This is a genomic window from Porphyrobacter sp. MBR-155, from assembly GCF_040547625.1.
Taxonomy (GTDB): Bacteria; Pseudomonadota; Alphaproteobacteria; order Sphingomonadales; family Sphingomonadaceae; genus Erythrobacter.
Window position 1 is genome coordinate 1 of record NZ_JBEPQB010000003.1, and the last position, 113,148, is coordinate 113,148.

The 113,148-nt window shown below is 62.2% G+C and carries 110 protein-coding genes, 1 tRNA gene and 1 pseudogene (1 of these 112 only partly in view); 54 read left to right on the forward strand and 58 right to left on the reverse strand.

Annotated elements, in window-relative coordinates:
* Positions 1-210: 210 nt before the first annotated feature.
* A complete protein-coding gene (locus ABIE62_RS03465; protein WP_354323604.1) occupies positions 211-1,281 on the reverse strand; it encodes an isoaspartyl peptidase/L-asparaginase family protein in 1,071 nt (356 codons plus the stop codon).
* Between the two features lie 75 nt (positions 1,282-1,356).
* On the opposite strand from ABIE62_RS03465, the gene ABIE62_RS03470 reads away from it, so the two are divergent.
* The 8 genes from ABIE62_RS03470 to ABIE62_RS03505 all read left to right on the forward strand — a co-directional run bounded on the left by ABIE62_RS03470 (position 1,357) and on the right by ABIE62_RS03505 (position 7,543).
* The gene (locus ABIE62_RS03470; protein ID WP_354323605.1) at positions 1,357-1,869 is read left to right on the forward strand and encodes a GNAT family N-acetyltransferase; all 513 of its coding nucleotides are present in this window, start codon (positions 1,357-1,359) and stop codon (positions 1,867-1,869) included.
* A 16-nt stretch (positions 1,870-1,885) separates the two neighbouring features.
* On the forward strand, positions 1,886-2,836 hold the full coding sequence (locus ABIE62_RS03475; RefSeq protein ID WP_354323606.1) for an SDR family NAD(P)-dependent oxidoreductase: 951 nt from the start codon (positions 1,886-1,888) through the stop codon (positions 2,834-2,836).
* Positions 2,837-2,877: 41 nt separating this feature from the next.
* Positions 2,878-4,035 carry a flavodoxin-dependent (E)-4-hydroxy-3-methylbut-2-enyl-diphosphate synthase gene (ispG, locus tag ABIE62_RS03480; RefSeq protein WP_354323608.1) on the forward strand — a complete coding sequence of 386 codons (1,158 nt, stop codon included), beginning with the start codon at positions 2,878-2,880 and terminating at the stop codon, positions 4,033-4,035.
* Positions 4,032-4,547 (forward strand): thioredoxin family protein, encoded by a 516-nt coding sequence (locus ABIE62_RS03485; protein ID WP_354323610.1) that lies wholly within the window; start codon positions 4,032-4,034, stop codon positions 4,545-4,547. Before ispG ends, ABIE62_RS03485 begins: the two co-directional genes overlap by 4 nt.
* Before the next feature lie 51 nt (positions 4,548-4,598).
* Positions 4,599-4,955 carry a hypothetical protein gene (locus ABIE62_RS03490; protein WP_354323612.1) on the forward strand — a complete coding sequence of 119 codons (357 nt, stop codon included), beginning with the start codon at positions 4,599-4,601 and terminating at the stop codon, positions 4,953-4,955.
* A 219-nt stretch (positions 4,956-5,174) separates the two neighbouring features.
* Positions 5,175-5,720 (forward strand): manganese efflux pump MntP, encoded by a 546-nt coding sequence (locus ABIE62_RS03495; RefSeq protein ID WP_354323614.1) that lies wholly within the window; start codon positions 5,175-5,177, stop codon positions 5,718-5,720.
* 156 nt (positions 5,721-5,876) lie between these two features.
* The gene (locus ABIE62_RS03500; RefSeq protein ID WP_354323616.1) at positions 5,877-6,806 is read left to right on the forward strand and encodes a histone deacetylase family protein; all 930 of its coding nucleotides are present in this window, start codon (positions 5,877-5,879) and stop codon (positions 6,804-6,806) included.
* 62 nt (positions 6,807-6,868) lie between these two features.
* Positions 6,869-7,543 carry a murein L,D-transpeptidase catalytic domain-containing protein gene (locus ABIE62_RS03505; RefSeq protein ID WP_354324085.1) on the forward strand — a complete coding sequence of 225 codons (675 nt, stop codon included), beginning with the start codon at positions 6,869-6,871 and terminating at the stop codon, positions 7,541-7,543.
* Between the two features lie 9 nt (positions 7,544-7,552).
* Here the strand turns inward: ABIE62_RS03505 and ABIE62_RS03510 are convergent, their stop codons facing one another.
* The gene (locus ABIE62_RS03510; protein ID WP_354323617.1) at positions 7,553-8,956 is read right to left on the reverse strand and encodes a L,D-transpeptidase family protein; all 1,404 of its coding nucleotides are present in this window, start codon (positions 8,954-8,956) and stop codon (positions 7,553-7,555) included.
* Between the two features lie 116 nt (positions 8,957-9,072).
* Between ABIE62_RS03510 and ABIE62_RS03515 the strand changes: the two genes are divergently transcribed.
* The 6 genes from ABIE62_RS03515 (at position 9,073) to ABIE62_RS03540 (ending at position 14,943) form a co-directional block, all read left to right on the forward strand.
* Complete coding sequence (locus ABIE62_RS03515) at positions 9,073-10,035, forward strand: DMT family transporter (protein ID WP_354323618.1); 963 nt, start codon at positions 9,073-9,075, stop codon at positions 10,033-10,035.
* 129 nt (positions 10,036-10,164) lie between these two features.
* Positions 10,165-12,837, forward strand: coding sequence for an aconitate hydratase AcnA (acnA, locus tag ABIE62_RS03520; RefSeq protein ID WP_354323619.1), 2,673 nt, complete (start codon positions 10,165-10,167; stop codon positions 12,835-12,837).
* A gap of 7 nt (positions 12,838-12,844) precedes the next feature.
* The gene (locus ABIE62_RS03525) at positions 12,845-13,324 is read left to right on the forward strand and encodes a rhodanese-like domain-containing protein (protein ID WP_354323620.1); all 480 of its coding nucleotides are present in this window, start codon (positions 12,845-12,847) and stop codon (positions 13,322-13,324) included.
* Between the two features lie 296 nt (positions 13,325-13,620).
* A complete protein-coding gene (locus ABIE62_RS03530; protein WP_354323621.1) occupies positions 13,621-14,169 on the forward strand; it encodes a hypothetical protein in 549 nt (182 codons plus the stop codon).
* Positions 14,170-14,193: 24 nt separating this feature from the next.
* Positions 14,194-14,418: a hypothetical protein gene (locus ABIE62_RS03535; protein ID WP_354323623.1), complete on the forward strand. Its 225-nt coding sequence runs from the start codon at positions 14,194-14,196 to the stop codon at positions 14,416-14,418.
* Between the two features lie 285 nt (positions 14,419-14,703).
* Positions 14,704-14,943 (forward strand): hypothetical protein, encoded by a 240-nt coding sequence (locus tag ABIE62_RS03540; protein WP_354323625.1) that lies wholly within the window; start codon positions 14,704-14,706, stop codon positions 14,941-14,943.
* 106 nt (positions 14,944-15,049) lie between these two features.
* Here ABIE62_RS03540 and ruvB read toward each other — a convergent pair whose 3' ends face one another.
* The gene (gene ruvB / locus ABIE62_RS03545) at positions 15,050-16,093 is read right to left on the reverse strand and encodes a Holliday junction branch migration DNA helicase RuvB (RefSeq protein ID WP_354323627.1); all 1,044 of its coding nucleotides are present in this window, start codon (positions 16,091-16,093) and stop codon (positions 15,050-15,052) included.
* Positions 16,090-16,278, reverse strand: a complete 189-nt coding sequence (locus ABIE62_RS03550; protein ID WP_354323629.1) for a hypothetical protein — start codon at positions 16,276-16,278, stop codon at positions 16,090-16,092. Before ABIE62_RS03550 ends, ruvB begins: the two co-directional genes overlap by 4 nt.
* A 119-nt stretch (positions 16,279-16,397) precedes the next feature.
* Here ABIE62_RS03550 and ABIE62_RS03555 point away from each other — a divergent pair, with 119 nt between their 5' ends.
* Entirely contained in the window at positions 16,398-16,715 is a 318-nt protein-coding gene (locus ABIE62_RS03555) for a GIY-YIG nuclease family protein (RefSeq protein ID WP_354323631.1), read from the forward strand.
* Between the two features lie 59 nt (positions 16,716-16,774).
* On the opposite strand, the gene ABIE62_RS03560 is transcribed toward ABIE62_RS03555, so the two are convergent.
* Positions 16,775-17,329 (reverse strand): DsrE family protein, encoded by a 555-nt coding sequence (locus ABIE62_RS03560; protein ID WP_354323633.1) that lies wholly within the window; start codon positions 17,327-17,329, stop codon positions 16,775-16,777.
* A gap of 11 nt (positions 17,330-17,340) precedes the next feature.
* Positions 17,341-17,949: a Holliday junction branch migration protein RuvA gene (gene ruvA / locus ABIE62_RS03565; RefSeq protein WP_354323635.1), complete on the reverse strand. Its 609-nt coding sequence runs from the start codon at positions 17,947-17,949 to the stop codon at positions 17,341-17,343.
* 213 nt (positions 17,950-18,162) lie between these two features.
* Here ruvA and aroC point away from each other — a divergent pair, with 213 nt between their 5' ends.
* Together aroC and katG are read left to right on the forward strand one after the other, a co-directional pair.
* Positions 18,163-19,233, forward strand: a complete 1,071-nt coding sequence (gene aroC / locus ABIE62_RS03570; protein ID WP_354323636.1) for a chorismate synthase — start codon at positions 18,163-18,165, stop codon at positions 19,231-19,233.
* A 217-nt stretch (positions 19,234-19,450) separates the two neighbouring features.
* A complete protein-coding gene (gene katG / locus ABIE62_RS03575) occupies positions 19,451-21,649 on the forward strand; it encodes a catalase/peroxidase HPI (RefSeq protein ID WP_354323637.1) in 2,199 nt (732 codons plus the stop codon).
* 92 nt (positions 21,650-21,741) lie between these two features.
* Here the strand turns inward: katG and ABIE62_RS03580 are convergent, their stop codons facing one another.
* The gene (locus ABIE62_RS03580; protein WP_354323638.1) at positions 21,742-22,719 is read right to left on the reverse strand and encodes an NAD-dependent epimerase/dehydratase family protein; all 978 of its coding nucleotides are present in this window, start codon (positions 22,717-22,719) and stop codon (positions 21,742-21,744) included.
* Positions 22,720-23,064: 345 nt separating this feature from the next.
* Here ABIE62_RS03580 and ABIE62_RS03585 point away from each other — a divergent pair, with 345 nt between their 5' ends.
* Positions 23,065-23,838: an SPFH domain-containing protein gene (locus tag ABIE62_RS03585; RefSeq protein ID WP_454184753.1), complete on the forward strand. Its 774-nt coding sequence runs from the start codon at positions 23,065-23,067 to the stop codon at positions 23,836-23,838.
* A 7-nt stretch (positions 23,839-23,845) separates the two neighbouring features.
* Positions 23,846-24,058 (forward strand): type II toxin-antitoxin system antitoxin, encoded by a 213-nt coding sequence (locus ABIE62_RS03590; RefSeq protein WP_354323642.1) that lies wholly within the window; start codon positions 23,846-23,848, stop codon positions 24,056-24,058.
* 77 nt (positions 24,059-24,135) lie between these two features.
* On the opposite strand, the gene ABIE62_RS03595 is transcribed toward ABIE62_RS03590, so the two are convergent.
* The 4 genes from ABIE62_RS03595 to ABIE62_RS03610 all read right to left on the reverse strand — a co-directional run bounded on the left by ABIE62_RS03595 (position 24,136) and on the right by ABIE62_RS03610 (position 28,864).
* A complete protein-coding gene (locus tag ABIE62_RS03595; protein ID WP_354323643.1) occupies positions 24,136-24,723 on the reverse strand; it encodes a VOC family protein in 588 nt (195 codons plus the stop codon).
* 120 nt (positions 24,724-24,843) lie between these two features.
* Positions 24,844-25,986 (reverse strand): 4-hydroxyphenylpyruvate dioxygenase, encoded by a 1,143-nt coding sequence (gene hppD / locus ABIE62_RS03600; RefSeq protein ID WP_354323644.1) that lies wholly within the window; start codon positions 25,984-25,986, stop codon positions 24,844-24,846.
* A gap of 84 nt (positions 25,987-26,070) precedes the next feature.
* Complete coding sequence (locus tag ABIE62_RS03605) at positions 26,071-27,612, reverse strand: acetyl-CoA acetyltransferase (RefSeq protein WP_354323645.1); 1,542 nt, start codon at positions 27,610-27,612, stop codon at positions 26,071-26,073.
* The gene (locus ABIE62_RS03610; protein ID WP_354323647.1) at positions 27,596-28,864 is read right to left on the reverse strand and encodes an acetyl-CoA C-acetyltransferase; all 1,269 of its coding nucleotides are present in this window, start codon (positions 28,862-28,864) and stop codon (positions 27,596-27,598) included. The genes ABIE62_RS03605 and ABIE62_RS03610 overlap by 17 nt, the downstream gene beginning before the upstream one ends.
* A gap of 114 nt (positions 28,865-28,978) precedes the next feature.
* Here ABIE62_RS03610 and ABIE62_RS03615 point away from each other — a divergent pair, with 114 nt between their 5' ends.
* Together ABIE62_RS03615 and ABIE62_RS03620 are read left to right on the forward strand one after the other, a co-directional pair.
* Positions 28,979-29,752: a crotonase/enoyl-CoA hydratase family protein gene (locus ABIE62_RS03615; protein ID WP_354323649.1), complete on the forward strand. Its 774-nt coding sequence runs from the start codon at positions 28,979-28,981 to the stop codon at positions 29,750-29,752.
* Between the two features lie 160 nt (positions 29,753-29,912).
* Positions 29,913-31,076 (forward strand): acyl-CoA dehydrogenase family protein, encoded by a 1,164-nt coding sequence (locus ABIE62_RS03620; protein ID WP_354323650.1) that lies wholly within the window; start codon positions 29,913-29,915, stop codon positions 31,074-31,076.
* A gap of 151 nt (positions 31,077-31,227) precedes the next feature.
* Here the strand turns inward: ABIE62_RS03620 and ABIE62_RS03625 are convergent, their stop codons facing one another.
* Both ABIE62_RS03625 and ABIE62_RS03630 read right to left on the reverse strand, forming a co-directional pair.
* Entirely contained in the window at positions 31,228-33,780 is a 2,553-nt protein-coding gene (locus ABIE62_RS03625) for a TonB-dependent receptor (RefSeq protein ID WP_354323652.1), read from the reverse strand.
* Between the two features lie 206 nt (positions 33,781-33,986).
* Positions 33,987-36,014 carry a TonB-dependent receptor gene (locus ABIE62_RS03630; protein ID WP_354323653.1) on the reverse strand — a complete coding sequence of 676 codons (2,028 nt, stop codon included), beginning with the start codon at positions 36,012-36,014 and terminating at the stop codon, positions 33,987-33,989.
* Positions 36,015-36,140: 126 nt separating this feature from the next.
* Here ABIE62_RS03630 and ABIE62_RS03635 point away from each other — a divergent pair, with 126 nt between their 5' ends.
* The gene (locus tag ABIE62_RS03635; protein ID WP_354323654.1) at positions 36,141-37,649 is read left to right on the forward strand and encodes a flavin-containing monooxygenase; all 1,509 of its coding nucleotides are present in this window, start codon (positions 36,141-36,143) and stop codon (positions 37,647-37,649) included.
* Positions 37,650-37,709: 60 nt separating this feature from the next.
* Positions 37,710-38,471, forward strand: coding sequence for a competence/damage-inducible protein A (locus ABIE62_RS03640; RefSeq protein WP_354323655.1), 762 nt, complete (start codon positions 37,710-37,712; stop codon positions 38,469-38,471).
* Between the two features lie 198 nt (positions 38,472-38,669).
* Here ABIE62_RS03640 and rplA read toward each other — a convergent pair whose 3' ends face one another.
* The 10 genes from rplA to ABIE62_RS03690 all read right to left on the reverse strand — a co-directional run bounded on the left by rplA (position 38,670) and on the right by ABIE62_RS03690 (position 46,456).
* Positions 38,670-39,362, reverse strand: a complete 693-nt coding sequence (gene rplA, locus ABIE62_RS03645; RefSeq protein WP_354323657.1) for a 50S ribosomal protein L1 — start codon at positions 39,360-39,362, stop codon at positions 38,670-38,672.
* 4 nt (positions 39,363-39,366) lie between these two features.
* Positions 39,367-39,798, reverse strand: coding sequence for a 50S ribosomal protein L11 (rplK, locus tag ABIE62_RS03650; protein ID WP_354323659.1), 432 nt, complete (start codon positions 39,796-39,798; stop codon positions 39,367-39,369).
* 243 nt (positions 39,799-40,041) lie between these two features.
* Positions 40,042-40,521, reverse strand: a complete 480-nt coding sequence (locus tag ABIE62_RS03655; RefSeq protein ID WP_354323660.1) for a hypothetical protein — start codon at positions 40,519-40,521, stop codon at positions 40,042-40,044.
* A gap of 208 nt (positions 40,522-40,729) precedes the next feature.
* Complete coding sequence (nusG, locus tag ABIE62_RS03660) at positions 40,730-41,266, reverse strand: transcription termination/antitermination protein NusG (protein ID WP_354323662.1); 537 nt, start codon at positions 41,264-41,266, stop codon at positions 40,730-40,732.
* A gap of 50 nt (positions 41,267-41,316) precedes the next feature.
* Positions 41,317-41,559 carry a preprotein translocase subunit SecE gene (gene secE / locus ABIE62_RS03665; protein WP_354323663.1) on the reverse strand — a complete coding sequence of 81 codons (243 nt, stop codon included), beginning with the start codon at positions 41,557-41,559 and terminating at the stop codon, positions 41,317-41,319.
* A gap of 174 nt (positions 41,560-41,733) precedes the next feature.
* A complete protein-coding gene (locus ABIE62_RS03670) occupies positions 41,734-41,883 on the reverse strand; it encodes a hypothetical protein (protein ID WP_354323665.1) in 150 nt (49 codons plus the stop codon).
* Positions 41,884-42,050: 167 nt separating this feature from the next.
* Positions 42,051-42,785, reverse strand: a complete 735-nt coding sequence (locus tag ABIE62_RS03675) for an anaerobic ribonucleoside-triphosphate reductase activating protein (RefSeq protein WP_354323666.1) — start codon at positions 42,783-42,785, stop codon at positions 42,051-42,053.
* Positions 42,769-44,754 carry a ribonucleoside triphosphate reductase gene (locus ABIE62_RS03680; RefSeq protein ID WP_354323668.1) on the reverse strand — a complete coding sequence of 662 codons (1,986 nt, stop codon included), beginning with the start codon at positions 44,752-44,754 and terminating at the stop codon, positions 42,769-42,771. The genes ABIE62_RS03675 and ABIE62_RS03680 overlap by 17 nt, the downstream gene beginning before the upstream one ends.
* 238 nt (positions 44,755-44,992) lie before the next feature.
* Positions 44,993-46,087, reverse strand: a complete 1,095-nt coding sequence (locus ABIE62_RS03685; RefSeq protein WP_354323670.1) for a ferritin-like domain-containing protein — start codon at positions 46,085-46,087, stop codon at positions 44,993-44,995.
* Positions 46,088-46,135: 48 nt separating this feature from the next.
* Positions 46,136-46,456: a 2Fe-2S iron-sulfur cluster-binding protein gene (locus tag ABIE62_RS03690; protein ID WP_354323672.1), complete on the reverse strand. Its 321-nt coding sequence runs from the start codon at positions 46,454-46,456 to the stop codon at positions 46,136-46,138.
* Between the two features lie 164 nt (positions 46,457-46,620).
* Between ABIE62_RS03690 and ABIE62_RS03695 the strand changes: the two genes are divergently transcribed.
* Together ABIE62_RS03695 and ABIE62_RS03700 are read left to right on the forward strand one after the other, a co-directional pair.
* The gene (locus ABIE62_RS03695) at positions 46,621-47,337 is read left to right on the forward strand and encodes a helix-turn-helix domain-containing protein (protein ID WP_354323673.1); all 717 of its coding nucleotides are present in this window, start codon (positions 46,621-46,623) and stop codon (positions 47,335-47,337) included.
* 124 nt (positions 47,338-47,461) lie between these two features.
* Complete coding sequence (locus ABIE62_RS03700) at positions 47,462-48,733, forward strand: alginate export family protein (protein WP_354323675.1); 1,272 nt, start codon at positions 47,462-47,464, stop codon at positions 48,731-48,733.
* 41 nt (positions 48,734-48,774) lie between these two features.
* Here ABIE62_RS03700 and ABIE62_RS03705 read toward each other — a convergent pair whose 3' ends face one another.
* Together ABIE62_RS03705 and ABIE62_RS03710 are read right to left on the reverse strand one after the other, a co-directional pair.
* Entirely contained in the window at positions 48,775-49,398 is a 624-nt protein-coding gene (locus ABIE62_RS03705; protein WP_354323676.1) for a GNAT family N-acetyltransferase, read from the reverse strand.
* An 11-nt stretch (positions 49,399-49,409) separates the two neighbouring features.
* Positions 49,410-50,114, reverse strand: coding sequence for a helix-turn-helix domain-containing protein (locus tag ABIE62_RS03710; RefSeq protein ID WP_354323677.1), 705 nt, complete (start codon positions 50,112-50,114; stop codon positions 49,410-49,412).
* 207 nt (positions 50,115-50,321) lie between these two features.
* Here ABIE62_RS03710 and ABIE62_RS03715 point away from each other — a divergent pair, with 207 nt between their 5' ends.
* From ABIE62_RS03715 to ABIE62_RS03750, 8 genes are read left to right on the forward strand one after another with little or no spacing between them, the layout of a single operon-like run.
* Positions 50,322-53,069 carry a nitrate/nitrite transporter gene (locus ABIE62_RS03715; RefSeq protein WP_354323678.1) on the forward strand — a complete coding sequence of 916 codons (2,748 nt, stop codon included), beginning with the start codon at positions 50,322-50,324 and terminating at the stop codon, positions 53,067-53,069.
* On the forward strand, positions 53,066-56,803 hold the full coding sequence (locus ABIE62_RS03720) for a nitrate reductase subunit alpha (RefSeq protein ID WP_354323679.1): 3,738 nt from the start codon (positions 53,066-53,068) through the stop codon (positions 56,801-56,803). Before ABIE62_RS03715 ends, ABIE62_RS03720 begins: the two co-directional genes overlap by 4 nt.
* Entirely contained in the window at positions 56,800-58,329 is a 1,530-nt protein-coding gene (gene narH, locus ABIE62_RS03725; RefSeq protein WP_354323681.1) for a nitrate reductase subunit beta, read from the forward strand. The genes ABIE62_RS03720 and narH overlap by 4 nt, the downstream gene beginning before the upstream one ends.
* The gene (gene narJ / locus ABIE62_RS03730; protein ID WP_354323682.1) at positions 58,326-59,030 is read left to right on the forward strand and encodes a nitrate reductase molybdenum cofactor assembly chaperone; all 705 of its coding nucleotides are present in this window, start codon (positions 58,326-58,328) and stop codon (positions 59,028-59,030) included. Before narH ends, narJ begins: the two co-directional genes overlap by 4 nt.
* Positions 59,031-59,033: 3 nt before the next feature.
* A complete protein-coding gene (narI, locus tag ABIE62_RS03735) occupies positions 59,034-59,735 on the forward strand; it encodes a respiratory nitrate reductase subunit gamma (RefSeq protein WP_354323684.1) in 702 nt (233 codons plus the stop codon).
* Positions 59,728-60,540, forward strand: coding sequence for a peptidylprolyl isomerase (locus ABIE62_RS03740; protein WP_354323685.1), 813 nt, complete (start codon positions 59,728-59,730; stop codon positions 60,538-60,540). The genes narI and ABIE62_RS03740 overlap by 8 nt, the downstream gene beginning before the upstream one ends.
* Entirely contained in the window at positions 60,537-61,553 is a 1,017-nt protein-coding gene (gene moaA, locus ABIE62_RS03745) for a GTP 3',8-cyclase MoaA (RefSeq protein WP_354323686.1), read from the forward strand. The genes ABIE62_RS03740 and moaA overlap by 4 nt, the downstream gene beginning before the upstream one ends.
* Positions 61,554-61,559: 6 nt before the next feature.
* Positions 61,560-62,096, forward strand: coding sequence for a molybdenum cofactor synthesis domain-containing protein (locus ABIE62_RS03750; RefSeq protein ID WP_354323688.1), 537 nt, complete (start codon positions 61,560-61,562; stop codon positions 62,094-62,096).
* A 166-nt stretch (positions 62,097-62,262) separates the two neighbouring features.
* Here ABIE62_RS03750 and mobA read toward each other — a convergent pair whose 3' ends face one another.
* The gene (gene mobA, locus ABIE62_RS03755) at positions 62,263-62,994 is read right to left on the reverse strand and encodes a molybdenum cofactor guanylyltransferase (RefSeq protein WP_354323690.1); all 732 of its coding nucleotides are present in this window, start codon (positions 62,992-62,994) and stop codon (positions 62,263-62,265) included.
* A 48-nt stretch (positions 62,995-63,042) separates the two neighbouring features.
* Here mobA and ABIE62_RS03760 point away from each other — a divergent pair, with 48 nt between their 5' ends.
* Complete coding sequence (locus tag ABIE62_RS03760; RefSeq protein WP_354323691.1) at positions 63,043-64,254, forward strand: NnrS family protein; 1,212 nt, start codon at positions 63,043-63,045, stop codon at positions 64,252-64,254.
* Between the two features lie 186 nt (positions 64,255-64,440).
* On the opposite strand, the gene ABIE62_RS03765 is transcribed toward ABIE62_RS03760, so the two are convergent.
* From ABIE62_RS03765 to ABIE62_RS03795, 7 genes are all read right to left on the reverse strand, one after another.
* Complete coding sequence (locus ABIE62_RS03765; RefSeq protein WP_354323692.1) at positions 64,441-64,782, reverse strand: cupin domain-containing protein; 342 nt, start codon at positions 64,780-64,782, stop codon at positions 64,441-64,443.
* Between the two features lie 47 nt (positions 64,783-64,829).
* Positions 64,830-65,288, reverse strand: a complete 459-nt coding sequence (locus ABIE62_RS03770) for an RrF2 family transcriptional regulator (protein WP_354323694.1) — start codon at positions 65,286-65,288, stop codon at positions 64,830-64,832.
* 300 nt (positions 65,289-65,588) lie between these two features.
* Complete coding sequence (locus tag ABIE62_RS03775; protein ID WP_354323696.1) at positions 65,589-66,311, reverse strand: superoxide dismutase; 723 nt, start codon at positions 66,309-66,311, stop codon at positions 65,589-65,591.
* A gap of 10 nt (positions 66,312-66,321) precedes the next feature.
* Entirely contained in the window at positions 66,322-67,668 is a 1,347-nt protein-coding gene (chrA, locus tag ABIE62_RS03780) for a chromate efflux transporter (RefSeq protein WP_354323698.1), read from the reverse strand.
* Positions 67,669-67,842: 174 nt separating this feature from the next.
* Positions 67,843-68,193 (reverse strand): DUF3147 family protein, encoded by a 351-nt coding sequence (locus tag ABIE62_RS03785; RefSeq protein ID WP_354323700.1) that lies wholly within the window; start codon positions 68,191-68,193, stop codon positions 67,843-67,845.
* Between the two features lie 12 nt (positions 68,194-68,205).
* Entirely contained in the window at positions 68,206-68,754 is a 549-nt protein-coding gene (locus ABIE62_RS03790; RefSeq protein ID WP_354323702.1) for an efflux RND transporter permease subunit, read from the reverse strand.
* A gap of 98 nt (positions 68,755-68,852) precedes the next feature.
* Positions 68,853-68,928: transfer RNA gene (locus tag ABIE62_RS03795), tRNA-Trp, on the reverse strand.
* An 80-nt stretch (positions 68,929-69,008) separates the two neighbouring features.
* Here ABIE62_RS03795 and aat point away from each other — a divergent pair.
* Entirely contained in the window at positions 69,009-69,818 is an 810-nt protein-coding gene (gene aat / locus ABIE62_RS03800; protein WP_354323703.1) for a leucyl/phenylalanyl-tRNA--protein transferase, read from the forward strand.
* A 35-nt stretch (positions 69,819-69,853) separates the two neighbouring features.
* Here aat and ABIE62_RS03805 read toward each other — a convergent pair.
* The 4 genes and pseudogenes from ABIE62_RS03805 to ABIE62_RS03820 all read right to left on the reverse strand — a co-directional run.
* Positions 69,854-70,090, reverse strand: a pseudogene (locus ABIE62_RS03805) (DUF2155 domain-containing protein); the annotation flags it as partial.
* A 182-nt stretch (positions 70,091-70,272) separates the two neighbouring features.
* Positions 70,273-70,704, reverse strand: coding sequence for an NADH:ubiquinone oxidoreductase subunit NDUFA12 (locus ABIE62_RS03810; protein ID WP_354323705.1), 432 nt, complete (start codon positions 70,702-70,704; stop codon positions 70,273-70,275).
* Positions 70,705-70,891: 187 nt separating this feature from the next.
* Complete coding sequence (locus tag ABIE62_RS03815; RefSeq protein ID WP_354323707.1) at positions 70,892-71,428, reverse strand: DUF192 domain-containing protein; 537 nt, start codon at positions 71,426-71,428, stop codon at positions 70,892-70,894.
* A complete protein-coding gene (locus tag ABIE62_RS03820; RefSeq protein WP_354323708.1) occupies positions 71,422-72,087 on the reverse strand; it encodes a regulatory protein RecX in 666 nt (221 codons plus the stop codon). The genes ABIE62_RS03815 and ABIE62_RS03820 overlap by 7 nt, the downstream gene beginning before the upstream one ends.
* Positions 72,088-72,231: 144 nt before the next feature.
* On the opposite strand from ABIE62_RS03820, the gene ABIE62_RS03825 reads away from it, so the two are divergent.
* A complete protein-coding gene (locus tag ABIE62_RS03825) occupies positions 72,232-73,965 on the forward strand; it encodes a fatty acyl-AMP ligase (RefSeq protein WP_354323710.1) in 1,734 nt (577 codons plus the stop codon).
* 4 nt (positions 73,966-73,969) lie between these two features.
* Here ABIE62_RS03825 and ABIE62_RS03830 read toward each other — a convergent pair whose 3' ends face one another.
* Positions 73,970-75,544 (reverse strand): TIGR00341 family protein, encoded by a 1,575-nt coding sequence (locus ABIE62_RS03830; protein WP_354323711.1) that lies wholly within the window; start codon positions 75,542-75,544, stop codon positions 73,970-73,972.
* A 214-nt stretch (positions 75,545-75,758) separates the two neighbouring features.
* Between ABIE62_RS03830 and ABIE62_RS03835 the strand changes: the two genes are divergently transcribed.
* The 3 genes from ABIE62_RS03835 to ABIE62_RS03845 are packed head-to-tail and all read left to right on the forward strand — an operon-like array spanning position 75,759 to position 78,094.
* The gene (locus tag ABIE62_RS03835) at positions 75,759-76,976 is read left to right on the forward strand and encodes a toxic anion resistance protein (RefSeq protein ID WP_354323713.1); all 1,218 of its coding nucleotides are present in this window, start codon (positions 75,759-75,761) and stop codon (positions 76,974-76,976) included.
* A complete protein-coding gene (locus tag ABIE62_RS03840; protein ID WP_354323715.1) occupies positions 76,973-77,791 on the forward strand; it encodes a hypothetical protein in 819 nt (272 codons plus the stop codon). The genes ABIE62_RS03835 and ABIE62_RS03840 overlap by 4 nt, the downstream gene beginning before the upstream one ends.
* Positions 77,792-77,794: 3 nt before the next feature.
* The gene (locus ABIE62_RS03845; protein WP_354323717.1) at positions 77,795-78,094 is read left to right on the forward strand and encodes a polyhydroxyalkanoic acid system family protein; all 300 of its coding nucleotides are present in this window, start codon (positions 77,795-77,797) and stop codon (positions 78,092-78,094) included.
* A gap of 13 nt (positions 78,095-78,107) precedes the next feature.
* On the opposite strand, the gene ABIE62_RS03850 is transcribed toward ABIE62_RS03845, so the two are convergent.
* The 3 genes from ABIE62_RS03850 to ABIE62_RS03860 all read right to left on the reverse strand — a co-directional run bounded on the left by ABIE62_RS03850 (position 78,108) and on the right by ABIE62_RS03860 (position 80,785).
* The gene (locus ABIE62_RS03850) at positions 78,108-78,881 is read right to left on the reverse strand and encodes a class I mannose-6-phosphate isomerase (protein WP_354324086.1); all 774 of its coding nucleotides are present in this window, start codon (positions 78,879-78,881) and stop codon (positions 78,108-78,110) included.
* A gap of 26 nt (positions 78,882-78,907) precedes the next feature.
* Positions 78,908-79,951 carry a mannose-1-phosphate guanylyltransferase gene (locus tag ABIE62_RS03855; RefSeq protein WP_354323719.1) on the reverse strand — a complete coding sequence of 348 codons (1,044 nt, stop codon included), beginning with the start codon at positions 79,949-79,951 and terminating at the stop codon, positions 78,908-78,910.
* A gap of 102 nt (positions 79,952-80,053) precedes the next feature.
* A complete protein-coding gene (locus tag ABIE62_RS03860) occupies positions 80,054-80,785 on the reverse strand; it encodes an energy transducer TonB (RefSeq protein ID WP_354323721.1) in 732 nt (243 codons plus the stop codon).
* A gap of 320 nt (positions 80,786-81,105) precedes the next feature.
* Between ABIE62_RS03860 and ABIE62_RS03865 the strand changes: the two genes are divergently transcribed.
* On the forward strand, positions 81,106-83,949 hold the full coding sequence (locus ABIE62_RS03865) for an ATP-binding protein (RefSeq protein ID WP_354323722.1): 2,844 nt from the start codon (positions 81,106-81,108) through the stop codon (positions 83,947-83,949).
* Between the two features lie 162 nt (positions 83,950-84,111).
* Here ABIE62_RS03865 and ABIE62_RS03870 read toward each other — a convergent pair whose 3' ends face one another.
* The 3 genes from ABIE62_RS03870 to ABIE62_RS03880 form a co-directional block, all read right to left on the reverse strand.
* Positions 84,112-87,549 carry a TonB-dependent receptor gene (locus tag ABIE62_RS03870; RefSeq protein WP_354323724.1) on the reverse strand — a complete coding sequence of 1,146 codons (3,438 nt, stop codon included), beginning with the start codon at positions 87,547-87,549 and terminating at the stop codon, positions 84,112-84,114.
* Positions 87,550-87,800: 251 nt separating this feature from the next.
* Entirely contained in the window at positions 87,801-88,730 is a 930-nt protein-coding gene (locus ABIE62_RS03875) for an isopenicillin N synthase family dioxygenase (protein ID WP_354323725.1), read from the reverse strand.
* Positions 88,731-88,786: 56 nt separating this feature from the next.
* Complete coding sequence (locus ABIE62_RS03880) at positions 88,787-90,268, reverse strand: NupC/NupG family nucleoside CNT transporter (protein ID WP_354323727.1); 1,482 nt, start codon at positions 90,266-90,268, stop codon at positions 88,787-88,789.
* Positions 90,269-90,485: 217 nt separating this feature from the next.
* Between ABIE62_RS03880 and ABIE62_RS03885 the strand changes: the two genes are divergently transcribed.
* A complete protein-coding gene (locus ABIE62_RS03885) occupies positions 90,486-91,208 on the forward strand; it encodes a queuosine precursor transporter (RefSeq protein ID WP_354323728.1) in 723 nt (240 codons plus the stop codon).
* A 52-nt stretch (positions 91,209-91,260) separates the two neighbouring features.
* Positions 91,261-91,581 (forward strand): MliC family protein, encoded by a 321-nt coding sequence (locus ABIE62_RS03890; RefSeq protein ID WP_354323730.1) that lies wholly within the window; start codon positions 91,261-91,263, stop codon positions 91,579-91,581.
* A 179-nt stretch (positions 91,582-91,760) separates the two neighbouring features.
* Here the strand turns inward: ABIE62_RS03890 and trmB are convergent, their stop codons facing one another.
* Positions 91,761-92,462, reverse strand: coding sequence for a tRNA (guanosine(46)-N7)-methyltransferase TrmB (gene trmB / locus ABIE62_RS03895; RefSeq protein WP_354323732.1), 702 nt, complete (start codon positions 92,460-92,462; stop codon positions 91,761-91,763).
* Between the two features lie 116 nt (positions 92,463-92,578).
* On the opposite strand from trmB, the gene ABIE62_RS03900 reads away from it, so the two are divergent.
* A complete protein-coding gene (locus tag ABIE62_RS03900) occupies positions 92,579-93,415 on the forward strand; it encodes a helix-turn-helix domain-containing protein (RefSeq protein WP_354323734.1) in 837 nt (278 codons plus the stop codon).
* 105 nt (positions 93,416-93,520) lie between these two features.
* Here ABIE62_RS03900 and ctrA read toward each other — a convergent pair whose 3' ends face one another.
* Entirely contained in the window at positions 93,521-94,216 is a 696-nt protein-coding gene (gene ctrA, locus ABIE62_RS03905) for a response regulator transcription factor CtrA (RefSeq protein ID WP_354323736.1), read from the reverse strand.
* A gap of 923 nt (positions 94,217-95,139) precedes the next feature.
* Between ctrA and ABIE62_RS03910 the strand changes: the two genes are divergently transcribed.
* The 5 genes from ABIE62_RS03910 to ABIE62_RS03930 all read left to right on the forward strand — a co-directional run bounded on the left by ABIE62_RS03910 (position 95,140) and on the right by ABIE62_RS03930 (position 99,919).
* Positions 95,140-97,191, forward strand: coding sequence for a ribonucleoside-diphosphate reductase subunit alpha (locus tag ABIE62_RS03910; RefSeq protein ID WP_354324087.1), 2,052 nt, complete (start codon positions 95,140-95,142; stop codon positions 97,189-97,191).
* A 70-nt stretch (positions 97,192-97,261) separates the two neighbouring features.
* On the forward strand, positions 97,262-98,308 hold the full coding sequence (locus ABIE62_RS03915; protein WP_354323737.1) for a ribonucleotide-diphosphate reductase subunit beta: 1,047 nt from the start codon (positions 97,262-97,264) through the stop codon (positions 98,306-98,308).
* Positions 98,309-98,317: 9 nt separating this feature from the next.
* Entirely contained in the window at positions 98,318-98,818 is a 501-nt protein-coding gene (locus tag ABIE62_RS03920) for a hypothetical protein (RefSeq protein WP_354323738.1), read from the forward strand.
* Between the two features lie 2 nt (positions 98,819-98,820).
* Positions 98,821-99,219: a hypothetical protein gene (locus ABIE62_RS03925; protein ID WP_354323739.1), complete on the forward strand. Its 399-nt coding sequence runs from the start codon at positions 98,821-98,823 to the stop codon at positions 99,217-99,219.
* A gap of 475 nt (positions 99,220-99,694) precedes the next feature.
* Complete coding sequence (locus ABIE62_RS03930) at positions 99,695-99,919, forward strand: DUF1294 domain-containing protein (protein ID WP_354323741.1); 225 nt, start codon at positions 99,695-99,697, stop codon at positions 99,917-99,919.
* 63 nt (positions 99,920-99,982) lie between these two features.
* Here ABIE62_RS03930 and kynU read toward each other — a convergent pair whose 3' ends face one another.
* The 7 genes from kynU to dksA form a co-directional block, all read right to left on the reverse strand.
* Positions 99,983-101,200, reverse strand: a complete 1,218-nt coding sequence (gene kynU / locus ABIE62_RS03935) for a kynureninase (RefSeq protein ID WP_354324089.1) — start codon at positions 101,198-101,200, stop codon at positions 99,983-99,985.
* A 2-nt stretch (positions 101,201-101,202) separates the two neighbouring features.
* Positions 101,203-101,829, reverse strand: a complete 627-nt coding sequence (gene kynB / locus ABIE62_RS03940; protein ID WP_354323743.1) for an arylformamidase — start codon at positions 101,827-101,829, stop codon at positions 101,203-101,205.
* Complete coding sequence (locus ABIE62_RS03945; RefSeq protein ID WP_354323745.1) at positions 101,826-102,617, reverse strand: tryptophan 2,3-dioxygenase; 792 nt, start codon at positions 102,615-102,617, stop codon at positions 101,826-101,828. Before ABIE62_RS03945 ends, kynB begins: the two co-directional genes overlap by 4 nt.
* Before the next feature lie 37 nt (positions 102,618-102,654).
* Positions 102,655-103,086 carry a DUF4112 domain-containing protein gene (locus ABIE62_RS03950; RefSeq protein ID WP_354323746.1) on the reverse strand — a complete coding sequence of 144 codons (432 nt, stop codon included), beginning with the start codon at positions 103,084-103,086 and terminating at the stop codon, positions 102,655-102,657.
* Positions 103,087-103,091: 5 nt separating this feature from the next.
* Positions 103,092-104,558, reverse strand: a complete 1,467-nt coding sequence (locus ABIE62_RS03955; RefSeq protein WP_354323748.1) for an ABC transporter substrate-binding protein — start codon at positions 104,556-104,558, stop codon at positions 103,092-103,094.
* 66 nt (positions 104,559-104,624) lie between these two features.
* On the reverse strand, positions 104,625-105,002 hold the full coding sequence (locus ABIE62_RS03960) for a PilZ domain-containing protein (protein WP_354323750.1): 378 nt from the start codon (positions 105,000-105,002) through the stop codon (positions 104,625-104,627).
* Positions 105,003-105,188: 186 nt separating this feature from the next.
* Complete coding sequence (gene dksA, locus ABIE62_RS03965; RefSeq protein WP_354323752.1) at positions 105,189-105,647, reverse strand: RNA polymerase-binding protein DksA; 459 nt, start codon at positions 105,645-105,647, stop codon at positions 105,189-105,191.
* Positions 105,648-105,918: 271 nt separating this feature from the next.
* Here dksA and ABIE62_RS03970 point away from each other — a divergent pair, with 271 nt between their 5' ends.
* Positions 105,919-106,263, forward strand: a complete 345-nt coding sequence (locus ABIE62_RS03970; protein WP_354323754.1) for an SEL1-like repeat protein — start codon at positions 105,919-105,921, stop codon at positions 106,261-106,263.
* 6 nt (positions 106,264-106,269) lie between these two features.
* Here the strand turns inward: ABIE62_RS03970 and ABIE62_RS03975 are convergent, their stop codons facing one another.
* From ABIE62_RS03975 to ABIE62_RS03995, 5 genes are read right to left on the reverse strand one after another with little or no spacing between them, the layout of a single operon-like run.
* Positions 106,270-107,409 (reverse strand): GNAT family N-acetyltransferase, encoded by a 1,140-nt coding sequence (locus tag ABIE62_RS03975; RefSeq protein ID WP_354323756.1) that lies wholly within the window; start codon positions 107,407-107,409, stop codon positions 106,270-106,272.
* The gene (locus ABIE62_RS03980) at positions 107,406-108,134 is read right to left on the reverse strand and encodes a glycerophosphodiester phosphodiesterase family protein (RefSeq protein ID WP_354323758.1); all 729 of its coding nucleotides are present in this window, start codon (positions 108,132-108,134) and stop codon (positions 107,406-107,408) included. The genes ABIE62_RS03975 and ABIE62_RS03980 overlap by 4 nt, the downstream gene beginning before the upstream one ends.
* Positions 108,131-108,586: a RidA family protein gene (locus ABIE62_RS03985; RefSeq protein ID WP_354323759.1), complete on the reverse strand. Its 456-nt coding sequence runs from the start codon at positions 108,584-108,586 to the stop codon at positions 108,131-108,133. The genes ABIE62_RS03980 and ABIE62_RS03985 overlap by 4 nt, the downstream gene beginning before the upstream one ends.
* A gap of 2 nt (positions 108,587-108,588) precedes the next feature.
* Positions 108,589-109,209, reverse strand: coding sequence for an HAD family hydrolase (locus ABIE62_RS03990; protein WP_354323760.1), 621 nt, complete (start codon positions 109,207-109,209; stop codon positions 108,589-108,591).
* Positions 109,206-109,496, reverse strand: coding sequence for a DUF3572 domain-containing protein (locus ABIE62_RS03995; RefSeq protein WP_354324091.1), 291 nt, complete (start codon positions 109,494-109,496; stop codon positions 109,206-109,208). The genes ABIE62_RS03990 and ABIE62_RS03995 overlap by 4 nt, the downstream gene beginning before the upstream one ends.
* A 39-nt stretch (positions 109,497-109,535) precedes the next feature.
* Here ABIE62_RS03995 and ABIE62_RS04000 point away from each other — a divergent pair, with 39 nt between their 5' ends.
* The 5 genes from ABIE62_RS04000 to ABIE62_RS04020 form a co-directional block, all read left to right on the forward strand.
* A complete protein-coding gene (locus ABIE62_RS04000; RefSeq protein ID WP_354323762.1) occupies positions 109,536-109,904 on the forward strand; it encodes a response regulator in 369 nt (122 codons plus the stop codon).
* Between the two features lie 146 nt (positions 109,905-110,050).
* The gene (locus ABIE62_RS04005) at positions 110,051-110,293 is read left to right on the forward strand and encodes an acyl carrier protein (RefSeq protein ID WP_354323764.1); all 243 of its coding nucleotides are present in this window, start codon (positions 110,051-110,053) and stop codon (positions 110,291-110,293) included.
* 14 nt (positions 110,294-110,307) lie between these two features.
* The gene (gene spt, locus ABIE62_RS04010) at positions 110,308-111,534 is read left to right on the forward strand and encodes a serine palmitoyltransferase (RefSeq protein ID WP_354323765.1); all 1,227 of its coding nucleotides are present in this window, start codon (positions 110,308-110,310) and stop codon (positions 111,532-111,534) included.
* Between the two features lie 137 nt (positions 111,535-111,671).
* A complete protein-coding gene (locus ABIE62_RS04015) occupies positions 111,672-112,136 on the forward strand; it encodes a hypothetical protein (protein ID WP_354323767.1) in 465 nt (154 codons plus the stop codon).
* Positions 112,136-113,148, forward strand: partial view of a DNA-packaging protein gene (locus ABIE62_RS04020; RefSeq protein WP_354323768.1) — the 5' portion only. Its footprint extends 316 nt past the window's final position; the window shows 1,013 of its 1,329 coding nt (coding positions 1-1,013); its start codon is at positions 112,136-112,138; its stop codon lies off the right edge, out of view. Before ABIE62_RS04015 ends, ABIE62_RS04020 begins: the two co-directional genes overlap by 1 nt.

A 113,148-nucleotide genomic window follows, 5' to 3' on the forward strand; every position in this document is an offset into this window, starting at 1 on the left:
GGGGGGGGGGGGTGGCTTTTTTTTATATTTTTCGCCCCCCCCGCTTCGGGGGGGTGGGGGGGGGTTGTTTTTTTTTTTTGCGCCCCCCCCCCCCGGGGGGGGGGGGGGGGGGGGGGGGGGGGGGGGGCACCACGTCAGTGGACACAAGCGAAGCCTGCGGCCTCGCTCCCCTCCCCCAACCCCTCCCACAAGGGGAGGGGAGTAAAGGGGTCAATGATCCGGCGTGGCCGAAGCCTGCTCCTCGCCCCCGAAAATCGCCACTTCGTTCTCCCCATCGCTGGTCGCGCGACCGCGATACATCCCGCTGGTGTTGAAGCTGAAGATCGCATGGCCCTCGGGCGTGACGAGGATCACCCCGCCGTCGCCACCCAAGTCTTTAACGTCGGCCATAACTTCATCGGCAACGGTCTGTGCATAATTCTTGATCGTGATGGGATCCCACGGGTGAAGCCGAAATTCTAGCGCGGGAATGGTGTATCGAAGCCGCGCGCAAATCTCGTGCGCCACGCCCACCCGCAGGAAATACTCCCCCCAGCCCGTCGCCGACACCGCACAGCTGCGATTATCCGCATAGGTCCCCGCGCCGATCACCGGCGCATCGCCCACCCGGCCCCAGCGCTTGCCGGTCATCCCGCCGGTCGAGGTGCCCGCCGCAAGGTTGCCATGCTGGTCAAGCGCCACCGCGCCGACCGTGCCGAACTTGTGATCGACATCCAGCGCCGAAAGCTGCTGCGCCTTCATCCGCTCCAGCGCCTCGGCCCTCGCAGGCGTAGCGAAATATTCGGGCGGGGTTACGGCAAAGCCCTGTTCCGCCGCAAAAGCTTCCGCGCCTGCACCCATCAACATCACGTGCGGGCTGGCGGTGCGCACGCTGTCAGCCAGCAGGATCGGGTTCTTGACCGTCTTGACCCCCGCCACCGCCCCGGCGCTGCGGTCACGCCCGTCCATGATCGAGGAATCGAGTTCGTTCGTCCCTTCCCAAGTGAACACCGCGCCCTTGCCCGCATTGAACAGCGGCGAATCTTCCATCGGGATGATCGCGGCCTTCACCGCGTCCATCGCGCTGCCGCCTTCGGCCAGCACCTTGGCTCCGGCATCGAGCGCGACCTGTAACGCGGCCTCGTATTCGGCGCGCCTTTCCGGCGTCATCGCATCGCGGTTCAGCGTGCCTGCCCCGCCGTGGATGGCAATCGACCATTTGGGTTCGGGCGGCGGCGTATCCTGAGCCAGAGCGGCGGCGGGCAGCAGGGCGAGTGCGATGAGCGCGATGAGGTTCTTCATAGCCGCGATGTCTAACGCGGCCCGCTGCGTTTCGCCAGCTTAACAACGCACGCCCGCAGCGCTAGGGCGCTTCCCATGATCCTGCGCCCCGCCACCATCGCCGATGCCCCCGCGCTTGCCGCGCTGGGGGCCGAAACCTTCACCGCCGCCTTCGCGCATCTCTACACCGCAGCAGACCTCGCCGCGTTCCTTGCCGAGGTGCACGATCCCGCTGCCGTGGCGCAGGAAATCGCGGGCGAGGAATGCGCCCACTGCCTTGCCGAAGTGAACGGCAAGCTGGTCGCCTATTGCAAGCTGCGCTACCCCAGCCACTATGCCGCCCATTCCGCCGCGACAAACCCGATTGAGCTCAGCCAGCTTTATGCGCTGCCGCAGCACACCGGCACCGGGGTCGGGGCACAGCTGATGGAATGGGCGCTGGATCAGGCCCGCGCGGGCGGTCATGATGCGGTGCTGCTATCGGTCTATTCCGAAAATTACGGCGCGCAGCGGTTCTATCAACGCTATGGCTTTGCCAAGATCGCCGATATCACCTTCCGCGTCGGCACGCAGCTGGACGCGGAATTCCTCTACCAATTGAAACTATAAGCGCAGGAGAGAGCAGATGAGCACATTCGGCAAAGACAGCACCACGGATGAGGTGTTGGCGGGCAAGGACATGGCCGGGCTGACGGTGTTCATCACCGGTGCCAATTCGGGGCTGGGTCAGGAAACCGCGCGGGCGATGGCGGCGTGCGGCGCGCGCATCATCATGGCCGGGCGGGATCAGGCCAAGCTGGATGAAGCCGCAGCAGCGATCCGGGCGCAGCACCCTGATGCCAGCATTGACACCATCATCTGCGATCTCGGCAACCTCGCCAGCATCCGCGCCTGCGGGGACGAGGCCCGCAAACGCTTCACCGCGATCGACTTGCTGATCAACAATGCAGGCGTAATGGCCTGCCCGCTGATGCACACCGCCGATGGGTTCGAAATGCAGTTCGGCACCAACCATCTGGGCCATTTCGCGCTGACCGCAGAACTGCTGCCTTTGATCGAGGCAGGCAATGCCAAACGCATCGTCAACCTCTCCAGCCGCGGCCATCACTTTGCCCCGGTTGATCTTGACGACCCCAATTTCACCGAACGGCCCTATGATCCGTGGCAAAGCTATGGTCATTCGAAGACCGCGAACATCCTGTTTACCGTCGGGCTGGAGGCGCGCTTTGCCGCCAAGGGCATCCACGCCTATGCAGTGCATCCCGGCGGCATCCGAACCAATCTGGGCCGCCACATGACCGAGGAAATGACCGCCGCGCTGATCGAGCGCGTGACCAAAAGCGATAGCGGCTTTGCGTGGAAGACCATTCCGCAAGGCGCCGCAACCAGCTGCTGGGCCGCGACCGCGCTTGAACTGGAAGGCACCGGCGGGGTCTATTGCGAAGATTGCCATGTGGCCCCCGTGGACAACCAATCATCCGAAGGCGGCGTGCGTTCCTATGCGCTTGATCCGGCAGCGGCTGAACGGTTGTGGACGCTCAGCGAACAGCTGACCGGGGCGCAGTATCCCGCCTAGGGTCATTGCTCCGTCATGCAGGCACCGCTATAGGCGGGCGCATGTCTTCCATTCGGCCCTGGCGCACAATCGAACGGCGCAAATCGCGTCAGATCATGGTGGGGAATGTCCCCGTGGGCGGCGATGCGCCGATCACGGTGCAGACCATGACCAACACCCCGACCGAGGATGTGAAGGCGACAATCGACCAGATTCGTCGGTGTGAGGACGTGGGCGCGGACATTATCCGCGTATCCTGCCCGACCGAAGAATCGACCCGCGATTTCAAGCAGATCACCCGCGCCGCGCGCATTCCGATCGTGGCCGATATCCATTTTCACTACAAGCGCGCCTTGGAAGCCGCCGATGCGGGCGCGGCGTGCCTGCGGATCAATCCCGGCAATATCGGATCAGCCCAGCGCGTCGCCGAAGTCGTGCGCGCGGCCAAGGCCAATGGCTGCGCGATCCGCATCGGGGTGAACGCAGGCAGCCTGGAAAAAGACCTGCTCGAAAAATATGGTGAGCCCTGCCCCGAAGCGCTGATCGAAAGCGCACTCGATCACATCAAACTGTTGCAGGATCACGATTTTCACGAATTCAAGGTCGCGGTGAAGGCCAGCGACATCTTCCTTGCGGTGGCGGCCTATCACGGGCTGGCCGAAACCGTCGATTGCCCGCTGCACCTTGGTATTACCGAAGCGGGCGGGCTGATCGGCGGCACGGTCAAATCCTCGATCGGTATGGGCAGCCTGCTGTGGGCCGGGATCGGCGATACCATCCGCGTCAGCCTGTCGGCGGAACCGGAGCAGGAAATCAAGGTCGGGTTCGAAATGCTCAAATCGCTCGGCCTGCGCACCCGCGGCGTGCGCGTCGTCTCGTGCCCCTCATGCTCGCGGCAGGGGTTCGACGTGATCCGCACCGTGGAAGCGCTCGAAGCGCGGCTAGACCACATCAAGACCCCGATGAGCCTGTCGATCCTTGGCTGCGTGGTCAATGGCCCCGGCGAAGCGCGCGAAACCGATATCGGCCTGACCGGCGGCGGCGCGGGCAAGCACATGGTGTATCTGCGCGGCGTGACCGATCACACGGTCGAAAGCGAGGATATGCTCGATCACATCGTCCGCTTGGTCGAGGCCAAGGCGGCCGAGATCGAGGCAGGCGAAGCAACCGCGTTCGATCCCCACGCAGCGCCTGCGCAAACGGCGGAAGCGGCGGAGTGATCAAACCGATTGTGTCAGGCCTGATCGCGGGATTGCTGGTAATCGGTGGTTCAGCGATTGCAGGCAGCATCGTGTCGGCCGCCGGCGACCATCCCGAAGCGAGCGCCTATGCCGTGTCCCCCGATGCGATGGGCGATGTCGACGCCGCGCTCACCCGCGCCGCTGCGGCAGACAGGCGGGTGCTGTTGGTGATGGGCGCGAACTGGTGCCACGATAGCCGCGCGCTGGCCGGATGGCTCGGCACCCCGCGCTTTGCCGCGCTGGTGGCGGCGCATTACGAGTTGGTGTTCGTCAATGTCGGGATGCCGCAATCGGGTGATGGGCATAATCTGGATATTGCGCAGCGGTTCGGCCTTGCCGATTTCCCCGGCACGCCCGCGCTGCTGGTGCTGACCGCCGATGGCAATCTGGTCAATGTCGACACCGCGACCAGCTGGCGCAACGCCGCCAGCCGCAGCGAGGACGCGATTTACGCGGAACTCGCTTCTCTGGCTAAGGCCACACCAGATTGACAGATGCCTGCTTCTCCGTAGTTTGAACCAAGGGGTGTCAAGGAGAAAGGTATGGTAAATCTATCGAAGATGGCATTGGGTGCCGGGTTGCTGATCGCGCTGTCAGCTTGCGGTTCCGGCGTCGACAAGGCGAAGGCGGAAATGACAGCGAGCTGCGTGAGCTCGGGCAACGGGAATTTGACCGAAGAAGAGTGCGCTTGCATCACCGATGAGGCCTTCGCTTCGCTTGATGCCGACGAGCAGGAACTGATGGGTGCCATCTCCTCTACCGAGCAAGGTCTGAGCGATGCCGAAGTCGCAGCCAGCGTAGGATTGGAAGTCAGTGAGTTGCGCACGCGGCTTGGCACGGTGATGAGAAAAATTTCGCAAAACAGCTTTTCCAGCGCAAGGAATTGCATATATCGATGAAGCGCATTTGATGCAAAGCGCATCGCGGTAATTGCTCCGGCGTGAAATTAAGAATGTAGGATCGGCCGCCGATCTCGCGATAGTTGCGCCTGCACGTTTTCGGTGCCGTGCCGATCAACTCAAACTTTCCAGCCAGCCGCAGCGAGGATGCGATTTCCGCAGAACTCGCTGCTCTGGCTAAGGCCCGCGCCCCGCAGGTGCCATAATCAGGACACAGCCGTGATCGAAGCCCTGTTTCTTGCACTCGCGCTGGCGATGGATGCCTTTGCCGTCGCGCTGACGCAGGGGGCGCGGTTTCGGCCCGACGCGCGCGGCGGCCTCGCCATCGCGCTCACCTTTGGCCTGTTCCAGGGCGTCATGCCGCTGATCGGTTGGGGGATCGGCGCGTTTGCCATGGCTCATGTCGCGGCGGTCGATCACTGGATCGCCTTTGGGTTGCTGACCTTCCTCGGGGTGCGGATGCTGGGCGGGCACGTGGGTGAGGAGGAAGCATCGCACAGGCTGACAGGCCGGGCGCTGCTGGTCGCAGGGGTCGCCACCAGCATTGATGCGCTCGCCGCCGGGATTACCCTACCAACGCTGGATGTCGCGCCGCTGACGGCCGCCGCGCTAATCGGTATCGTCACCTTTGCGCTGAGCGCGGCGGGGGTCATACTGGGCCGGATCGCAGGGAATCGCTGGGGCACATGGGCCGAACGGGCGGGCGGGGTAATCCTGATCGCGCTGGGGGCGACGATTCTGGCCGAACATACGGGCTGGCTATGAGACTGTCCTACAGCCAATGATGGTGGCATGATTGCCTGCATGAACGCCCGTTTTCGCCCCTTCGCCCCTGCCATTGCCGTTGATCTGGCAGGCCCGGGTTTTCTGCTTCTGGACAGTGTCACATGTGTCTCCAACAGGCGGGCGGGACGGGTCTGAATGCTCCACGTCGTCCACCACGCCGATTACATGGCTCCGCGCCCCGAACGCGGGTCTTTCCGCTTCGACAAATACTACCTCGTGATGGAGGAATTGCGCGCCAGCGGAGCCCCGATCACCGAACACGCGCCAGAGCCTTGCCCGCGCGCATGGCTCGAAGCGGTGCATTGCCCCGCCTATGTCGATCAGGTGTTTCGCGCTGATGTTCCGCGCGACAAAGAACGCCGGATCGGCTTTCCGGTAACACCCGCTATCGCCAGCCGCGTGCGCCATACCAATGGCGGCACATGGCTAGCCGCGCAGCTCGCCATGAGTCACGGTTATGCCGCCAATTCAGCGGCAGGCAGCCATCATGCCTTGCATGATACCGGCGCGGGTTATTGCGTGTTCAACGATCTGGCAGTGGCCGCCAACCGCCTGATTGCCGAGGGCGATGCGGCGCGCGTTCTGATCGTCGATCTGGACGTGCATCAGGGCGATGGCACCGCCAGCCTGACCGCCGGGCGCGAGGATATCTTCACCCTCTCGCTCCACGCGGAAAAGAATTTTCCTGTGCGAAAGGCACGCTCCAGCCGCGATGTGTCCTTGCCCGATGGGGTGGATGATGATGGCTATATGGCGGCGCTGGCCCGTCACCTGCCCGAGGTGATGGCCGGTTTCGCGCCCGATTTCGTGTTCTATCAGGCGGGGGTTGATCCCCACGCGGAAGACAAGCTGGGCAGGCTCGCGCTGACTGACGCGGGGCTGGCGGCGCGTGATCGTTTCGTGATCGCAGAGGCGCGCCGCCGGGGCCTCGCCATCGCATCGGCGCTGGGAGGCGGATATGGCGATGATCCGCGCATAGTCGCCGCGCGCCACGCCGCCTCGATGCTGGTGATGGCGCAGGAAAACGCTGGATACGCAGCGCTTCCCCTACGAAGCGAGGCATAGCTGCGATGAACCGTGTTTTGCCTTATTGGGAACGCAAGCCCGGCGGGTTACTTTATAGGGTAATGAACCGGCGCGATCTTCTCAAAGGCTCTCTGATTGCGGGGGCGACACTGGCGCTGCCGATGCGCGCCTTTGCGGCGGTATCACCCGGCACCCCGCGTGATCGCATTCTGTTCGACATTGCCAAGCGCGAACTGGCGCGCGCGGGCGATGCGATCTGGAAACGCGATATTGTCGGCATTGCCGATTACGGGCTGCATTCGGCCAAGCCGCGGTTCCACTTCGTCAACTTCAACCGGGGTGAGGTGCAATCCTACCACGTCAGCCACGGTCAGGGTTCCGACCGGCAGCATGACGGCTGGCTCAAGCAATTCTCCAATACCGAAGGTTCCAACGCCACCAGCCGGGGGGCTTACGTGACGTGGGAATGGTACAAGGGCCGCTATGGCACATCAGTGCGGCTGGGCGGGCTGGATGAAAGCAACGACGCCGCGCTGCGCCGCTATATCGTGATGCACCGCGCCGATTATGCCGAAGCCTCGCATCTTGAGAAATATGGCCGCCTCGGGCGCTCCAACGGGTGTTTCGCGATGGGTGAGGAACAGTTCCGCATCGCTTTGATGCACCTGTCGGGCGGGCGGCTGCTGTTTGCCGACAGCCTTGGGCTGGAAGAAGACGGCAGCATCCAGCCGCTGCCCGAACTGGCGATGATCGAGCGCGCGCCGCTCAACCTGTAGCGCGACAGCCTAACTATCGCGCAGGTTATCCTCGATGACGATCACCTCGTCGACCGGCACGTAAGTGCGTTCGCGCACGCGCGGCTTGTCAAGGCTGGCGAGCACCGGGGCGTCGCGGCCGTAGATGTCCTTGAAGGTCGCCATCTCGCCGTTGATGTCCGATGCCATGGTGAAATAGGTGATGTACGCGGGCCACTGCTTTTCCATCATCACCTTGGTGTATTTGCCCGAGGATGAGATCGCCACCGCTTCGTCCTTGGTCGCGCCCTTGCCCAGAATTGCCATCGTCATCGCCAGTTCCAGCGCACGTTCGGTACGGATGCAGCCGTGGCTCAATGCGCGGTTATCATTGGCGAACAGGTGGCGCGACGGAGTGTCGTGGAAGAAAATCGCCTGCGCATTGGGCATTTCCAGCTTCATCAGCCCCAACGAATTGCCCGGCCCCGGCTGCTGCACCACGCTGATATAGCCATTGGCCCCGCGCGTGCCGACATAACCGTTGCGCTTCGCCCATTCGGGGTTGGCGAGAACTTTGGCGCCCAGCCCTTCGCCCTTGACGATCGATTGCGGCACCGTCCAGGTCGGGTTGAACACGATGCCTTCGATCGTTTCAGCCAATTGTGGGGTGGCGGTGCGCCCCGGCTTGCCAACGATGGTGCGATAGGTGCTGATGATCTTGTCCTTGACCGTCAGCCGCAATTGAAACTCGGGCACATTGGTGATCAGATATTGCGGCCCGAGATCGCGCGCCAGCCAGCGCCAGCGGTCCATATTGGCGCGGATCAGCTTGCGTTTGGCAATGTCGGTTTCGGGCGTCTTAGCCAGTTCGTCGCGCAGCCGCGCATAATCGGGGTGCGTCGGGGCGAGTTTTGCCAGCGTGCCTGCAATATCGCCGGTCGCAAGCGCTTGGGCGAGGATATCGCCGGTGCGCAATGTCTCACGGTCGGGATCGATCACGAACCACTGTTCGCGCGCCTCCATCGGGGTGCGCCCATCGCGCAAATCCTCAACCAGCCAGACAAAGCTTTGCGAGGCGATCTGGTTCAATTCATCCGACGGGCCGGAGGCAAGCGCAACCTTGAGCGGTTGGAGATCGTAATCCGCCGGATCGAGGCCTTCTGCACCGATACCTTCGATCACCGCCACCAATCGCGCGACCTGCGCGATGCTCCACGCCTGCACCAGCGGCGCAGGTGCCTCCATTCCGGGCTGCACCATCGGCTGCGAGACTGTCGGGAAAGCCTGATCAAAGGCGTCACGCGGTTTGGGCAGTTGCGCGGGCTGGGGGCCGCCCTGCACTTCGGGCTTGGGCAGCATTTGGGCACGCACCGCGCCGCTATCCTGCCCCAGCGCCGCTGTTGCCACCAGCGCCGCGATTGCGACACCGCCTGCAAATCTTTTCGCGAACCTCATCACTATCCTGCCTTTTCGCCCCATGCCGCCATTATTCACCGCGACCATGTGTCCGCTGCAATCATACGCCGCGCGGACACCCCCTATCAACCACCTTGGCTTTCGCAGCGATTAATGTGCACAGCCACTGGCGCCAGCGCCGCGCGCGCGTGACGTTGCTGGACGAACGGCTTATCGCATCCGCCATGCCCATCACTGCCCGCCCCCTGCTGCCCTTTGCCGCCGCGCTGGCGGGCGTGGGGTTCCTGTCTTTGATGGATGCCTTCATGAAAGAGGCAGCGCTGATGATCGGGGCCTATACCGCCACCGTGCTGCGCGCCGGGATTGGCGCGGCGATCATCGCGCCGATCTGGCTGGCGCGCGGGCCTGCCTGGCCAAACCGGGCGGTGTTGAAGCTGCACCTGACGCGCGGCGTTATATCGGCCTTCATGGCGCTGACCTTCTTCTTCGCGCTCACCCGCCTGCCGCTGGCCGAGGCGATTGCGCTGAGTTTTATGGCGCCGTTGCTGGCCCTCTATCTCGCCCACGTATTGCTGGGCGAAGCAATCAGCCGCGCAGCCATCGGTGCCAGTCTGCTGGGCTTTGCCGGGACGCTGGTAATCATCGGCGGGCGGATCGGGCAGGGGAAATTCGATGAAGGCGCCGCATTGGGCATTGCTTCGCTGTTCGTCTCGGCACTGCTTTACGCCTACAATTTCATTGTCATCCGGCGGCAGGCGCAGGTTGCCGGGCCGATTGAGATTACTACGTTTCACAGTGGGATCGGCGGATTGGTGCTGCTCACCCTCGCCCCGCTGCTGTGGACACCGCCTGCGCGGGAGGCGTTGGTGCCGCTGCTGGCGGCAGGCGCGTTGACCGTGGCGGGATCGCTGGCGATTGCCTGGGCCTACGCCCGCGCCGAAGCAAGCGCGCTGGTACCGACCGAATATTCGGGCTTTGTCTGGGCAACCTTGTTCGGCTGGCTGTTTTTCCGCGAAGCGGTAACTGTGCCGACACTGGCGGGAACCGCGCTGATCATCGCGGGCTGCTGGCTGGCGACACGCAGACCCGCTGCAATTACCTCAAAAACACCCGCTTAAGACCATTCTCCAAGGCCAATCCGACCTTGGCCCCCTTGACCTCGCGCGCGCGAAAGCGCAGGTGCGCCTCGTAAAACCGCGCCCTTGCTGGATCGGGGGCGGGCCAATCGAAAAGGATGGAATCCCCCCATGACCGCAATCGGCCAGGACACGTTCAAAACCCGTCAGACCCTTAATGTCGGCGGCAAGGAATACGCCTATTACTCGCTCGCGAAAGCCGCCGAGCAGTTGGGCGACGTATCGCGCCTGCCGATTTCGATGAAGGTATTGCTGGAAAACCTGCTGCGCTTTGAAGACGGCGGGTTCACCGTGGGGCGCGAACATATTCAGGCGATTGTCGATTGGCAGGACAACCCCACCACGGGTGAGGAAATCCAGTATCGCCCGGCGCGCGTGCTGTTGCAGGATTTCACCGGGGTGCCCTGCGTGGTCGATCTGGCCGCGATGCGCGATGCGATCAAGAAACTGGGCGGCGATACTGCCAAGATCAACCCGCTGGTGCCGGTCAATCTGGTGATCGACCACTCGGTAATGGTCGATGAATTCGGCCATCCCAAGGCGATGGAAGCGAACATGGCGCTCGAATATGAGCGTAATGCCGAACGCTATGACTTCCTCAAGTGGGGTTCCAAAAGCTTTGAAAACTTCTCCGCCGTGCCGCCGGGAACGGGCATCTGCCATCAGGTGAACCTGGAAAACATCGCGCAGGCGGTGTGGTCATCGCAAGGCCCCGACGGGGTAATGGTCGCCTATCCCGACACCTGCGTCGGAACGGACAGCCACACCACCATGATCAACGGATTGGGCGTGCTCGGCTGGGGCGTCGGCGGGATCGAGGCTGAGGCCGCGATGCTCGGTCAGCCGATTTCGATGCTGATCCCCGAAGTGGTCGGCTTTTACCTTGAAGGCCGCATGGCCGAAGGCGTGACCGCCACCGATCTGGTGCTGACCTGCGTGCAGATGCTGCGCGAAGTCGGCGTGGTGGGGCGTTTCGTTGAGTTCTACGGCCCCGGTGTGGCCAATCTGACGCTGGCCGACCGCGCCACCATCGCCAATATGGCACCCGAATATGGCGCGACCTGCGGGTTCTTCGGCATTGATGACAAGACCATCGACTACCTGCGCCTGACCGGTCGCAGCGAAGAAAACATCGCTCTGGTCGAAGCCTATGCACGCGCGCAGGGGATGTGGTTTGATCCCGCCAATGTGCCGGTGTTCTCCAAGACGCTGAGCCTCGACATGGCGGCGGTCGTCCCCAGCCTTGCCGGCCCCAAGCGCCCGCAGGACAAGGTGATCCTGCAAGAGGTGGATGAACTGTTCAACGGCGATCTCAGCAAGGTTTACGGCAAAAGCGGCCCCGCGCGCGTGGCGGTAGAAGGCAAGGATCACGACATCGGCGATGGCGACGTGGTGATCGCCGCGATTACCAGTTGCACCAACACCTCCAACCCCGACGTGCTGATCGCCGCCGGGTTGGTCGCCAAGAAGGCGAATGAGCGCGGGTTGAAGCCCAAGCCGTGGGTCAAGACCTCGCTGGCACCGGGATCGCAGGTGGTGACCGATTACCTGGTGAAATCGGGCCTTCAGGAACACCTTGATGCGATCGGGTTCGATCTGGTCGGCTATGGCTGCACCACCTGCATCGGCAATTCCGGCCCGCTGGCAGCCCCGATCAGCGCCGCGATCAACGGCAATGACATTGTTGCCGCAAGCGTATTGTCGGGCAACCGCAACTTCGAAGGTCGGGTCAGCCCGGATGTGCGCGCCAACTTCCTCGCCTCGCCGCCGCTGGTGGTGGCCTACGCGCTCAAGGGCACCGTGACCGAGGACATCACCACCACCCCGATCGGGCAGGACCAGAACGGCAACGACGTGATGCTGGCCGATCTGTGGCCGACCAACGCCGAAATTGCCGAGCACCGCGCCGCCAATATCGACCGGTCAATGTTCGTCAGCCGCTACGCCAACGTCTATGACGGTGATGAACACTGGCAGGCGATCACGGTTGAACCGTCGGATACCTACCAATGGCGCGCTGGCAGCACCTACGTCGCCAACCCACCCTATTTTGACGGGATGACGATGACCCCGCCGCCGCTGACCGACATCGTCGATGCCAAGCCGCTGGCGGTGCTGGGCGATTCGGTCACCACCGATCACATTTCGCCCGCCGGTTCGATCAAGGAAGATAGCCCGGCTGGCTCCTACCTCAAAGCGAACCAGGTCGCGAAAAAGGACTTCAACTCCTATGGTTCGCGGCGCGGCAACCACGAAGTGATGATGCGCGGCACCTTTGCCAATATCCGCATCAAGAACGAAATGGTGCCAGGCGTTGAAGGCGGGTTTTCGACCTACAATGGCGAAACCATGCCGATTTACGACGCGGCGATGCGCCACAAGGAAGACGGCACCCCGCTGGTGGTGATCGGCGGCAAGGAATACGGGACAGGCTCCAGCCGCGACTGGGCGGCGAAGGGCACGATCCTGCTGGGCGTGCGGATGGTGATTGTTGAAAGCTTTGAACGCATCCACCGTTCCAACCTGGTCGGCATGGGCGTGCTGCCCTTGCAGTTCAAGGATGGTGACACCCGCGAAACGCTCTGCCTGACGGCGGACGACACCTTCTCGATTCGCGGCCTGGCTGATCTGACACCGGGGCAGGACGTCACGGTTGACGTCACCCGCGCCGATGGCAGCACCTTCAGCTTCGCGGCGCTGTGCCGGATCGATACCGCCAACGAAATGGAATATTACCGCCACGGCGGGATTCTCCATTACGTCTTGCGCAAACTTGCGGCATGATGCGGGGATGATGACTGCCTTTCGCGCCTTGCGTCTGATCCCCGTTGTGCCGATTGCCTTGGGTTTGGCGGCCTGCGGGGCGAGCGATCGCGATGATTCGTCCTCGGCCCCGCTTGGCGTGGAACTGGCGATGGCGGCGGATGCAGAGGCGGGCGCTATCGCCGCCCCTGCGGCATTGATCGACCTCTCACCCGCAGAGCTTGCCGCGCGGATGGCGGCGGGCAATGTCCGGTTGATCGATGTGCGCACCGATGCCGAAGTGGCCGAAGGCGCGATCCCCGGCGCGGAACACATCGCGCTTGATCGGTTTGACCCGGCCAAGCTTGATCTGTCGGATGGGCGTGAGGTTGTGCTCTATTGCCGTTCAGGCCGCCGATCAGCGATTGCGGGTGAGCGGCTGGCTGATGCAACCGGCAAGCCGGTGGAACACCTCGCCGGAGGAATCATCGCCTGGGACGAAGCGCAGCAGCCGATCGCGCCGCGTTAATTCCCCCACCATCGGATAAGAAAAGGGCGGCTCCCCCCGGTGCCGCCCTTCTCGCTCGCCGTGCAAGCGTGAACGCGTTTTCGACTTTATACCAGCGCGCTGAGATGCTGACGCATCACGCATTGGAAATGCTCAAGCGCCGCACGGGCTTAACCAAAGCCCGATGAGTCAGCCCCATCGCGCTTTGGTATCAGGCGGTCGGCGTGCCCGTTAACTTGCGGCGGCCTAGGATCGCGGCGGCGGCAAGGCCGAACAGGATCATCATCGGCGGCGCGGGAACTTCGTGACCGCCCGAGGTGCTGCCGCTGCTCGACGATGATGACGAGGAAGAACTGCTGCTCGACGACGAGCTCGAACCCGACGACCCACTGCTGCCTGACGATCCGCTGGTGCTGCTCGACGAGGAGGACGACGAGGATGTGCTGCTGCTGGTGCTGCTAGTCAGATCGCCCGAGGTGCTACCGCCGCTGGTGGCGCCCCCCGATGAGCTCGACGAGGACGACGAAGAGGAACTCGACGACGAAGATGACGACGACGAACTCGAAACTGCGCCAGTCGAAGAACTGACATTGCCCGAAGAGCTGGAAACATTGCCCGAACTGCTAGATACATTGCCAGACGAGCTTGAGACGTTGCCTGAGGAACTGGAGACCGCCCCGGTCGAACTCGACACGCCGCCAGTGGAGCTGGAAACCGCGCCGGTGGAACTCGACACAGCCCCGGTCGACGAAGAGACGTTGCCCGAACTCGACACCGCGCCGGTCGACGAAGACACATCGCCCGACGACGAAACCGCCCCGGTGCTGCTCGACACCGTCCCGGTTGAGGTCGAGGTCGAAACCTGACCCGTCGATGAGCTGATCTGTCCGGTGGACGAGGTGGTGGAACTGCTGATCTGGCCCGAGGACGAAGTGGTCGAAGTCGAATTGTCGACGTCGACATTGACCACAACCCCGCTGCTGCCTTCACCGCCGCCGCTGGTGCTGGTGGTGGTTGAAACCGACACATCGCCCGATGACGACCCGCCGCCGCCGAAGAGCCCGCCAAAGAAGCCGCCACCGAAGCCGCCGCCAAAGCCCAACCCGCCGCCGTAACCGCCAAAACCGCCAACCGGGCCGCCGCCACCCGAAATCGGCGGAAGCGGGGGCAGCGGGGCCGGCATATAGGCGACCTGCGCAATCGGCGGGCATTCATTGGGATCGAAATAGGCCTCAACCGCGCCAGCAGGCACGCTCGGCGCGCCAACCGCGCCGGGGGAGACCGGCTGGCATTCAACCGTGCGTTCGACAATCCGGCGGCGGCGCTGTTCGGGCGGCGGCAAATCGCGGGTCCGCGTCTTGATGTAACGCGCGCCGGTTTGCGGATCGACCGCGATCAGCTTGCCATCAATTTCCGAGCTGAACTCCGGCGCGTCGGTGTTCATCGGCTCGGCCACGCGCACCGCGCCGCCCTGCAACAATGCAACACCCGCAGCAGCAGCAGAAAGCTTTGCGATGGCCAGTTTGAGCGACATAGTCGTTAACCCTGTTTGCCTGTGGCGGGGAATGCGGACCATCCGCACCTCCCCCGAAACCAACCTGCTTTTGAGGTCAGAAACCGCCACCGGGCAACCGGCTTAACCATGCCAAGGCCCACCAACGCCCCGGATTTGGCCCGGTTCTGCGGGATTTCGGGCGCGCTGTCCCGAACTGGCACCGAAAACAGGCGGCTGGTTAGCGGCCTGCGTTAACCATCTTCGTCGAACAGCCCGCTTTGCTGCGGTGCGGACGAATCAACGGGCCGCGCCAGTTCCAGATGCGCCCAGCCATCATCATTCAGCATCCGCCCGCGCGCGGTGCGGGCGATCAGGCCGAGCTGGATGAGGTAGGGTTCGACCACCTCCTCGACCGTGTCGCGCGGTTCGGCGAGGCCCGCCGCGAGCGTTTCGATCCCCACCGGGCCACCTTTGTACGTGGTCGCGATCATGGTGAGGTAGCGCCGGTCCATCGCATCAAGGCCGAGCCGGTCGATCTCCAGCCGGGTCAGCGCCTCGTCGGCGACATGGCGGGTGACAGAGGCCGCGCCCGCAACATCGGCAAAATCACGCACCCGGCGCAGCAGGCGTCCGGCCACACGCGGGGTGCCGCGTGAACGCCGCGCAATTTCGTGCGCGCCATCGGGCTGGATCGCGAGGCCAAGCAACCCGGCGGCGCGGGTGACGACGCGCTCCAATTCTTCATGGCTGTAGAAATTAAGCCTTACCGGGATGCCGAAACGATCGCGCAGCGGCGTGGTCAGCAAGCCCTGCCGTGTCGTGGCTCCGATCAGGGTGAAGGGCGGCAGGTCGATCCGAACAGAGCGCGCCGATGGCCCCTCGCCAATGATCAGATCAAGCGCGCGGTCCTCCATCGCCGGGTAGAGCACTTCCTCAACCACGGGGGAGAGGCGGTGAATCTCGTCGATGAACAGCACGTCATGCGGTTCAAGATTGGTGAGCAGCGCGGCGAGATCGCCCGCCTTGGCGATTACCGGGCCGCTGGTGGCGCGGAAACCCACGCCCAACTCGCCCGCGATGATCTGCGCCAGCGTGGTCTTGCCCAGACCCGGCGGGCCAAAGAACAAGGTATGATCCATCGCCTCCCCCCGCGCGCGCGCGGCAGCGATGAACACCGCAAGGTTGCCCTTGGCGGCCTCCTGCCCGACGAATTCGGCGAGCCGCTTGGGCCGCAACGCAGCGTCAGGGTCGCCCGGCTGGCGGGCGGGGGTGTGGAGGGGGGTGGGGTCAGTCATTCATACCTGCACGTATTGCGCTCGTAATCCCATGCGCCGCCCCGGTCGAGGCAATCATCAATATCAAGCCAGCCCTCTGCCCAGCAACCGCTCGCAAATCCGGACAGAAACGCGATACTGACCAGTGCGATGACGAGACTGCGGCGCATCACAACAAGCTCGCCATCGCGCGATTGCGCTGCCACCGCGATGATGGCGGGATGGACCCTGAAACGAGTTCAGGGTGACGAGGGATGGGGCAAACTTTTGAGAAATCGTCGTGCTGAACTTGTTTCAGCATCCATCGTGCCGCAGTCTCAATCCCATGCGAACCGAGCGCCAGCCTTGCGTCTACATCCTCGCGAGCCAGCCGCACGGGACGCTTTACATCGGTGTCACCAGCAATCTCACCGCGCGGCTCTGGCAGCATCGCAACGAAGTGGCCGAGGGGTTCACCAGCCGCTACCACGTCCACCGCCTCGTCCGTTACGAGCTGCTGGGCGACATGGAGCGCGCCATCGCCCGCGAAAAGCAATTGAAGCGCTGGCACCGGCAGTGGAAGATCAACCTGATCGAGAGCGAGAATCCCGATTGGCATGATCTGGCGGTTGGGTTGGGGCTGCCTCCCATCGACCTGCGCTGATGGCGGGATAGACCCTGAAACGAGTTCAGGGTGACGAGGGGTGGGGTTCATCGCACCCATCAAAACGGGTTCACCGTAAAGCCGTTCTGTTGCAACAGCGCGTGGGCGGTCATCGCAGACAGCGCCATTTCCACGCCGGGGATCAGGTCTTCGGGCTTGATGCCGTAAGCCGCCGCGCTTTGCCCGCACAGGATAAAGCGCACGTCCGCCTCCAGCAGCGCCTCCACCAGTTTGGCCGAGGGGTTATCGCCCCCGCCCCCGGCTGCGTTCGCGGCGTGGGCGGCGTTGGTCAGCACTTCGAGCGAGGCCTTGCCGTGCACCACCACCGCCAGCCGGATATTCTCCTGAGGCACGCCGTTCGCCACGTGCATATTGAGGAACCGCGCCGCGCTTTCAAACCCGCGATTGGCGCTGCCCTCCGCCGCCGGGGTCGCCACATCAAAAGCAACCGCAAATTCGGTGTCGGCGGGCAGTTGCGTTATACCCGGCACCGGGGCGTGCGGGCCGAAGTCGGTGATTACCGGGCCGGGTTTGAACGCGCTGCGATCCTGCGCGGCGAGCGGGGCGGCGGCGATAACGGCCAATGCGAGCGCAAGAGTGGTGATGATACGCATGAGACTTCCTCCTAGGATGCTGCCTTTTTCAATGCCACGCGGATGAGGTCGCCTTCGCTGGCGCCATCCCCCAGTTCCTCCAGCGCGCGCGCCACCGCTTGCGCCGCAACCGCCGGTTTGAACCCGAGGTTTTCGAGTGCGCTGGCCGCGTCCGCGCCTTTGCTTCCCGCAGGCGCGGCAGTCACGCCGACCGCAACCCCGCTCACGCCTCCGGGCATCGCGCCCGCCTTATCCTTCAATTCGTTGACGATCCGGCTTGCCAGTTTCGGCCCCACGCCCTGCGCCCTTGCCACCATCGCCGCATCGCCGCGTCCGCAGGCGTCGCGCAATTCTCCGGTCGAGAGCGCCGAGAGTATCGCCAGCGCCACCTTGCTCCCCACGCCCTGCACACCGGTCAGCAGCCGGAACCAGTCACGCTCGGCGCTGTCGGCAAAGCCCAGCAGGCGCATGTCGTTCTCGCTCACCTGCAATTCGGTGTGTACGGTGCAGGCCTCTCCCACTTCGCCCAGCGCGGCCAATGTGCGGCGCGAACAGTGGACGAGATAGCCGACCCCGCCGACATCGACGATGGCCCAGTCCTCGCCCAACGCATCGAGCCTGCCTGAGAGTTTGGCGATCATGATTCCCTGTCTGCGTTACCGCTTCACTGCTTGCGCGCAGGGTTGTGACGGACAGAACGAGAACAGTCCAGAGCCTGAGTGGGGTTATCGTCATTGCGAGCGTAGCGCGGCAATCCAGAGCGGCACACGAACGCGCTGGATTGCCGCGCGGCTGCGCCGCTCGCAATGACGGCTTGGTGGACAAATCAGCGGGTTTGCGCATAAGCGCAAGGCATGAGCTGGAACACCTTCGGGCGCGTGCTGCGCTTTACCACTTGGGGCGAAAGTCACGGGCCTGCGCTGGGCGCGGTGGTGGATGGCTGCCCGCCGGGGCTGGCGATCAGCGAAGACTATATCCAGCCGTTCATGGATACGCGCAAGCCGGGCACCAGCCGCTTCACCACCCAGCGGCGCGAGGATGATCTGGTGCGCATCCTGTCGGGCGTGTTCGAAGGGCGGACGACCGGCACGCCGATCAGCCTGATGATCGAAAACACCGATCAACGGTCAAAAGATTACTCGGACATCGCGCAATCCTATCGCCCCGGCCATGCCGATTACGCCTATGACGCCAAATACGGCATCCGCGATTATCGCGGCGGAGGGCGTTCCAGCGCGCGCGAAACGGCGGCGCGGGTGGCGGCGGGCGCGGTGGCGCGGCTGGTGATCCCGGAAGTCAGCATCGTGGCCTATGTGTGCGAGCTTGGCGGCGACCGGATCGACCCAGCGCGGATCGACCACACTGAAATCGCAAACAACCCGTTCTTCTGCCCCGATCCCGAAGCCGCCAAGCGGTGGGAGGCCAAGGTTGATGCAGCCCGCAAAGCCGGATCGTCATTGGGCGCGGTGGTCGAATGTGTCGCCACCGGCGTTCCCGCAGGCTGGGGCGCGCCGATCTATGCCAAGCTCGACAGCGATCTGGCCGCCGCGATGATGAGCATCAACGCGGTCAAGGGCGTCGAAATCGGCGACGGATTCGAGGCCGCGCGCCTGACCGGCGAACAAAACGCCGACCGGATGCGGCCCGGCAATGAGGGTAAGCCAATCTACGCCAGCAACCACGCGGGCGGCACAGCGGGCGGGATTTCAACCGGGCAGCCAGTGGTTTGCCGGGTGGCGTTCAAGCCGACATCTTCCATCCTCACCCCGGTCGAATCGATCAACAGCGCGGGCGAAGCAGTCGAAGTCGTCACCAAGGGCCGCCACGACCCCTGCGTCGGCATCCGCGGCACCCCGGTGGTCGAAGCGATGATGGCGCTGGTGCTGGCCGATCACAAGCTGCTGCACCGCGCTCAAGTAGCATAAGCGATAGCGCGGGCAGGAACGCGCGCAGATGGGTTAGCGGTCGCGCGCGCAGGACACCTCGGTTTCGTGATGCCCCACGCTCCCATCAATCGCTTCCATCAATCAATACACGCGCATTAATCGATTGGACGCGCCATCGTGAAAGCGTCATTGTCTATCCATAGACTGCGCCCGACTGGCGAGTCTCACGCAATCAACCTGTAAGGAGAGAACACTCATGGACGCAAAAACTGGCGAGATGAGCGGCTGCCCATTCAATGGCGATGCCGGAACACGCAGCCTGCTGGGCCGCACCAACCGCGATTGGTGGCCGCAAGCAATGCAGCTCGACATCCTGACCGAAGGCGGGCGCAGCGCAAACCCCTACGGCGAGGATTTCGACTACGCCGAAGCCTTCAACGCACTCGATTACAATGCGCTCAAGGCCGATCTCACCGCGCTGATGACCGATAACCAGCCGTGGTGGCCCGCCGATTACGGGCATTACGGCCCGCTGTTCATCCGCATGGCGTGGCACGCCGCAGGCACTTACCGCACCGGTGACGGGCGCGGCGGCGCGGGCAGCGGACAGCAGCGGTTCGCCCCGCTCAATTCCTGGCCCGATAACGGCAACCTCGACAAGGCGCGCCGCCTGTTGTGGCCGATCAAGCAGAAATATGGCCGCAACATCAGCTGGGCCGATCTGTTCATCCTCGCGGGCAATGTCGCGATTGAAAGCATGGGCGGCCCGGTGTTCGGCTTTGGCGGCGGGCGTGCAGACGTCTATGAACCCGAAAGCACCTATTGGGGCACCGAAGAACAGTGGGTCAACGAAGGCGTTGCCACCCGCATCCGGCCTGACGATGGCGCCGATTTGGAAAACCCGCTCGCCGCGATCCAGATGGGGCTGATCTACGTCAATCCCGAAGGGCCGGGCGGCAATCCCGATCCATTGGAAAGCGCGCGCGATATCCGCGAAACCTTCGCCCGCATGGCAATGAATGACGAAGAAACCGTCGCGCTCACCGCTGGCGGCCACGCGTTTGGCAAGGCGCATGGCGCTGCCCCTTCGGACACGTTCAGCGGCGCGCCTGAAAGCGAAGACCTGCATCTGCAAGGCTTTGGCTGGCTGACGGACGAGGCCGAAATCGCGGCAGGCAACATCACCACGTCCGGGCTGGAAGGAGCGTGGTCGAATAACCCGACGTCGTGGAGCCACGATTATTTCCGCATCCTGTTCAAATATGATTTTGAGCTGGTGAAGAGCCCGGCAGGCGCGCAGCAGTGGACGCCGATCAACCCTGATCCCGAAGACATGGCCCCCGACGCGCGTGACCCGAACAAGCGGGTGCCGACGATGATGACTACCGCCGACATGGCGCTGAAGATGGACCCGGAATATCGCAAAATCTCCGAACGTTTCCTCGCCAACCCCGAACAGCTGGATGATGCCTTTGCGCGCGCGTGGTTCAAACTGTGCCACCGCGATATGGGGCCGAAGGTGCGTTACATGGGGCCGGAAGTCCCGGCTGAAACGCTGATCTGGCAGGATCCGGTTCCCGCTGGCACCGCGCCTGCTGGTGCCGAAGTGGCGCGCTTCAAGGCGGCTATTCTCGGCTCTGGCCTGACCGTCAGCGCGTTGGTCAAGGCCGCGTGGGCTTCGGCCTCGACCTACCGCAATTCCGACCATCGCGGCGGCGCCAACGGCGCGCGGGTGCGGCTGGCCCCGCAAAGCGGCTGGGCGGCGAACGATCCCGACGAACTCGCCAAGGTGCTCGGCGTGATCGACGCGCATCGTGGAAGCCTCAGCATGGCCGACGCAATCGTGCTGGCCGGGTCGGCTGCGGTCGAAAAGGCGGCCAAGGATGCCGGGCATGACGTGGCCGTGCCGTTCACAGGCGGGCGCGGCGATGCGGGCGAGGAACACACCGACGCGGCGAGTTTCGAACCGCTGGAACCGTTTGCCGATGGTTTCCGCAACTACCTCAAGACCAAGGCATCGGTGCGCACCGAGGAGATGCTGATCGACAAGGCGCATCTGCTCGGCCTGTCGATCCCCGAACTGACCGTGCTGGTCGGCGGCCTGCGCGTGCTCGGTGCCAACAGCGGCAACCGCAAGCACGGCGTGTTCACCGACAAGGTCGGCGTGCTGACCACTGACTTCTTCCGCAACCTGCTCGACATGGGAACCAAGTGGGCGCCCGTGGATGGCAGCGGCGATGAGGAATATGTCGGCACCTGCCGCACCACAGGGGCGGAGAAATACCGCGCCACCCGCGCCGATCTGGTGTTCGGATCAAACTCGATGCTGCGCGCTCAGGCCGAGGTCTATGCCGAGGCCGGGGCCGAGGGCAAATTCGTGGCCGACTTCATCTCGGCCTGGAACAAGGTGATGAATGCTGACCGCTTCGATGTGAGCTACGCCCAATATCACTGAGCGTATCACTGAGCGTATGGCGAGTGACACAGAAAGGCCTCCGGTAGCGATACCGGGGGCCTTTTTGGCGAACAGACGGACGCAGAGCGCGGTTACACCGCAGGCACGACAGTCGACATTCCTTCGTTCACACTGATGATCGGGTGATAGCCAAGTTCGCGGCGCGCCTTTTCGGTATTCAGCGTCACCTCTACCCCGACCGTGCCGTATTCCTGCGCGCCAATCGGCGCTGCAATCGCCCCGCTGGTCAGGCGTTCAATCGTGCTGCCAACCGCCACCACTGCGCGCACCACCATGCGTGGCACGGTTTTGTCGGTTGCCTCAACCCCGGCCGCCTCCAGCAGGCGCGAAACGAAGCTGCGGAATGTGCTGCGTTCGTCATCCGCGATGAAATAGGCCTCGCCCGCCTTGCCATGCATCAGCGCCAGCACGATCCCTTCAACCGCGTTATCGATATGGGTCGTCGATGTGAGATAGGTGCCGCCCGCAATCCACGCGAGTTTTCCGCTGCGCGCTGCGGCGATCAGCTGCGGTAGCGCGGTGGTATCATCACGCCCCCAAACGAAGCGCGGGCGCACCGCGATGATCGGCATGGCGGGCGATGACAGGCTCAACGCCATCTGCTCCGCCGCCGCCTTGCTGGCCGAATAGCTCCCGGCAAAGCGCGCCGGATAGGGCTGTGCTTCGGTCGCATCCATCAATGGCTTGCCCGACAGCAAGACCGCTTCGGTGCTGATGTGTACCGCGCGGCCAATGCCCGCCTCACGCGCGGCGGTGAAGACATTGCGGGTGCCGTTAAGGTTGGTGGCGTGTTGATCGGGTTCGTGGATCGCATGGCCGGTGTCAGCCGCCGCGTGAACCAGCCCGGCGCAGCCCGCCATCCCGGTGACGAGGCTTTGGCGATCGAGAATATCGCCGCGCGCCGCCTTTGCCCCCAGCATTTCCACCGCCTGCGCCGAAGCATCACTGCGGGCCAGCGCCACCACGTCATGCCCATCGGCGACCAGCCGCCGGATCAGGTTTCGGCCAAGATAGCCGCTGCCGCCCGTCACAAATATCCGCATTGCCATTCCCCTCTCACCCGGATGCCCGCCCGCAGCCGCTTGATATAGGCCGGGTGGGGCCCGCGCGCTTGAGCATGGCCGAGAACCTGCATTGCCGCAACGGCCCGCTGGGCAAGAACTGGCCAGTGCCTTGCTGATCAACAGCCCGGCCGAATCCGCTTGACCGTCGCGCATCCTGATATAAATATGATATCATAATTATATCGAATCGGAGAATTCGTCATGGCAATTGCTGATACCCCCGCCCTCAATCGCAGTCGGGAAACCCCAGCGGCAACGCAGAGCGGTTATATGATGCTGCTGGTTTCGCTGGTGTTGGTGGTCGCGGCAGTGTGGCTGTTTATCAGCGCGATGACCCCGGACGATCCCGATGGGCTGCGTCTGGTTGGTGCGATCATCACCGGTGTGATCGGTGTTCTGGTGCTCACCGGGTTTTACATGATCAACCCCAACGAAGCCGCCGCGATCCAGCTGTTCGGCGCGTATAAGGGCACTGACCGCAGCGAAGGCCTGCGCTGGGTGCTGCCGTGGCTGACGCGCAAGAAAATCGCGGTGCGCGCCAACAATGTCATCTCGGAAAAGATCAAGGTCAACGATGCGCGCGGCAACCCGATTGAAATGGCCGCGCAGGTCGTCTGGCGCGTTACCGATACGGCACAGGCGCTGTTCGACGTCGATGATTACCGCGAATTCGTCGATGCCCAGATCGAAGCCGCGGTGCGATCAATCGGTTCTCGCTACCCCTATGATGATATCGAACATCTCGAAGTGACCTTGCGCGGCAATCACGAGGAAGTGGGCGTTGAATTGCGCGCTGCCTTGATCGAGCGGCTGACGGTGGCCGGGATCACGGTGGACGAATGCGGTCTCACCCACCTTGCCTATGCTCCCGAAATCGCAGGCGCAATGCTGCGCCGCCAGCAGGCCGAAGCGGTGATCGCCGCACGGCGCAAACTGGTCGAAGGCGCGGTGTCGATGGTGGAAATGGCGCTCACCCAGTTGTCCGAGAAAAACGTGGTCGAACTTGACGACGAACGCCGCGCGGCGATGGTATCGAACCTGATGGTGGTGCTGTGCGGCGAGCGCGAAACCCAGCCGGTGGTCAACGCAGGGTCGCTCTACTGATTGCATCATGGCCGCAAAAAAAGCCTTTGCCCTGCGCCTTGACCCGGCGCTTCACGATGCGCTTCAACGCGCGGCGGATGCTGACCTGCGTAGCGTCAACGCCGAGATCGAAGTGCTGTTGCGTGAGGCGCTGGCGCGGCGCGGGGTCAAGGTGGCGGTCAGCAAGGGAGCGCGGCGCGGACGGCCCGCCGGGCCGCGTGACAGTTCAGCGGAGGCCTGAACGGGCCATCCCCCGGAATCGCGTAAGTATTGGCAGAGCGGCGAATGCGGTGTTCGCCGGATCGAATGGTGCCGGGATCAGCCTTTCGCCGCGTGCTCGGCGCGGGCGATTTCGTGCAGCCAATCGGCGTGGCGCGGGGCTTTCTTCGTCTTCGACCATTCTTCCAGCATCAACGGCGCGACGCGGGCGAGCTCGGCATATTGATCCGCCGTGCCAATGTCGGCGGCAAGTTCAAGCCGGTGCCCGTTGGGATCGAAGAAATAGATCGACTGGAAAATGCCGTGATGCGTCGGGCCGAGCACCTCCACCCCCTGCGCTTCGATATGCGCCTTGGCCGCCAGCAGTGCCGCCATATCGGGCACCCGCAGCGCGATGTGCTGCACCCAGGCGGGCGTGTTGGGGTCTTTGCCCATGTCCGGCTGGTTCGGCAGTTCGAAAAAGGCGATGATGTTGCCGTTCCCCGCATCGAGGAAGATGTGCATATAGGGATCATATTCGCCGGTTGACGGCACGTGATCCTCGGCAAAGGCGGTGGTGTAGGTCATGCCCAGCACGCGGGCATACCATTCCACCGTCTCCTTTGCATCGCGGCAACGATAGGCGGCATGGTGGATGCCGGCCAGATTCACCGGGTGTGCGACGGGGTGTGCTGCGTTTTTGGTCATAACCAACTCCGTTCGGGCTGAGCTTGTCGAAGCCCTGCTTTTTCTTCTGTCCTGCCTTCCCAAAGAAGAACAGCCCTTCGACAAGCTCAGGGCGAACGGGGATGGGAGAACGGTTTGCGCCTACTCCGCCGGTTCCTCAACGTTCAACACGCCGCGGATGATCTGGTCGCGTTCCATGCTTTCGAACAGGGCTTTGAAATTGCCCTCACCAAAGCCGTCATCGCCCTTGCGCTGGATGAATTCGAAGAACACCGGGCCAACCTGCGCCTGCGCGAAGATTTGCAGCAGCAACCGGGGTTGGCCGCCTTCTGTCGAGCCATCGAGTAGGATGCCGCGCATCTTGAGCGCGTCCACATCCTCACCGTGGCCGGGCAGGCGTCCGTCGAGCATGTCGTAATAGGTCGCCGGCGGCGCGGTCATGAACGGGACGCCCAGCGCCTTGAGCCGATCCCAGCACGCCAGCAGATCATCACAGATCAACGCGATGTGCTGGATGCCCTCCCCATTGAAGGCCTTGAGGAACTCGTCGATCTGGCCCTTCCCGCCTTCACCTTCTTCATTAAGCGGAATGCGGATCTTGCCGTCGGGCGCGGTCAGCGCCTTGGACGTGAGGCCGGTATATTCGCCCTTGATGTCAAAAAAGCGGATCTCGCGGAAGTTGAACAGGGTCTCGTAATAGTCCGCCCAATACTTCATCCGCCCGGTGTAAACATTGTGAGTCAGGTGATCGATGGTGTGGAAGCCCGCGCCGACGGGATGCGGATCAACGCCGGGCAGGTATTCAAAATCGATGTCATAGATGGTGAGGCCCCCACCCTTACCATTACCAACGCCCGTATCGGCATAGCGGTCAACCAGATACAAAATCGCGCCGCCGATGCCGCGGATCGCGGGGATGCGTAGTTCCATCGGGCCGGGTTCGTTGGCGACGGGTTCTGCCCCTTGGGCGATCAGATGGGCATAGGCCTTGGCCGCGTCGCGCACCCGGAATGCCATCCCGCAGGCTGCCGCGCCGTGTTCCCGCGCGAAATACCACGCGGCGCTGCGCGGTTCGTAATTGGCGATCAGATTGATGCCGCCCTGTCGCCACAGGTCCACGTCTTTGGAACGGTGCTGCGCCACGCGGGTGAAGCCCATCGCCTGAAACACAGGTTCCAGCACGCCCTTTTCCGGCGCGCAGAATTCGACGAATTCGAACCCGTCGAGCCCGGCGGGGTTTTCAAACAGGTCGGTGGCCGAAGCTTTGTTGGTCGGTGCGTTCATCGCGGCAATCCCCTGCGGCAAGCAATTAGTTTCAATTGAAACCAAATACCCGAAGGCAGCGATTCGCGCAAGGGTGGGTATGCGCTAAGCGATCCGCCCGATGCTGCGCCCGTGCTCATCGCGAACCACCGCCAGTCGCGCTCCGAACGGCGCGCCGCCTTCGAATGCCGCAGCGGTTGCGGGGTCGGTCAGATCAGCATTGCCGCACACCCGTTCGCCTGCCGGATTGCGCCCGATGAATATCGCCGCATCGCCCTTGGGGGAGCGGTTGATGGTGTAGGTTTCCACCGTCGCGCTATCGAACGGCGCGGCGGAGGCGGGGACGGCATTGGCCGCCTTGGGCAGTTTGGCAAAGCGGTCACCCACAGACCAATCGGCGGGCGTGGTCGAGTAGATGCCAGTGGCATATTTGCTCATCCACCCGCCATTCGCTCCCACCAGCGCGAAAGCCCCCCGGTCGGCGCGCACCCGCTGCACGGCTTCGACGATGGCGTGGGCGGAATAATTGTTCCCCGCCCCGCCAAAGAACGGCAGGCCCCCGGTCAGCGTCAATCCGCGCGGATCGTCGGCGGACAGGCCGAAATGGTCGCATTGGTTGAACACGGGGATGGCGAAGCACGAATAGAAATCGATATAGGCGATGTCATCCATGCCCTTCCCCGCCCGCGCCAATGCCGCTTCGACGCTGGAGATGGAGGCGGGGTTGGCGGACAAATCGGGCCGCTCGGACAGCTTCAACTCGGTCGCAGCAGTGACCGCGTGGATATGCACCCACTTGGCTTCGGGCACGCCCAGCGCGCGGGCCAGCCCGGCGCTTGCGACAATGATCGCAGCGGCCTGATTCACCTGATCGCGCGCCACGGTCATACGCGGGTAAGGCTCAGCGACAATGCGGTTGCGCGCCGTCACCGTTGCCAATTCTTCCGCGCTGCGCTCCACCGGGGCGGCGGAGTGCGGGTTGGCGGCGGCCACGCGGGTAAAGGGCGCGAACAGCTTGCCGATTTCCAGCCGGTATTCCTCCAGCCCCATGCCCAGCTTCGCCCGCCGCGCATTTTCCGCCAGCGCATAGAGCGGGATTGCCCCGCTCGCGCCATGGGCGAACAGCGCGGGCTCCAGCAGCTCCTCGACCCCGAAGCCCTGATCCTCGAACGCGCCACCGATGGCTTCCGACCAGTCGGGTGCCTCACCCTTGGCGGTCAGCGCCAGCACGGTCGAGATCGCCTCCGATCCCACGATCACCGCGCATTGGCTGTCCCCCGCCGCGATCGCTGCGGCAAATTCGCCCACCAATTGCTGATTGGTCTGCCCGCCGGTGGGGGTGAGGATCGCGCGCGCCGGGTTGGCACCCACGCGCTTCGCCAGCGCGCGCGGCACATTATCCGCCGCACCGAACGGCGGTTTGCGATCCGGGCGCGACATTTCAAACGCGCGGATCGCGGCCAGCGTGTCGATGGCATCGGCCACAGACCCTGTCGCGCCGCTGTCCGCAATCGCCGCAGCCAGCGCCCGTCCGCCAAGGTCCATGTAGGAGAGGGCGGCGTAACCGGGTTCGCCAACCCTCTCCGAATATTGACCGACCCCGATGATGACCGGGGTGTTGTCAGCGATGTTAGTCGACAAAACCATCGACCCGTTCAACGATGATCGCCGGGGCCATGCCGCCCGCCGCGCACATCGTCACCAGGCCATAACGCCCGCCGCGCGCTTCCAATTCATCGACGATGGTGCCGATCAGGATCGACCCCGTCGCGCCAATCGGATGGCCCAGCGCGATTGATCCGCCGTTGACGTTGACCTTGTCCCAATCCAGCCCCAGATCGCGCACGAACTTGGCGGCGACCACCGCGAAAGCTTCGTTGATTTCGAACAGGTCGATATCGTCCACCGTGAGGCCCGCCTTCGCCAGCACCTTTTTGGCGGCAGGCACCGGCGCATTCAGCATCAGCGTGGGATCATCGCCCATATTGGCGGTGGCAACGATGCGCGCGCGCGGTTTCAGCCCGTGCTTTTGCGCGTAGTCCTTGCTGGTAATCAGCACCGCCGCCGCGCCGTCAACCACGCCGGACGAATTGCCCGCGTGGTGGAAATGCTGAATGTCGAGGTCAGGATATTTCTGGTTGATCAGCTTGCGAAATGTCGTGCCCTTCTCGTCCAGCGGCACATCGGCAATCTTGGGAAAGGCCGGTTCCAGCTTGGCCAGATCGTCCATCGTCGTCTGCGGACGCGGGTATTCATCGTGGTCGAGCAGCACGGTGCCATCATCCGCCACCACCGGCACCAGCGATTTGGCGAATCGGCCCGCCGCCATCGCTTCGGCGGCGCGTTGCTGCGAACGGTAGCCGACCGCGTCCAGATCGGCGCGGGTGAAGCCTTCCATGCTGGCAATCGCATCGCCGCAAATGCCCTGATGCGATTGCGGATGCACCGCCTGCAGGCGTTCGTTATAGCTGCCCATCATCGGCGGTTTCAGCCCGGCGCGCATTTTCTCCTGAGACATGGCCGAGGTAAGGCTCATCATCTCGGTTCCGCCAGCGACGATGCAATCTTCCATCCCGCTCATCACCTGCGCCGATGCCAGCGCGACGCTGGTAATCCCGCCGCCGCAGAACCGGTCTAGCGTGGTGCCCGATGAGGTAATGTCATAGCCCGCGTCAAGCGATGCCATGCGGCCCAGATCGCCCGCCTGCATCCCGTCCTGCGTCGAAACCGACCAGATCACGTCATCAACCGTACTGGTGTCGAGGTGGTTGCGCTCCGCAATCGCCTTCATCACCGTGGCGGCGAGATGCTGCGGATGCTGCGCCGCCAGCGCGCCCTTCCCCTGCTTGCCGATCCCGCGCGGGGTGCGCACTGCGTCGATGATATATGCTTCAGCCATGGTGATCCTCTCCGATATAACGAAATTGCGGTTGACGTGTTGGTAAACCGCCTCCACCACTTGCACAAGAATTGAGTTTCAATTCGCAATGCTAAAATCAATAGGGAGACAGCCGTGAGCGAGAATACCCCACCCGAAGTGCTGACCGAGGTTGAAGACGGCATCCTGATCGTCACCATCAACCGTCCCGAAGCCAAGAATGCGATGACCAAGGCGGCGGCCGAAGGAATCGCGGCGGCGATGGATCGGCTGGACGCCGAGGATGATCTGCGCGTCGGCATCATCACCGGCGCGGGCGGGACATTCTGTTCGGGCATGGATCTCAAAGGCTTCCTGCGCGGCGAAACCCCCAGCGTCGAAGGGCGCGGGTTTGGCGGCGTGGTGCAGGCCCCGCCCGCCAAGCCGCTGATCGCGGCGGTCGAAGGCTATGCATTGGCAGGTGGGCTGGAACTGATGATCGCGTGCGATCTGGTGGTCGCCAATGCCAACGCCAAATTCGGTATTCCCGAAGTGAAGCGCGGACTGGTGGCCGCTGCTGGCGGCGTGATGATGCTGCCCGATCAGATCCCCGAACGCATCGCGATGGAACTGGCGCTGACCGGCGATTTCATCGGGGCAGAGCGCGCCTATCAAATCGGCCTGATCAACGAAGTCACCGAAGGTTCGGCGCTGGACGGCGCAAAGGCGCTGGCCGCGAAAATCGCGGCCAATGGCCCGCTGGCGGTGAAGGTATCCAAACAGGTGATGAAGCAATCGCGCGGCTGGGCTATGGAAGATCGCTACGCCAAGCAGGGGCAATTGATCGGGCCGGTTTTCGTCAGCCATGATGCGCGCGAAGGCGCGGCGGCCTTCGCCGAAAAGCGCAAACCCAACTGGACGGGGAAATAAGCAACGGTTTCGCCCCACGGCGGGTAATCCTGCTTGGCCCGGTCGCCCCAGACCCTGCCTAGACCCGCCTTAGACCGCGCTAGCCCAATGTTTCACGCGAAACATTTTTGGCGGCTTGGGTAAGCGAACCGACAGTATTTGGGATCATAAGGAGAAAGAAATGCCCGTCATCAACGTGCCGCAACCGGCCTTCATGGAAGAAGAAGAAATCGCCATTTTCGCTGATGCCGTCGGCAAATTCTATCAGCAGCACGCCCCGCAAAAGCGCGTCCAGCAATGGCGTGACGATGGTATGGTGGAACGCGAATTCTGGCGCGAAGCCGGGGCAGCAGGCCTGCTCGGCGTGAGTGTCCCGACCGAATATGGCGGCCACGGCGGCGATTTCCGGCATGATCTGGTGGTGATCGATCAGCAGGCCAAACACGACGTTGATGGGTTCGCCGCCAGCCTGCACAATACGATCATCCTGCCCTATCTGGTGCGCCACGGCACCGAAGAACAGAAGCTGAAATACCTGCCCAAGCTGGTCAGCGGCGAATTGGTCAGCGCGATTGCGATGACCGAGCCGGGGGTGGGCAGCGACCTTCAGGCGATCACCACCACCGCCCTGCGCGATGGCAATGGCTACCGCATCAACGGGGCCAAGACCTATATCTCCAATGGGCAAACCGCCGATTTCATCGTGGTCGTCGCCAAGACCAACCCGAACGAACGGGCCAAGGGCATCTCGCTGATGCTGCTGGAAACCGAAGGCGCCGAAGGGTTCCAGCGAGGCAAGAAACTCGACAAGATCGGGCTTGATGCAGCCGATACGTCGGAACTGTTCTTCGACAATGTCTTCGTGCCGGCCGAAAACGTGCTCGGCGGGGTCGAGGGCAAGGGCTTTTACCAGCTGATGGGCGAATTGCCGCAGGAACGTCTGGTGATCGCCATCGGCGCGGCCACGGGGATCGAAAAGGCGCTCGATACCACGGTCGAATATGTCAAATCGCGCAAGGCCTTCGGGCAGACGATCTGGGATTTCCAGAACACCCAGTTCGTGCTCGCCGATCTCAAGGCGCGCGGCACGGCGGCACGGGTGTTCGTCAATGATTGCATCGCCAAACTGCTCCGGGGCGAGCTCGATGTCGCCACCGCGTCGATGGCGAAATACTGGGTGACCGAACTGCAAGGCGAAGTCGTCGACAAGTGCCTGCAACTGCATGGCGGCGCGGGCTATATCAACGAATATCCGATCGCCAAGATGTACCGCGATGCCCGCATCACGCGCATTTTCGGCGGATCGAACGAAGTGATGAAGATGCTGATCGCGCGGAGTATGTAGTTTGTTTTGCGCTCCCGCGCAGGCGGGAGCCTCAGGCACGATCATGCTTCACCGGACTGAGAACCCCGTCTTCGCGGGGACTCACAGAACAACAAAAAAGGGCGGCTCGAACCATCGAGCCGCCCTTTTTTGTGGCCGAAGCCTGCGCGTCCTAGAACTTGGCGCGCAGCGTAACACCATACTGGCGCGGCGGCAGGACAAAGGCTGAACGTGAATTGGCCGCGCCGGTTCCGCGCAAGGTGGTGTTGAATGTCACCCCGCGCACCACTTCGTTGGTGAGGTTCGTGACCCAGCCCTCGATCGTGTACTGACCACCAGCAAAGCGCAGTCCGCCGCGCAGGTTCACGAAGGCTTTGCCATCCTGAATATCGGCGATGATCGGGTCGGCAGCATCGATCGCCTGCTGCAAACCGCCATTGGCCGCGATGGCGGCGGCATCGGGCAGGATGATCGCCTGGGTCGAGGTGCGCTGATCATCCTCCATCCGCACCTGGCCTGACAGGAACACTTCGGTCGAAGCATTGATTGGCTTTTCCCACAATGCGCCAATCAACGCGACGATTTGCGGCGCGTTGGTCAGATCATTGCCGCACAGCGCCACCACCTGAACCGATGTCTGCGTACCAGCGCAATCGTCGGGGTAGCTCGCCTCAAGGAAGGTCGCGCCAAAGTTGAAGGTCAGTTCGTCATTGGGCCGGAACAGCCCTTCGATTTCGACGCCCTTCGTTTCGGCCTTGGGCACGTTGAACGTTTCAAATGCGGTTCCGGTGAATTCGAGCACCTGGAAGTCCGTGAATTCTTCATAAAATGCCGCGACATTGACCGTCAGATCGCCATTGGCAGTCTGGCCTTTTAGCCCGATTTCGTAGGCATCAACCTCTTCCGAAAGGAAGGTTGGATCGGCCCCGTCCACCGCTGCGGTGGTATCAAGGTTGATCCCACCCGCCTTATAACCATGCGTGAAGCTGGCATAGGTATTGATCGACGGGCTGAATTCATAGCCCAGTTTGACGGTGTAAATCAGTTCTTCGTCGTTGAAGTTTTCCTGGAAGGTACGCGGCAGCGGCAAGACGGCCGCCTGCGGCAGATCAGCCGGAGCGGTGAAGCCGAAACAGCCAAGACCGATAAAGGCAGGTTGCAAAGCGCCCGGAACCCCGCCCAGCGCACCCAGAACCGCCGGGCAGATCTGGTTGTTGACCGCTGTCTGGGTAAAGCCGCCCTCCTTGTCTTCCCACGAATAACGCGCACCGACAGTCAGCTCGAGCCCGTCAGTGATCTCGAACGAATTATGCGTGAAGATGGCGTAGCTCTTGGCATCCTGTTGGAACCGGTTGGTGTTGGTGGTGCCTGCCGGATCAACCCCGGTGAACACCGACAGCGGGTTGGGGCCAAGCGCACCGCCGGTCGGCACGAACAGCAGCGCACCGACATTCTCGCCAAAGTCCTGTCCCAGCGAAAAGCTGACCGACTGGTCAAGCTGTTCGTCCGAATAGAAGCCGCCGACCATGTAGTTGAGCTTGCCGCCAAAGGCTTCGCCTTGAAGCCGCAGTTCAGCAGTCCAGGTTTCGATATCGAGATTGAGCGCATCGACGTTGAAGATATCAAGCCCGCTGAAATCCGAATCGTAGTTTTCGAAGCTTTCGAATTTGCGGTAGGAGCCGATGAAGATCAGATCGGCATTGTCCGACACCGGAAATTCCAGTTCGCCGGTCACGCCGTAATTGTCGATATCTGCAATCGGGGCAAAATTGGCCGAGACGACGCGGTTGTTGAGCGCCTGCTCAAACGCCCCCTGATCGCGCGGCGTGGTCGATACCGAAGGCTGGCCATTGCCGCCATTCGCGCCAAGCCCGACCGCGGCAAACGCCCCGCCGGTCACCAATGGTGACTGAAACAGTTCAATCGCGCCGCAGCAGCTTGATGTGCTATTGGAAAAATCGGCGATGATGCGTCCACGCAACCCGCTATCGGTATCCCATCCGATCTGGCCGCGCACCAACCACTGATCGACATCATTGGTATCGCCAATGTCGTTCCCGTTGCGATCAGCGACCGTCAGAAACCCGTCACGCTCACGAAAGGCGCCGGTCAGGCGAACGGCCACCGTGTCTCTGACGATCGGAACGTTGATGGCACCTTGCACGCTGATCTCGTCAAAATTGCCGTAGCCAGCATTCACGAAGCCGCCGAATTCGGTAACGTCCGGACGGACATTGGTGACGTTGAGCGCGCCGGCCGAAGTGTTGCGGCCGAACAGGGTGCCTTGCGGCCCACGGAGGACTTCGACCCGCTCGACATCGACAAATTCGTTGAGCGCGACGCCCGGGCGGGACTGATACGCACCATCGACAAAGATGCCGACAGCGCTTTCGAAGCCGATATTGTTCGATGTGGTCCCGATCCCGCGCACCCGCAGCACGACCGAGCCTGACGCCAACTGCGCTTGTGAACTGGTGAAGCTTGGTGCGAGCGCCGAGATCTGCCGGATATCGCTCACGCCCTGATTTTCCAGCTGCTGCGGCGAAATCGCGGTCACCGCCAGTGGAATGTCCTGCACGTCCTGCGCGCGGCGGGTGGCGGTCACGATGATGACGTTGCCTTCCCGCACGGCCGGAGCGTCTTCGGCCGCATCCTGAGCAAAGGCGGGGGTGGTAAGTGAACTGCAGGCCATCAGGCCGCCAGCAAAGGCTGCAAACTTGCGCATCAGTGTCTCCCTCTCTCCACCCCAGCCGGTCTTTGCGCCGATATTGGGGTTGTGAGATGAAACCTATCAGGCCTCCGCGCGCTCACAAGCGGCGCAGACAAACTTCTGATTAATAGTAGCAAAAATGCAACATAATGTGTTGCGGCGCACCATAATTGCAATATAGAATTCGCAAACGCAACAATGATGCGTTGCCGCAAGCAAGGTCAGAAGCCGTAGCGTAAACCCAGCCACACGGTGCGCGGCGCGCCCAGATCGATCGATCCGCCCTGATTGCGGGTGATGATTGTCTCGTCCGTTAAATTTTCAGCCCGCACCACCATTGAAAGCTTTCCGGCGAGCGGCGCAGTGAGAAATGCGTCCAGCGTGGTGGCCGGTGCCAGCCGATCGGCCTCGCGATCATCCTCGAATTGAGCAGCAACGTGACGCAGGGTTCCCGCCACCCGCCAACCGGGCGCAGGCTGCCAGCCAAACGTGACCGACGCGGCGAATTCGGGGGTTTGCGCCGGACGGTTCCCGTCAAGATCAAGCGAAGCGCCTTCGCCCCGCACCTCGGCGTCGGTCCAGGCCAGCGAACCATCGATAGTGACCGCGCCGAATTTGGCAGCAAGGCTCGCCTCAACCCCGCGCGCGGTGATCGCGGGCAGGTTTTCGCGGCGGCGCAGGTTGGGGGCGATGGTCACATTGGCGATGGCGTTTTCAACCTCGTTATCGAACGCGGTGAGTGACAGAACGATTTGATTGATCGGCTGCCAGTCCAGCCCCACCTCGAACCCTTCAAGCCGTTCATTCTCCAGCGCGGCATTGGCCTCAGTCACCACCGGAAACACCACAAACGGGCGGTAGAGTTCATTCAAGGTCGGCAGGCGCAGTCCGGTATAGGCGGCGGCACGGATATCCAGCCGCCGGGTGGCATAGAACAACGCGCCCGCGCGCCAGCTTACCGCCCAGTCCGACCGGTCAGGTGCGCTGATTATATTGACCGGCACCCCGGCATGATCGACCGCGCGGAAAAATCCGCCGGTAATGCTGGTGCGATCCGCGCGCAGCCCGCCGTTGACCAGCAGCGGGCCGATCTGCCAGTCATCCTCGACAAACAGCCCGAGATTGGCAGTCGCCCCGCCCGCGCGGCGGCGTTCGGTGAAAAGCCCGGTAAAGGCGCTGATCGCGTCTTCCTGCAATTCCCCATCGGCGCGGCGGTAATCGGCACCGATGCGGATATCGTGCGCTTCGGCCAGCGGCGGGCGCAGTTCGAACTTGCCGCCCACCCCGGTTGATGGCGTGGCGCGCTGATCGAGTGCCGGGGTAAAGCGGGTCGAACTGATCACCACATTGGTAAAATCGCGCGCCTGAACATAGGCGAGTGCATCGAATTGCCACGCCCCGCGCCCAACGATACGCAGGCTGGCCTCCTGCCCTTCGCTGGTCGAATCTGCGCCGTCAAAACGCAAGGTGCGGTTATCGCGGAATGCCGCGACGCGGGCTTGCAGTTCGACATCTGAGGTCAGCGGGGCGACCGCCCGCAGGGCCGCGTTCCAGCTATCAAACCCGGCGCGCGCAGTGGCGGGGACGCGCTGATCATCGGGCGTGGTAAAGAACCCCTGCCCGCGATCCCAGCGCCCGCTGGCAACCGCGAACCCGCGCCCCAATCGCTGGGTCAGCACGCCGCTGAGTTCGCTTTCGGCGCGGCTGTTGATCGCTGCGCTGGCGAGCAATGGCGCGCTCTCTCCGGGTGCGGCGCTTTCCAGCTCGATCGTGCCCGCCAGTGCGCCAGCACCAAACGGCCCCGACCCGCCGCCGCGCGTCACCCGCACGGTGCCCAAGGTTTCAGGGGCGATGGCGGACAACGGGATAAAGCCGAAGAACGGATCGGCAATCGGCACCCCGTCCAGCAGCACCAGCGCGCGGCTGGTGGCATTGCCGCCCAACGCGCGCAGCGTCACGCCTTGGGCGCTCGGGTTGGATGAACGGCTGTCCGAACGGCGAAACTGCTGGAATCCCGCCACGCCGCGCAGCACATCCTCGATCCGGCCCGACGGACTGGCGATAATCACATCGCGTTCCAGCGTGGTGGTGGCGTAGATGCTGGTCGACAGTGCCGGATCAAGCCCGCGCCCGGTAACGATGATTTCGGGCCGAGGTTCCACGTTCAGAACCTCATCATCCTGCGCGGCAAGCGGCACGGCCAAGGCAAGAACGGTCAGGGGGCCCGACAGACGTAGCAACATTCTCATGCCTGCGCGCCTAGCGGTTCGGCCTGCCCGCGTCACCCAAAAGTCAGTTGCAGAATGCCATTCAAGACTCGCTTTTGCGCAAAGCCTGTGGTTACATCAGTGTCAACAAGGGAGAGAGGGCCTGTCATGCTTGCAACACCACCAGATTTCGACGTGCTGATCGTTGGTGCCGGGATTTCCGGGATCGGCATGGCCGCGCATATGGAATCAAAGGCCCCGCATCACACCTACGCCATCGTCGACCGGCGCGATAATCTGGGCGGCACGTGGGATCTGTTCCGCTATCCCGGCATCCGTTCGGATAGCGATATGCACACGCTGGGCTTCGATTTCGAACCGTGGCGGCATGAAAAATCGATCGCCGATGCGCCAGCGATCCTCGATTACCTCGACCATATCGTCGATGAGCGCGGCATCCGCCAGCATATGCGTCTCGGCCACAAGGTGATCAGTGCCGATTTCCGCCACGACGAAGCGCGCTGGCATGTCGAGATTGAACTGACCGACGGATCGCGCACCCGCATGACCGCTAATTTCCTGTATCTCGGATCAGGCTATTACGATTATGACGAGCCTTACGATCCGGGCTTCGATTTCGGCGAATTTGAAGGTCAGGTGATCCACCCGCAATTCTGGCCCGAAGACCTCGATTACGCGGGCAAACGCGTGGTGGTGATCGGATCGGGCGCAACTGCGGTGACAATCGTGCCATCAATGGCGAAAGATGCCGCGCACGTCACCATGCTGCAACGCACGCCGACGTGGATGTTCTCCCGCCCGGCAAAGGATGCGATCGCCAATTTCCTACGCAAGATTCTACCCGAAAACCTCGCCTACCGAATCACCCGTTTCAAGAACATCCGGATGCAGGATTATGCGTTCAAGATGGCGCGCGACAAGCCGCAGAAGGTGAAAGACGCGCTCTACACAAAGATCGAAGAAGCGCTCGGCCCGGATTACGACAAGGCCAGCTTCACCCCGCCGTATAATCCGTGGGAACAGCGGCTTTGTCTGGTGCCCGATCAGGATCTTTTCGATGCGATGAATGCGGGCAAGGCCAGCGTCGTCACCGGCCATATCGCCAGTTTCGAAAAGGGCGGTGTGCGGCTGACCGATGGGCAGTTCCTGCCCGCCGATATCGTGGTGACGGCAACCGGGCTGAAACTGGCGGTGGCGGGCAAGATCGCGATTTCTGTCGATGGCGAAGCGGTCGAATTCAACCAGCGGTTCTATTACAAGGGCTGCATGTTCTCGAACCTGCCCAACCTTGCGGTGGTGTTCGGATATTTGAACGCCAGCTGGACTTTGCGCGCAGATATCAATTCCGATTTTGTCTGCCGGGTGCTGGAACATATGCGCAAGACCGGCGCGACTATCGCCGTCCCGGCGCTCACCCCCGAAGGCGAAGTCGCGATTGTCGAAGATGACGTGTTCGATTTTTCAAGCGGATATATCCAGCGCGGCAAACACATCATGCCGCGCAATTCGGTGTCCTATCCGTGGCGGCTCAATCAGGAATATCTGCTGGATCGCAAGCGGATGAAGCGCGATCCGCTGACCGATGGCATCCTGACCTTCACGCGAGCGGGAGCGAATGCTCAATCGGCTGGCGAGCAGCTTGAGGCAGCGGAATAAGTCAGGGGAGATGGCGACGAATCTCTTTTGATTGTTGTCATTCTCCCCTAATCTTTGGCCATGACCTCTCCTGAAAAAATCTGGACCGCCGGACTTGTCGTTATCGGTGATGAAATCCTTTCCGGCCGCACGCATGACAAGAACATCGCGCAGGTGGCCAGCTGGCTCCAGGTGCAGGGCATCCGCTTGGCCGAAGTGCGGGTGGTGCCGGATGTCGAAAGCCGGATCGTGGCCGCAGTGAACGATCTTCGCGCCGCCTATGATTACCTGTTCACCACCGGCGGCATTGGCCCGACGCATGATGACATCACCGTCGATGCGGTCGCCGCCGCATTGGGCGTGCCGGTGGTGGTTCACCCCGAAGCGCGCGCGCTGCTCGAACGTTATTATGAAACCCGCGGCGGGCTTAATGAAGGTCGGCTGCGCATGGCGCGCGTGCCTGAGGGTTCCGACTTGATCCCCAACCGCATGTCCGGCGCGCCCGGCATCCGGCGCGGCAACCTGTTCCTGATGGCGGGCGTGCCGCATATCACGGCGGGAATGCTCGACGCGCTGACGGGCGAGCTGGAAGGCGGCGCGCCGCTGCTCACCGAAACCATCGGCTGCTGGATTGCCGAAAGCGAAGTCGCCGACCTGTTGCGCCGCACCGAAGCCGCGCACGAGGCCTGCCAGATCGGATCCTACCCGTTTTTCCGTGAAGGCCGGGTGGGTGCCAATTTCGTGGTGCGATCAACCAGCGCAGACGCTCTCAAGACCTGCTGCGACAGCCTGATCGAAGGGCTGACGGCGGGCGGTTACGCTTGCACCCCCGGCGGAATCTGACGCGCAGGCCTGATCCAAAGGGTTGATACGGGAAACAAAGGGGCCGGAAGCACACAGCCCCCGACCCCATTATTGTTAGGCGATTGCCGCCCAACGAGCCCACAGGGCTCGCAAGGCCGACCGGCTGCCCGCAGCGATGCGACCGTCAGGTCGCGTGAGCGAGGAAACGAAGCCGCTGGTGCGGCTTCGCCCCACAAATTACGCCCCTTCGACTTCCGAAAGGTCAACCTTGAGGCCCGGGCCCATGCTCGAGGTCACGGTGACCTTGCGCACATATTTGCCCTTGGCACCCGAAGGCTTGGACTTCACCACCGCTTCGGTCAGCGCCTTGAAGTTGGCCTTCAGCGCGTCGTCGGAGAAGCTCAGCTTGCCGATGCCCGAATGGATGATGCCCTGCTTTTCGACGCGGTATTCGACCTGGCCGCCCTTGGCGTCCTTGACCGCCTGCGCGACGTTGGGGGTGACGGTGCCCAGCTTGGGGTTCGGCATCAGCCCCTTGGGGCCGAGCGTCTTGCCCAGACGGCCAACCACCGCCATCATGTCGGGCGAAGCGATCACGCGGTCGTAATCGAGGTTGCCCGCCAGCATATCTTCCATCAGGTCTTCAGCGCCGACCTTGTCAGCACCAGCCGCCAGCGCCTTTTCGGCGTTGTCGCCGCGCGCGAACACGGCCACCTTCACGTCCTTGCCGGTGCCCGAAGGCAGCGACACCATGCCGCGCACCATCTGATCGGCGTGACGCGGATCAACTCCGAGGTTCATGGCGACTTCAACGGTTTCGTCGAACTTGGTCTTGTACTGGCGCAGCACGCTCAGTGCTTCGTCAACGCTGTAAAGCTTTTCGCGGTCGAGCGAGGCCAGCACTTTGGCTTTTTTGGAAATCTTGGTCATCGGTTCAGCCCTCCACCACTTCAAGGCCCATCGAACGGGCGCTGCCGGCGATGATCTTCATCGCCTGATCAATGTCATTCGCGTTGAGGTCAGCCATCTTGGCTTCCGCGATTTCCTTGATCTGCGAGTTGGTGATGGTTCCGGCCGAAATCTTGCCCGGCTCCTTCGAACCCGACTTGAGCTTAGCCGCCTTCTTGAGGAAGAACGATGCGGGCGGGGTCTTGGTGATGAAGGTGAATGAACGATCCGCATAGACCGTGATCACGGTCGGGATCGGCATTCCCTTTTCCATTTCCTGCGTCGAGGCATTGAACGCCTTGCAGAATTCCATGATGTTCACGCCGCGCTGACCCAGCGCCGGGCCGATCGGCGGCGACGGGGTGGCAGAGCCCGCGGGCACCTGCAGCTTGATATAGCCTTCAATTTTCTTGGCCATGGGGCCGTTCCTTTCACACTGTCGAACCACCGCACAATCGGCGCGGCAAATCGTGTTCTCATGTTAAGTGGTCAAACAGCGGGAATTCCCGCCTTCCACACGAATCCCTTGCGGGAAGGGGCGCCATTAATGGTGCACCGCGCAAAAGGCAACAGGCTTGAGCGGGAACTAGAGCCATTCGGCGCGACGGCGCTCTCGTTTAGCGGACAGGCCGTGCCCGAAGATGGAGTGCCGCAGCCGCTGTTACAAATTTGCCATTATGGCGGCGCCCCAGATCATGAAGATCACCAAGCCCAACACCGTACCGACTACAAGGCAGCCGCAATTGATCATGCCCAGCGTATAGCCCGTGCGTCGCTCCTGATCCTTTCCGGTGATGATTGCGGCAAGGCCCAGCCCTGCGGAAATCAGAAAAAAAAGGAACCCAATCCCCATCCACGAGGTGAGGTAGCCAACCGCCAATGAAACAAGCGCGAAGATGCCCAGCAGCAGCGCGGTATCCTGCCCGCCTTGCTGCGCGCCGGGGAGGTGCGCGGGGCCTTGGGCAATCGGGTAAATATCGCTTGCCACGCCGTCGACAATCTCAAAATCGACGACCATCCCGGCTGCGGGGGCACGATCGCCTCTCCAGCTTTCGAGGTGGAAATCAATCCGCGCACCCTCGGAATGGGAAATCGCGCCCTTGTTCTCCGCTTGATTATATCCGAGTATCGTCCCTTTCACGCCCGCCATCCTCCGTTATTTTGTCGCCCCCCCCCACAGGTTTCGACGATTGGCCGAACGAGAGCATGACGCCTTGCCAAAGGCCTGTAAACATAAAATTTCACCCGAAATCGCCGCGCGAACCGCAGCCGCATAAGTGGCGCAGTCTGCATACAATACATGGTCGGCCACAGGCCAATGATTGAAACAGGCCCCAAAAGGCCGAGGGCTACTTCGCCAGTTCGACGTGCTCGAAATCGAGTTCCACCGGGGTCGCGCGGCCGAAGATCGACACGGAAACCTTGACCTTGGCCTTGTCGAAATCGAGTTCTTCGACGATCCCGTTGAAGCTGGCAAACGGGCCGTCGAGCACTTTGACCGAATCGCCGATTTCGTAATCGACGCTGATTTCGTGCTTGGGGGTTGCCTTGGCTTCGGCCACGCCGCCGAAATAGCGCGCGGCTTCGCGTTCGGAAATCGGCTGCGGCTTGGTGCCCGAACCCAGAAAGCCGGTGACCTTGGGGGTGTTCTTGACCAGGTGATAGACATCATCGGTCATGTTCAGCTTGGCCAGCACATAGCCGGGCATGAACTTGCGTTCGACCTGCACCTTTTTGCCGCGCTTCACCTCGGTCACGGTTTCGGTGGGAACCTGAATATCCTCAACGCCTTCGGAAAGGCCAAGCCGTCCGGCTTCGGAAATGATTGCGTCACGCACCTTGTTTTCGAAACCGGAATGGGCGTGAATGATATACCAGCGAGCCATGAAATGTCCTTGAGAGTGGGTCTGACGGGCAGAATGAACTGGCCGGGGCCTTATTGCAGCAGGCCGATCGCGCCGCGCACAATCGCGCCGAACGCGCTGTCGATAGCGAGGAAGAACAGCGCGAGGATCAGCATGAAGATGAACACGAAGATCGAAGTGCGCACCGTCTCTTCACGAGTCGGCCACACGATCTTGCTGCCTTCGGCGCGCACCTGATTGACGAATTCGCCAGGTGAGGTCTTGCGCTTTTTTTCTTCGGCCTTGGGTTCGGCACTATTTTTCTGCTCGGCCATAAAGCCTCGTATCCCTTCGCGTGAATTCCGGCGTCATTCCCAACGGCTTTCAGGTAGGGGGCCGCGCCGCCCGGGACAAGGTCACCGGAGGGGCTGGATATGCTACCAATGTCAGAAAAGACGCGCCGTCTATACGGGCGGCGCGTGGCAATTGCAAGATTGCTTGGGCGCGCGTCAGTTCAGCGCGAACAGCCGTGCAAGCAGACCGGGCTGCTGCATCGGCCGCAGCGGGCCGTGGATCGCCGACAGACGCGCCGGATCGCGGGTAGGACGCGGGCTGACCCAGTGGTCAGGGCGCGAGGAACGGAAAGTATAGGCGCTCATCCTGTGTCTCCTGTGCGTTGATGAACTCGGTTCGTCGACAGGAATACACGGTTTGGCTTGCGGTGGGATGAACAGGCACCAAGTTGGCCAGCGTCCGCCGAAAGCCTATGCCGTTTCGGAGAAGCCGCTATGAATGGCCTCGGCCTCATCTGCTGACCTGAAATGGCTCAGCGGAAATCCAGCCTTATCGGAGAGCGACTTGCCAGCCACGCCGTATCGAGCTTGCGCCGCACCGGCGGGAGCGGGGCGAGCAGCGGGCGATCCGGGTCAGCCACGGCCTGCTGCACCGCCAGCGTTCCCCGATAGCCACGCCGCGCCAGATCATTAGCGATAGCCAGCACCTCATCTTCGTTCAGCAACGCGTCGTGCACCGTGGTGCGCACTTCAAACGGCACCCGATCCTGTCCGCACAGCAAATCGAGCGTCCGCGCAAACCGAACGAAGGCCCGGGTTCCGGTAACCTTCTCGAAGCTTGCAGACGGCGCCTTGTAGTCGAGCGCAACATAATCGATCTGCCTGTGATCAAGCAATCGCGCGACCACGTCGGGCCGCAAACCGTTGGTATCAAGCTTTACCGCAAACCCCAAAGCTTTCACCTGCGCGGCAAACGTGACAAGTTGAGGCCACGTCGTCGCCTCTCCGCCTGAAAGCACCACGCCTTCCAGCAGTCTTTGCCGCCGCCGTAGAAACGCCAGCGCGTCCTCGCCGGTAAGCGTTCCCTTGCCGAACACAATCTCCGGATTATGGCAGTAACCGCAGCGCATGTTGCAGCCCGCCACCCAAAGGATGCAGGCGCTGCGCCCAGGAAAGTCGAGGAGGGTGAATGGCGTGATCGCGTGGAACGGAGCTGCGACGCGCGCCCGCCTTCGTTCGGTTCCGGCGCGATCAGCCAGCGCGGTCAAACAGGTTCTCCACCATCGCGGCATCTTCGGTAAAGTGACGGCGCTGGCGGTGTTCTCCGACCTTCCCCTTATTGAAGCTGTCGACCGGACGGAAATAGCCCATGACCCGCGTCCAAACCTTGGTGCTGTTGCCGCATTCTGGACAGTCGGGCTGCTCGCCCGCAAGATAGCCGTGCGTATCACACACCGAGAATACCGGGGTGAGCGTGACATAGGGCAAACGGTAGCGGGTCAGCACGGTGCGCAGGAACCCGCGCGCCGCATCCGAACTCGACAGCTTCTCGCTCATATAGAGGTGCAGCACCGTGCCGCCCGTGTATTTGCACTGCAGATCATCTTGCAATTCCAGCGCCTCGAACGGATCTTCGGTGTGATCGACGGGGATTTGCGAGCTGTTGGTGTAATAAATGTTATCGCCGCTGCCTGCCTGCAGGATATCGGGGAAACGTTTGCGGTCTTCCTTGGCGAACCGATACGTCGTCCCCTCTGCCGGAGTGGCCTCGAGGTTGTAGAGATTGCCGGTTCGTGCCTGGTAGCCAACCAGCCGCGCGCGCATGTGGTCGAGGATGCCGAGCGCCATCTCTATCCCTTCCGGAGCGGTCAGATCGTGGGCATCGCCGGTGAAATTCCGCACCATTTCGTTCATCCCGTTCACCCCGATGGTCGAGAAGTGATTGCGCAGGAACGGCAGGTATCGCGCGGTATAGGGATATAGCCCGCGATCATACATGCTCTGGACGAATATCCGCTTCTTCTCGAGCGTGGAGCTGGCGATGTCCATCAGCCGGTCGAGTTCGGCCGTGAAGCCATCAAGGTCGCCTTTGAAGCGGTAACCCAGCGCCGCCATATTGATCGTAACCACTCCGAGCGAACCGGTCATCTCGGCCGAACCGAACAGCCCGTTCCCGCGCTTGAGCAATTCGCGCAGGTCGAGTTGCAAGCGGCAGCACATCGATCGCACCGCGCCCGGCGCATAGGCGTCCGGATTGGGGCGCCGTTCGCCGTTCGCCGGATCGCGTATATATTGGCTCCCGATGAAGTTCTGAAAGTATGAGGACCCGACCTTGGCGGCATTATCAAAAATCGCGCTGGCGACCCGGCTGTCCCAATCGAAATCCTCGGTGATGTTGACCGTCGGTATCGGGAAGGTGAATGGCTGGCCGGTGGCATCGCCCTCGGTCATGATCTCGTAATAGGCGATCACGATCTGCTCCATCTCAGGCGCGAAATGGGCGAAAGTCAGGTCTTCCAGGCTGCGCAACCCCAGATCGCGCTGGCGGGCGCGGTCAAGCAGGGCGGCATCGTCAAGCCCTGCAAACAGATGGCGGTCATGCGCGGTCGGATAGAGATTGCGCAAATCCTCGGGCACGGTGATGTCGAGCGTGATGTTGGTGAACGGCGATTGCCCCCAGCGCGCAGGAACGTTGAGGTTGTAGACGAACTGGCGGATCGCCTTCTTTATTTTGGCGAAGGACAGATTGTCACGGAACACATAGGGCGCAAGGTAGGTGTCGAAGCTGGAAAACGCCTGCGCTCCGGCCCATTCGGATTGCAGAATGCCGAGGAAATTGGCCATTTGCCCCAGCGCTTCACGGAAATGACGTGGTGGGCGCGATGACACGCGCCCGGCCACGCCGTTGAAGCCGTCATTGAGCAAGGCGCGCAAGGACCAACCCGCGCAATAGCCGGTGAGGCTGTCGAGATCGTGGATGTGGAGGTCGCCTTGGCGGTGGGCAAGGCCTTCTTCCGGGGCATAGACTTGATCGAGCCAGTAATTGGCAATCACCTTGCCAGCGACGTTGCTGATCAGACCCGCATGCGAATAGCCGACATTGGCGTTCGCCTTGATCCGCCAGTCGGCCCCTGAAACATATTCATCGACGGTTGCGCCGCAATCGATGCCGCTACTGGCGGCAGGTGAGCCGCGCATCGCGGCGATGCGGACGACAGGTGTGGCAACTGCGTTCATCTATGGTCTCCCGAGTATATTGTGGCTCCGACTGGCCCCAGCCACATCATCTTGTGAATAACCTCTCTAACGGGGCGACATTGGCGATGGATTGACATTCATCAATCGACCGACTGTGGGCCCGAAAAAATGCTTTCCTGTGCGCCCGCGCAGCCTCAAGACAAAACCGCCCCCCGGCCGAAGGGGCCGGAAGGCGGCAAGGTCACTCCCTTGGGGAGGGGCGGGAGTGAACGGAGCTTCAGGCGGCGACCGGGTGGCCGCCTTCCATCGCGTGCAGAATGCGCGGGTCTTCCGAAATCGGGATACCGGCTTCTTCATAGCGCCCGCGAACCCGCCGCGTCAGCAAGCCGACGCGGGCGAGCGCGGGCAGCATCAGGTGTTCAAGCGAGTGGATCTGCCCCGGCGGCAATTGCCGGGTGATGCCGAGTTGTTCGGCCTCACGCAGCCCGGCGAAGAAATCATCCGCATCGATCTCGCAATTTTCCAGCACCATCATGAAACCGGGATCAATCCGGCTGGCAATCGTCCCCGCAGTCCCGGCAAAGGCAAGAATGCTGACCGCTTCAAACGCGAAATCGGCCAGATCCTCGACCTCGTCTTCGGCGAGTCCGGCAATTACCGGGGCCAGATAGGCATGGCCGAATGAGACGTGGCGCGATTCGTCGCGCATCACGTTGAAGGTTAATTGCTTGAGCAATTCGCACTGGGTCGAACGATACATGTTGTTGAACGCGCCCAGCGCCAGCCCTTCGACGATCATGTTCATGCCGATCATGATCTTCTCGTAACGATCCGCCTTCAGCGTGGCATCGATCAACTGTTTGAGCCAGCCCGACATCGGATAAACCATCGCCACCTTGTCGCAATACCGCGCGAACACTTCGACATGGCGCGCCTCGTCCATCGTCTGGGTCGCGGCATACAGTTTGGCAGTGGCATCGGGCACCGAATGGGTGACGCAGGCCGCCGTCATCAGCGCGCCCTGTTCGCCGTGCAGGAATTGCGACAGCAACTGCGCGGTCGAATGGGCTGTGAAGCGTTCCTGCTGCGATTTTGACAGCTTCTGGAAAAACGGCATCCGGTGATAGATGTCCTGTTCGTCATTGATCAGCGGCTTGGACGGATCGACCGCCAGATCCCACGGCAGGCGTTCATCACTGTTCCACTGATCCTGCTTGGCGCGGCGGTAGAGGTCTTCAATCTTGTCGCCCGACATCAGATAATCGAACGTCCAGGCAATTTCGAGCGGGCTGCGATAGATGTCGTCGGGTGACTGGCCCTTCAACCAATTTGGCAGCGGGCTGGCTTCGGGGGTTTTTGTAACAGTTTCCATGGTTCTCTCCCTTGAGGCGCGCAGCGCGGGCGGGCCATGCTTGCGGTTTCAATATTGGCGGGCGGGCAGGCGCACGATCATGCCGTCCATCGCGGCGGTCACCGGAATCTGGCAGGCGAGCCGGCTGCGATCATTCACATCATGCGCAAAATCGAGCGTCGCGCGTTCAAGATCGTGCATCGCGGGAAGCCGGGGGGCGTCGGCTGGATCAAGGTAGCAATGGCACGTGCCGCAGGCGCAAAACCCACCGCAATCGCCCTCAATCCCCGGCACCTTGTGCATCGCCGCAGCTTCCATCAGGCTGATGCCTGCAGGGCTGGCGATGTCGTGGACCGTGCCATTATATTCGACATAGGTAATCTGAGGCATTGGCCGTGCTGCTCCGCCAGTTACTGACACTGATGTAAGCAGTCGGGAGCAGCGCTTACATTGATCTTTATCAAGGCAGGCCGGTTCGAACCCGCAGATGCAGCCGATCATCCATAATTCTGTTTGAGGTTGCCATGTCCCGTCCCGGCGCTTGCCGCCTATTTTTGAGCGCTACGTTCGGCATCCCGTCCGGGGCGGAACTCTCCCGGCAACTCAGCGAACTGGCCACCCCGGTCACGGTGATGCGCGGCGAGACGGTTGAAACCGATCCTGCGGCGGCATCATTGGCATTCCTGACCGGTGGCGCGACCAAATTGAGCGCGCTCGCGGCGCGCGGGCGGCACCAGATCGTGGCGTTCCATTTCGGCGGTGACATCTTCTCGATCCCTGCAGAAGGGCTGCACCGCCATGTGATTACCGGATTACGCGACAGCGCGCTGTTCCTGTTCCCGGCGCGCGCATTCTATGATCGTGCTGCGGCCAGCCCGCGCATTATGCGCACGCTGCTGGAACGCTCGCAAACCGCGCTGTTCCGCTGCCGTGACAAGGCAGTGAACCTTGGCCGCAAGACCGCGCGCGAACGGGTTGCGGGGTTTCTGCTGGGCATGGCGGAGCGGCTGGATTGCCCCGATGACGAGCCCGGCTGCATCAAATTGCCGATGTCGCGCCGCGACGTGGGCGAAAGCTTGGGCCTGACCATTGAAACGGTCAGCCGCCAGATCACCGAGCTCAAGGAAGCCGGAATTATCGACACCCGTGGGCGGTCATGCATCGTGCTGCATAATCTGGATCAGTTGGCCGCGCAGGCTGGCAATGTCGAACCGCGCGATGCGATGTCCGGCCTTGCCCCGGCAGCGCAGCGGGTGGTGATGGTTCACTGACCGCGCCTGATACCGCCGCATCACGCGCTTGGAATGCGCAAGCGCCGTAATAACCGGGCATGGCATCTGGCAATCCTTGATTTACATCAATTGCGTGACGCTCAGTCGGTCTATGTGAGCCTGCATGGATCACACACCTTTCGCATCGCTCGCCGTGCTGACGCTGCTGACGGTTCCTGCCGTAGCCAATGCCCAGAACGCGCCCCCGCCCGCATCGGTATCTGCATCGGTGGCCGAACCCGCGCCCGAAACCGCACCCGCAACGCTCAAACTCGATCCCTATGCCGATATCCGCTACCGGCTCGAACTGGTGGATCAGGATGGTCTGCCGCAGGATGCCACCGCATCGACGCTGCGAATCAGGGCCGGGGTCAGGCTGGGCGAATGGCATGGATTCAGCGCGCAGGTGGAGGGTGAGGCAATTGCCCGGATCGGCCCGCGCGATTTCAATGATACGGTCAACGGACGCACGGCGTTTCCGGTGGTCGCTGATCCTTCTGATGTGCTGCTCAATCAAGCTATCGTGAAGTGGCAGCCGGTCAAGGAACTGTCCGCCAGCGCCGGGCGACAGGCGGTCAATCTTGATAACCAGCGCTGGGTCGGATCGGTCGGCTGGCGGCAGAACGATCAGACGCTTGATGCTGTCCGGCTAACCGCTGCGCCGGTGAAAGAAGCGAAAATCGATTACTTGTATGCCTGGCGCGTCAACCGGGTGTTCGGCCCGGATTCGGCGCAGGGCATCTGGCACGACACCGATATTCACGGCCTGCGCGCGGCCTATGCCGTTGAAGGGTTCGGCACGCTGACAGGCTATGGCTATTGGCTGGATATTCCCGCTGCTCCGGCCAGCAATTCGCAGACCATTGGTGTGCGGTTGGCGGGCGAACGCAGCGTGGGGAACGGCATCCGCCTGCTCTATACTGGTGAATATGCCCGCCAGACCGATCACGCCGCTAACCCGCAGGCGTTCGGACTGGATTATTGGGTGGGAGAGGCCGGGATTGCGCGCGGCGGGTTCACCGCAAAAGTGGGCTGGGAGCGGCTTGAGGGAAGCGGGACGGTTGCCCTGCAAACCCCGCTGGCGACGTTGCATGCCTTCAATGGTTGGGCCGACAAATTTCTGGTCACCCCGCCCGATGGCCTGCGCGATGTATACGGCGAAGTTGGCTACCGGTTCGGCGCGGACTCTACACTAAAGGGGTTGGCGCTGCGGGCAATCATCCATGATTTCGCGGCGACCGCTACCAGTGCCACCTATGGGCAAGAGATAGACCTGCTGGCGTCCTATCCGATCCGGCCCAATCTCGTGCTGCTGGGCAAATTCGCGCATTACGACGCCGATCTGTTCGCCACCGACACCACCAAGGGCTGGCTGTCGCTGCAACTGACATTCTGATGCTCACCCTCTTGAGCCAAAGTTCGAAGAGTGCCGCCTCATCATGCTTTAGTGCAAGTGTGCATCCGCGACCATTCGTCACGCGTCAGTTCCCAATAGCGTGATCGCCGCGCCGTTCCATCCGGGCGAATGCTGTCGCGTTCGCCCATGTAACGGAACCCGGCCGCCTCGATCACCCGCGCCGAACGCAGATTGTCGAGCGCGGCAGTCAGTCCGATCAACCGCACGCCGAGGTGATCGAACATCCAGCCAAAACTGCGCGCCGCACCCGCCTTGCCGGTGCCCTGGCTCTGCGCATCGGCGCGGAATGCCCCGCCGATTTCGGCGGCTGAACGATCAGGCCAGACGCTGAAATAGGAATAGCTCAGAATCGCGCCCGTTTCGTCAACCAGAACCGCCAGAACCGCTTCTCCGCGATGCTGGCGCTCGCGTGCATCGACAATCCATTGCCTGATGCTTTCCCGGGTGAAGGGCCGGGGCAGATCATAGATCGGATCGGACACTTGCGGATCGCTGAGCAGGTCGAGCAACGCGTCGGCATCGGCTTCTTCTGCAAGGCGGTAACCTGGCGCAAGCAAGCGCACATCAGCGGATCGCACCGCATTGCGGATTTGCCGTTCCTCTGCGGCGGTGACGTTCAATCGGGTGACGGGCGGCGCGCTCATGATCGGTGGCACTAACGTTGGTCAGGCGGAACGGGATCGGGCCGTGAAAAAGCCGATAATGCGGCGCGGTCCTCGATCCGGATTTTCGCGCCGCGCGCCGCTACGCCATGCGCCTTGAGCGTGCCAAAGGCGCGTGACAGGTTCTCCGGAGTCATCCCCAGGAGCGATGCCAGCACCCGTTTTTCGCCGCTCAGTTCAAATTCCTGCTTGTCGCCGTGGCGGGCGCTGTGTTCCAGCAGGTAATGGCCAAGCCGCTCCGCCGACTGGCGCAGTTTCATGTCCGTGAGCGCGCGCACCATGTCGCGGTATCCCAACGCCAGTTCGTGCATGGTGGCCTGCATCAACGCCGTGTCCCGCTTGATCACCTCTCGCATCAGCGCCGCTGGCACCAGCAGGATGCGCGATGAGGCCAGCGTGCGGGCCGACATCAGATAGGGCATGTCGTTAATGACGGCGGCAAGGATGTAGCTGGTCACTGGCTCAACGATCCGCATGGTCGTATCGCGCACGTCTCCGGCGGCGTAGAGTTCGACCAGACCGTCAACCAGCACGTGCAGAAAATCGGCGCGCTGCCCGATCTCGAACAGCGTCAGTTGCGGCGGGAAAACCTGCAGGAATGATCCCGACAAGACCCGTTCGCGCATGGCGTCGTCCATATCGCGGAACAGCGGCAGGCGGGCAATTTCTGGCTTTTCGCCGATTCGCATGAAAGTCATCACCCCCGGTGCTTAGGCAACTATTCTAGCTGCCGGATTGATGCATATCAAGCAACCACTTGATGTAAGTTGGGTCAGGCTAGCTGTCATATCAGGCCAAATCAATTTTGCGTCTTTTGCGGTCTCCCATTTGATCTTGATCAACAAGGCGCGTGCCGCCTCGTGCGCATTGCGAACTGGTAAACGCATCTCCAGCGGGAGCTTACCATGTCGCCACAAGACCAAGTGACCAGCGCGGAACAGAACCGCGCTCTGGGTCTCAGCACCTTCGCTTTCACCATCTGTTTCGCGGTGTGGACGATTTTTGCGATCATCGGGATCGAGATCAAGGCCGAACTGGGCCTGAACGATACCCAATTTGGCCTGCTGGTCGGCACCCCGATCCTGACTGGATCGCTGACTCGCCTGCTGCTGGGGGTGTGGACCGATCAGCGGGGCGGGCGGATCGTGTTTCCGCTGACCATGCTGGCATCAGCGGCGTCGACGTTTCTGCTGTCCTATGCCGATAATTACTATGTGATGCTGCTCGCTGCGCTCGGCCTTGGTCTGGCTGGGGGCGGGTTTGCCGTCGGCGTCGCATACGTCTCGAAATTCTACCCGCAGGAACGCCAAGGCGCGGCGCTGGGTTTCTTCGGGATGGGCAATGTTGGCGCAGCAGTGACCAAGTTTCTCGCGCCGTGGCTGATGGTTGCCGTTGGCTGGCAGGGCGTAGCGCAGGTCTGGGCCGCGGTGCTCGCGGTGGTGGCGGTTGTGTTCTACCTGTTCGCCAAGGATGATCCGGAATTTGCCGCGCGCAAAATCAGCGGGGCTAAAGCGCGCGGCCTGATCGAACAGCTTGAACCGCTGAAAAATGAACAGGTCTGGCGGTTCTCGCTGTATTATTTCTTCGTCTTCGGTGCGTTCGTGGCATTGGCGCTGTGGCTGCCGCATTACATCGTCGATCTGTATGAGGTCGATATCAAGACCGCCGGGATGCTGGCGGCCAGCTTCTCACTCTCGGCCAGTGTGTTCCGCGCTTATGGCGGGATATTGTCTGACAAGTATGGCGCGCGAAAGATCATGTATGCCACCTTTGGCGTGTCGCTGGTCTGCCTGTTCATGCTGTCCTATCCGGCGACGCATTATGTGATCGAAGGCATCCGTGGGCCGATCACTTTTTCCACCTCGATGAGCCTGGTGCCGTTCGTGATTACGGTGTTCGTGCTCGGCTTCTTCATGTCGCTGGGCAAGGCGGCGGTGTATAAGCATATTCCGGTTTATTACCCGCAGAATGTCGGATCGGTCGGCGGGCTTGTCGGTCTGGTCGGCGGGCTGGGCGGGTTTATTCTGCCAATCGTGTTCGGTGCGGTCAGCGATCTTACCGGTATCTGGACCAGCTGCTTCATGGTGCTGTTTGCGCTGGTGGCGGTGGCTTTCATATGGATGCATCTGGCGATCCGGCAGATGGAACAGAAGGCCAGCGGGATTGATAGCCGCAGCCTTCCGCAGTTCCCCGAAATGGCCGGAATCCACGACGAAATCAAACACGCCGCTGCGCAGCCCAGCAAGGTTCTGGCCGAATGGCAGCCGGAAGACCCGGATTTCTGGGAAAACACCGGCGAACGCATCGCGCGGCGCAATCTGTATATCTCGATCCCCGCGCTGCTGCTGGCCTTTTCGGTGTGGATGGTGTGGTCGATGGTGGTGGCCAAGCTGCCATCGATCGGCTTTGCCTATACCACCGATCAGTTGTTCTGGCTGGCCGCGCTACCCGGCCTGTCGGGCGCGACCTTGCGCATTTTCTACAGCTTCATGGTGCCGATCTTCGGCGGGCGGCTGTGGACCACGATGAGCACAGCATCCTTGCTGATCCCCGCATTCGGGATCGGTTATGCGGTGCAGAACCCCGATACGCCCTATGTCATCTTTCTGGTGCTGGCGCTGCTGTGCGGGTTTGGCGGGGGCAATTTCGCCTCGTCGATGTCGAACATCAGCTTCTTTTTCCCCAAGGCGCAGAAGGGCAATGCGCTGGCGCTGAACGCCGGGCTGGGCAATCTCGGCGTGTCAGTGATGCAGTTCGCGGTGCCGCTGGTGATTGTGGCAGGCGTGTTCGGCGCGCTGGGCGGCGCACCGCAGCAGACGGCAGACGGCGGCCAGTTGTGGCTCCAGAACGCGGGCTTCATCTGGGTGCCGTTCATCATCGCCAGCACGCTGCTGGCGTGGTTCGGGATGCATGACATTGCCGATGCCAAGGCCAGTTTTGCCGAACAGTCGGTGATCTTCCAGCGCAAGCACAATTGGCTGATGTGCTGGCTCTACACTGGCACCTTCGGCAGCTTCATCGGCTTTTCCGCCGGTCTGCCACTGCTCGCCAAGCAGGAATTTCCCGATGTCGACGTGCTCAAATTCGTGTTCCTGGGCCCGCTGGTTGGCGCATTGAGCCGCGCGGCCACCGGCTGGGTGTCCGATCGCTGGGGCGGCGCGCGCGTCACCTTCTGGGTGTTCGTGGCGATGATGCTGGGCGTGCTGGGGGTGATCTGGTTCCTTCAGGCGGGCAGTTGGTGGGGCTTCCTCGGCATGTTCATCTTTATGTTCTTCATGACCGGGGTGGGCAATGCCTCGACCTTCCAGATGATCCCGGCGATCATGCGGGTCGAAGTGCCCCGGCTGATGCCCGAATTGGGTGCCGAGGCCCAAAGGCGGCAGGCGGAAAAGGAATCCGCCGCGATTGTCGGCTTCACCTCGGCCATCGCTGCCTATGGGGCCTTCTTCATCCCCAAAAGCTTCGGCAGCGCGATTGCTGCCACCGGAACGCCGATGGCGGCGCTGTGGGGCTTCCTGATCTTCTACGCCAGCTGCGCCGCGCTGACGTGGTGGGCCTACACCCGCCGGGGCGGCCTGCTCCACGATATCGAGCGTGGCCGCACGCCAGTGCCAGCGCCCCATAATGCACCCCTGAAAGGAGCCCAAGCATGAGCCAGCTGCTCGACCGCCTGACCTTTTTCCGCCAGCCGAAACAAGGCTTTGCCGACGGGCACGGCGTCACCACCAATCAGAACCGCGATTGGGAAGATGGCTATCGCGCGCGCTGGCAGCACGACAAGATCGTGCGCTCCACCCACGGGGTGAACTGCACCGGATCGTGCAGCTGGAAGATCTACGTCAAAGGCGGGATCATCACCTGGGAAACGCAGCAGACCGATTACCCGCGCACGCGGCCCGATCTGCCAAACCACGAACCGCGCGGCTGCCCGCGCGGCGCGAGCTACAGCTGGTATATTTATTCCGCCCAGCGGCTCAAATATCCGATGGTGCGTTCGCGCCTGCTTAAGCTGTGGCGCGAAGCGCGCGTGATGCGCACTCCGGTGGCCGCGTGGGCATCGATTGTCGAGGATCCGGCCAAGCGCAAAAGCTACACCGCGATCCGCGGGCATGGCGGCTTCGTGCGCTCGACCTGGGACGAGGTGAACGAAATCATCGCGGCGGCCAATGCCTATACCGCCAAGACTTACGGCCCCGACCGGGTGATCGGGTTCAGCCCCATCCCGGCGATGTCGATGGTCAGCTACGCGGCGGGATCACGTTACCTGTCGCTGCTCGGCGGCACCTGCATGAGCTTTTACGACTGGTATTGCGATCTGCCACCCGCCAGCCCGCAAACCTGGGGTGAACAGACCGACGTCCCCGAAAGCGCCGACTGGTATAATGCCGGCTTCCTGATGCTGTGGGGATCGAACGTGCCGCAAACGCGCACGCCCGACGCCCACTTCATGACAGAGGCACGCTATCGCGGGACCAAGGTCGCGGTGGTCAGCCCCGACTATGCCGAAGCGACCAAATTCGCCGATCTCTGGCTCAATCCCAAGCAGGGCACCGATGCCGCGTTGGCGATGGCGATGGGCCATGTGATCCTGCGCGAATATCACCTCGACCGGCAGGCGGAATATTTCGAGGATTACTGCCGCAAATATTCCGATATGCCGATGCTGGTGCGGCTGGTGGAAAAAGACGGCGCGCTGGTGCCCGAACGCCTGCTGCGCGCCGCCGATTTCCTTGACGATCTGGGCGAGAGCAACAATCCCGACTGGAAGACCGTTGCGATTGACGAAAACACCGATGAAGTGGTGGTGCCGTCCGGTTCGGCGGGCTTCCGTTGGGGTGAAGACGGCAAGTGGAACCTTCAGGAAAGGGACGGGCGCGGCAATGATACCCGCCTACGGCTGACCACCATCCTTGATGGCCACCATGACGAAGTGGTCGAGGTTGCCTTCCCCTATTTCGGCAATCGTGAACATGACCATTTCGAAGGGACCGATCATCCCAGCGTGCTGAAACGCCGAGTGTCGGCGCGTCAAATGCAGCTCAAAAACGGGCAGGCATTCGTTGCCACCGTGTTCGATCTGTTTTGCGCCAATTACGGGCTCGACCGAGGATTGGGCGGCGATCATGTGGCGCGCGATTATGGTGACATGGTGCCCTATACCCCCGCCTGGGCAGAGAAAATCTGCGGTGTTCCCGCCGATCACATCATCACCGCCGCACGCGAATTTGCCACCAATGCCGAAGTGACCAAGGGCAAATCGATGGTGATCCTGGGGGCCGGGCTAAACCACTGGTACCACATGGACATGAATTATCGCGGCATCATCAACCTGTTGGTGATGTGCGGCTGTGTGGGTCAATCGGGCGGCGGCTGGTCGCATTATGTCGGTCAGGAAAAACTGCGCCCGCAAACCGGGTGGCTGCCGCTGGCCTTCGCGCTCGATTGGAACCGCCCGCCGCGCCAGATGAATTCGACCAGCTTCTTCTACGCCCACACCGATCAATGGCGCTATGAAACGCTGGGGGTGGAGGAAATCCTGTCCCCAACCGCGCCCGATGGCGATTGGGACGCCAGCCTGATCGATTATAACGCGCGGGCTGAACGGATGGGCTGGCTGCCATCCGCGCCGCAATTGAAAACCAATCCGCTGGAAGTGGGCAAGGCGGCCAAGGCCAGCGGCATGGCACCCAAGGATTATGTGGCGCAGGCGCTCAAGGCGGGCGATCTGGAAATGTCGTGTTTCGACCCGGATGATCCGGCCAACTGGCCGCGCAACATGTTCGTGTGGCGGTCAAACCTGCTCGGCTCGTCGGGCAAGGGGCACGAATATTTCCTCAAACACCTGCTCGGCACCGCACACGGCGTGCAGGGCAAAGATCTGGGCGAAACCGGCGCGCAGAAACCCAAGGATGTGAAATGGCACGATGATGCGCCCAAGGGGAAGCTTGACCTGCTGGTGACACTCGATTTCCGGATGTCGACCACCTGCGTCTATTCCGACATCGTCCTGCCGACCGCGAGCTGGTATGAAAAGGACGATCTTAACACGTCGGACATGCACCCCTTCATCCACCCGCTGTCGGCCGCGGTCGATCCGGTGTGGGAATCGCGCAGCGACTGGGACATTTACAAGGGCATCGCCAAGGCATTTTCCGACATCGCGCCCGAAGTGCTGGGGGTTGAACAGGATCTGGTGCTGACCCCGATCCAGCATGACAGCCCCAATGAAATCGCCCAGCCCTATGATGTGGCCGATTGGGGCAAGGGTGAAACCGAACCGATCCCCGGCGTGACCATGGCCAATGTTGCCTTGGTTGAGCGCAACTATGCTGAACTCTACCAGAAATTCACCGCGCTTGGCCCGCTGATGGAAAAGCTTGGCAATGGCGGCAAGGGGATCGGCTGGAACACCGATCACGAGGTCGCCAACCTGCGCGCGCTCAACGGAGCGGTGCTGAATGATGGCGTGGGCAAGGGCCAGCCGCAGATCGAAACCGCGATTGACGCGGCCGAGGTGATCCTGATGCTTGCGCCCGAAACCAATGGCGAGGTTGCGGTCAAGGCATGGGCCGATCTGGGCAAGAAAACCGGGATTGATCACACCCATCTGGCGCGGCCCAAGGAAGACGAGAAAATACGCTTCCGCGACATTCAGGCGCAGCCGAGGAAGATCATCTCGTCACCCACATGGTCGGGCATCGAAAGCGAGCATGTCTGCTACAACGCGGGTTACACCAACGTCCACGAGTTGATCCCCTGGCGCACGCTGACCGGGCGCCAGCAGTTGTATCAGGATCACAAGTGGATGCGCGCCTTTGGCGAAGGCTTCTGCGTCTATCGCCCGCCGATTGACACCAAGGCGGTGAAACCGATGCTGGATGAAGCCAAGGGCGCGCCGCACGTGATCCTGAACTTCATCACCCCGCACCAGAAATGGGGCATCCATTCGACCTATACCGACAACCTGTTGATGCTCACCCTGTCACGCGGCGGGCCGATTGTGTGGATGAGCGAGGTTGACGCGGCCAAGGCCGAGCTGGTCGATAATGACTGGGTGGAAACCTTCAATTCCAATGGCGCGCTGGTGGCCCGCGTGGTGGTGTCGCAGCGGATGAAGGAAGGCACACTGTTCATGTATCACGCGCAGGAAAAGATCGTGAACGTCCCCGGATCGCCGCTGACCGGGCAGCGCGGCGGCATCCATAATTCGGTGACGCGCGCGGTGTTGAAACCCACCCACATGATCGGCGGCTACGTGCAGCTGGCCTATGGCTTCAACTATTACGGCACCGTTGGTTCCAACCGCGACGAATATGTCATCGTTCGCAAATTGCAGAAGGTCGACTGGCTCGAAGGGGCCTTGGCCGAAGGGGAGACTGTGGCATGAAAATCCGCGCGCAAATCGGCAAGGTCTTGAACCTTGATAAGTGCATCGGGTGCCACACCTGCTCGGTCACCTGCAAGAACGTATGGACCAGCCGCGAAGGCATGGAATACGCATGGTTCAACAATGTCGAAACCAAGCCGGGCATCGGCTATCCCAAGGACTGGGAGAACCAGAAACGCTGGAACGGCGGCTGGGTGCGCACGCCGGGCGGATCGATCCGGCCCAAAATGGGCGGCAAATGGCGGTTGCTGGCGAAGATTTTCGCCAACCCCGACTTGCCTGAAATTGACGATTACTACGAACCCTTCACCTTCGATTACGCGCATTTGCAAAAGGTGGGCGAGAGCAAGGCCTTCCCCACCGCGCGCCCGCGCAGCCTGATTTCAGGCAAGCGGATGGAGAAGATCGAATGGGGCCCGAACTGGGAAGAAATCCTGGGCGGCGAGTTTTCCAAGCGGTCGGAGGATTACAATTTCGAAGGGGTGCAGAAGGAGATTTACGGCCAGTTCGAAAACACCTTCATGATGTATCTGCCGCGCCTGTGCGAACACTGCCTCAACCCCACCTGCGTGGCCGCCTGCCCATCGGGCGCGATCTACAAGCGCGAGGAGGACGGGATTGTCCTGATTGATCAGGAGGCGTGCCGGGGCTGGCGGATGTGCGTATCGGGCTGCCCTTACAAGAAAATCTACTACAACTGGAAAAGCGGCAAGAGCGAAAAGTGCATCTTCTGCTATCCGCGCATCGAGGCTGGCCAGCCGACCGTGTGCAGCGAAACCTGCGTCGGGCGCATCCGCTATCTCGGCGTGATGCTGTATGATGCCGACCGCATCGAAGAAGCGGCGAGCGCCGAGAATGTCGAGGATCTGTATCAGGCGCAGCTCGATATCTTCCTTGATCCACATGATCCGGCGGTGATCGAGCAGGCGCGCAAAGACGGCGTGCCCGAAAACTGGCTCGAAGCCGCGCGCCATTCACCGGTTTACAAGATGGCGATGGAATGGAAGGTCGCCTTCCCGCTCCACCCCGAATATCGCACGCTGCCGATGGTCTGGTATGTGCCGCCGCTGTCACCGATCAATGCGGCGGCGAGCGCGGGGCAGATTTCGGTCAACAACAATATGCCCGATGTGCGGTCGCTACGCATCCCGCTCAAATACCTCGCCAACCTGCTGACGGCGGGGGACGAGGAGCCGGTAGCGCTATGCCTTGAACGGATGCTGGCGATGCGCGGTTACATGCGCGCCAAAACGGTCGACGGCGTGCATAATGAAAGCATCGCCGAAGCGGTCGGCCTGACCGGCGCGCAGATCGAGGACATGTACAAGGTGATGGCGCTGGCCGATTACGAGGATCGCTTCGTCATCCCCACTGGCCACCGCGAAGATGCCGAGGACATGTTCGAGGAACGCGGTTCGTGCGGTTTCTCGTTCGGCAATGGCTGTTCGGGCGGGTCGAGCGATGCCAATTTGTTCGGTGCCCCGGCGCGCAAGAAGCTCCAGACTCCATCGGAGGTGCTGTCATGACGTCGCTCCATCTCATCTCGCTGCTGCTGCAATATCCCTCGCGTGATCTGCAAGCGGTGATCGGCGAAATTCGCCAGCGATTGGCGGCTGATCCGGCGCTGCCTACAGGCGGCGCGGCGGCGCTCGAACCGCTGCTGACCCGGCTCGGAACCGCCGACATCTATGATGTGCAGGAAACCTACGTCGAATTGTTCGACCGGGGCCGCGCGCACAGCTTGCACCTGTTCGAGCACGTTCACGGCGAAAGCCGCGACCGGGGGCAGGCGATGGTCGATCTGCGGCAGCGCTATCTTGATGCCGGGCTGGAGCCGGAAGGCAACGAACTGCCCGATTATCTGCCGCTGTTCCTCGATTATTGTTCAACCCTGCCGCCCGCCGCCGCGCGCGATGCGTTGGCGGAACCCGGCGTGGTACTGATCGCGCTTTCCGCGCGGCTGGCCGAGAAGCAATCGGATTACGCGCCGGTGTTTGCCCTGTTGTGCGACATTGCCGGGATCGAAATGAACGAGGAGGCGGCCAAGGCGTTGCCGCCGGTCGAAGACCCCGAAACGCTCGCCGAATTGGACGCGCAGTGGGAGGAGGAGGAAGTCCGCTTCACCGCCGATGCTGCGCCCGATCCCACTGCCGCCTGCCCGCAGGTAAGCGCCATCCTAGACCGGATGCGTGCGCCCCTGCCTGCCACAACCGCCAACAGGAGCTGAACCATGGAAAATTTCATCAACCACCTGCTGTTCGGCATCTATCCCTACATCGCGCTGGCGGTGCTGGCGATTGGTTCGGTGATCCGGTTCGACCGCGAACCCTATAGCTGGCGTTCGGGTTCCAGCCAGCTCTTGCGGCGCAAACAGTTGATGTGGGGTTCAGTATTGTTCCATGTCGGCGTATTGTTTATTTTCTTCGGCCATCTCATCGGATTGCTGACCCCGATTGCGCTGTTCGATGCGCTGGGGATCAGCCACGGGGCCAAACAATTGCTGGCGATTATTGCGGGCGGCATTGCCGGGGTGGCGGCGATTATCGGCGCGAGCTTGCTGATCCACCGCCGCTTTTTCGATCCCCGCGTGCGCGCCAATTCCAGCTTCGCCGACAATGCGATCATTCTGATCCTGTGGGTGCAACTGGCACTGGGGTTGGCAACCGTGCCAATTTCGGCGGGCCATCTGGATGGGCACGAAATGGTCAAGTTCATGGCCTGGGCACAGGGCATTTTCACCTTTCAGGGTGATGCGGCGAGCCATGTTGCCAATGTCCATATCATCTTCAAACTGCACATTTTCCTCGGGCTGACGATCCTGCTGATCTTCCCCTTCACCCGGCTGGTGCACATGCTGTCTGCCCCGGTGCGTTATCTGTGGCGCGGCGGTTATCAGATCGTGCGTTCGCGCCGGAGCATCAGCCATGGATGAGGTGATCGAACGCGCCGCTGTGCAGGTTGGCGGGGTCGAAATCAGCCCCGCCGCCATCGCTGCCGAGGCGCAGAACCACCCCGCACCCGCCGCCGCCGCCGCATGGCAAGCCGCGGCCGAGGCGCTGGCGATCCGGCAATTGCTGCTGGCCGAGGCGGAGCGGTTGGCAATCGAAGCGGGGGATCGCTGCGATGCGCAGGGCCGCCCGCTCGCCCCCGATGATGCGCGGATCGATGCGCTGCTGACGCAGGAAATCACGGTGCCGCAGGCGACCACGGCTGAGGCGCGGCGGTTCTATGATCGTCACCGGGATCGCTTTGCCAGCGAAACGCTGATCGAGGCCGAACATATCCTGTTTTCGGCGAGCCCTGATGACAGCTTTGCCTATGGCCTTGCGGTGGGTGATGCGCGAACCGCGATACGCGCGGTGCAGGCCGATCCGGGGTGCTTTGCCGAGTTGGCTCGGGCCAAATCCGCCTGCCCATCGAAGGAGCAGGGCGGCAATCTCGGCCAGATTGGCAAGGGCCAGACCGTGGCCGAATTCGAAGCGGCGCTGTTCGCGCTGGCCGAAGGGCAATTGTGCGCCGAGCCAGTGCGCACCCGCTTTGGCGTGCACGTAATCCGCGCAGGGCGGCGGGCGGAAGGGCAGCAATTGCCATTTGCGGCGGTGGAAGAAACCATCCGCGATTATCTGGAGGAAGCCAGCTATCGCAAGGCGGTGGCGCAATATCTCGCGATCCTTGCCAGCCGCACCGCCATCACCGGGGTCGATCTGCCGATTGCCGACGGGCCGCTGGTGCAGTGACCATCGCCCGTTCCCCCGATATCCTGCCGCTCGCCGCACCCTTGCACGATGGCATCGGCCGCAGGTTCGAATATCTGCGCCTGTCGCTGACCGAGGTGTGCAATTTCCGCTGCACCTATTGCCTGCCCGATGGTTACCGCAAACCGTGCAACCGCCCGGTCGAACTGTCGGCCGATGAAATCCACCGGGCGGTGACAGCCTTCGCGCAATTGGGCCTGTGGAAGGTCAGGCTGACCGGCGGCGAGCCGAGCTTGCGGCGCGATTTCGAGGATGTGGCGCGCGCGGTCGCCGCGGTGCCGGGCATCCGCCGCGTGGCTGTGACTACCAATGGCTATCGCTTGGCGCAGCGGGCACAGGCGTGGCGCGATGCGGGGATCAGCGCGATCAACGTCAGCGTCGATTCGCTTGACCCGGCGCGCTTTGCCGCGATCACCGGGCACGACCGATTGGCCGAAGTGCTGCGCGGGATCGAGGCGGCGCGGGACGCCGGGTTTGACAGCGTCAAACTGAACGCGGTGCTGATGCGCGGGGTCAATGATGATGAGCTTGCCGCGATGGTCGATTTCGTGCGCGCCCGCGACCTTTCACTGCGCTTTATCGAGGTGATGCGCACCAATGATAACGCCGCGTTTTTCCGCGATCACCACATCGCCGGGCAAAGCGTGATTGATCGGTTGGAGGCGGCAGGCTGGCACCGCCTGCCCCGTGCGCCGGGGGCCGGGCCAGCGGTTGAGCTGGGGCACCCCGAAGCCAAGGGGCGGATCGGGATCATCGCGCCCTATGCAAAAGATTTCTGCGCCAGTTGCAACCGGCTGCGGCTGTCATCGGACGGGCGGCTGCATCTGTGCCTGTTCGGCGATGGCGGCAGCGATTTGCGCCCGCTGCTGTCCACCGATGATCCGCAGCCGTTGATTGCGCATATTCGCGGGCTTGTCGCAACCAAGGCTCCCGCACACCGGCTGCATGATGGTAATAGCGGGGCAACCCCGCATCTTGCATCAATAGGAGGCTAAGGCCCGATGGCTGGAATTGACACAGAGGCGATGTTTCACCCGCTCGGCATGGCGGTGCTGACCATTTCGGATAGCCGCAGTCTGGCAACCGATACCTCGGGCGCGCTGCTGTGCGATCGCTTGCAGGCTGCGGGGCACCGGCTGATCGACCGGGCGATTGTGAGGGATGAGATCGCTGATATCCGCGCGCAGTTGCAAGATTGGCTCTCGCGTCCGCAGATCGAAATTATCCTCACCACCGGCGGCACCGGCTTTTCTCCGCGCGACAACACCCCCGAAGCGGTCAAGCCGTTGCTGCGCCGCGAGATGGACGGATTTTCCGTCGCGTTCCACAACAAGAGCCTGACCAGCGTGGGCGTCGCCACCATGCAATCACGCGCCTTTGCCGGGCAGGCGGGCGATGCCTTTATCTTCTGCGTGCCGGGATCGACGGGGGCGTGCCGCGATGCGTGGGATGGATTGCTCGAACTGGAATTCGATAGCCGCCACAAGCCGTGCTCGATTGCGGGGGCACTGCCGCGCCTGCGGGATGTGTGTGCGTGATCACGCCCGTCGAGCCGGTGTGGCTTCGGCGGGCTCAGGGGAAATGGGACGAAGCGGGGCTTCTCCCACTCGGCATTCAGGAAGCGGCGCACAGGCTGCGCTGACCTGCGCCGACTGGCTGATCCCCGCCCGCCGAATGCTCCGGCCGAAGCGGAAGGCGCGTTCGTCAACGCCCTGGCGTTCGAGCTGTGGTGCTGAATTGCGTCGTGGACGCCGCAAGGTCAGCGGGATCGTTGATATTGGCGAAGGGATCGCATGCTTCGCCGGGGGGCCATTCGACATGGACCACACCTTGAGCAGCGGCAAAGCGCCACAGCGAAGCGCCTCCCTTCGCGACGTATTCCGCCAGCGCCGCCTCGTCGACCCGCCACAACGCCGCCAGCGGCTGATGCTTGCCACCGCTGACCGGCATCGCAACCTTGTGATCATTCAGCGCTTCATCCAGCCTCAGCACGAGATCGAGCGGCAGGAAGGGTTGATCGCAGCCGATCAGCATCACATGCGGACGGCCCTGCGCGGTAGCGAAGGCAAAGGCGCTGACAAGCGCGCTGATCGGCCCGCAACCCGGTCTGGCGTCGCGCAGCAGCGGCAAGCCAGCCGCCTCAGGCAAGATCGGTTCAATCTGAGCGGCATCCCGCACCGCCAGTGCCAGGCAGTCCGATTGCGGCAAAGCCCGCGCGATACTGTGCGCCAGCAGCGGCTTGTCGCCAAGCAATCGCATGGGTTTCTGGCCACCGATCCTGGCACCCTCCCCTCCTGCGGCGATAACAATCGCTGGAAGAAGTCTCGATTCCGATCGGATCACAGCGCTTTGTCCACTCCTGTACGGGGCCACCTCAACGATAAACGGGATTGCGGTCTTTGCAAACTTGATCACAGCAGATGCGATAATGGGCATATCATATACTTAATTTAACGACTAGGCTGGGTGCAAAGGAGACACGGCGTGACCGCAGCAACGACCACAATGGAGCGCCACCGCGCCTGGCGCGGCCCGGCAATCCTGAGTTTCGGATTTCGGCCATTCTTTCTGCTTGGGCCGCTGTGGGCAGCGCTGTCTATGATGCTCTGGATTCCCATGCTGGCGGGCCAGTTGACGCTGCCGACCCGCTTCGATCCCGTGACTTGGCACGCGCATGAATTCCTGTTCGGCTATCTTGGCGCGATCATTGCCGGCTTTCTGCTAACCGCCGTACCCAACTGGACTGGTCGGCTGCCGGTGACCGGCTGGCCGCTGGCGGGGTTGGCTGCACTGTGGCTCGCAGGACGGGTAACGATAGCCGTCTCGCAGAGCCTGCCCCCGCTGGCGGTGGCAGTGGTTGATCTGGCGCTGGTCGCCGCGCTCGCAATGTTTTTGGGCCGCGAGATCGTGGTGGGTAAAAACTGGCGCAATTTGCCGATCGTCGGTCTGCTGGTGCTATTCGGCTGCGCTAATGCATTGTTCCACTGGGAGGCAGCGAGCGGTGCCTACGCTGCGCAAGGTATGGGCCTGCGCCTTGGTCTGGCGGCGGTGCTGATGATGATCGCGGTGATTGGCGGGCGGATCGTTCCCTCCTTCACCCGTAACTGGCTGGCCAAACGTGGCCGGGGGCGACTGCCGACGCCGCCCATGCAGCTGTTTGACCAAGTTGCTCTTGGGCTGCTTCTGGCCGCGCTGCTTGCTTGGGTGTTCGCTCCGTTTGCAACGGTAACAGGCCTTGCGCTGGGGCTGGCGGGGCTTGTGCATTTGGTCCGCATGGCACGCTGGGCGGGGGATCGCACCTTCGCCGAGCCGCTCGTGCTGGTATTGCATCTTGGCTATGTGTTTGTTCCCCTTGGTGCGCTGGCGGGGGCGGCGGAGATCCTTGGTAGTGGCTGGGTTGGCGCCGGGAGTGCGCAACATCTGTGGATGGCGGGGGGCATCGGGTTGATGACGATGGCGGTAATGACCCGCGCGACCCTAGGCCATACGGGGCGCGAATTGACCGCAGGTCGTGGGACAATGGCGATCTATGCGGCGGTGATTCTTGCCGTGCTGGCGCGGATTGCAGCTGGCGCGTGGCCGGAATGGGCAGGCGTGCTGCACGGTCTGTCGGGTGCAAGCTGGATTGCCGCTTTTGCGGGTTTCGCCGCGCTCTACGGTCCGATGCTGCTGAGGTCCCGGCACTCAGCGGTCTGAGCCATGGGCTGGGCCGGTTCATCGCCGCGCTAGTCGTGTTCCTGCTCGCGCACGCAGTGCCGGTGCGCCCGCCGATCCAGCCATGGCTCGTGGGTTTGCTGGGGCAGCGCAGATCACCATCACCTACGCGATAATGGTGGTGCTGGCGCATCAGACCATTCACGCCGGGGCGATCACACCCTCAGACTAGGCATTCGTCGCAATCGGCAGCATTATGGTCATCAGCAACACGGTGTCGTCCACGGCCTCGATGCCATGGACAGTGCGTTCATCGAAATACACCCATTGATCGGCATGCAGCGTCAGCGTCCGGTCGGTCAGCTTCACTGCCACCGCGCCTGAGAGGCAATGGAGCGTAATCTGAGAGGCCACATGGTGGTCCGGGATAGTCGCCCCCCGCGCCAGAACGAGGCGGATGGCTTCGAACCGGTCGGTCTTGACGATCGCTCTGGTGCCAGGCTTGTCAGCGGAATGCACAATGTGGCCAAGATCGATCACGTCTGCCGGGCTGGCATGATGCAGGGCCATGGGGTGGTCTCCTTCTCGCTTTTGCGCTGGTTGTGGCGGGATCAGGGCTAACTTAACTGCGGTTCGTGCTGCGGCTCAGGCTCACGCATCAGGCGGTCGCGGAACTGCTCGGGATCGGGGATAAGCTCGCTAATGCGGCGCTGATCGAGCCGGGCGAGAAAATCTTCCACGGCCTCGCTCAGCAACGGCTTGAGACCGCACAGGCCATTGATCGCGCACCCCGACCCGGTCGCAAAGCATGAAACAAAGGCATCGAGGTTCTCGAACCGACGCACCACCTCGCCAACCGTAATGGTGTGTGCCGGGCGCGCCAGCCGCATTCCGCCGCCCCGGCCGCGGAAAGTCTCGATCAGTCCTGCAGACTGCAATCCTTGCACGACCTTGGCGAGGTGGTTGCGCGAAATCCGGAACTGCTGCGCGATGTCGTCAACCGATAAGTGCCTGTCGGCGGCCGACAGGGTCATTAGCACTCGCAGTGCGTAGTCGGTGTGGAGGCTGAGCTGCATGGAAATACACATATCAAATATTGTATTTCCGGACAACGCGGTTTAACCGGTATGTGATATACTTGTTATCGAGAGCCAAATGATCAATGCCGCGTCCGTTCCGGCTGAGATTGAGTGCCATCCCGAGGCGGTGAGACGCGGGTCTGAAAAGCGACTGGTGCTGCCCGCGCTCTATCTCAAGGTCACGTGCGATGGCTGGGGCGTGAAGCGGCCTGTGTGGCGGCGCTCGCCATCGGCTGCACGCTGACGGTGACGCTCTATCTGGCGATGGTCTGGACGCTGGGCCAGTTCGGCGTGAGGCTATGACAGCGCGCTTCGATACTGCGCGTCCACCACCTCCCAATCGAGATTGGCCATGAAGGCATCGACATACTTCGCGGTCGCCGCCCCGTAATCCATGTGATAGCTGTGTTCATACATGTCGAGCGCGATCAGCGGGGCGCCATTGATGGCACCTTGCATGTGATCCGAAGCCCAGTAATTGTGCAGCGAGGCGGTGTGCCGGTTGTAGCTGAGGATGCACCAGCCTGACCCCCCTGCCAGTGACATCGCGGTGCGGCGAAACTCCGCCTCCCACGCGGCAAAGCTGCCGAACCATCCGTCCAGCGTTTCGTAGATCGAACCGCCCGGATTGCCGTTGCCGCCCAGAGCATCGAAGTAATATTCATGCAGCACCACCGATCCGGTGCGGTGCAGCTCCTCGCGCTTCAGCCCGGCATAGGCGACCGGCGGAAAATCGGGGTCTGCCATCGCGGCGGCAAGCCGGGTTTCAATGGTGTTGAGCCCGCGCACCGAGCCTTGATAATTGTTCTCCCAGTGCGAAGTGATCAGCCGCTCGGACAGGCCGGTCAGTTTGGCAGGATCAAACCGTAGCGGCTTGGGGGTATGGTTCCCCGCAAAAGCACCGGCGGCGGCTGTAGGGGTTTGCGCAGCCGCAGCGGCGCTGGTGGTTCCCGCCAGTGCGATGCCGGTGGCCGAGATTGCCGCGCTGCCAATCGCCTGACGCCGTGTGACATTGTTCATGTGTTTCTCCTCAGATCACCAGAACCAGTACCGCGCCGCCAACCGCCGCGACGGCCAGGACCCTGAGCACCGACCAATTGGCGCCAAATATCAATGCACCGCACAATACGGCCAGCACACCAGCGCGCCAGTCGAAACTGACAAGATCGGGCCAGTAGAGCCGCAACGGGCCAAACCGCTGTTCACCCACTGCGGCGAACAGCACGTGCAGCCCAAACCACGCGGTGAGATTGGCGATCACGCCGACCACAGCCGCCGTCACCGCCGCCAACCCGCCTTTCAGCCGCACGGCATTGCCCAGTCGGTCGATCCACGGCGCAAAGGCGAAAATCCAGAGGAAGCAAGGCGCAAACGTTACCCACGTCGTCAATGCCGCACCGATCAGTCCGGCGACCATCGGTGAAAACGGCTCCGGCGCGCGGAATGCGGCGAGGTAGCCGACAAATTGGGTGACCAGGATAAGCGGGCCGGGGGTTGTTTCGGCCAAACCAAGACCATCGGCCATTTCGCCCGGACGCAGCCAGCCAAACCCCTGCACGGCTTCCTGCGCCATATAGGCGAGCACCGCATAGGCCCCGCCAAAGGTGACGATGGCGAGCTGCGAGAAGAACGCGCCGATTTCCCACAGCACATGATCCTGCCCCAGCGTCAGCGCGATCACCACCATCGGCGCGGCCCATACCGTGCCCCACAGGGCAATCGACAGGAACGTGCTGCGCCACGGCCGCGCTGTCACTGCGCCGCTCCCGCTCGAAGGCTTGAGCGCCAGCAGGTCGGGTCGAACCGCTGCCACCGCAATGCCGATCACGCCTGCGCCCAGCACGATCAGCGGAAACGGCAGATCGAGCAGAAACAGCCCCACAAATGCCGCAACCGCCAGCGCGCGTTTCAGCCCGGTGTCGAGCGCACGGCCGGCAATGCGCAACAAGGCCTGCACCACAATCGCCAGCACGGCCGCCTTGACACCGAGAAACAGCGCTTCGACCCAAGCCAGATTGGCGGCGACTGCATAAAGTATCGACAAAGCCAGAATGATCACCGCCCCGGGGATGACGAACAGCAATCCCCCCGCAAGGCCCCCGCGCCAACCATGCAGCCGCCAGCCCGTCCAAGTCGCCAGTTGCTGGGCTTCGGGGCCGGGCAGGAGATGGCAGAAATTGAGCGCGTGGAGGAAGTCTTCTTCAGCAATCCATTTGCGTTCGTCCACCAATTCGCGGTGCATCAGCGCGATCTGCCCGGCAGGCCCGCCAAAGCTGAGGAAGCCGATACGGGCGAACACCCGCAGCAGATCGGCGAAAGGAATTGCAGGAGTTTGTTCTGGAGGGGTAGTAATCGGGAGAGCGCCCAAATCAGCCATGCTTACCTCGCAAAAAAGCCCTGCACGGTGGCGGGGCAACGAGGCAACACTTGGGCTTGTCTCAGCCTGAACGGGAGGTTGCGTGACCCCGTTATGACATCATCTAACTAGAGGTTTTGTCCAGATCAAGCGGAATGGCAATCCGCTGGATCCCCGATCCCCGCACGCCCACAGCTACAATTCGACGCCGAACTGCCGTAGCGCTGCGACCATCGCCAGATAGAGTGCGATGGTCAGACCGCAGCCTGCCGCCAGCGCAGGCCAGAAGCCGATGCCACGATGGAGCATGACCGGGATCAACAGGAACATCGGCAGGCTGGGCAGTACGAACCAGAAGGTCGCCAGCGCATGATCGGCCATGCGCACAGTGTCCTGCGTGTCGCGCCACAGCCAGATCATCCCCAGCACCGAAATGAGCGGGAGCGACGCTACCAGAGCGCCGATACCGGGCGCACGTCGGGCAATATCGCTGACGATGGCGATGATCAAGCCAGACAGCGCCGCCTTGAACAGCAGGTATCCCATGCGCTTCTCCCTTCAGGCAGCGGCGGCATCGGCTTGCGAGTCGAGCGCCGTACCACTTCGGTAACGCTGCCAGCGCGCGCACAGACTGGCAATGCCCCAGCCATCGCGCGTCACCTTAAGATAGATCGCGGCCACCACCAGCATATTGAGCACGGTTGAACTGGTCAGCCCGCACAGGATCACGATCGCCATCGGAGCCTGAATCTCACTACCCGGCTCGCCCATTGCAAACGCCAGCGGCAGGTTGATCATCACCAGCACCGCATCATTGGACGAACGGAACGCCTGCCGCAGCAGCAGGAACATGCCCACCAGCACAATGAAGCCGAGCGCCAGCAGCGTCCGGGTCGCGCTCGCCGCGCTTTCGAACTGACCGCTCAGTTCAATATGTGCGCCTTGCGGTAGCACAATTTCGTCAAGCACCTGTTCGATATCGGCCACCACCGCGCCCAGATCGCGGCCCGAGACATTGGCCATCACCAGTTGCATCCGCTCTGCGCTTTCGCGGGTGATCGCGTCCGGCCCCTGCTGGTGCTGGTGCTGTGCGCTTGCGGCGGACAACCGATCAAGATCGACAGCCCGAAGAATACAGCGAAAATGGGGTTTTGACTCGCAAGGAAACGCAAATCTTTTCAGCGCCTTACATTACCTTGCAGTAATGGCAGGGGTGTGCGGACTCGAACCGCAGGCCCTCGGTTTTGGAGACCGATGCTCTACCAACTGAGCTACACCCCTGCAGCGCGTCGGAGCGGTGCCTTTATCGAAGGCGCGGGGGATAGGCAATCCTCTTTGCCGCCTGTATTCTGCGCCCCGCCATGCACGCCCCCACCCGCTCTCCGATCCCGGTTGAAACCCTGCTGCTGGCCTATCGCAGCGGGATTTTCCCGATGGCTGACCACCGCGATGATGCCGAGGTGTTCTGGGTGGAGCCGCGCGAACGGGCGATCATCCCGCTGGACGGGCTGCGCCTATCGAAATCCTTGCGCAAGGTGCTGCGCGCCGACCGCTTCACAGTAACGGTCGACCGCGCGTTCGAAGCGGTGATCCGCGCCTGCGCTGAGCCGCGCCCCGATCATCCCGAAACCTGGATCAGCGAACGCATCGTGCAAAGCTATATCGCGCTACACCGCGCGGGCCATGCCCATTCGGTCGAATGCTGGGCCGCCGGCGGCGATGGCGCGCCGGAACTGGTCGGCGGGCTGTATGGCGTGTCGTTCGACCGGGTGTTCTGCGGGGAGAGTATGTTCAGCCGGGTGCCCGATGCCAGCAAGGTCGCGCTGGCGTGGCTGGTGGCGATGCTGCGCACGGCGGGGTTTGCGCTCCTCGATTGCCAGTTCATGACCGACCATCTGCGATCAATGGGCGCGGTGGAACTGGCGCAGGCCGATTATCGCTTGCTGGTTGAACGCGCCAATGGCCAGCCACACGCCAGCCTTGGCATGGCGTGGCGCACCTTCAACGAATCCTATGCATCGGGTTCCGGAGCGGGTTCCGGCGCTGGTGTCTCGGGCGCAGGCGTTGCCGACGGGCGCGGCGCGGGCTTGGCCGCAGGCTCCTTGGCAGGCGCGGCAGAACCTTCCTCTCCCGGGAAAGCCATCGTGCAATCCTTGACCCAGACATCATAGATCGGGTGTTCGACCACGTTGAGACTGGGCGATTCGCGAAACAGCCAGCCTGAGAAGATCCGGCGATGCTGCTGCGCCCCGCGTTCGCGAATATCAACCTGCACGAAAGCGCCGGTTTCCTGCGGCATTTCCCAAGGCGCGGTGCGCTCACACGCGGACAGGCGGATGATGACCGGGCCGATTTCGCGGCTTTCACCGGGCCTGAGGCTGATGTCCTCAGAAACATTATTGCGTTTGTTGAGCAGTCCGATCACCGCGACGCGTTCTGCCATCGGGGTCGCGCCGTAATCATCGGCCGCAGCAGCATCAGCCGCCGCGTCAGTTGCCGCAGCAGACGTTGCCTCACCCAGCGCAACTTTTACCGTCTCGGGTTCAGACGCCCCTTCGCCGCACGCCGTCAGCACCAATGCGCAGGCGAGCAGCGCGGCAAGGATGGAGGCCCGCACGGCGAGCCTCAGCTATCCGCGCTGCCGGGCGTCCAGGCTTCGTAATCGCCCATCGCGCGGACGCGCTGACCGCCGCGTTGCAGCGCGCCTTGCGGGACATAGGCCTGCGCGGTGCCGGTGGCGTTGGGGGTGTAATCGACCTCCCACACGCGCGGCGGCGGCAGGTGGCTTTCGGGGACGTCATCATAGGTGCCGTGCAGCCAGCCGTGCCATTCCGCCGGAACGCGGCTGGCATCATTGGGGCCGGAATAGATCACCCAGCGTTTTTCGCGGCTGGTGTATGATCCGTCCGCCGGGCCGTTCGCTTTGGGCTGCGCGCGGTAATATTTGTTGCCCGCCCCATCGGTGCCGACATGCTCGCCGCCAGCGCGGCTGGCCCAAAGGTGGGTGCCCAGCGTCGCGCCGTCCCACCAGGTGAATATCTTTCCAAGGATTCCCATATCCGCGCGCCTAGCCGAATTGGATCACAGCGCCAAGATGCGATCGTCAGTGTGGGCGCGAGTCTTTGGTTTGTGCACCCGCCTCCGCGGGTGCGATATCCTCGCGCCTGCGGCGCTGCGGGCGGCCGGTCGGCCTTGCGGCCTGTCCTTTGGCAGGCCGTTTCAGCGCTTCCAGCGGGCGAGGGATTTAATCCTCCATTTCCCACATCACCCGATCCCCCGGCACGATCCCCAGTTCCGCCGCGCGGCCCGCGCGCAGTTCCAGCACCGCAATCGCAAAGCCCGAAGACGTCACCGAATCGAGCGAATAGGGCACGGTGTTGGCGGCGATATTGCTGATCCGCCCGTCGGCACCGACAAAGATGATGTCGAGCGACAGCGGGGTGTTCTTCATCCAGAAACTGCTCGGTTCGGGCGCGGCTGAGGGAAACAGCATCCCTTCATTATCGCCCAGCGCTGTGCGGAACATCAGCCCCTTGGCCTGCGCCTGCGGGTTGGCGGCCAGTTCAACCTTGAACGGCAGGCGCTTGTCGCCGCGCTCCACCACCAGATCGATCACCTCCAGCCCCGAAACCGGGTGACGGGCAACCTCTGCGCTGACTGCGGATGCGGATGCGGATGCTTGCGCCCGCGCGGTGGCGCCTTCGCCCGGCGAACACGCCGCCAACGCCGCGCCCGACATCGCCAATGTCGCCATTCCAGCTGCCAGCCATTGCTTTACCATGATCCGTCCGCCTGTTCTTCGTCGGCTGCTTCGTCCAGCCATTGTTCGATATCTCCGACGCTGTTCGCGCCGAGAATGTATTTCACGTGATCATACTGGTGGCCTGCGCGCAGCATTGCTGCAACGGCTTTTTCATGCGCCTTGCGCCGCGCCAGCGGATCATCGCCTGCCGCGCCCGTTACGCCCCATGGGCCAAGCCGCTTTTTCTGTGCCATCAGCGCAGCAGCGCGGCAGCTGGCGGCCTCGCCCGGTGCGTGGGATTGGCGAATCGTCTCATCCACGCCGGCCGCCCACAAGGTCTGTTCGATCCGCCGTCCGCCGTAACCGCGCGCGCCCAGATCGCGTGCGCGCATCCGGGCATAGGCATCATCATCGACATAGCCGAGTTCCACCAGCCGGGCGACGAGCGCCGGAATATCGATCTGCGCGCTTCGCCCATCGGCATCCTCAGCCACCCCGCGCTCCTTCAATTTGCGCGCGAGGTATCCTTCCAGCCGCGCCCCGGTGGTGGCAAACCGGGCGGCGTAATGCAGCGCAAGATCGCGCAACGCACGTTCGTCCAGCGGCGGCTTTGGCCGCTTCCTTTCCGGGTATTTCCGCCCGGAATCCTCCCCGGTATCACGACCGGGCGATGACGAATTCGCTTTACGTGAAACCATTTCGCCTTATTCGTGCCACCTTCCAGATTAAATGCGATAGCATTGGAGCGAGCCTGACTATGACTGGCTCACGGGGGTTACGCTAGAGCGCGAGCGGGAGAACGCCATGAAAAGCGCCGCAACTTACGGGTATCGCTGAGAAATATGACCGACGCCGTATTAACGCCGACGCCGAATGATTGCGACCTGCCGCGAATCCGTGCGCAGTTTGCAACCTTCAATGATGCGATCGACTATGCCGCACAAAGCCGCAAGGGGCTTAATTTTCACGATATGCGCGGCGAATTGGATCGCGTTTACCCCTATGCCGAAATGCGCGATGATGCGCTGGTGATGGCGCGCCGCCTGATCGCGGCGGGGATTGGCAAGCAGGACCGGGTCGCCTTGATCGCCGAAACCGGGGCGGATTTTGCCGCGCTGTTCTGCGCCTGCATCTATGCCGGAGCATGGCCGGTGCCATTGCCGCTGCCGACCACCTTCGGCGGCAAGGAAAGCTATATCGATCAGCTCGCGATCCAGCTGCAAAGCGCGGATCCCAAGATCCTGCTCTATCCCGAAGAAATCGGTGAAATGGCCGCTGCTGCCGCTGCGCGGCAGGGCTGCGAATCGACCAGCTGGCAGGATTTCAGTCAGCGCCCCGCGCCCGATTGCATCATGCCCGAAGCCAGCCCGGACGATATCTGCTACCTGCAATACTCCTCCGGCTCGACCCGGTTCCCGACCGGGGTGGCAGTCACCCACAAGGCGTTGCTGCACAATCTGTATGGCCATGCCGAGATGATGAATCTGGGCGGCAATGATCGCTGCGTCAGCTGGCTGCCGTGGTATCACGACATGGGGCTGGTGGGGTGCTTCCTGTCGCTGATCGCCAATCAGGTTTCGGCCGATTATTTGAAACCCGATGCCTTTGCCCGCCGTCCGCTGGCGTGGCTCGACATGATCAGCCGCAATCCGGGCAACACCTTGTCCTATTCGCCGACCTTCGGTTACGACATTTGTGCCCGCCGCATATCCAGCCAGTCGAACGTCGCGGAACGGTTCGACCTGTCGCGCTGGCGCGTGGCGGGCAATGGCGCTGACATGATCCGTCCGGATGTGATGCAAAGCTTCGTCAACGCCTTCGCCGGCGCTGGTTTCAAGGCTTCGGCCTTCACCCCGTCCTATGGCCTGGCCGAAGCCGTGCTGGCGGTAACGGTCATGCCGCCGGGCGAAGGCATCCGCGTCGAATTGGTCGAAGAAGAACGCCTGTCGGGCACCCCGCGCGATATTTCGCGCCCGGCCCGCTACCGCGCAATCGTCAATTGCGGCAAACCGCTGCCCGATATGGAAGTGGCAATCCGGGGTGAGGACGGCCACAGCCGCAGCGATCACCAGATCGGCAAGGTGTGGTGCCGCGGCCCAAGCGTGATGCATTCCTATTTCCGCAATGAAGAAGCGACTGCGGATTGCCTGGTCGACGGTTGGCTGGACACCGGGGACATGGGCTACACCGCCAATGGCTATCTGTTCATCGTCGGCCGGGCGAAGGACATGATCATCATCAACGGCAAGAACCACTGGCCGCAGGATATCGAATGGGCAGTAGAACAGCTGCCCGGCTTCAACCACGGTGACATCGCGGCCTTTTCGATCGAGATGGAAAACGGCGAGGAAGCCCCTGCCGTGTTGGTGCACTGCCGGGTGGCTGATCCGATCGAACGGATCAGACTGCGCGAACAGATCGCCGACAAGGTGCGTTCGGTGACGGGCATGAGCTGCATCGTCGAACTCGTCCCGCCGCGCACCCTGCCGCGCACGTCTTCGGGCAAGCTATCGCGCGCCAAGGCCAAGAAACTGTATCTCGCCGGCGAAATCGTGCCGATTCAGCTGGCGGCGTAAGGCTCTACTCGGCATCCTCAACCCAGCTGGCCCGCAATGGGCCTGCGGCAGAACGCAGCCGGACTTGCACCCCATTTTCGCGCAAGCTTTTGGCGGCCTGTTCGCCCTGCTCCGAATCGCCGGTCAGCACCACGGCGCGATCCAGTCGCTTGGCAGCCCAGCCGATCACCGCGAGCGCCCTCGCCCCCTCAGCGCTTGGCCCGTCATCCCCAAAAGCAATCGCCGCTGGCAATGCGCCCGAAGGCGGGATCAGCTCGATGGTCCACTCCGGCTCGGTCGCGGCAATCCGCGCCTCCAGTGTGCGATAGGCCGCAAGGCCGGCACTATCGAGCCGCTTGGCCCGCACCAGCGCGCGGCGGCGGTTGCGGTCGATCAGCACGTCTGTTTCGGGCACACCTGCCGCCAGCGACAACCGGGTCGTGAGCGCCTGCACCCGCGCCGAGGCGGCGGCGGCTTCGCGTTCGCGCGTCGCCGATAGCTGCGCGCGCTGGGCCGCGCCCGCACCGGTTTCGGTCTGGGTCTGGGTCAGTGTCAGTTCGACCGGCCTGCCCAACCGGGTTTCCAGCGCGCGGGCGATTTCGGTTTCAGCATCGGGGCGGATGACCGGGGTGAACATGATCGCGCTCACCGCAACCGGTTTGGCGGAAAAATTGATCTCCAGCGCGTCAAGCTGTGCTGGCCGGGCAAACCTTTCGGTTATGGCATCGCGCGCAATCCGCTGGGCATTGGTTTCCCACGCGATCTGCTGGAGCGAGAAAGCAAGCGGCACCGCCAGCGCCACGAACACCGTGATCAAGGCGATGTTCTGAAAGATGGTGTTGCGCGCGCTTAATGAGGTACGAAAACCATACAATTTAGCCATCGCGAAGGCCGTCAGCGCAATTGTCAGGAAGTTGGTGACGAACAACAGTAGGGAACCTGAAAACACCGTCCAGTTGAAGGTCGCAAGGCCAAAGCCGACCACCGCCAGCGGCGGCATCAACGCGGTGGCGATGGCCACGCCGACAATCGTGCCTTCGCGCCCGCGGATCATCGCATAAGCCCCAGCGAGCGCCGAAAACAGCGCCACGAACAGATCGAACAGGTTGGGCCGCGTGCGCGCCGCGATTTCGCTGGTGATTGTCTGGATCGGGGAGAAAAACACCAACGCCGCACACAGCAGCACTGCCAGCGCGCTGCCGATCAGCAGGGTGCGCCCCGATTGTTTCAGCCAGTCCCAATCGCCGATTGCCAGTGCAAAGCCCAGCCCCATGATCGGCCCCATCAAAGGCGACAGCAACATCGCCCCGATCACCACTGCAGGCGATGACAGCAGCAGTCCGAGCACCGCGATCCCACCGCTCATCGCGGTCATGAACAGGTATCTTTCGGACAGCGCGCAATCCTCGCGCCGCCGCACGATCACCTCGGCCTGATCGATCTGGCCGATGACATGCACCGTCCACCATTCCCGCACCCCGTCCAGCAAGCTGGCCAGCACTGCGGCTAAGTTTGTGGGCGTAGGTGCCGACGGAGTGGTGGCAGAATCAGCCTTGGCTTCAGCCACAGGCAAAGCGGCAGAACCGGCGGTGTCGTTCATCAGAAGGCCTCTGGCAAAAGCATCATATTGCGCGCGATAGCCCGCCATCGGGGAAATTGCCAAGCAAAGACCGCGCAAACGCATGGCATGATGGACGCAAGCCCCCTTTCAGGCTTACCATACACGCGCGCTTGAAAGGTGTGTTTTAGATCACTAATACAGTGGGGCATGAGCCCGCGCCCGGCGACGCGCGTTTGATGGAGTAGATATTGGCATGAGCACCGAAACCAAGACGGCGACGTTAGACGCAACGGAATTCTCGCTCACCCCGCCCGATCCGGTGCCGCAGGTCGCGCCCGAACAGGCCGCTGGGCTGGTGCCGGTCAGCACAGAAGAGAAAAGCAAGCTCGACACCAAGGTCGATGCCTTCGTCAACGAACTGGTGTCGGTTGACGCCAATTCGCCTGCGTTTGGCGAAAAGGTCGATCAGATCACCCGCATGGGGCAGGAACAGATCCGTGCCGCCGCCGCCATGTCGAACCGGTTTCTTGATCGTCCTGTGCGGGCGATGGATGCAGATGGCAATGTCGGCAAGGACTTGGCCGAACTGCGCCGCACGGTCGAAGACCTTGATCCGGGCCGCAAGGGCAAGCTATCCGGCCCGCGCAAACTGCTCGGCATCATCCCGTTCGGCAACAAGCTGAAGAATTATTTTGACAGCTACACCTCGGCGCAGGGTCATATTTCCTCGATCCTTCAACGGCTGGATAGCGGCAAGAAGGAACTGCACCTCGATAATGCCGCGATCGACACCGAGCGCCAGAAGCTGTGGGCAGCGATGGGCGAGCTGGAACAGATGATCCACATCGCCAAGACGCTCGATGCGCGGTTGGAGGCCAAGGCGCTCGAACTCGACAGCTCTGATCCGGCCAAGGCCAAGGCGCTGCGCGAATCGGCGCTGTTCTATGTCCGCCAGCGCACGCAGGATTTGCTGACCCAGATGGCGGTGAGCGTGCAGGGCTATCTCGCGCTTGATCTGGTCAAGAAAAACAACGTTGAACTGGTCAAGGGCGTCGACCGCGCGTCTACGACCACGGTGGGCGCGCTGCGCACTGCGGTGACGGTGGCGCAGGCGATGACCAACCAACGGCTGGTCCTCGGTCAGATCACCGCGCTCAACAAAACCACCAGCGACATCATCGATTCGACCAGCACGTTGCTGCGCGAACAGACCGCGCAAATCCACGAACAGGCAGCGTCCAGCACCATCCCGCTGGAAACGCTGCAACGCGCGTTCCAGAACATCTATGACACGATGGACGAGGTCGACACGTTCAAGCTGCGCGCGCTCGATTCGATGAAGCAGACCGTCACCACGCTGACCGCCGAGGTCGAAAAGTCCAAAGGCTACATCGCCCGCGCGGAAGGGCAGGCCCAGGCGCAGTCCAAGGTCGCCTCGCAAACGCCGTCGCTGCTCGCACTGGATAAATGATGGTCGACAGCACCCGCGATTCTGACCGTATCCTGCGCGAGGCGAAAACCAGCCTCGCCGTGCAGCGCGAGGGCGGAACGCACCGCCCGGCGCCGCGCGGCAGCATCGGCAAGGGTTCGGCGGAAGTGAAGATGAAGGCCCTCCTGAAGCGCGTTCGCAACATCGCGCTGGCGGTGGTGGCGATCTGGATCGGCGCGGGGATTTTCAGCGCGGTGGTCGGCCCGCTGCTGTTCTGGGGCTTCATGGCCATGGTGGTCGCCACTGTCGTTGCGATCGGCGTGTTCGGCGTGTTCCCGAAGGTCAAAGTGCCCAAACGCGCCGAACTCACCCTCGGCAATCCGCAGCAGATGGTCGCGCGCACCGAATTGTGGCTGGAGGCGCAGCGGCCCGCTCTGCCCCCGCCCGCGCAGACCATCGTCGATCAATTGGGCGTGCAGCTCGATGCGCTTGGCCTGCAACTGCGCACGCTTGACGGCGCTCACCCGGCGATGGCTGAAGTGCGCGAATTGGTGGGCGAATATATCCCCGAAACGATCGACAATTACCGCAAGATTCCGGCCCACCTTCGCGGGGAACAGCACGCGGGCAAGACCGCCGATAAACGCCTCACAGAAAGCCTGTCGAAACTGTCGGGTGAGGTCGACCGCGTCACCCGGCGGCTGGCCGAAGGCGCATTGGACGATCTGGCGATCAAGAGCCGCTATCTTGAATATCGTTACGGCGGGGCCGATGCGCTGGAAGATATGCGCTCGCCCGATACCGGCGTGCCGCTGCCCGATTTCTCGGTCAAGCAGGCCAAAGAGCAGGAACATTGAGCGATGCGCGTCACCCTGCCCCATGATCTCACCAAAGACGAAGTGCGCCGCCGGATGCACGCCCATGTCGATGAAATCGCAGGGTTCTTTCCCGCAGGCATCGCCAAGATAACGACCGATTGGCCCAGCGAAGACCGCATGGCGATAACCGCCGAGGTGATGGGCTATACGATCCCCGGCGGGGTCGATGTGCGCGACAATGAGGTTGTGATCGAAATGCAACTGCCCGCGATGCTGGGGATGATGCGCGGGTCGATCGAATATGCGGTGAAGAAAGAGGCGGGGCGGCTGCTCACGCCGTAAAGCGTGTGCGGCGTCAGGCTGCTCGCACCAGCAGCGTTACCCCGGCGCGCGTGAAATCGAGCGCATCGAGGCTGGGCGCATAAAGGCATTCGCCCGCCCCAGCCCGCGCCAAACCATCGCGCGATGCAACCTCGCCCGCCAGCGGCAACGCCAGCAGCCCACCGGGATAGGCGGCATGGGTCGCCGCATCGGGCGCGCCTGCCACCCGGTCGAGCCGGAAATGCGGCCCATCGACCAGCACCTGCCCATCGGCGATGCTGCGGCGGTGCTGCGCGGCGTAAGGCCCGCCATCCGCCACCGCCAGCGCACGATCCAGATGCAGTTCGCGCGGGCGGCCATAATCATACAGGCGAAACGTCGTCTCGCTGGCCTGCTGCACTTCGACCAGCGACAGCCCCGGCCCAATCGCGTGGACGGTGCCAGCGGGCAGGTAGAACAGATCACCGGCGCGCGCGGCGTGCCAGGTGAGCAAGCTTTCAATCGTGCCATCGCGCGCCGCAGCGGCGATTTCTTCGGACGTCACCGCGCGCTCAAACCCGATGGCGAGCTCCGCATCAGGCTCGGCATCCAGCACCAGCCAGCATTCTTCCTTGCCCGCCTCCCCCGCCAGCGCGGTGGCATCGGAGGGGTGCACCTGCACCGATAGCTTTTCCGAGGTGAACAGGTATTTGACCAGCACCTGCGGCAGTTCTGGCGGCGGTTCGAACCAGATTTCGCCAATCTGTTCCCCCGGCGGCGCAATGAAGGGCGCGGGCAGGGTATCGCGGCCCCACACCTTGGCGACCATCCGTGTGGGAAGCTGGCGTGCTGCGCTCACTGGTTCACCGCCCCCGGCAGCTTGCCGACGCGCTGCGCCCCGTCGCGCGTCGTCACCAGCACTTCGTCGCCCGATACGATGATGCACACATCCTCCAGCCCCACCGCCGAAATGCGCGGACCGTCGGTAATGGCGAGCACGCCCCGGCAATGGTCGAGGTCAACCACGCCGCCCTTGGCAACATTGCCCGCCGCATCGGCCTCTCCCGCCAAGGCATCGGCCAGCGCGGCCCAATTGCCGATGTCCGACCAGCCCATGCGCGCGGGAACCATCGCCGCGCGCGCGGTGTATTCCATCACCGCATAGTCGATCGAATCCCCGTCAATCGCGGCAAATGGCGCGGGCGCGGGGTAGAAGCGCGCGCCGTCCTGATGCCCGCCTGCCACCGCCTCTGCCACCAACCGCGCCATATCCGGGCGGTGCGCGGCAAGCTCCGCCAGCAAATGCCCGGCGCGAAACGCAAAGATTCCGCCGTTCCAGCTGTAATCCCCGCTGGCACAGTATTGCTGCGCGCGCACGAGATCGGGCTTTTCGACAAACCGCGCCACTGTGAAACCGCCCGCCAGCGGCTCGCCGCGTTGCAGATAGCCGTAGCCGGTTTCGGGCCGATCAGGCGCGATGCCGAACGTCACTAGGTAATCTTGCCGCGCCAGTTCAGCCGCAGCCAGCGCAGCCGCGCGAAACGCCGCAGCGTCGGCAATGTGATGATCGCTCGGGCAGACCAGCATCACGGCATCGGCGGGCAGCAGCGTAGCGGCCAGCGCAATTGCGGGCGCGGTGTTGCGCGCCGAGGGTTCAATCACCAGCCGCGCGCCGGGGGTATCGCCCAATTGCGCGGTGATCAGATCGGCATGGGCCGCGCCAGCCACCACCAGCGGCGCGGCAAAGCGAGTATCGCCGGCCACCCGCCGCACCGCCTGTTCGAACAATGTCTCATCGCTCACCAGCGGCAACAACGGTTTGGGCACCGCCTTGCGGCTGACCGGCCACAGCCGCGTGCCGCTGCCGCCGCACAGGATAACCGGATGAATTGCTGTCACTTCATCTGCCTTTTTTGCTGGATAGGCGCGCTATATCAATCGCATTCATGACACCAGCATGAACGCCGCCGTCTGTCCGGAGTTCAGACCGCATTGCCGCAATCAGAACCACTGTTGACGCCAGTAGAACGGCGCGGCCACCGGGTTTCCTTCGCCATCGGTCGCCGGACGAAAGCCAAGCCGCGTTTCAACCAGCTGGCAGGTAATCCGATCGGCCTGATGGTCAGGACTGGGGCGATAGATGCTGCAATTGCGCGCGCGCCCATCGGTGCCAACGATCACGCGCACGATCACCTGCGTCCCGCGCCGCGCAGCGCGCCCGCCGGGCGGCACCGGAAAATCGCGCGCATTGTCGATACTGCCGGAAATGTGCACCGGCTTGGTCACGGCAATCCCGCCGCGCCCGCTGCCGCGATTGCCGCTGCCCGTGCCCAGTCCCGTTCCCGCCGCCCCGGTGCCAGCGCCCGCATCAGCCGCGCCCGATTGGCTGGCCGTGCCGGTTGATGATGCGCGCGGCAAGGGGTCATCCTGTTTCAGCCTGACCTTGGGCGGCTGGCTGATCACCGGCTTGGCCACCGCTTCACGCCCCGGCGCACCTTGCGCACCTTCATCGGGTTCAGGTTGATTTTCAGGCGGCGGCGGATCCGGCGGCGCGGTGATCGTGACCGTAAAGGCCGACACCACCCCGCGTTCAACCGAGGCGGTGAAATCCGGGGCCAGAGCGCGGGCAAGACCGTACAGCGCGGCGAGGTGCAACACCACGATCCCCGCGATCAGCGGCCAGCTGAGCCGCTTGCGCTGCGCGCGAAAGCCTCTCGCATTCCCCATCGACATAACCCGCTCCGCGATTGCTCCATTCTGGACGAGGTTGCGTCCGCAAGCTTTCAAGTGATTCTATATCAGAACAGCATTATTTTGCGATGGAGCGCAGGATCGAGCGCGCACTGGATCATGAAGAAGGCGCCTTGGATGCCATCCTTGGCGCCAAAATTGACTCCGTCGGCTCTGAAACGGGCGCAACCGGCGGTGGGCAAGCTGCGCCTGCTCATGGCGATGTGGGGGCGGCGGGTTCGGGCCAAGTTGCTGGCCCTGTGCATTCCGATGCCTCTCCTCACGCCTCAGGGCCAGGTGTCATCGGCCGCGCAAGGATCGCGATGGGCAATCTTGACCGGGCGAGTCTGCTGGCGGCGATAATCGGCGGGGCGGCCTATCTGGCGCTCGCTTGGCTCAGCCTGCTCATTGCGCGCCCTGAGACGCATATCAGCCCGGTGTGGCTGCCCAATGCCTGCGCGGCGGCGTTCCTGCTGCGCGCGCAGCTTCGCAATGAAGTCCCGTTCCTGCTGGCCACCTTCGCTGCGGGGCTCTCCGCCAACGCCCTTGTCCAGCTGCCCGATCATGTCGCACTGGTGTTCGCACTGGCCAATGTGGTGGAGATCATTGCCGTTCTCGTGCTCACCCGGTGGGTGGTGCGCGGGCAATCGGACATGAACCATCTACCAGACCTTGCACGGTTCGTCTGGGCGGGCGGGTTGATCGGCCCCGCGCTTTCCGCGCTGATAACAGTGCCGGTGATGGGCAGCGGCCTTGACGCGATACTTCGCGGGGCGACCAGTTGGTTCCTTACCAACAGCATGGCGATGGTGCTGATCGTGCCGACAGCCTTGTTGCTGTTCGACCGGGTCAAGGGCCGACGGACTGCAACGCCGGCGCATCCGGCGGAAAGCCTCGCCTTGTTGATCGGCGGGATGGTTTGCACATTTCTGGTTTTCAGACAGACCTATTACCCGCTGATGTTCCTGATCCAGCCGATCACGCTGATGCACGCGTTCCGGCTGGGCAGCCTTGGCAGCGCGCTGCATGTTGGCGCAGTTGCGGTGGTGGCGGGGGCCATGACGTGGGCCGGGCTCGGCCCGATTGCCGCTGCCGGCGGCACCGGGGGCATGACCGAACTGCATCTGCTGCAGGCTTTCATCGCGGCAAATTTCCTGACCGGCCTGCCAGTGGCCGCGATCCTTGCCGGCCGTGACCGGATGACCGCCGCGCTCGAAGCGGGCAAGCGGCAGATCGACCTGCTCACCGACAATATCACCGATGCGATCCTGCGTTACGATATGGACGGTGTGTGCACCTATGCCTCGCCCTCGGTCAGCGCGGTGATGGGGGTGTCGCCTGAAACCTTTGTCGGCAATCCGGTAACTGCGCGCCTGCACCCCGATGCGCGCGACCGGACGATGCAGGCGCTGGGCCGCCTGCTCGGCGGGATCAGCGAAACCGAACGCGTCACCTATCGCCGGTTTTACGATAGTCCAGATGGCACTGCGGTGTTTCTCGAGGCCAACTGCGCGGTGGTGCGCAACCCCCAGACCGGCGCGCGCGAAGGCGTGGTCGTGGCGGCCCGCGATGTCACCGAGCGGGTTGAGCTTGAACTGCTTCTCACCCGCGCGCGGCGCCATGCCGAAAATGCGACGCAGGCCAAATCCGCGTTCCTCGCCAATATGAGCCATGAAATCCGCACCCCGATGAACGGCGTGCTCGGCTTTGCCGAATTGATGTTGCAGGGCGATCTGGCTGATGATCAGCGCCGCTTTGCCGAATTGATCGTGCAATCGGGCCGGTCGATGATGACGCTGCTCAACGACGTGCTCGACCTGTCCAAGATCGAAAGCGGCCAGTTCACGATTGATCGCGCCCCGGTGAACCTGCACGACAGCCTGGCCGAATGCGCGGCGCTGCACCGGCACACTGCCGAAAACAAGGGCCTGACGCTCGATTTTGCATGGGCTACTAACAATTGCGCCGAAGCCACGCAGCGCCCGTGGATCATGACTGACGGGCTGCGATTGCGCCAGATCGTGCTCAACCTGATCGGCAATGCGGTGAAGTTCACCGAAGCGGGGCATATCCGGGTCAGTTGCAAGATCACCCCGGATGAGGTGCAGGTGGTGATCGCCGATAGCGGGATCGGCATCAGCCCGGATCGCCTCGAAGCGATTTTCCACCCCTTCACGCAGGGCGAGGCCGATACCGCGCGGCGCTTTGGCGGCACCGGGCTTGGCTTGTCGATCAGCCGCCATCTTGCCACCCTGCTAGGCGGCCGGATCGAGGTTGAAAGCCGCCCCGGTGAAGGATCGCGTTTCACCCTGATCCTGCCCGCGACGCTGGTGCAGTCCCCCACCCGGGACGAGCCGGCCGAACCGGTGAAGCCCGCCGACCTGCCGCTCGCCACGCGCATCCTGCTGGTCGAGGATCACGACATCAATCGCCTGCTGATGACTGAAATGCTGGAACGCTGCGGTCAGGATGTGGCGGTTGCGCATGACGGGAACGAAGCCATCGCGATGGTGATCGATTCGATCATGCGCGGGCGGCCCTATGATCTGGTGCTGATGGATGTGCAGATGCCCGATTGCGATGGCTATGCCGCCACCCGCGCGATCCGGGGCGAAGGGATCGGGCCGGGGCTGCTGCCGATCATCGCGCTGACTGCCAATGCCTTCCCCGAAGATATCACCGCCGCGCGGGCTGCGGGGATGCAGGCGCATCTGGCCAAGCCGGTGGCCTTCGCGCAGCTGGCGCGGACATTGCAACGCTGGCTGCCCACCCGGATCGTCGAATCGGGCGATCCGGGCACCACAACGACCCCGGCGGCGCGCGCGTCCTTACTGGCGCACTCACCGCAGCTTATCACGCGCTGGCAGACGCGGCGGAGCGAAGCCGCAGACGCAGTGCGCGCCGGTCTGACCGATGGCCTATTCACGCAGCCTGCAACCACCCCCAGCGCCCGCCGTGATCAGATCGCCGCACTGGCGCACAAGCTGGCCGGAACCGCCGCGCTGTTCGATGAGCCGGAGCTGGGCCAATGCGCGGCGGCGCTCGAACGCGCGCTCAAACGGGGCGAAGGTGCGGCGCGGTGCGAAGCTTTGGCGCAGGATCTGCTGGCGCTGGCCGATGGAGTGAACAGCGCTGATACCCAGCGGGCGGGCGGCAGCAGCAATTAGGGTCGAAGCCTACCCCCGCTGGCCAGGAATCGCGGTTTGTCTTCCAAGACCGGCCCCTCTGCGAGCGCAAATCTTGCAGTCGGTAGCCGCGTAAACAAGCGGGAAATGCAAACGGCGGCACCCATGGGTGCCGCCGCCGCGTTTTCAAAGCCAACCCGGGGGTCAGAAATCGTAGCTGACGCCAACTTTGATCCGCCAGACCGACGAGCTGATATTGACGTTATTGTCGTTATTGAAGGCATCTTCCCCCGCAAAGCCGGAAATGATGTAGCGGCCCTGCGCATCGATCCCGGAGATATTGGCAATATCCTGCAATCCGGCAAAATTGCGCCGCCGCTGCACGTTCCAGCTGCTGTCCAGCAGATTGAGGAAATTGTCGACCGTAGCGAACAGCTTGATCTTATCATCATGACCGAACAGGCGGCCCGGCCCCGGCAGTTCCTGCGACAGCGACAGATCCATATCGTAATACCAGTCGTTGGTGCAGGTATTGCGAGGGATCGAGCTGCCGATGTGCGCCTTGGCGCAGCCCAGACCATTGGCAAAATCGACCAGGCCCTGCACCGCAGCCGCATTCGACGTAGGCGCAATGTTCGGATCGTTCACCCCTGTTGGCAGATAGACCAGCGCATTGTCATTGCCCGAAGCGCTGTCGTTGAACACGCCGCCGCCGGTGAAGGTCAGGCTGAAGGGCCGGCCCGAGCGTGCGATGAAGGAAATCGACAGGCGGCTCGCCAGATCGCTGAAGAATTCTTCCTTGAACGACAACCGCGAGGTGATGTTGTGGCGCGATCCGAAGAATCCGCGCGAGGGATCGGGGTTCTGCCGGTCAAACGCCGCCGTCAGGTCGAAGTTCGAACCAGCGGTGGAGCTGAACATATTGCGCCGATCCCGCGCATGGGTCCAGGCATAACCGAGGTTGAAATCAACCGAACCGCCTTCGGTAAACAGCCCGCCATTGAACCGCTTGTCCAGAATGAAGGAGGCAATCTGGCTGTTGGTGCTGCCCGCATTGGTCAGCATCAATTCATCATCGCGGCTGGTGGCAAAACACGCCGCAGTGACACCCGAGAAAACCGGGCCGGGGTCGAGACCGACCAGTTCGGCGTCGCAATTGTTAGCCAACGGATCGATCGCCCGGAAGATTGGGCGGCCGTCAATTGTAAAGCCGCCCAGCCCGCGTGACGGATCAGGCGTTTGCGACAGGTCGACCAGCGTAAAAGGATTGCGCATATGGCTGTAAATGTAATCGAGCGTCAGATTCCAGCCGCTGAAAAATCCGCTGTCGGCGAAATCGAGACCGGAAGTGAAGCCCAGATTGGCGCGGATCACGCTGGGCAGTTTGATATCCGGGCTAATCGATTGGGTATCGCCAAGGCCCGCAGCCGAACGATTGACCGCCGCATCCACAAAACAGCTGGGCAGGCCGGTGAACTGGCCGCCAACCACCACATCGATCTGCCCTGCCGGACACGGCGCATCCTGCGTTGTGCCGGTGGCAAAGCCGCGGCCATCATTCTGGAAGGCATTGCCGAACCACACTAGCGGGTCACCGCCGGAAAACACGCCAACGCCGCCGCGCAGCTGCGCACCGGAAAACACCGCGAAATCATTCATATCGTATGTCAGCGCCAGACGCGGCATCACAATCGGATCGAGAGCGCTGAAACCGGTGTTGTTGCCAAAACCGTAACGGGCAACGAAATTCGGGTTGATCGCGGGCGCGCCGCCATCAAACCAGTCAACCCTGACGCCAATAACGGCATTGAGCTGGTCACTGATTTCCCATTCGTCCTGCGCAAACGCCGAATAGATCGTGCGATTGAAATCGGCCGCCGCATCGACGACATTGCCGGTCGAGGAGAAATTGCCGAACGCCCCTTCGGTCGCCCCACTGATGACGTTGGCGGGTATGGTGTTGGTCAGGTTGTTACCAGTGCCGGGTGACAGCAGGCCAGCTTCCAGATCGGCAATGTTGCGGAACACCAAGGTACCGGTCGCGTTCTGCACGAACAGGTTGAACAGCGATACACGGTTGTATTCAACCCCGACTTTGAAATGATGCGCGCCCGCATCCAGCTTTAACGCAGCGCGGAACTGATCAACATTGGTCCGCAGATCGTTGGCTGAACGCGAATTGCCCGGCCCAGCCATTACGGTGCCGTCAATTCCGGTCGGGTTATCGATGCCGACGATGATGCGCGGGATCGGATTGTCCGACTGCGCTTCGCCGCCGCCGATCGGATCCTGCAGATCGCGCACTTCTGAACGCGAATAGCGGATTTCGGACGAAAGATTGTCGGACCATTGCGAAAACAGGCGGCCCGAATAATAGTTCGATTTGGTGCCACTGATGCGGAAAGTGTTTTGGCCCACAGCCTGCGGGCTGTTGCCGGTGAACAGGTCATCCGCCAGCGTGGAGCCTTCTTCGAGCCGCTGATAGGTCGTTTCCAGACGGTGATCATCGTTGATCTGGAGATCGCCGCGCAGGAAATAGCGGTTGTTGGTGAACGGACGGCTGGTCACCAGATCACCGGTATCAATGCCGTAAACGCGATTGAGAACCTCACGAACTTCGTTGAACTGATCGACAGAAATACCGACCTGCTCGTTCGGGAAATTGGCCCCCGTCGGGCCATCATCCTGCGATTGGCCGGCTTCCTGATGTTCATAGGCGCCAAACAGGAACAGACGGTCCTTGATCACCGGGCCGCCAAGATAGACACCCCAGCGCTTGTCTGCCTCGATCGGGGCGACATTGCGGATTTCGCCGTCAGCTACAACCTTGTTGCCGCGCAGGCCATTGTCCGAATATTCGAAAAACCCGCCGAAATGGTAATCATTGCTGCCCGATTTGGTCACCACATTGATCGCGCAGCCGGTGAAATTGCCGTAATCGACATCGAACGGCGCAAATTGAACCTGCGTTTCACGCACTGCGTCAAACGGGATCGGGGTCGAACTGCGCGAGCTGAAACCGGTATCGTTGAGGCCGAAAATGTCGCCCTGACTGATCCCGTCAACCGTAAAGGCATTGCCGCGATCATTGCCGCCAAGGCAACTGATCCGGTCTGCGCCCGAACCACCATCGTCGCGGTCCAGGCTGACGCGCGGATCGAACCGGATGATGTCGCGGATATCGCGGTTGAAACTGGGGGAGTTTTCGAGCACTTCGAGCGAAAATGCTGAACCAGGGCCGGTCGCCAATTGTGTCACCGTGGCCCGTGTGCCGGATACGACGATGGTGCCGGACCCCACCGCAAGCGAGAAGCTGACCCCGGTTGCGCCCTGCAACGAGGTATTGATGTCAGAAATCGTCTGGCCTTCGAAACCCTCGGCATTGGCGGAGACGGTATAGGGACCGCCGACAATCAGGTTGGTTGCCGAAAATCTGCCACCCGCATCGGTTGTGGTGGTGCGCGATGCACCCGTGCGCGTATCGGTTACAATGACCGTCGCCCCGGAAATCGGCGTGCCGCTATCGTCTTGCACCGTGCCTTGGATACTGGAGGTGATCTGCTGCGCCATCACCGGCGCAGGCAAGATAGCGGCTGCGGAGAGGCTGACGATGCTGGCCGCGAGGAGATATTTAAGCTTCATGTGTGGAGCCCCTGAAACAATGGAAAATTACGGTAACGCGGGCCGCCCTAGCCCTGAACGCTTGCGGAAAAACGACTGTTCTGTGACAATTTGATGAAACACCCTTCCCCGATGCGCCGATTGCATAATGCGCGCTTTTCCGAACACCAGAAGACTCTCGGAGTTGCGCCATATCTGCGCGCGAGTGTTGCATCGCCGCAACGCCCGCAGGGTTTTTGCAATTGGCGGTTTACAGCCCCGAATGGCGAAAATCAGGCGAGATTGATCTCGCGCAGCCGCTGCATCAGGAAATCATGCGCGGTGATCGGTGCCGGCGGCGGAGTCGCGGCGCCTGCATCAATGCATTCGGGCAGTGGTTCAATCAGGAAATCGGGCCGGAAATGCAGGAAAAACGGCATCGAGAACCGCGCCCGCCGCGCCGCTTCACCGCGCGGATTGACCACCCGGTGCGTGGTTGAACGCAGCCGCCCGTTGGTCTGGCGTTCCAGCATATCGCCAACATTGATCACCAGCGCGCCCGGCGGCACATCAACCGCGTGCCATTCGCCCTGACGGGTGAGCAGTTCGAGCCCGGCTTCCTCGGCCCCCAGCAGCAGGGTGATGGTGTTGATGTCTTCATGCGCAGCGGCGCGAATCGCACCTTCGGGCGCGCCTTCGCCCAGCGGCGGATAATGCAGCAGCCGCATCACCGAATTGCCGTCTTCAATGCTGTCCGCAAAGAAATCGCGCGGACGGCCCAGATGCAGCGCAATAGCTTCGAGCACGCGCGCGCCGGCCACTTCGAACGCGGCGAACAGCGCGCTCATGGTTTCGCGGAAGCCTTCGACCTCGTCCGGCCAGATATTGGGTGCCATGAATTCAGCCAGCGGGTGGCCCGGCGGCAGGGTGCGGCCAACGTGCCAGAATTCCTTCAGGTCGAACACCTCGGCGTCCTTGGCCTTTTCGGTGCCGAACGGGGTGTAACCGCGCGCGCCGCCGCCGCCTTCGATCTTGTAGGCACGCTTGACCGGGTCGGGCAGCGCAAAGAACGCCTTGGACACGGCCTCGGCCTGATCGATCAGGTCTTGCGGGATGCCGTGATCGCGCACCACGGCAAAACCATATTCGCCAAAACTGCGCCCCAACTCATCGGCGATGGTATCGAGCGGCTGGGCGAGCGAGACTGAAGCAATGTTGATCATGACAGCCGCCTTACACCCGCGCCCACGCCGCTGCCAAGAGGGTCAGAGGTGTCAAATTACAGCGGCAAAAACAGTCCCGCCAGCGCCGCGCTCATCAGATTGGCGAGGCTGCCTGCCGCAAGCGCTTTCAGCCCCAGCCGCGCGATCACCGGGCGTTGGTTCGGAGCCAGCCCGCCGGTCACTGCCATCTGGATCGCGATCGAGGAGAAATTGGCAAAACCGCACAGCGCAAAGGTGATGATCGCCCGGCTGCGCGCGGTCAATTCACCCGCCTGCATCGCGCCGAGATCGATGAAGGCGACAAATTCGTTGAGCACGATCTTGGTGCCGAACAATCCACCCGCAATCTGCGCCTGATCCCAATCGGAAATGCCGATCAGGAACATCACGGGTGCGAACAGATAGCCCAGCAGTTTCTGGAAGCTGATATTCGCCAGCCATTCGGCGGTCGCAGGCGCGAACGGCGCGCCGATCTGATCGGCAAAGCCCACCATGCCGCCGCCAATCCCGGCGAGCGCACCGTTCGCCAACGCCACCAACGCGACAAACACCATCACCATCGCGCCAACCGCCACCGCCAGTTTCACCCCGGTCTGGGTGCCTTGCGCGGCGGCTTCGATGATGTTGGCGGGGCGATGGCCTTCTTCAAAGGTTTCGGCAGCCATCACTTCATCGGACTTGCCGCTTTCGACCATTGCCGCAGGGCCAACCGAGCTGATCCGAGCCTGCGGCAGTTCGACCTCGTGCCCGTTTTCGTCATACATCACCACGCGGGTCGCTTCGGCCAGCGAACCGGCTTTGCCGCGCGCGCGCGCCACGGCTGCCTGGCCGACGGTGTTGTCATGATCGGGAGCCATTGCCGCCGGATCATCGGGCATGATGATCTTGGCCATCAGGATCCCGCCCGGTGCCGACATGAACGCCGCCGCCAGCAGGAACGGCACCGCATCTTCACCGATGAAGCTGGCATAGGCGGCCAGAATCGTGCCTGCGACGCCCGCCATCCCCACGGTCATCAAGGTGAACAGCGCGGGTGCGGGCAGCGCGGCAAGATAGGGGCGCACCACCAGCGGGCTTTCCGATTGGCCGACAAAGATGTTGGCGGCAGAGCCGAGCGCTTCGACCCGGCTGATCCCGGTGATCCAGCCAATCGCTCCGCCCACCCAGCGCACCAGCCGCTGCATGATGCCAAGGTGGTAGAGGATCGAAACAATCGCCGCGAAGAACACGATCACCGGCAGCGCGGCGATCACAAAGGTATTGGCGAACGGGTTGTTTTCCATCGGCCCGAACACCGATGTGATGCCCACCTTGGAAAAATCGAGCAGCGCGATCACGCCGCTGGAAAGCCCGCCGATGATGGCCACACCCACATCGGTGCGCAGCACGATCAGCGCGGTGAACGCTTGCAACGCAAACGCCGCGCCAACCACGCGCAGGTTGATCCTGCGCCGCCCTGAAGACAACGCAAAGGCAATACCAAGAATAGCGATGACCCCGGCAAGGCTCAGAAGGATCGGCGTGATACTCTCGTTCACGGTAGCAACGTGCCCCTTGCAATGTCTGAAAATAGTTAAGTGACGTGATCCCTGTTGTCCGCCGGTTGGCCCCCGCAGGCAATCATGCGGGCGTGGCAGTTTGCGACGCCAGTTGCAAGCCGGATGACAGCGCGCAGCGCGGTGGCTGGGCCGTGACCGGTGACAGGCGCACACGCGCCGCTTTTCTTTTGCCCGCGCGCTGGCTAGCAATCACGCGATGAACGATACCCCATCCGCAGCGCAAGCCGCTGTTCCGTCGGCGCCAGCCAGCCCCCTTGCAAACATGCCGCTGGGCCTGTTCGTGTTCACGCTGTTATATGGCGGGATGACGGTGCTGGCGGGGGTGCTGGCATATAAGCAGGTGCAGTTGTGGCCGACCGATCTGGCGGTGGAGAGCGGGATTTTCGCGTTCCTGCTACTGGTGGTGATATCCAGCACGATGGCGCAATTATACGGACGCCAGTTTGCGCAGCGGATCGTGTGGTGGGGTTTTCTGCCGCTGTTGATTGCATCGCTGCTGATGCAACTGGTGCTGGGCCTGCCCGCTTCAACCGAGATGGTCGCGGGCCGCGCCGATGATCTGGCCGCGTTTGAACGGGTGCATTCGACCGTGTGGCGCGTGTGGGCGGCTGGGCCGGCGGCCTATATCACCTCGTTGCTGCTCAATATCTGGATCTTTGACCGGTTGAGAGGCCGCAACAGTGGCGGCACGATTGATCTGATGGTGCGCGGCGCAATCGCATCGGCGCTGTCGCAGGCGGTGGATTCGGTGATCTTCATCACGCTGGCATTTTACGGGCTGTTCCCGATCACCAACCTGTTGATCGGGCAGGTGATCGCCAAGGTGGTGCTATCGCTGGTGCTGGTGCCGTTCCTGATTACCGGCGGGGTGAAGGCGGCGAAATGGCTGGATGGGCGGGGTGCAAAACCGGGGGCTTGAGCCTGCGCTGATTCGCGGTAATCTGACTTTCGGGAATCAGGGAGGGTTCAGCATGAAAACCGGAATGATTATAGTCTTCGCAGGCACCATTGCGCTCGCAGGCTGCGCGCCGGTCGGTGGGCCGGGGGTGAGCAGCTATTATGATTGCGGTGACGGCATCCGGCTCAAGGTTGATAGTCTTTCGGGCGACCGCGTGATGGTGCAGATGAACAATGACAAGCCCGTCACGCTCCCCGCCGACAAATCCGCATCAGGCGCAAAATACATGAGCGCGACGCACCAATTCTGGAGCAAGGGCGACGAAGCAACATGGACAGTGGGCCGCATGGTGCCGATGACCTGCCGGAAAGTGGCGGTGCCAAGGGGGGTTTGAGCAAGCTTCGCATTCTTGACGATGCGAAATCGGTCGCACAGCGACCGCATTGGCGACCGGCCTCAAGCAGCGAAGCGGTAGGCCAACAAGGACGCCCTCCTCATATCCGTGTAATCGAGTGCGATCCGCACCCGCGCGTCGGTAGGGATCATCGCAAAGCCTTCAGGGCGGCGGTGCCCCTAAATCCGCCTCCAGCGAAAATACCAGACCTCGTGCCCGTACACGGTGCGAGCCTTTTGCTCATACCGCGTTTCGGGCCAGCCTGACGGGCGCACCTGCCAGTCGGATGGCTTTTCCACCACCCATTCGAACAGATCGGTGTGGCGCTGCATCACCATCAGGGCGTGGCGCAGATAGATGTCGTGATCGGTGCCGAACCGGAATTCGCCGCCCGGTTTCATCTTCTGCGCGATCAGCTTTACCGGCCCGTCATTCATCATCCGCCGCTTGGCATGGCGGGCCTTGGGCCAGGGATCGGGGTGGAGTAGATAGACCATGCTCAGCGCCCCATCGGGCACCCGCGCCAGCACATCGAGCGCATCGCCCAGATGCAGGCGGATGTTCGGGAGCTGCTGATCGGCAATATGGGTCAGCGCCTGCGCCACGCCGTTGACGAAGGGTTCGGCCCCGATGAAACCGTGATCGGGTAGCAAGTCGGCGCGGTAAGCAAGATGCTCTCCCCCGCCAAAGCCGATCTCGAAATGCAGCGGGCGCTGGTCGCCGAACAGGATTTCGCTCGTCACCGGCCCTTCGGCAGGCACGGCGATTTGCGGCAGCAGGTTATCAACCAGCCCCTGCTGCCGGGTCCGCAATTTCTTGCCGACGCTGCGGCCATAAAGCCGTGCGATTGTGGTCGGATCGCCTTCCTTGAACGCTGTCATGGACGGGGCAATTGGCACCCGACCCGACGAGGGTCAACCGGAAGGCAGCGCGCTGGCGGCCATTCCCCAAAAAAATCGTGCTGGACGCTCCGATTGCCCTGTGGTGAGCACGGGCCATGTCAGCCCTGCCCCCGACGATAGGAACACGTGCCATTCAGCCCGCCGCGCTCAACGAAAAAGAGCTTGAGGTCCTGCGCCTGCTGGCGGCCGGGCATACAGTGAAGTCGATTGCAGCCGGACTGGATCGGTCAGAAGCGTCGATCAACGAACGCCTGCGCGAGGCACGGCGCAAGACCGGTGTCGGAAGCAGCCGGGAACTTGCCCGCCTGCTCGACGCCCAGAAAATCTGGGACAAGAATATTGATCTGCCGGAGGCCGCTTCCTTCACCGAGAGCCGTGAAAGGCCGCCGCACAGTCGCGGCTTTTGGTCGAAAGGAACGATTATGATGTTGATTGCTCTGCCTCTCGTCGCAGCCGGGCTGCTGGTAACGGCCACGAACCCTTCGGAACATGGCGCAACCCCGCGCTCTGCCGCTGTGTCCCCCATCGGGCAATCGCCGCTGGTCGGGCGCTGGTCGCTTGATATTGAGAGCATCCCTGCCGAAGAGCGTCCTCGCGCAGTCACCATCGCGTTCAGTGAGGGGCCGGAGGGGCGCTGGAACACCATAGTCGAGATCGTCGCGGCGGACGGATCGCGGATGGATGCCCAGTCTGCCGCCACCCTTGACGGCGTGGCCGTGCCGGTTTCAGGCACGATGGGCTTTGTTGATAGCGTATCGCTGCGCCGTCCCGATCCCGATACGCTGGTGATGACGCTGGCCAAGGACGGTATGCGCGTCTCAACACGGGTCTATACGATCGCAAAAGATGGCCGGACCATGACCGAAACGATCGTCTGGGCAGCCGCCGGAATACCGGACATTGTCACCACCACCTTCAATAGAGTGGGCTGAAATGCAGGACGCCCGGAGCACAAGTCCCGGGCGTCCTGTAAATTGAAAAAGCGCTGTTTCGGCCCGCAAGGACCCGAGCGCCTGGAAACGCCCTCGCAAAATAAACTACGCGGCTTCGACCACCTGTTCATCATCGCGCAGCACGTAACCGCGGCCCCATACCGTTTCGATGTAGTTTTCACCGCCGCAAGCAAGGCTCAGCTTCTTGCGCAGCTTGCAGATGAACACGTCGATGATCTTGAGTTCGGGTTCGTCCATCCCGCCGTAAAGGTGATTGAGGAACATTTCCTTGGTCAAAGTGGTGCCCTTGCGAAGCGAGAGCAGTTCCAGCATCGCATATTCCTTGCCGGTGAGGTGAACGCGCGCGCCATCGACTTCGACCGTCTTGGCATCGAGGTTCACGGCCAGCTTGCCTGTGCGGATAACGCTTTGCGAATGGCCTTTCGACCGGCGCACCACGGCATAGATGCGGGCGACCAGCTCTTCGCGGTGGAACGGTTTGGTCACATAATCATCCGCGCCGAAACCGAAGCTGCGGATCTTCGAATCCATTTCGGAAATGCCTGACAGGATCAGCACCGGGGTCTGCACCTTGGCGACGCGGAGCTTCTTCAGCACGTCATACCCGTGCATGTCGGGCAGGTTCAGGTCGAGCAGGATGATGTCGTAATCATACAGCTTGCCCAGATCGAGGCCCTCTTCGCCGAGGTCGGTCGAATAGACATTGAAACCCTCGGTGGTGAGCATCAGCTCAATCGCCTTGGCGGTAGTCGGTTCGTCTTCGATCAGCAGCACACGCATCGCTGGTCCCCTGTTTGCCTTTGGTAACCCCTGCTTAGGAGAGGTTGCCGCCTGTTAACCACGACACTTGTCACCAAAAAAGGTTAATAAGAGGTTTAAGGCGTTAACGTTTTGAAGTGAGTCTTTCGAGTCACAGTGGCGGACGGTCGATTTGGGGTCGGGCGTGTGTGGATGCCCCCAGTTTTGCACGGCGATTTTGTGTCGGCTGTGACAGCTTGGCGCTTTTATCGCTCGTGTGTCAGGCCTCTTGCTGTGGCCTGCTTTTGCCACGGGCCGGTATGCAGTGCGAAGAACGAGTTCCACATCGGTTCAGAGAGTTTTGATGCTCGCGCGCCGGGACTGGTTTGCTCGTCCTGAACATTGAAGACCTCGCCGCATAATCGCCAGTCGATCTCCTTGCCGGGCTTGTCGCCCCTATGCAGGCGCAATACGTGGTGCACTGCCCTTGCCCGCCTGAAGCGCAACAATCATTCAACCGCGCGCGCAAAAGATTCATAGCTGGATTCGAAAGATTCAATCACCATATTTTTCTTCACAGATTCGATTTGGGGCTTGCGCGGTTCGCGACTCAAGCTTGCTCCACGCGTCGCGGGTCTGAACCACCCCGACAAATGGTCGATATGGTAATTTAGAGGTTAATCTGTCGTTGACGTGAGTCGCGCACTGATTCATCATCTAGTGGTTCGGCGCAAATCGAACCCCCAAGCCTTGGTGAATCACCCGCCGCTCGGATCAGAGCACCGGAGAGAGGATTCGCCCCGGCCCGAGGAACCGATACGCGCCGCGAACCGATCAGCAGGTGCAGCAACAGGCGTCTTTCGGAGCCCTCCTGTTGGCAAGTCTGTGGATCAACCGGTATAGAACAGAATTGGAACATGGCCACTTGCGGGTCGTTCCGATTCGGGGGCAAAGTGGGGCAGCAGATGGATTTCAAGGTGAGCGATAACGTGCCGGGTGATGTGGTGAACGAATTGGATGCAGGCACGCCTGCCGAGGCACAAGCGGGGGCCGAGATGTCCGCAGGGGATGAAAAGGCTGTGACCATGAACAAGGCGGATGCCGGATCGGAAGAACTCATCGCCGCCAAGGCTGGCGAAGCGCTGGCCGGCGCGCTCGCGCAAGCCGGGGCCGAAGCGGGGAAGGGTGCTACCGACAGCAAGAAGGTCAACGCCCGCCGCTTTACCGTCGTCACCGACGACAGCCGCGATGCCCGGCTGACCGATTTCGGCAAGGACACGCTGACCGATCGATATCTGCTGCCCGGAGAGAATTATCAGGATCTGTTCGCCCGCGTGGCCGATGCCTATGCCGATGATCAGGCCCACGCCCAGCGGCTGTATGATTACATCTCGAAATTGTGGTTCATGCCCGCCACTCCGGTGCTGTCAAACGGCGGCACCCACCGCGGCTTGCCGATTTCGTGTTACCTCAATTCGGTGTCCGACAGCCTTGAAGGGATCGTCAACACCTGGAACGAAAACGTCTGGCTCGCCAGCAAGGGCGGCGGGATCGGCACTTATTGGGGCAATGTCCGCGGGATTGGCGAACCGGTTGGCCTGAACGGCAAGACCAGCGGGATCATCCCGTTTGTGCGCGTCATGGACAGCCTGACGCTGGCGATTTCGCAAGGTTCGCTGCGGCGCGGTTCGGCGGCGTGCTATCTTGACGTCAGCCACCCGGAAATCGAAGAATTCCTCGAAATCCGTAAACCCAGCGGCGACTTCAACCGCAAGGCGCTGAACCTGCACCACGGCGTGCTGCTGACCGATGAATTCATGGAAGCGGTGCGTGACGGGGCCGAATTTGACCTCAAATCGCCCAAGACCGGCGAAGTGCGCGCCACCGTCGATGCGCGCTCGCTGTTCCAGAAACTGGTCGAAACTCGACTGGCCACGGGGGAACCTTACATCGTGTTCTCCGACACGGTGAACCGCATGATGCCCAAGCATCACCGCGATCTGGGGCTGAAAGTTTCAACCTCGAACCTGTGCAGCGAAATCACCCTGCCGACCGGGGTCGATCACCTGGGCAATGACCGCACGGCGGTGTGCTGCCTGTCGTCATTGAACCTGGAAACCTGGGACGAATGGAACGGCGACAAGCTGTTCATCGAAGACGTGATGCGCTTCCTCGACAACGTGCTGCAGGATTATATCGACCGCGCGCCCGACGAAATGGCCCGCGCCAAATATTCCGCCGCGCGCGAACGTTCGGTGGGCCTCGGTGTGATGGGCTTCCACTCCTTCCTGCAGGCCAAGGGCATGGCGTTCGAAAGCGCGATGGCCAAGGCGATCAACCTGAAGATGTTCAAGCACATCCACGCCAAGGCGTGCGAGGCATCAATGCTGCTCGCGCAGGAACGCGGGCCGTGCCCCGATGCCGCAGACATGGGCGCGATGGAGCGGTTTTCCTGCAAGATGGCAATCGCGCCGACCGCGTCGATCAGCATCATCTGCGGCGGCACGTCGGCCTGTATCGAGCCGATCCCGGCCAACATCTACACCCACAAGACGCTGTCGGGCAGCTTTATCGTCAAGAACCCCTATCTCGAGAAATTGCTCGAGAAGAAGTCGAAAAACTCGACCAATGTCTGGAACTCGATCCTCGAACGCGGTGGCAGCGTTCAGCACCTCGATTTCCTCACGCCCGAGGAAAAGGCGGTCTACAAGACCAGCTTTGAAATCGACCAGCGCTGGCTGCTCGAATTCGCGGCGGATCGCACGCCCTATATCGATCAGGCGCAGTCGCTGAACCTGTTCATCCCGGCCGATGTCGACAAGTGGGATCTGATGATGCTGCATTTCCAGGCGTGGGAGCGCGGGATCAAATCGCTCTATTACCTCCGCTCCAAGTCGGTGCAGCGCGCCGGGTTCGTCGGCGGGGTGGAGGCGGATAACACCACCGAACTCGCCCGCATCGAACTCGCCGCCGCCGACGGCCCGACCGATTACGAAGAATGCTTAAGCTGCCAATAGGCGCGCCCGAATCCGCCGCCTCGCGCGGCCCATTATCTGATATACTGATTCCCTAGCCGGAGGTTCCGCCATGTCGCTGCTTGAAGCCCGCTCCACCTACAAACCGTTCCAGTACCCCTGGGCCTATGATTTCTGGAAGCGCCAGCAACAGATCCACTGGATGCCCGAAGAAGTGCCGCTGGGCGAGGATTGCCGCGATTGGGCGCAGAAGATCACCGAGAACGAGCGTAACCTGCTCACCCAGATTTTCCGCTTCTTCACCCAGGCCGATGTCGAGGTGCAGAACTGCTATCACGAAAATTACGGCCGGGTGTTCAAGCCGACCGAGATCAAGATGATGCTGGCGGCGTTTTCCAACATGGAAACCGTGCACATCGCGGCGTACTCGCACCTGCTCGACACCATCGGGATGCCCGAAAGCGAATACAGCGCCTTCCTCGAATATGAGGAAATGAAGGACAAGCACGATTTCCTCAATCAGTTCGGGGTCGATACGGATGAGGATATCGCCCGCACGCTTGCCGCGTTCGGCGGGTTTACCGAAGGGCTGCAACTGTTCGCATCCTTTGCGATGCTGATGAACTTCCCGCGCTTCAACAAGATGAAGGGCATGGGCCAGATCGTCAGCTGGTCAGTGCGCGATGAAAGCCTGCACTGCGAAGGCATCATCAAACTGTTCCACACCTTCTGCGAAGAACGCCAGTGCCTGACCAAATCGGTCAAGGAAGACCTGATCGACATCTGCCAGAAGACCGTGCGGCTGGAAGACAACTTCATCGACCTCGCGTTTGAAATGGGCCCGGTCAACGGGATGAGCGCCAAGGAGATCAAGCGCTACATCCGTTACATCGCCGATTGGCGGCTGAAACAGCTGGGCCTGCAGGAAATCTACATGATCGAAGACCACCCGCTGCCGTGGCTATCGCCGCTGCTGAACGGGGTGGAACACGCCAACTTCTTCGAAACCCGCGCGACAGAGTATTCCAAGGGCGCCACAAGGGGCGATTGGAACACCGTGTGGTCGTCGTTTGATAAGCGCCAGAAGGCGAAAGCGGTGAACGAGGACGGGGTTGAAGAGGCCGAGGCCGGGTTGTTTGGGGCTGAGGCTGCGGAGTGATTGTTGCGAGTGCTCAAGTTTCTCACCTCGCCCGAATGGCTCGCATTCAGCTCGGTTGCGAGCGTATTAGGGCTGGGTGTGGCACTTTGGGGCATTTGGTTTGCAATTGAACAGATTAAAAAGGTAAAAAGCTCGTCAGAAGCTGCCGAAGAAGCTATTCAGGCCTTGAAATTCAGGATTGCCAGTTTCGACATCTTTGGTGAGGTGGCGATAGCTGAGCGATCCTTGGAGGCAATGAAAGAAGAGTTGAAAAGCGAAGACGAAATAAAGTGGCGGCGGGAGGCTGATAATTTAATGAAATCCCTTATAAATATAAGGGAGAATTTCGCTCAAGCTAACGATAAAACGTCACAACAATTATCTACAGCAATAAAGCGTGCATCGAATTTGGCAAACAAAGCTGAGAATGGTCACAGGCGCGATGCTACAGATTTAGCAAAAATAAACGATTCATTTCGTGAAATACATATCGCGCTTGTGAAGGTTAAGGTTCAGATCCAGAGAGACTAACTATGAACGAGGCGATGAATAAATTACGAGCGCTAGTCGAAGCGCTGTATTCAAATACGACTTCTGGAGCCTTGGCTTGGGCCGTACAGGCTGGATCGGATGTTTTTTTCACATCGATTGGAGATCGGCGACTTGATGTGTTTGTCGAAGAGGGAGAGCGTGAAGAAGATGTATGGATTATAATTTATAACCGAGATGGCGATAAAATAGAGTCATTTAGCGACACATTCTTTGGCAAAGCTAGGCCGGCGCGCACTCCTCATGACAATTATTATTCGCTAATGAAAGATTTATATGATGCTGCTGGCCGAAACGCTAGGGGCGCGGATAAGATTGTTAATGAGCTTCTTGAAGAGTTAGGTGTGGAGGGAATAACGGAAATTGAGGATATAAGGTTTTGAACCGCATCACCTTGGTTTTTTGATGGCAACTTAGCTACGCTCGCATCTTGTCCTACGCGCTCCTCCGATCTTGCCCATGTCAGACAAAAGCCGCTACCTCGTCCCCGCTGGCTTCGGCATCGCGCACGTCACCTACCTCCGCTAGCCGCCTCGCAAGGCGTGGCGCATTTGAAGCGCGATCACACGTATCCCCCACACGTCTCCCCGGACTTGATCCGGGGTCCCGCTGGCTTATGCTACGTTGAATAAAGAAGCGGGATCCCGGGTCAAGCCCGGGAAGACGATGAGGGATACGTGTGTGGGGGTCTGACTCTCCCCTCCTCGTCTCCCCGGCGCAGGCCGGGGCCCAGCTTTCTTGGGCGTGGATCGCACCCAGCCGCTCTGGGTCCCGGCCTGCGCCGGGATGACGGGGGGCGCTCCGCCGCGCACCCTCAAAGCAACCTTTTATCAAGCCCTTGGGCGCTATGCCCGCGCTATGGATTGGCTTGCTCCCGCACTCGACACCGCTTTGCGCCCTGAAAACATCGTCACCGCGATCATCGCGATGAACTTCCTCGCGTTCGCCGCCTTCGGGATCGACAAGTCGCGGGCCGAGCGCGGGGCGTGGCGCATTTTGGAGGGGACGCTGTTGCAACTGGCCTTCCTCGGCCGCACGCCGGGCGATATCCTTGTTGCGCGATGTCTTAGCCGCCGGGCGTGAGGCGGGGCGTTCAGTAGTTCTGTAATCGGGCTCCAACCGCGCGCATTACCCGCCGCCAAACAGTTATGTCACCTTTGCACGCTGGCTGAATTCCTCACGCTGCCACTCTGCGCCCTCCAGCACTTCTGCAAGGTGCCGCGCTGCTTCGGCCATGTCGGCAAAGCGCAGGTAGGCCGGCGCAAAGCCGAGCCGCAACACGTCGGGATCGCGGAAGTCTCCGATCACGCCGCGCGCGATCAATGCCTGACAGATCGCATAGGCATGGGGGGTGCGAAATGAAAGCTGGCTGCCGCGCGCGCCGCTATCGGTCGGGCTGACACAATCAAGTTCTACGCCGTGTGCGCTCAGGCATTCACCGAAAAACTCCGACAGCGCGCGCGATTTTTCATACAGCCGCCCCACTCCGATTTCGGCAATCAGATCGACGCCCACTTCGAGCGCGGTCAGGCCGAGGATCGGCGCGGTGCCGCATTGCAACTGTTCGATACCGGGCGCGGAGGCGTAGTCATCATCGAAGGCGAACGGCGCAGCGTGACCGAACCAGCCCGTCAGCGGCTGGGCAAGGCTTGCATGGTGACGTTCGGCTGCGAAGGCAAAGGCGGGTGCACCCGGCCCGCCGCACAGATATTTGTATCCGCAGCCCACCGCAAAATCCGCGCCCACCGCATTCAGATCGACCGGCACCGCCCCGGCTGAGTGCGATAAATCCCACAGCACCAGTGCGCCTGCCGCATGGGCCGCGCGGGTCAGCGCCGCCATGTCGTGCATCGCGCCGGTCTTGTAATGCACATGGGTGAGCAGCAGCAGCGCAACGTCACCATCGAGTGCCTCGGCCAGCTGGTCGCGCTCGGCCAGCCGCCGGGTTGCCAGCCCCTGCCGCTCCAACCCCGCGATCATGTAGAGATCGGTCGGGAAATTGCCGGGTTCAGACAGGATCACCTTGCACGCCGGACGCATGGTGAGCGCCGCCGCGATCAGTTTGAACAGGTTCACGCTGGTTGAATCGCAGGCGATTACTTCATGCGGATTGGCCCCGATCAACGGTGCAATCTTGCCACCGATGCGGCCCGCCATGGCGAACCAATCAGCGCTATTCCACGACCGGATCAACCCCTCACCCCATTCCTGCTCCACCACGCGGGCGATGGCCGCAGGCGTAGCCTTGGGCAGTGCGCCGAGTGAATTGCCATCGAGGTAAATCACCCCTTCGGGCAGTGTGAACCGATCCCGATACCCCGCCAACGGATCGGCGGCGTCGAATTCCCGTGCACGGTCTTCCATGGTCATATCAGCTCCCGCAAAACGGCGCGCACCGGGGATGCATCGCCGCCAATTATCGCCAGCGGCAGCGCGATCAACTCGTAACGCCCCGGCGGCACAGCATCGAGCACCAGCCCTTCAAGCACGCGGATATCGTGGCGCAGCACCGCCAGATGTGCGTCCATCGTTTTGGATGTCTGCGGGTCGATGGAAGGGCCATCCAGCCCCACCAGCCGCACGCCAGCTGCCGCCAGAGCATCGACGGTTTGCGGGGCAAGGGCGGCCGTTTCGTCCACCCATGCATCGTGGGGGAAGGCATCGAAGGTGCGAAACAGCACCCGCTCCACCCCCGTCAGATCAGGCAGGTGTTCGGGCAGGATCAGCGGCCCTGCACCGCGCACGTCCACCACCACACACTCACCGAGATAAGGTGCAAGATCGACGCTCGCGATATCAGGCGCATCGGCGGCATAATGCAGCGGCGCATCGGCGTGCGCGCCCGAATGGGTCGACATCGTGATCGCGGAGACATTGACCGGAGAGCCTTGCGCCATCTGCCACGTGCCTGCCTGCGCAAACGCCGTATCGCCCGGCCAAACCGGCAAGCCGGGGCGCAGCGGCTGCGAAATGTCCCACAACCGGCGGCTCATATCGCCGTTCTGACGCTTAAAAGTTCAGGGAAGAAGGCCTGTTTCAAGACCCCTTCGAGATAGGGCACACCCGCCGTCCCGCCGGTCCCGCGTTTGAAGCCGATGATCCGCTCAACGGTCTTGAGATGGCCGAACCGCCAGCGCTGAAAATGGTATTCCAGATCAACCAGCTTTTCGGCCAGCTCGTAAAGGTCCCAGTGCTCCTGCGGATCACGGTAGATCGCCGCCCAGGCCGCCTCGACACTGGCATTGTGTTGATAAGGCACGGTGGGGTCGCGCCCGGTCGCCTCCGCCGCGATCGTGAAGCCACGCCGTGACAGCAGGCGGATCGCCGCATCGTACAGGCTCGCCCGCCCCCGTTCAGCCTCCAGCCGCGCAGCCCAATCGGCGTTGCCTTCGTGCAGTTGCACGTGCTTTTCATCGCGCCCGCCAAGCATGAATTCCATCATCCGGTACTGGGCCGATTGAAACCCGCTCGATCCGCCCAGATAGGGGCGGATGCGCGAATAATCATGCGGGGTCATGGTGCTGAGCACGTCCCAGCTCTGGATCAGCTGCGTCTGCGCGCGCGCTACCCGGGCGAGCATCTTGAAGGCAGGGCGCAGGTTGTCCGCTTCAACACATTCGCGCGCGGCGGTCAGTTCGTGCAGGCACAGTTTGAGCCATAGCTCGCTGGCCTGGTGCACAATAATGAACAGCAGTTCGTCATGCGCATCAGAGGATGGATGTTGCGCCCCGAGAACGCGGTCGAGATCGAGATAGCTCGCGTAAGTAACTTTGTCGGTCATGCCCACAGCCTATAGCGCGCAGCGGCTGGCAGGGGAACTACCCCTCAATCACGCGGGCTTCGGGATGGTGCTTGTCAATGTGTTTGAGGATGATTTTCAGGTTTCTGGTGTTCGAACGGAACAGCAGATCAGCGGCATCGCCTACCAAAGGAATCACGCCAATCGCAGCATCGAACAACACGTTCAGCCCCATCCGTGCCAGCTTCCATCGGGACATGCCCAGATTGCGCGCTTCCCAGACGATATAGGCTCCCATCGCTGTCGTCACGATATCACCCAGCACCGGAACCAACCCGATCAGTGCATCAAGCCCGACCGGAAAATTCACACCCGGAATAACGAAACTGCGTTCCAGCAGCTTTTCCATAATGGTCACGCGGGCGCGGACCGATGCGGCATCGGTGCCGGTCGGCAGTTGCATGGTGATGACGTGCGGCGATTCTGGGCGGGGTTTCACGGGCGTGTCCATCCCGATTATGTGGTGGGCTGCGACAGCGGGAACAAGGGGTGCAGGCCCCACGGGTTGGCGATGTAGTTCCTGACTGACCCACGCACCATCGACCAGCGCACCGGTGCCCCAAGCGGAATGAACACTTCGCGGGCCGTCAACGCAGCATGAGCCTCGACCAGTAACCGCTCACGTGTGGCGGCATCGCGTTCGGTCAACGACTGGCGCACCAGCGCATCAGCCTCGGCCGAGCACAGGCTGGCTTTGAGACTGCAATGGAACTGGTTGAGATACCAGCGCGGCCCGGTGTAGCGGGCAATCGTATCGCGCAGTTCAAGATCGGCTTCCTCGCCCGGCGCGGCCCGCACCGCTGTAACGCCGATCAGCGCCCAGGCTTCGGCCAGTTGGCGCATCAACAAATCGCTGCCCGGCCCGCGTGGCAAAGCGACGCGCACCGCCGCACTCGCTTGCGATTGCGCAGTCCACGCCCGCACCCGCGCCGCCGCAGTCGCCCGGCGTTCATCAAGCGATGTGCCAGCCCACCGATCCCCAGCAAAAGGCGGCGCAATGAAACTTTCGGGCGGCACAATCCGGCTGGTCGCCTTCCACCCACCCAGCCCGAACGGCTGGATCAACGCACCGCGATCAAGCGCCATCGACAGCGCCTCGCGCCGGGCGGGGTCGGCCAGCAGGCCTTGTTCGCGCCGCACCGCCAAGCCGAGCAGACCTATTGCCGGGTCAACCTGTATCGTCCCGCGCGACAATGGCCCGGTTTCGGCCAGCGGGAAATCGGCAAGGCTGCCATTCAGCACCAGATCAACCTCGCCCCGAGAAAATGCCGCCACAGCATCGCGCGCCGGCAAGGCCCGAACACTGACCGGGCGCGCGACCTCTTGCCAATCTTCCCGGGCTGGCATGCCGCGCGTTTCAGGCGGCAAGGCTGTAAGGCGGGCGATCATTCCAGCCTCGTCTCGTGACATCGCCATCGGCCCGGATCCGTTTCCGCTTTTGGCAAAACCGAGTTCGGGTTGAGCAAGCAATCGCAGAAAATCGGGCATCGGCGCGGTCAGGCGCACTTCGATCACCCTCCCGGTCATGGCGCGAATGTCGCGCACCTTGGCCAAATCGAGGCCGAGCGACGTTCCCTTCAACCGCGCCAGCGCATCGCGCAGCAATCGCCGCACCTCGGTCGCCGTGATCTCCTCACCATCGGGCCAGGTGCTGTCCCGCAAGCGGAAGATGTAACTCATGCCGTCATCGGTGACGATCCAGCGTTCCGCCATAGCTGGCACGACCTGCCCAGCAGGATCGAGCGCAACCAGCCCTTCGTGGGTTGTCGCGCGCAAATGCTGAGCGGCTGACGGCAGGCGCACGCCCTGCTGAAACAGGCTTTCAGGCGCGCCAATTATCGCCACCTCGACCGAACCATTCCCGTTCGAGGGGCCACAGGACGACAGCGCCAGAGCGGCAAGCAGGGTTGGCCAGAATCGCATCAACCGCTGACTAGCAGGTTGCAACGCATCGGTCAGCTTGGTGGTTGCCCAGGCAGGCGCGTTTGTTCAAATCTTGCGCAGCATCGACGGCTGCGGCGGTGCAGGCGCGCGGTGAGCTCTTGAGGATACGACCAAACTGGCGGTCGGCCCGTCATTCGCCTCAAGCGGACGCCGGGCCTTCTGCGAGTCAATTTCATCATCAAAGGCGACGCCGAACCGGTCGTCTTGCACCCAGGCGACCGAGCCCTTGATCGCGCCGATATTGCGCAATTCGACAGTTAGGCGGTGGCCGCGCTGGACGCGCAGATTGCCTTCGCCCATCATCCCGCCGTCGGACAGGTTACGCACTCGCACCCGATGCGTTTCGGTGCTCTGTTCGATGCGGATATCGGCCAGCAAGAACAGACTGTCGCGCGTAACACTGCGTGTTTCCACACCCGTCATATCTGGGTCGCCTCCTAAACTGCAAAAATCACCGCATGGGCCAGTCCATCATTTTAGATGGCCGACCACAAAACGCCATTGAAACTGCGCCAATTGCAGTTACCAAAAGGTTAAAATGATTGCCGCAGGTGCCTGCGATGCAGCGGGCGTCCCATCACGGCACAGGCCGCGAGCCACAGTTTACGATCAATCGTCGCGGGAGATTTTTTCGCGCCGTTCGTGGGCTTCCTGCGCTTCAACCGTCATGGTTGCGACCGGCCGCGCGATCAGGCGGCGCAGACCGATTGGGTCCCCGGTGACTTCGCAATAGCCATATTCGCCCGAATCGATCCGGCGCAACGCGGAGTCGATCTTGGACACCAGTTTGCGTTGGCGGTCGCGGGTGCGCAGTTCGATGCCCCAATCGGTTTCACTGGAAGCGCGGTCGGTCAGATCGGCTTCGCGGATCGGGCCATCCTGCAACGATTGCAGCGTCTGGCCAGCAGCCGAATGGATCGAGCGTTTCCACTCGATCAGCAGCATGCGAAAATAGGCCTGCTGGCGCTCATTCATGTATTCCTCGTCCTCGCTCGGCACATAGTCCGGAGCGATCAGGCGCTTGGCCTTTTCGAGGATGTCGATTTCGTCAGGCGCGGCAGTTGGCATCAAGCCCTCTCATCCCGTGATTTGCTGGGCTGACCTTCGTGTCCTGCCGCCTGAATATTTTCATTGGCTCACTTGGTCCCAGCCGTCTGAAGCAATGCGCGCCCTATAGGCAAGGCCCCCTATACGCACAAGCGGGTTTGGGAATGTTGTGGGGGCAAATGTCAGCGGTGCAGAAAGTGCCATTGGCGTTAACCAATTATTGACCATGTTAGCCGAGTTCTGATGCCGGGAAGGCCGTTTGGAAGCGGTCTGGTGAACCGGGGACGACATCATGAATATCATTGCGATCAGCACCAAAGACACGAATGTTTCACGTGAAACACTTCCACACGATACACGGGGCGAGGCGGCACTTGGCCGCTGGCTGGCGGCGGCAGCGACGGGTCAAGCGGGGGCCTGCTTTGATTTGGGCGTCGCGTTCTCGACCGGCAGCAACGGCGCACCGTGTGATCTGATCGAAGCCCACAAATGGTTCAACCTTGCCGCAGCGCGCGGCCATGAAGAAGCCGCCTATTGCCGCGCCGACATTTCCGAGGAAATGACCGCCCGCGAAATCGCCGAAGCCCAGCGCCGTGCCCGCCAGTGGCTGGCCGAAGGCAATCAGCGCGCCGCGTAAGCCGCGTTAGTCGCCCTTCCTGAACGGGGTGCGCTCACCAAGATACATCCGATCACTCGCCACGCCTGCGCGTTCGCGTTCGAGGAAATCGGCAACCGCCGCGCGAAAGCCGGGATCGGCGATCCAATGCGCGGACCACGTCTGCACCGGTTCATACCCGCGCGCCAGCTTGTGCCCGCCCTGCGCGCCCGCCTCAACCCGGCCAAGCCCGCGCGCAATCGCGATGTCGATCGCCTGATAATAGCACAGTTCAAAATGCAGGAAGCGCACGTCGCGGGTGCAGCCCCAATAACGCCCGTAAAGCGCATCGCCCCCGACAAAATTGAGCGCGCCCGCAATCGGCTGCGCACCGTCATAGGCGAGGAGCAGCACAATCCTGTCCCCCATCCGCTCCCCCAGCAGGCTGAAGGCTTCGCGGGTGAGATAGGGTTGGCCCCATTTGCGTTGCCCGGTGTCCTGATAAAACACCCAGAACGCATCCCAATGCGATTCGGTGATTTCCGCGCCGGTCAGGTGCCGGATGCTCAGCCCTTCGCAGGCGGCCGCGCGTTCCTTGCGCAAATCCTTACGCTTGCGCGATGACAGCGCGCCTAGAAACGCGTCAAAGCTGGCATAGCCACGATTGAACCAGTGGAACTGGATGTCTGATCGCGGCATCCACCCGCCAGCCTCGAACAGCGGCAATTGATCGGGCGCGATGAAGGTCGCGTGGGCCGATGACATCGCGTTCTGCGCGCACACCATTTCCGCCGCCTTGAGCAGATGCGGGGCAAGTGCCGGATCGCTCAGCAACAGACGAGGGCCGGTGGCAGGCGTAAACGGCGCAGCGATTTGCAGCTTGGGGTAATAACGCCCACCCGCGCGGTGCCATGCGTCCGCCCAGGCATGGTCGAACACATATTCGCCCTGGCTATGCCCCTTGGCGTATGACGGCATGGCGGCAAGCAAGCGCCCAGCATCATCGGTGATCGCGATCGGCGCAGGCTCCCACCCGGTGCCGGGGCCGACCGAACCGGAATCCTCCATCGCGGTTAGAAATTCGTGGGATGTGAAAGGGTTGTGATCGCCGCCCAGCGCGTTCCACTGATCGCGGTCAAAACTGCTGACCGAAGGTGCAAGGCGGACGGTCAGTTCAGGCGCGCTCACGCCAGCCCTGCCCCTTCCGCAATCAGCGCATCGGCATGGGCCATTGCGCGCGCACGGGTTTCGGGCGAATTGACCGTCCAAGTGAGCACCGGCAGCCCCCGGGCTCGCAAGCCTGCAACCCACGGACTGGGCAAAGCCGCGACATGGTAAGCGAGAAAATCAGGCTTTGCGATCCACAGCGCCAGCTTGCGTCGCCATGACGTCTGCGTGTCGCCGCGCTCGTCCTCACGCATCACCAGTCCGGCACAGACTCGCGGTGCGTGCCGTCTGAACCACCGGGCGACGCGCGGATCGAAGCTCATAACGGCATGAGGCCCGGAATAGTCCTCAAGCAACCGCGCGACATAAACGCACGTCCAATCAACATCGTAGCCGCGCTTTGACTTGATTTCGATCAGCAACGGCACGCGGCCAGCAACCACATCGAGAAACTTCGCCAGCCGTACGGGATGCTGATCGGTGCCAAGCAGCCTCAGTGTTTCGAGATTATCGGCATCGAGGGCTTCGGTGGCCTCCGATCTTCCCGTCAGCCGCTCAAGTTCCCAATCGTGAAACACCATCGGGTGATCGTCGGCACTGCGCTGAACGTCGCACTCGATGCCCATGCCTGCCGCGATCGCCGCTTCGGCTCCGGCCAGCGAGTTTTCCGGCACGTCCGGCCCATGCAACCCGCGATGGGCATATTCCCACTGCGTCAGCCAGTCCGGAGCGCGCCGTTTGCTCATGCCTTCAGCGCGATCACCGCATCCACCTCAACCGCCGCGCCGCGCGGCAGCGCGGGCACGCCGACAGCGGCGCGGGCGTGCTTGCCCGCAGCGCCGAACACCTGTTCCATCAGATCGGACGCGCCATTGGCGACTTCGGGCTGATCGGTGAAATCGGCGGTGCAATTGATGAAGGCGCCGAGCTTCACGATCCGCTCCACGCGGTCGAGCAAGCCAGCCGCGCCCAATTGCGCAATGATCATCAGTGCGCAGGCGCGCGCGGCGGCCTGACCCTCGGCCACGCTGACATCCTCGCCCAACCGCCCGGTGATCAGCGCGCCATCGACAAATGGCAGCTGGCCGGAAACATGGGCAAAGTCGCCATGCACCACCACCGGCACATAGCTGGCGACCGGCGCTGCGGCCTTGGGCAGGGTAATGCCGAGTTCGGCCAGTTTTGCGGTATAGCTCATTTTCAATCCTCCAAACGTTCCAGCAGCCACGGCAAGGCTTCATCCCAGCGATCTATCCGGGCTTCTGCATGGCCTGCTTTATGTGCGCAATCAATCGCGTGGGCGATCATCGGTTCGCCGCACAGGTGCAGCCGCGTGACCTGCGGGGTGATTTCCGCGACCGAGGCATGGTGTTGCGCCAGATCATCGATGAACAGCGCGCGGGTGGGCGCATATTCATCGATAATCGCCTTGAGCGCCGGGCCTTTCGGCCCCTGATTGGTGAACACGCGGGCGTTGATGCCGACAGCGGCAAGCTGCGCGGCGCGGGCATCGCGGTGGCCATCCACCAGATTGGTCAGGATCACCACATCGGCACGCTCGGCCAGCGTGTTGATCCCTTCGACCGCGCCTGCAATCGGCTGCTGGCTGTCCATCTCATTATCGAAGAACGCGCGCAGCATCCGCCAGATGTCCGCCGGTTCGAGCAACGCGCCGCTATCCTGCCAGCGCAGCGCCTCGGCAAAATTATGCCCTTCCAGCTGGAAGGCCACCCCCTGGCTTGCCTCCAGCCAATCCTTGAACGGGGCGACCATGTGCAACAGCACTTCGTCACAATCGCTGATGATCAGGGGGCGGGTCATGTCAGTAAAGCGTCCTTGGCGGCGACCAGTTCTTCGGGCGTGACGGCCAGTGCCTCTGCCGCGCGAATCAGATCGGGTTCGTGATTGGTAAGGAATTCGATGGCCGAGGCAAGGATGGCAGGATCTCCCAGCCCGGCGCGCAGAGTATCGGGATCAAGCCCGGTCAGATCAAGGTAGCGCGCGGCGCGATCCTCGCCCTCAAGCACCCAGCCGAGCGCGGCCAGCGCCAGCGCCTGCGGGTTGAGCGGATCGGGTTCGGGGCGAAGCGGGATTGTCCTGTCCTTTATGCAAGGTTAGTCGTAAGCCAGACGAATGCGGGGCGAGCAGTGACAAAGCGGATCATGGTTGTCGAGGATAATGACCTTAACCGGAAATTGTTCTGCGATGTGCTGCGCGCCAACGGGTTCGACGTAGAGCCTGTGGATGATGGCAACAAGGTGCTGGAAACCGCGCGCGCGACCTCGCCCGATCTGATCATCATGGACATTCAACTGGGCGGGGTATCGGGGGTTGACCTGATCGAAGCTGCCAAGCGCGATTCGGCGCTGTGTTCGATCCCGGTGCTGGCAGTGACCGCCTTTGCGGCCAAGGGCGATGAAGAACGTATCCGCGCGGCGGGCGCGGCGGGCTATCTGTCAAAGCCGGTGTCGATCAGCCCGTTCATGAATGCGGTGCGCGGGTTGCTGCCTGCCTGACGCGCGGTTTCGTGTTGCCCATGCACGCGCAAATCGCGTCTGTAAAAGCGCCGAAACCTTGACAATCTGCATCATCCGCCGCTTTGCAAGCGTATCAATCCGGCAAGCGCCGCCATCACACCAACCGCCGAAAGCACCACCCCGCCATGAACTCCGCTGAAGTCAATGAGCGCATTCGCACCCTGATCGAACCGTTCAACAAGAAAGGCATCGCCATCGAAGACGCGACCACCTTTGCCGGCGATCTTGAATTTGACAGCCTGACCGTGATGGATTTCGTCGCTGAAATCGAAGACGAATTTGATGTGATCATCTCGATGAACCAGCAGGCTGAAATCGAAAACTGGGGCCAGCTTGTCGCGGCAGTGCACAAGTTGCAGGATAGCTGATAGAGGCCGCGTCCATGACCGAAACGCTCACCGCCCCCGCCACGGTTGATCTGCTGGCGAAGTTCGATCCCATCATCCAGACCCGTGAAGCGCTGCTTGCTGCCGGGGTGGAAGACCCGTTCAATCTGGTGATGGAACAGGTGCTGTCCCCCACCCGCGCGATCTGCAACGGGCGCGATACGATCCTGCTCGGCACCTATAACTACATGGGCATGACCTTCGACGATGATGTCATCGCGGCAGGCAAGGCGGCGATGGAGGATTTCGGCGCGGGCACCACCGGCAGCCGTGTGCTCAACGGCACCTTCCGCGATCACCGCGATGTGGAAACGGCGCTGCGCGAATTCTACGCCATGGATCACGCCATGGTGTTTTCGACCGGGTATCAGGCGAACCTTGGCATTATCTCGACGCTGGCGGGCAAGGGCGATTACATCATCCTCGATATCGACAGCCACGCATCGATCTGGGATGGCTGCGCGATGGGCAACGCCGAGGTCGTGCCATTCAAACACAACGATATTGAGGCGATGGAAAAACGCCTGAAGCGCGTGCCCGAAGGCGCGGGCAAGCTGGTCGTGCTCGAAGGCGTCTATTCGATGATGGGCGATGTCGCTCCGCTGAAGGAAATGGTCCGCATCGCCAAGGAAAACGGCGCGATGGTGCTGGTGGATGAGGCCCATTCGATGGGCTTTATCGGCCAGCACGGCCGCGGCGTGGCCGAAGAACAGGGCGTGATCGACGATGTCGATTTCATCATCGGCACCTTTTCCAAATCGGTCGGCACGGTCGGGGGGTTCTGCGTATCGAACCACCCGAAGTTTGAAGTGCTGCGGTTGGTGTGCCGCCCCTATGTCTTCACCGCGGCGCTGCCGCCGAGCGTGATGGCGAGTTCGGCCACGTCGATCCGCAAGCTGATGCATGGCGGGAACAAGCGCGCGCATCTGTGGGAGAACAGTCGCACGCTGCACCAGGGTTTGCGCGATCTCGGCTTCACGCTCGGCACAGCCACGGCGCAAAGCGCGATCATCGCGGTGATCATGCCCGATCTGGAAAAGGGCGCGATGATGTGGGAGGCGCTGTTGAAAGAGGGCCTCTACGTCAACCTCGCCCGCCCGCCTGCAACCCCTGCGGGCATGACCCTGCTGCGCTGTTCGCTATGCGCCGAACATTCGGCCGAGCAGGTCACGACCATCCTCGGCATGTTCGAACGCGCGGGCAAGGCGATCGGGATTATTTAACCCATTTGGTTATTTATCTTGACATCGTGACGCTCTCTGGTTAGATAGGGGCATAGTCGAGAAATAGCGATTCGCCAGCGGGCGGCCTTCCGGGTGGAAGTGCCGCCTTTTTGCCGTTCGCAAAGGGAGATCTGCCCATGGCAAAACGCGGCCCTGCGCGAACCAGCGCCGATGATACCGCCACCCATCACACCACCGATCGCCGCTGGCGCACCCGCTTTATTGATTACCTTGCAATCAGTTCCAACGTCACCCGTTCCGCCGAACACGCTGGCATCGATGTCAGCCGCGCCTATCGCCTGCGCCGCGCCGATCCCGATTTTGCACGGCAATGGCAGGTGGCGCTGGCCGAAGGGTATAGCCACCTTGAAATGGAAGTCCTGCGCCGCCTGCGCGAAGGCGATTTCAAAACCGGCGATGGCGAGAAATTCGATTTCGCCAACGCCATCCGCCTGCTCGCCGCGCACCGTGATAGCGCCGCCAACGGGCAAAGCCGCGAACGCGATGTCAGCGCCGAAGAAGTGCGCGCGTCGATCGACAGCAAGATCGAGGAAATCCGGCGGCGCATGGTCAAGGCCAAACCCGGCGACACGCAGGCCTGATGTCCGCACCGTTCGAATGGATCGTCACCGCACCGCCCGAAGTAAGGCGAAAGCTGGTCAGCCAGCTCAGCCAAAGGGAGAAAAACGACCTTGCTTTCATCTGGCCCTATGCCGCCCGCCCCGAACAGCTGCCTCCGCCGGGCGACTGGCGGATCTGGATGACCATGGCCGGGCGCGGGTTCGGCAAGACCCGCGCTGGTGCCGAATGGGTGCGCATGATCGCCGATAGAAACCCCGATGCACGGATCGCGCTGGTGTCCTCCTCGCTGGCAGAGGCGCGCGCGGTGATGGTTGAGGGCGAAAGCGGCCTGCTGTCGATCTATCCGCCCACCGCTCGGCCCCGGTTTGAACCATCGCGCCGCCGCATCCGCTTTGCCAATGGTGCGCAGGCGCAGTTGTTTTCCGCCGCCGAGCCGGAAAGCCTGCGCGGGCCGCAGCACAGCCACGCCTGGTGCGATGAAATCGGCAAGTGGCCGCTGGCGCATGAACGCGCCACGCGCTGCTGGGACAATCTGCTGCTCGGCCTCAGGCTGGGGAATGATCCGCGCATCGCGGTTACAACCACCCCGCGCGCGGTGCCGCTGGTGCAGCGGCTGATCGCGCAGATTGGCAGCGCCGGGGATGTCGCCATCAGCCGCGGGGCGACCAGCGATAATGCCGCCAATCTGCCGCAGCGGTTTCTGGATGCGATTGCCAGCGAATTTGGGGGCACCCAGCTTGCCAGACAGGAAATCGAAGGCGAATTGATCGAGGATATCGAAGGCGCATTGTGGACCCGCGCGCTGATCGAACAGGTGCGCGAAACCGGCGCCGTTCCCGCAGCTGTGCGGGTGGTGGTGGCGGTTGATCCGCCTGCATCGGCCACGGGCGATGAATGCGGGATCATTGTGGTCGCCTTGGGCGAAGACGGCATTGCCCGCGTGCTCGCCGATTGTTCGGCCCAAGGCGCAGCCCCTGCCGAATGGGCGCAGAAAGTCGCCGATGCTGCGCGCGAATGGGGTGCTGACCGCGT

What these genes read in the sequence shown, in the direction of transcription:
- ABIE62_RS03465 (WP_354323604.1), bottom strand. Translation starts at nt 1,281, where the DNA reads ATGAAGAACCTCATCGCGCTCATCGCACTCGCCCTGCTGCCCGCCGCC.
- ABIE62_RS03470 (WP_354323605.1), top strand. Translation starts at nt 1,357, where the DNA reads ATGATCCTGCGCCCCGCCACCATCGCCGATGCCCCCGCGCTTGCCGCG.
- ABIE62_RS03475 (WP_354323606.1), top strand. Translation starts at nt 1,886, where the DNA reads ATGAGCACATTCGGCAAAGACAGCACCACGGATGAGGTGTTGGCGGGC.
- ispG (WP_354323608.1), top strand. Translation starts at nt 2,878, where the DNA reads ATGTCTTCCATTCGGCCCTGGCGCACAATCGAACGGCGCAAATCGCGT.
- ABIE62_RS03490 (WP_354323612.1), top strand. Translation starts at nt 4,599, where the DNA reads ATGGTAAATCTATCGAAGATGGCATTGGGTGCCGGGTTGCTGATCGCG.
- ABIE62_RS03500 (WP_354323616.1), top strand. Translation starts at nt 5,877, where the DNA reads ATGCTCCACGTCGTCCACCACGCCGATTACATGGCTCCGCGCCCCGAA.
- ABIE62_RS03505 (WP_354324085.1), top strand. Translation starts at nt 6,869, where the DNA reads ATGAACCGGCGCGATCTTCTCAAAGGCTCTCTGATTGCGGGGGCGACA.
- ABIE62_RS03510 (WP_354323617.1), bottom strand. Translation starts at nt 8,956, where the DNA reads ATGAGGTTCGCGAAAAGATTTGCAGGCGGTGTCGCAATCGCGGCGCTG.
- acnA (WP_354323619.1), top strand. Translation starts at nt 10,165, where the DNA reads ATGACCGCAATCGGCCAGGACACGTTCAAAACCCGTCAGACCCTTAAT.
- ABIE62_RS03525 (WP_354323620.1), top strand. Translation starts at nt 12,845, where the DNA reads ATGATGACTGCCTTTCGCGCCTTGCGTCTGATCCCCGTTGTGCCGATT.
- ruvB (WP_354323627.1), bottom strand. Translation starts at nt 16,093, where the DNA reads ATGACTGACCCCACCCCCCTCCACACCCCCGCCCGCCAGCCGGGCGAC.
- ABIE62_RS03555 (WP_354323631.1), top strand. Translation starts at nt 16,398, where the DNA reads ATGCGAACCGAGCGCCAGCCTTGCGTCTACATCCTCGCGAGCCAGCCG.
- ABIE62_RS03560 (WP_354323633.1), bottom strand. Translation starts at nt 17,329, where the DNA reads ATGCGTATCATCACCACTCTTGCGCTCGCATTGGCCGTTATCGCCGCC.
- ruvA (WP_354323635.1), bottom strand. Translation starts at nt 17,949, where the DNA reads ATGATCGCCAAACTCTCAGGCAGGCTCGATGCGTTGGGCGAGGACTGG.
- aroC (WP_354323636.1), top strand. Translation starts at nt 18,163, where the DNA reads ATGAGCTGGAACACCTTCGGGCGCGTGCTGCGCTTTACCACTTGGGGC.
- katG (WP_354323637.1), top strand. Translation starts at nt 19,451, where the DNA reads ATGGACGCAAAAACTGGCGAGATGAGCGGCTGCCCATTCAATGGCGAT.
- ABIE62_RS03580 (WP_354323638.1), bottom strand. Translation starts at nt 22,719, where the DNA reads ATGGCAATGCGGATATTTGTGACGGGCGGCAGCGGCTATCTTGGCCGA.
- ABIE62_RS03585 (WP_454184753.1), top strand. Translation starts at nt 23,065, where the DNA reads ATGACCCCGGACGATCCCGATGGGCTGCGTCTGGTTGGTGCGATCATC.
- ABIE62_RS03590 (WP_354323642.1), top strand. Translation starts at nt 23,846, where the DNA reads ATGGCCGCAAAAAAAGCCTTTGCCCTGCGCCTTGACCCGGCGCTTCAC.
- ABIE62_RS03595 (WP_354323643.1), bottom strand. Translation starts at nt 24,723, where the DNA reads ATGACCAAAAACGCAGCACACCCCGTCGCACACCCGGTGAATCTGGCC.
- hppD (WP_354323644.1), bottom strand. Translation starts at nt 25,986, where the DNA reads ATGAACGCACCGACCAACAAAGCTTCGGCCACCGACCTGTTTGAAAAC.
- ABIE62_RS03605 (WP_354323645.1), bottom strand. Translation starts at nt 27,612, where the DNA reads ATGGTTTTGTCGACTAACATCGCTGACAACACCCCGGTCATCATCGGG.
- ABIE62_RS03610 (WP_354323647.1), bottom strand. Translation starts at nt 28,864, where the DNA reads ATGGCTGAAGCATATATCATCGACGCAGTGCGCACCCCGCGCGGGATC.
- ABIE62_RS03620 (WP_354323650.1), top strand. Translation starts at nt 29,913, where the DNA reads ATGCCCGTCATCAACGTGCCGCAACCGGCCTTCATGGAAGAAGAAGAA.
- ABIE62_RS03625 (WP_354323652.1), bottom strand. Translation starts at nt 33,780, where the DNA reads ATGCGCAAGTTTGCAGCCTTTGCTGGCGGCCTGATGGCCTGCAGTTCA.
- ABIE62_RS03630 (WP_354323653.1), bottom strand. Translation starts at nt 36,014, where the DNA reads ATGAGAATGTTGCTACGTCTGTCGGGCCCCCTGACCGTTCTTGCCTTG.
- ABIE62_RS03635 (WP_354323654.1), top strand. Translation starts at nt 36,141, where the DNA reads ATGCTTGCAACACCACCAGATTTCGACGTGCTGATCGTTGGTGCCGGG.
- ABIE62_RS03640 (WP_354323655.1), top strand. Translation starts at nt 37,710, where the DNA reads ATGACCTCTCCTGAAAAAATCTGGACCGCCGGACTTGTCGTTATCGGT.
- rplA (WP_354323657.1), bottom strand. Translation starts at nt 39,362, where the DNA reads ATGACCAAGATTTCCAAAAAAGCCAAAGTGCTGGCCTCGCTCGACCGC.
- rplK (WP_354323659.1), bottom strand. Translation starts at nt 39,798, where the DNA reads ATGGCCAAGAAAATTGAAGGCTATATCAAGCTGCAGGTGCCCGCGGGC.
- nusG (WP_354323662.1), bottom strand. Translation starts at nt 41,266, where the DNA reads ATGGCTCGCTGGTATATCATTCACGCCCATTCCGGTTTCGAAAACAAG.
- secE (WP_354323663.1), bottom strand. Translation starts at nt 41,559, where the DNA reads ATGGCCGAGCAGAAAAATAGTGCCGAACCCAAGGCCGAAGAAAAAAAG.
- ABIE62_RS03670 (WP_354323665.1), bottom strand. Translation starts at nt 41,883, where the DNA reads ATGAGCGCCTATACTTTCCGTTCCTCGCGCCCTGACCACTGGGTCAGC.
- ABIE62_RS03680 (WP_354323668.1), bottom strand. Translation starts at nt 44,754, where the DNA reads ATGAACGCAGTTGCCACACCTGTCGTCCGCATCGCCGCGATGCGCGGC.
- ABIE62_RS03685 (WP_354323670.1), bottom strand. Translation starts at nt 46,087, where the DNA reads ATGGAAACTGTTACAAAAACCCCCGAAGCCAGCCCGCTGCCAAATTGG.
- ABIE62_RS03690 (WP_354323672.1), bottom strand. Translation starts at nt 46,456, where the DNA reads ATGCCTCAGATTACCTATGTCGAATATAATGGCACGGTCCACGACATC.
- ABIE62_RS03700 (WP_354323675.1), top strand. Translation starts at nt 47,462, where the DNA reads ATGGATCACACACCTTTCGCATCGCTCGCCGTGCTGACGCTGCTGACG.
- ABIE62_RS03705 (WP_354323676.1), bottom strand. Translation starts at nt 49,398, where the DNA reads ATGAGCGCGCCGCCCGTCACCCGATTGAACGTCACCGCCGCAGAGGAA.
- ABIE62_RS03710 (WP_354323677.1), bottom strand. Translation starts at nt 50,114, where the DNA reads ATGACTTTCATGCGAATCGGCGAAAAGCCAGAAATTGCCCGCCTGCCG.
- ABIE62_RS03715 (WP_354323678.1), top strand. Translation starts at nt 50,322, where the DNA reads ATGTCGCCACAAGACCAAGTGACCAGCGCGGAACAGAACCGCGCTCTG.
- ABIE62_RS03720 (WP_354323679.1), top strand. Translation starts at nt 53,066, where the DNA reads ATGAGCCAGCTGCTCGACCGCCTGACCTTTTTCCGCCAGCCGAAACAA.
- narH (WP_354323681.1), top strand. Translation starts at nt 56,800, where the DNA reads ATGAAAATCCGCGCGCAAATCGGCAAGGTCTTGAACCTTGATAAGTGC.
- narJ (WP_354323682.1), top strand. Translation starts at nt 58,326, where the DNA reads ATGACGTCGCTCCATCTCATCTCGCTGCTGCTGCAATATCCCTCGCGT.
- narI (WP_354323684.1), top strand. Translation starts at nt 59,034, where the DNA reads ATGGAAAATTTCATCAACCACCTGCTGTTCGGCATCTATCCCTACATC.
- ABIE62_RS03740 (WP_354323685.1), top strand. Translation starts at nt 59,728, where the DNA reads ATGGATGAGGTGATCGAACGCGCCGCTGTGCAGGTTGGCGGGGTCGAA.
- ABIE62_RS03750 (WP_354323688.1), top strand. Translation starts at nt 61,560, where the DNA reads ATGGCTGGAATTGACACAGAGGCGATGTTTCACCCGCTCGGCATGGCG.
- mobA (WP_354323690.1), bottom strand. Translation starts at nt 62,994, where the DNA reads ATGCCCATTATCGCATCTGCTGTGATCAAGTTTGCAAAGACCGCAATC.
- ABIE62_RS03765 (WP_354323692.1), bottom strand. Translation starts at nt 64,782, where the DNA reads ATGGCCCTGCATCATGCCAGCCCGGCAGACGTGATCGATCTTGGCCAC.
- ABIE62_RS03770 (WP_354323694.1), bottom strand. Translation starts at nt 65,288, where the DNA reads ATGCAGCTCAGCCTCCACACCGACTACGCACTGCGAGTGCTAATGACC.
- ABIE62_RS03775 (WP_354323696.1), bottom strand. Translation starts at nt 66,311, where the DNA reads ATGAACAATGTCACACGGCGTCAGGCGATTGGCAGCGCGGCAATCTCG.
- chrA (WP_354323698.1), bottom strand. Translation starts at nt 67,668, where the DNA reads ATGGCTGATTTGGGCGCTCTCCCGATTACTACCCCTCCAGAACAAACT.
- ABIE62_RS03785 (WP_354323700.1), bottom strand. Translation starts at nt 68,193, where the DNA reads ATGGGATACCTGCTGTTCAAGGCGGCGCTGTCTGGCTTGATCATCGCC.
- aat (WP_354323703.1), top strand. Translation starts at nt 69,009, where the DNA reads ATGCACGCCCCCACCCGCTCTCCGATCCCGGTTGAAACCCTGCTGCTG.
- ABIE62_RS03810 (WP_354323705.1), bottom strand. Translation starts at nt 70,704, where the DNA reads ATGGGAATCCTTGGAAAGATATTCACCTGGTGGGACGGCGCGACGCTG.
- ABIE62_RS03815 (WP_354323707.1), bottom strand. Translation starts at nt 71,428, where the DNA reads ATGGTAAAGCAATGGCTGGCAGCTGGAATGGCGACATTGGCGATGTCG.
- ABIE62_RS03820 (WP_354323708.1), bottom strand. Translation starts at nt 72,087, where the DNA reads ATGGTTTCACGTAAAGCGAATTCGTCATCGCCCGGTCGTGATACCGGG.
- ABIE62_RS03825 (WP_354323710.1), top strand. Translation starts at nt 72,232, where the DNA reads ATGACCGACGCCGTATTAACGCCGACGCCGAATGATTGCGACCTGCCG.
- ABIE62_RS03830 (WP_354323711.1), bottom strand. Translation starts at nt 75,544, where the DNA reads ATGAACGACACCGCCGGTTCTGCCGCTTTGCCTGTGGCTGAAGCCAAG.
- ABIE62_RS03835 (WP_354323713.1), top strand. Translation starts at nt 75,759, where the DNA reads ATGAGCACCGAAACCAAGACGGCGACGTTAGACGCAACGGAATTCTCG.
- ABIE62_RS03840 (WP_354323715.1), top strand. Translation starts at nt 76,973, where the DNA reads ATGATGGTCGACAGCACCCGCGATTCTGACCGTATCCTGCGCGAGGCG.
- ABIE62_RS03845 (WP_354323717.1), top strand. Translation starts at nt 77,795, where the DNA reads ATGCGCGTCACCCTGCCCCATGATCTCACCAAAGACGAAGTGCGCCGC.
- ABIE62_RS03850 (WP_354324086.1), bottom strand. Translation starts at nt 78,881, where the DNA reads ATGGTCGCCAAGGTGTGGGGCCGCGATACCCTGCCCGCGCCCTTCATT.
- ABIE62_RS03860 (WP_354323721.1), bottom strand. Translation starts at nt 80,785, where the DNA reads ATGTCGATGGGGAATGCGAGAGGCTTTCGCGCGCAGCGCAAGCGGCTC.
- ABIE62_RS03865 (WP_354323722.1), top strand. Translation starts at nt 81,106, where the DNA reads ATGGGCAATCTTGACCGGGCGAGTCTGCTGGCGGCGATAATCGGCGGG.
- ABIE62_RS03870 (WP_354323724.1), bottom strand. Translation starts at nt 87,549, where the DNA reads ATGAAGCTTAAATATCTCCTCGCGGCCAGCATCGTCAGCCTCTCCGCA.
- ABIE62_RS03875 (WP_354323725.1), bottom strand. Translation starts at nt 88,730, where the DNA reads ATGATCAACATTGCTTCAGTCTCGCTCGCCCAGCCGCTCGATACCATC.
- ABIE62_RS03885 (WP_354323728.1), top strand. Translation starts at nt 90,486, where the DNA reads ATGAACGATACCCCATCCGCAGCGCAAGCCGCTGTTCCGTCGGCGCCA.
- ABIE62_RS03890 (WP_354323730.1), top strand. Translation starts at nt 91,261, where the DNA reads ATGAAAACCGGAATGATTATAGTCTTCGCAGGCACCATTGCGCTCGCA.
- trmB (WP_354323732.1), bottom strand. Translation starts at nt 92,462, where the DNA reads ATGACAGCGTTCAAGGAAGGCGATCCGACCACAATCGCACGGCTTTAT.
- ABIE62_RS03900 (WP_354323734.1), top strand. Translation starts at nt 92,579, where the DNA reads ATGTCAGCCCTGCCCCCGACGATAGGAACACGTGCCATTCAGCCCGCC.
- ctrA (WP_354323736.1), bottom strand. Translation starts at nt 94,216, where the DNA reads ATGCGTGTGCTGCTGATCGAAGACGAACCGACTACCGCCAAGGCGATT.
- ABIE62_RS03910 (WP_354324087.1), top strand. Translation starts at nt 95,140, where the DNA reads ATGGATTTCAAGGTGAGCGATAACGTGCCGGGTGATGTGGTGAACGAA.
- ABIE62_RS03915 (WP_354323737.1), top strand. Translation starts at nt 97,262, where the DNA reads ATGTCGCTGCTTGAAGCCCGCTCCACCTACAAACCGTTCCAGTACCCC.
- ABIE62_RS03925 (WP_354323739.1), top strand. Translation starts at nt 98,821, where the DNA reads ATGAACGAGGCGATGAATAAATTACGAGCGCTAGTCGAAGCGCTGTAT.
- ABIE62_RS03930 (WP_354323741.1), top strand. Translation starts at nt 99,695, where the DNA reads ATGGATTGGCTTGCTCCCGCACTCGACACCGCTTTGCGCCCTGAAAAC.
- kynU (WP_354324089.1), bottom strand. Translation starts at nt 101,200, where the DNA reads ATGGAAGACCGTGCACGGGAATTCGACGCCGCCGATCCGTTGGCGGGG.
- kynB (WP_354323743.1), bottom strand. Translation starts at nt 101,829, where the DNA reads ATGAGCCGCCGGTTGTGGGACATTTCGCAGCCGCTGCGCCCCGGCTTG.
- ABIE62_RS03945 (WP_354323745.1), bottom strand. Translation starts at nt 102,617, where the DNA reads ATGACCGACAAAGTTACTTACGCGAGCTATCTCGATCTCGACCGCGTT.
- ABIE62_RS03950 (WP_354323746.1), bottom strand. Translation starts at nt 103,086, where the DNA reads ATGGACACGCCCGTGAAACCCCGCCCAGAATCGCCGCACGTCATCACC.
- ABIE62_RS03955 (WP_354323748.1), bottom strand. Translation starts at nt 104,558, where the DNA reads ATGCGATTCTGGCCAACCCTGCTTGCCGCTCTGGCGCTGTCGTCCTGT.
- ABIE62_RS03960 (WP_354323750.1), bottom strand. Translation starts at nt 105,002, where the DNA reads ATGACGGGTGTGGAAACACGCAGTGTTACGCGCGACAGTCTGTTCTTG.
- dksA (WP_354323752.1), bottom strand. Translation starts at nt 105,647, where the DNA reads ATGCCAACTGCCGCGCCTGACGAAATCGACATCCTCGAAAAGGCCAAG.
- ABIE62_RS03970 (WP_354323754.1), top strand. Translation starts at nt 105,919, where the DNA reads ATGAATATCATTGCGATCAGCACCAAAGACACGAATGTTTCACGTGAA.
- ABIE62_RS03980 (WP_354323758.1), bottom strand. Translation starts at nt 108,134, where the DNA reads ATGAGCAAACGGCGCGCTCCGGACTGGCTGACGCAGTGGGAATATGCC.
- ABIE62_RS03985 (WP_354323759.1), bottom strand. Translation starts at nt 108,586, where the DNA reads ATGAGCTATACCGCAAAACTGGCCGAACTCGGCATTACCCTGCCCAAG.
- ABIE62_RS03990 (WP_354323760.1), bottom strand. Translation starts at nt 109,209, where the DNA reads ATGACCCGCCCCCTGATCATCAGCGATTGTGACGAAGTGCTGTTGCAC.
- ABIE62_RS04005 (WP_354323764.1), top strand. Translation starts at nt 110,051, where the DNA reads ATGAACTCCGCTGAAGTCAATGAGCGCATTCGCACCCTGATCGAACCG.
- spt (WP_354323765.1), top strand. Translation starts at nt 110,308, where the DNA reads ATGACCGAAACGCTCACCGCCCCCGCCACGGTTGATCTGCTGGCGAAG.
- ABIE62_RS04015 (WP_354323767.1), top strand. Translation starts at nt 111,672, where the DNA reads ATGGCAAAACGCGGCCCTGCGCGAACCAGCGCCGATGATACCGCCACC.